A 113,100-nucleotide genomic window follows, 5' to 3' on the forward strand; every position below is an offset into this window, starting at 1 on the left:
ACATCAGCGGGTTGCCGGGCAGGGCCGACAGTGGACCCCAGCCGTCCTCCTGCCGCGCCGGGTGGCGGCCCGGGGTGCCCGGCTCTGGCATCTCTCAGCCTTCCGCTTCGACCGGGTTGGATTCGAACTCGGCGCGCACGGCGGGGCGGGTCAGCTTCCATGCCACCCAGGAAAACAGCGCTGTGAGCGCGGTGGCCGTGATGATCAGCGCCCCGAGCAGCCCCACCAGACCGGCCATCGGCTGATCGGGATCGACGGCTGCTGCCGCGGCCTCATCCGGGAGCAGGGCGAAGGCCAGGGGCGTCACCGCGGCGCCGCCCACGGTCGCCACGAAACCGAAGGCCATCAGGGCAAGAAAGGCCCGGCGGGCCCAGTGGCGGCGCCGCAGCAGCGCGACGGCCAGCCACAGGGTGAGCAGACCGCCGGCCATCAGGAGTCCCATGAGGGCATGCCCGCGCTCGAGTACCCAGGCGACGCCCGCGATCAATCCGCCTGCCCCCCGGTCGGCGACGGCCACCGAGGGCACTTCTCCGGACAGGAGCCGCGCGCCCACGAACACCAGGGTTGCCACGGAGGCCAGAATGAAAACCCAAGCCAGCCCGGTGACCGCCCCGGAGCGCCCCCGCGCGGGTTCAGAGGGCAGCGGGGCCGTGGGTCGATGCGCGTGCACGTCCATATCCGAGTCAATCATTCAGGGTGACCCGTGCCCCGCCGAACCACAGGCTGCGTGGTTCCTCGATGGGGCGGTTGTCCATCAGGCGGTGTATACCCACGCCGCAGCGGCCGATGGCCCAGACCACCCAGGCGGTGATAATCAGGTAGCCGGACAGGTTCCAGGCCAGCAGCAGCCCGACGGTCAGCGCCGGCAGCCCCAGCCAGAAGGTGCGGATCTGGAACAGCAGGTGGCTGTCCACCCATGCGCCGACCCGGCCGCGCTTCAGGTGTGCGATCAGCACCCCGATGAACGCGGTGAACACCATCATGATGCCGCCCAGAAAGAGGATGTAAACGGTCATGGCGACGCCCTTTCCCCGCAGGCGCTCTGCCATGCTGGTGTCGGGTGCTTCGCTGTCGGCTGTGCGTGCGGCTTGCATAGGGACTGACCTCGCTCGGACGACTGGGTGTGGGGCGTGAGGGCCGATCACGCTGAAAACATAGCCCATGAATACATCTTAAGTATGGCAGGGGCAAGCCCGTTGGGAATTGTCCGGGATCAAGGCCACGCCGGTTCCTCGCCACGCGCCTGCAGGGCCACCTGGTTTTCGTACTCACGCAGTTTTTGTGCCAGGTAGGTGTCCCGATCCATTTCCCGGAGCTGCTCCGGATGGCGTTCGGTGAGGTCGAACCAATGGGCCAGACGTATCTCCAGCCGGTCGTGGTCGGGCTCGCGCAGATAGGCCTTGAGGGCAAAATAGAAGCGCACGGTGTTGCGTTCGATCATGCCGCGTATCCCGTCCACGTGGACCGGTCTGCCCTCCGGATCCCGGTCCACTATGGTGAACCCGATGCGGTCCCGGCCGCCGAACGCAAAGTACAGGCCCATGGCCATCCGGGCCAGCGCCCCGTAGCCGACGGTGTAATGCAAGTGCAGAAGACTCCGGTTTTCATCCAGTGGGACCGCCTGCAGGTCCAGGCGGACATCCCGGATGCCCTGGGGTCCCCGGTCGGCCTGTAATCGAACCGCCACAAGGCCTTCGCCCGCCTGGTCCCGGTAAAAGTCGAGGCGCATCTGCTCCACCACTTCCGCGTCCTGATAGCTCTTGCGGCCCATGTAGAGGGTCAAGCCGGGGCCGTCAGGCTCGTCCCCGTACACGCAGGCCTTGACGTTGAGATGCAGAAACAGGATGCCGCACCAGTCCTCCACGTTTCCCAGAGTGTCGGCAAGGGTCGCCAGCGGGGCATCCAGGATGGCATGGATGTCACCTCGGACCTCGCGCTCCCCTTCCGCGGAGGTCAGATGGACCGGCTCGTGGAAGGGGCTTGCCGCGATGGCATCGAGGATCCCGGCCCGGTCGGCCCCCCCGGTGCCGGCCGATTGCCCTGCCCCTGCTGGCAGGAGCAGCAACAGGGTGATCAGGCCCGTGAGGTACGGGAGCAACGGATACCGATGTGTCACACTGTCGCTACCCTGCATTGCCTGTTCCACCTACAGCGCGTCCAGCACCTGGGCCAGGCGAGAGACCGCCACCACCTCGATACCCTTGATGGATTTGCGCGGGGCATTGCCGGCGGGGACGATGGCGCGGGTGTAGCCGTGCTTTGCGGCTTCGCGCAGGCGTTCCTCGCCGTTGGGCACCGGCCGGATCTCGCCGGCCAGGCCCACCTCGCCGAAGATCACCAGCTCCCGCGGGAGCGGGCGATCCCGGAAGCTCGAAAGGGCGGCGGCCAGCATGGGCAGATCGGCGGCGGTCTCGGTCACGCGCACGCCGCCCACCACATTGACGAACACGTCCTGGTCGAACAGCGCGATACCGCCATGGCGGTGCAGCACCGCCAGCAGCATGGTGAGCCGGTTCTGTTCCAGGCCCACGGTGATGCGCCGGGGCTGGGAGGCGTGGCTCTCCGACACCAGGGCCTGTACCTCCACCAGCAGTGGGCGGGTGCCTTCGCGGGTGACCATCACCACGCTGCCGGGAACCGGGTCCTCGTGGCGGGAGAGGAAAATGGCGGACGGGTTGCTGACGGGCTTGAGGCCGGTGTCCGCCATGGCGAACACGCCCAGCTCGTTCACCGCGCCGAAGCGGTTCTTCACTGCGCGCAGGACCCGGTAGCGCCCGCCGGGATCGCCCTCGAAATAGAGCACCGTGTCCACCATGTGTTCCAGCACCCGGGGTCCGGCCAGCTGGCCCTCCTTGGTCACGTGGCCGACGATGAACAGCGACGTGCCCGTCTGCTTGGCAAAGCGCACCAGTTGCGCGGCGGATTCGCGCACCTGGGCGACGGAGCCGGGGGCGGACTGCAGTTGCTCCGTGTACAGGGTCTGGATGGAATCCACCACCATGACGTCCGGGCGCGACTGCTGTGCATGCTGGAGGATGCGTTCGGCACAGGTTTCGGTGAGCAGCCGCAGGTCCTCGTAGGGCAGGCCCAGACGCCGGGCGCGCAGGCTCACCTGTTGAGGCGATTCCTCGCCGGTGACGTACAGTCCGGACAGCGCTGCGCTGTGTCCGCCCTTCGTACCTGTCAGGATGGCGAGAGACTGCAACAGCAGCGTGGACTTGCCGATGCCCGGGTCGCCGCCGATGAGCACCACGGAGCCGTGCACCAGTCCGCCGCCCAGCACCCGGTCCAGTTCCGAAAGCCCGGTAGCCGTGCGCGGCTCGGCCTCCACCACCACATCGCCCAGGCGGCGGATCTTCGCCGCTTCGCCCGCGTAGCCCGCAAAGCGTGCGCTCGTGGCGGCCTGTCCGTCCGACGCGACGGTTTCCTCGAGCGTATTCCAGGCGCCGCAGTCGGCGCACTGGCCGCCCCACTTGGGATGAACGGCGCCGCAGGCGGTGCAGTGAAACCGGGTCTTTGCTCGGGCCATGGGCAATCAGGGACCGCTCTGTCTGTCAATGGAGGCCACGGAGGTCAGGCGCCGGCCGATGCGCGCGGCCTTCACTGCGTTGTTTTTCACCTGCACGATCTCGATGGGGTAGCCGTCGATGAGTACGCTGGTGCTGGCCTCGGGGATGGTCTCCAGGTGCTCGATGATCAGTCCGTTCAGCGTGCGGGGGCCGTCGAGCCGGAAGTGGGCGCCGATCATGCGGTTGAGTTCCCGGAGATGCACACCGCCGTCCACCACCCAGCTGCCGTCCTCCTGGGGCATGACGTCCGGGGACAATGCCGCAGGGTCGGTGGTGAACTCGCCGACGATCTCTTCGAGCAGGTCCTCCAGGGTGACGAGCCCCTGGATGTCCCCGTACTCGTCCACCACCAGCCCGATGCGCCGGCGCTCGCGCTGAAAGTTCAGCAGCTGGCGGTTCAGCGCCGTGCCCTCGGGAATGAAGTAGGCGTCGCGCAGGTTCTCGCGCAGGGTCTCCCGATTGAGCTCGCCCTGGTAGATCAGGGGCAGCACGTTGCGCACATGGATAAAGCCCTGTATCTGATCGATGTTGCCGTGATAGACAGGCATGCGCGTGTAGCTGCCCATGAAGAGCTGCTGCTCGATGTCGTCCCAGTCGTCCTCCAGATCGAGACCCTGGATCTCGTGGCGCGGCACCATGATGTCCTCCACCGTGGCCTTTTCCAGGTCCAGGATGTTGATCAGCATCTTCTGGTGCTTGCCGGGGATCAGGCTGCCGGCCTCGTTGACCACGCTGCGCAGTTCATCGGAACTGAGGGCATGATGGTCGATATCCCGGGTGCGCACGCCCAGGGCCCTGAGCAGGCCGTTGGCGATCAGGTTGATGACCCAGACCAGCGGATACAGGAGACGCAGCAGGGGGGTGTAGATCCGGGCGGCCGGGTAGGCGAAGCGCTCCGAATGCAGGGCGCCCAGGGTCTTGGGCGTGACCTCGGCGAACAGCAGCAGCGTCAGGGTCAGCAGCCCGGTGGCGATGGCGATGCCCACGTCGCCGTAGATGCGGTAACCCAGATAGGTGGCCAGCTGTGTGGCGAGAATATTGACGAAATTGTTGCCCAGCAGGATCAGGCCGATGAGCCGGTCGGGCTTTTCCAGCAGCCGCTGGGCCCGGCGTGCGCCCGGGTGTCCTGACTCGGCCATGTGCCGCATCCGGTAGCGGTTGAGCGCCATGAGCGCCGTTTCGGAGCCCGAGAAGAACGCCGAGCACGCCAGCAACGCGACCAGGACGACGAACAATGCCGTGAGGGGGATGTCAGCCAAGAAGGGGCCGGGGGCAATGGGCTAGGCGGTTCATTAGAGCGATTCAAGGTTCAAAGTTCAAGGTTCAAAGTTCAATGGGAAAGACCGCCCGGACAACGCGCTGTGCCCGGCAGGATCACCCCTGTGAACCTTGAACCTTGAACTTTGAACTTTGAACCTTGAGTCGCCCCTATCGCCCCAGCATCAGTTCAAGCACAAGCTTGCTGCCGAAGTAGGCGAGTGCCAGTGCCAGGAATCCGCCCAGGGTCCAGCGAACGGCGATACGCCCGCGCCAGCCGAATCGCCAGCGGCCGAACAGTACGCCCGCAAATAGGCCCCAGGCGAAGATCGAGAGTACCGTCTTGTGGGCCACGTGCTGACCGAAGAGATCATCCAGGAAGATGAACCCGGTGATCAGGCTTGCGCTCAGGAACAGGAATCCCAACCCGATGATCTGGAACAGGAGGCCTTCCATGATGGCCAGCGGCGGCAGGGCGCGGATAAACCCGCCGGGGTGATGGTGATGCAGGTGATGATTCTGTACCGCCAGGAGGATGGCCTGAATGGCGCCGATGGCCAGCAGGCTGTAGGCCAGCAGGGACAACAGGATATGGATCTGCAGCCCCGGGGGCAGGGTGGTGGCCGTGCCGGGTCCGCTGAACACAATCTCCAGAGCCAGGGCAACCGCCGCGAAGGGAAGCAGGACGATGCCCAGCAGTTCGAGCGGGTGGCGCAGACTCGCGACCAGCAGCAACAGGGCGATGAGCCAGGCCGCCAGGGACAGGGCATTGAAGAATCCCATATCGATGCCTGCGGCGGTAAATGCGTCCCCGTAGATGGCCACCGCATGGAGAACCACGGCCAATGCCCACCCCGTGAGCAGCGGGGCGCGCCAGACGGGCGTAGCGGCGCTGTAGGTGTCACCGTGCCAGAGCCGCCTGGCCAGCAGGGCGCTGCCGCTCAGATAGAGCAGGATGGCGATCAGTGCGAAAATCGTGGGCATGGGTGCGAGCGTTCCGGGTCAGCTTGGGATGATTGCACAGCCGGGTCCGCGGTTGAAGCCCGGCCGGCATATTCGCAACCGCTGTGCGCGGCGCGGCCCGCGGTGTGATTCCGGATCCGTGCTTCCTTGTCATATAGTACCCCGGAGCATGGGCGACGCGCGTGCCGGTGCGGCGAGTGTCGAATCGCTCACAGTTGCCGGCGAGGATGGGGAAGGACGGGCGGTGCACGTGCTAGTGTACTCCATCAAAATCCCGGTGGCGGGATACAGGTGTCCTCTGCGCGAACGGGGAGTGGCTGATGCAGATCGAGATCCTGGGTTGCAGCGGCGGTATCGGCGGGGCGCACCGCACCACGGCTGTGCGCGTGGATGACGACATCCTGCTGGATTGCGGCACCGGTGTAGGCGATCTGGACGAGGCCGCCCTTGCCCGTATCCGGCATGTGTTCCTGAGTCATCCCCACATGGACCATGTGGCCTGCCTGCCTCTGCTGGTGGACACCCTGTTCAATCAGTTGAAGGACAGTCCGCTGATCGTCCACGCCGTGCCCGGCTGCCTGGACATCCTTCGCAGCGACATCTTCAACTGGCGCATCTGGCCGGACTTTCTGGCGTTGCCCGATCCCGACCGTCCGGTGATGCGTTTCGAACCCATGGAGCCGGGCATGCGTCTGGAGGTGGACGGGCGGCGGATCGAGATGCTCCCGGTGCGGCACACGGTCCCCGCCGCCGGCTTTCGTATCGAGCAGGGCGGCGCGGCGTTCGCCTACAGCGGAGATTGCACCACCAACGATGAGCTCTGGGCTGCCCTCAATGCCCACGACCGGCTGGATCTGCTGATGGTGGAATGCGCCTTCGGTGATGACGAGGAAGCCCTGGCCAGGCGTTCCGGGCACTATTGCCCGGGGCTTCTGGCGGCGGACCTGGAGAAGCTTGTCCACCGGCCGCGCATCGGCGTGACCCATTTCAAGCCCGGCGAGGAATCCCGGGTGCTGGAGGAACTCATGGCCCGGATGCCCGACCGGGAGCTGCATCGCCTCCGCAGCGGTGATGTTTTCCGGTTATAATCGGCCGCTGATCCGAATCCCGTCCATGGCGGCCGCGGCGCGGACCGCCGACCCGGTACGATCCCATGTTCGACAATCTCACCGAGCGCCTGCAAGGCACCGTCAAGCGTCTGCGTGGCCAGGCGCGCATCACCGAGGACAACGTCCAGGAGACCCTGCGCGAGGTGCGCATGGCTCTGCTGGAGGCCGATGTGGCCCTGCCGGTCGTGCGGGAGTTCATCGCCCGCGTGAAGGAACGGGCCCTGGGCCGGGAGGTGCTGGGCAGCCTTACGCCGGGGCAGGCCCTGGTCAAGATCGTCAGCGACGAGCTGATCGCCGTCATGGGACAGGCCAACGAGGCCCTGCAGCTCAACGTGCAGCCGCCGGCGGTTGTGCTCCTGGCCGGCCTGCAGGGCTCGGGCAAGACCACCACAACCGCCAAGCTGGCGCGCCTGCTCAAGGAGCGCCACAAGAAGAATGTGGCGGTGGTCAGCTGTGACGTCTATCGTCCGGCGGCCATCCGGCAGCTGGAGACCCTGGCCGGCGAGGTGGGCGTGGGGTTCATGCCCAGCGCGGCAGGCGAGGACCCGGTGAGCATAGCCAGGCGTGCCCTGGAACAGGCCCGCAAGCAGTTTCTGGATGTGCTGATCGTCGACACCGCCGGCCGTCTGCACGTGGATGCGGACATGATGGCGGAGATTCAGCGTCTGCACACCGCCGTCTCGCCGGTGGAAACCCTGTTCGTGGTGGACAGCATGACGGGCCAGGATGCGGCCAATACCGCCAAGGCCTTCAACGACGCCCTGCCGCTCACCGGCGTCGTGCTCACCAAGGCCGATGGCGACGCCCGGGGCGGCGCGGCGCTGTCCGTGCGCCATATCACCGGCAAGCCCATCAAGTTTCTGGGCATGGGTGAGAAGACCGGCGCGCTGGAGCCCTTTCACCCGGAACGCGTGGCATCCAGGATCCTGGGCATGGGGGACGTGCTCAGCCTGGTGGAAGAGACCACACGGCAGGTGGACCAGACCAAGGCGGCCAAGCTCGCCCGGAAGCTCAAGACCGGCAAGGGCTTTAATCTGGAGGACCTGCGCGAGCAGCTCTCCCAGATGCAGAAGATGGGCGGCATGGCCTCGCTGATGGACAAGCTGCCGGGCATGGGTCAGATCCCGGAGGCCGCCAAGGGGCAGGCCAGCGACAGGGAGGTGGGCCGCATGATCGCCATCATCAACTCCATGACCCCGGGCGAGCGGCGCCATCCGGACCTGATCAAGGGCTCGCGCAAGCGCCGAATCGCCGCCGGCTCCGGGACCCAGGTCCAGGACGTGAACCGCCTGCTCAAGCAGCACATGCAGATGAGCAAGGCCATGAAGCAGTTCTCCAAGGGGGGCATGGGCAAGATGATGCGCGCCATGAAGGGCCGCTTGCCCGGGGGTGGCGGACTGCCGTTCTAGACGGATTCGGAATTCAAGATTCAAGATTCAAGATTCAAGACATCAATAGATGAGAACCGGGGTACGGAGACCGGGTCTCCACGGTGGCCGGAGTTGTCCCCTCTTGTCGCGCGCATCTTGTATCTTGCCTCTCCAATCTGTATATTTGCGCGTTTCTCCGGGGGCCTGCGGCCCCGTGATTGTCAGACAATCCAAGGCAAAAACCGATGGTAACGATTCGACTCGCCCGTGGCGGTGCCAAGAAGGTGCCCTTCTACCACATCGTGGTCACCGATTCCCGCCGCCCGCGGGACAGCGGTTACATCGAGCGGCTGGGCTATTTCAACCCCGTGGCCCGGGGCCAGGAAGTGCGTCTGCACCTGGACAGCGAGCGCATGGAGCACTGGCTCTCCAAGGGCGCCAGGACCTCCGAGCGCGCCGCCAAGCTGCTGGCTGAATTCAAGAAGCAGCACCAGGCCTGAGGCCTGGTCGGCGCGGACGCCCGGCATGGAGCGCCGCCGCATCGTGCTGGGCCGGATCTCCGGCCTGTTTGGCGTCCAGGGCTGGGTCAAGGTGTTCTCCGATACCCGGCCCCGCGATGAGATTGCCCGCTACAGCTCCGTCCAGCTTGGCCAGAGCGGGCAGTGGCGGGAAGCCGGCGTCGAGGCCGGCAGGGCCCACGGAAAGGGTGTGATCATGAAGTTCCAGGGGTGTGATGACCGTGACGCGGCCGCCGCCCTGATCGGTCAGGAGATCGCCGTATGGCGTGACCAGTTGGCCGCGCTGCCGGACGGCGAGTACTACTGGGCCGATCTGCTGGGCCTGGAGGTAGTTACCGTGGACGGTGTGCACCTCGGCGTGGTGGGTGACATGCTGGAAACCGGCGCCAACGACGTGATCGTGGTGAACGGCGACCGGGAACGACTGATCCCCTATGTGCCCGGCGACGTGGTGCGCAATGTGGATCTCGAGACGCGGACCATCACGGTGGACTGGGATCCGGAGTTCCAGTAGCTCTCGCCAGGACACATGATGCGCATCGACGTGGTGACACTCTTCCCGGAACTGGTGAACTGCGTCGCCGGATGCGGGGTCACAGGACGGGCGGTGGAGCGGGGCCTGCTGGCGCTGCGCTGCTGGAACCCCCGGGATTACACCGAGGATCGGCACCGCACCGTGGACGACCGGCCCTATGGCGGCGGCCCCGGCATGGTCATGAAGGTGGAGCCGTTGCGGCGGGCGATTCACGAGGCCCGGGCGGCGGGCAGTGAACGGCCCCGGGTGGTCTACCTGAGCCCCCAGGGACGCAGGCTCGACCAGGATGCCATACGGCATCTGGCCTCGGTGCCCAGGCTGATGCTGATCGCCGGGCGCTACGAAGGCATCGACGAGCGCCTGGTGGAGCTGGAAGTGGATGAGGAGTGGTCCATCGGTGACTATGTCCTCTCCGGCGGCGAACTGGCCGCCATGGTGGTGATCGACGCCTGTACCCGCTTGTTGCCGGGTGTGCTGGGCGACGAGGATTCGGCACAGCAGGATTCGTTCATGACGGGCCTGCTTGACTGCCCGCACTACACGCGACCGGAGATCATCGACGGACGCGGCGTGCCGGAAGTGCTGCTCGGCGGGCACCATGCCGAGATCGAGCGCTGGCGGCGCAAGCAGGCCCTGGGGCGAACCTGGCAACGGCGCCCGGACCTGTTGAAGAAGATGCATTTGAGCGAGGCGGATGAACGCCTCTTGGATGAATACCGGCGCGAGCACGCGGACGACGCGGGTCGCGGCAAGCAGTGACTGACAGGGGTTCAAACCATGAGCAACATCATTGAGCAGCTGGAAGCGGAGCAGATGAACCGCGAGGTGCCTGATTTCACGCCCGGTGACACCGTGGTGGTGCAGGTGAAGGTGAAGGAAGGCAACCGCGAGCGCCTGCAGGCCTTCGAAGGCGTGGTGATCGCCAAGCGCAACCGGGGGCTCAACTCCGCGTTCACGGTGCGTAAGATCTCCCATGGCGAAGGTGTGGAGCGTGTGTTCCAGACCTATAGCCCGGCGGTGGCCGAGATCAAGGTCAAGCGCCGCGGCGCCGTGCGGCGCGCCAAGCTCTACTACCTGCGCGGCCTGACCGGAAAGGCGGCCCGCATCAAGGAAGACATCAAGCAATCCTGAGCCATTGTCCGGAATGCAAGAAGGGGCGCCGCGGATACACCGCGGCGCCCCTTCTTGCATTCCGGACAATGGATTCAAAGTTCAAGATTCAAGATTCAAAGTGGGGTACCCTCACGCCTTGAACTTTGAATCTTGAATTTTGAATCTTGAACCTCGAATTGCTCATGCCCCGCATCCTCCTGCTGATTCTCTGCCTGACCCTGGCGCCCCTGGCGGGTGCCGATCCCGTGGCGCAAGAGGCCATGTCTCTGGCCCGGCTGGGCGCGGCCGATCTTGCCCTCGCCACGCTGGATCGCCAGCCACCCGACCGCCTCGCCCATCCGGAGCGCTGGATGGCGCGGGAACGCGCGCGGCTGGAGATCCTCGGCATGGAGGCCCGTTGGGAGGCTGTGGCGGATCGTGCCGCCCGTCTGCCGGCGGGCCTGTCCCATGATTTTCTCATCTGGGCCCGCACCCGTCAGGCCCACGCCCTGCTTGCGCTGGAGCGCCCGGGGGAAGCGCGTGAACTGCTCAGGGATCTCATCTGGTTTTCCGGCGATGCCGTCTCTCCGGTGTGGCTCGACGCATGGCGGCGCATGCTGGCCGAGAGCTACCAGGCCGACGACATGCCGGCCGACGCCCTGTCCACCCTGCGCCGCCTGCGCCAGGACCGGGGTGACGAGGCGGACATCCCCCTGCCCCTGGAGGCGCGCATCCTGATGGATCAGGCACGTGATGCCGAGGCCGCCCGACTCCTCCGGGGGGCCGCGGCGCCGGAGGCCCGCGCCCTGCGCGCCTTGGCCATGTATCGGGCCGGACTGGAGTCACCCGATGCCCTGATCGCTGCCATGCAGACCGCGGCCGGCAGTGACGGGCTCGACGGCGAGGCGCGTGCCCGCTACCTGGCGGTGGCCGCCCTGGCATCGGAAAACGGCGAGGATCCGGCGGGTCGGGCGGCGGCGTTGGAGGCTGCCATGGCGCATCAGGGCCATTTGCCACCGGGTGACCGGTATTTCCGATTGCCGCCGGATGCCCTCTGGGAGGCTTACTTGGCCTTTGGCGAGGCGGCCGGCAATGAACGGCACCTGCTGATCGGGGATGACGAGGCCTGGTTCGCCGCCGTCGATGAACTGGCACCGCCCCATGCCGTCACGGCACGTGGCCTGCTGAGCGTGGTGGCACTGCGTGGACAGGATCCCGCAGCCCGGGAAACCGCCCATCGCCGACTGGGGGAGAGCCTCCTGGAGGAGACCGGAGGTGCGGACCTGGTGGATGCGCTTTATCTGGCCGGTCCGCGCTTCGATTCGCCGGAACGGGTTCCCGCGGCGGTGCGGCACCTGCTGGCGGAGCATGCCCTGGGGCGCGGTGACCTGGATACTGCGTCGGCCCTCATGGCGGATCTGGCCTCGCCGCCGGAGGGCGTCGATCCCTTCGAGTGGGGGCTGCGCCGGTCCCGGCTGCTGATCCTCGGCGGGCAGGAGGAGGCGGGTATCGACGGGCTGTACGACCTGCTTTCCGCCGTGCGCCGCCTGGAACCCGAGGCCGCCGACCGGTTCATGCAGGTGCTGTTCGACCTGCAGACCGTGCGGCGACACGATGCGGCGATTCATCTGTTCCGGGCAGTCGCGACCCGGCTCGAGGACCCGCGGCAGCTCCGGGAGGTGCTCTACTGGGAGGCCGATTCCCACAAGGCCCTCGGAGATCATGAAGAGGCCGCGCGCCTGTATCTCCGGTCGGCGTCCATGGGGCCGGGCGTCTCCGATCCCTGGGGCATGACCGCACGCTTCCAGGCGGCGGAGGCACTGGCCGGTGCCGGACTCGTCTCGGATGCCCGGGCGCTCTACGCCGGGCTCCTCCGGGTCACCCGCGAACAGGAGCGCCGCGTGGTGCTGCGTCAGCGCCTGCAGGAACTGGAACTCCGGTAGCTGCCATCGCCCGTAACGGTGATTGCGGTGCCCGCGCAGCGTTCCGGCGCGGTTGCGCCGGCGAGATCGTGGCTGGCGGCCCTGCCGGGCATGGACTACAGTGACCGGACATCCCCGTCAGTGTGTGCCGCCATGGACCATGATGCCGTGATCCCGAGTCCCGTGGGCCGTCTTGGCATTCGTTGCCGGGAGGGCCGTCTGCGGTCACTGGAATTCCTTCCCGAATCCGTCCCCCTGCGCCGGCCCGGCGGTCTGGCCGCCGAGGTGGCGCACCAGCTCGATCGTTATTTTGCGGACCCCGCCTTTCGCTTCGATCTTCCCCTGGATCCGGAAGGCACGCCCTTTCAGCGCAGGGTGTGGGCCGGCCTCACTGCCATCCCCAGCGGCGAACGGCGCAGCTACGGCGACCTGGCACGTGAACTCGGTTCCGGTGCGCGCGCGGTGGGGGGCGCCTGTGCACATAATCCGCTGGTCATCGTGGTCCCCTGCCATCGGGTAGTGCCGGCCTCGGGCGGTACCGGAGGATACGGCGGCAGAACACGCGGTGCGCCCGTGGCCGTCAAGGCGTGGCTGCTGGCCCACGAGCAACGGGGAGACCGCCTCTGACGCACACGACCCGGATCGCGGCGCTCACGCCCCCGGACGGCCCGGCGTGCCGCGACCCGTGTACCTGAATTGCGCCTGCGCCCGGGATGAGGGCACCGAATTGTGCTGAATTCCGGGTGGGCAAAGCCCCGTGGGGCCTGGGCTCCGGGGTTCAGTAATATTAGAAAATCCTGTTATTTTTCTGTTTCTTGACAATGCTAAGGCCCTTTATCAGGCTATACGACCAGTTTCGGGTGTGGGTTCAGGGAGCTTCGCGCACCCGAGGCTATTACAATAAAACCATCGCTTTGGGAGGTTGGTATGCAAGAAAGGGCTATGTCCGCGTGAGCGGTGACGCCACGCTGCGGTCCGGCCCGCCCGTTAGTAAAGTCACTTCCGTATTTGCCTTTACACAGTGGTCAATCTGACCCGAGTGCCCGTCCCGGGCTTGCCTGAAGGGGGTCCGGCCCGACCAGAGGGACGGCGCCTCGGGCGGTGCTCACCGCTACATAAAGTAGTCATTATCTATGATGGAGGTTTCAATGATTAGAAAAACCTTGCTGGCACTGCCAGTGGCCCTTGCCGTCGGGGTCACGGCCCACGCGGATCATATGGCCGAGAATCCGGCCGATATCCTCAGGTCGGTGATCAGTGAAGTCCCTGACTCACCCTATCTGACCCAGAGCCAACAGAACCTCATGATGATGGAGGACAACCCGAACCTGTGGACCGTGGAGGACGGCAAGGAGCTGTTCTATGCGGCACGCGGCCCGAACAACGTCTCCCTGGAGAGCTGCGACTTCGGCAAGGGTCCCGGCGTGCTGGAGGGTGCCTATGCCGAGATGCCCCGTTACTTTGAGGATACCGGCAGGGTCATGGACCTGGAGACCCGTCTGGTGCACTGCATGCAGACCATCCAGGGTTTCGCCTCCGACGATCCGGCGGTCAGCCGGCTTCACGGCTCCAACTCCGACCACATGAAGCTGCAGAGCTATATCGCCTCCCACTCCAACGGCATGGCGTGGAACCCGCCGCTGGATCATCCCGTGGAAAAGGCCATGCGTGATGCGGGCGAGGTCCTGTTCTATCGTCGCGCCGGTTCGCTGGACATGAGCTGCCAGACCTGCCACTCCCAGACCGGCAAGCGGATCCGTGCCTCGGTGCTACCCAACGCGAATGTCCCGCAGGAGTGGACCAAGGCGATCTCGTGGCCGGCCTTCCGGGTGGGTCACCAGAACTCGCGTTCCACCCAGCATCGCGTGCGCGGCTGCTACTGGCAGATGCGTCAGGGCCGGATCGAAGCGGGTGGTGACGCCTCGATCGCGCTGATCTCCTACTGGACCGACCTGGCACGTGGTCAGCCCGCCATCCTGCCCGACCTGAAGCGCTGATCCCGGACGCACAGCTTAGGAGACTCGATTATGATGTTGAAGAAAAAGACCCGTTTTGCGGCCGGGCTCGCCGCACTCGCATCCATCCTTCTGATCGCGGGCGGTTGTGCCGCCACCGATGCCGGGGACCCCGGGAAGGCGGACTATACGAAGATGAGCGCCGAGGAACTGGCCGAGCACCTGATCTTCGCGCAGGGTGGTTTCCGTCTCAATCAGGAGACACAGGAAGGCGGTACAGTCCGTGATCGCCAGACCCAGGACGCCATGCAGAAGGTGTGTTCCGAGACCCGGAACGAGCCCTCACCCGAGCAGGCCGGTCAGATCATCGCCGATGCCCGCGCCTCCATCCAGTACCCCGACGGCGGCATCCGCCTGGGTGACTGGCAAAAGGGCGGGGAGCTGTCCTGGTCCGGGTTCGGTTTCCGGGTGGGACACAACACCGACGACCACAGCCAGCGTGAGGTCGGCGGGAACTGCTACAACTGCCATACCATGGATCCGGCCCGTCCCGGCGGCAATCTGGGTCCGAGCCTGACCGGCTACGGCAAGCAGCGGGGCAACAACGAGGCCACCCGTCGCTTTGTCTACGAGATGATCTACAACGCCCACGCCTATTTCCCGTGTACCGAAATGCCGCGGATGGGCGCCAACGGTCTGCTGAGCCAGGAGGCGATCGCGGACATCATGGCTTATGTGCTTCACCCGGATTCGCCGGTGAACCAGTAAGCGCTCCGGTGCCTCCGGCACCGTAGTCAGCAGTACGTCATTGAAGGCCACCGGCGGCAACGCCGGTGGCCTTCATCGGTTCCTTCATGACGCCAGATCGTCGCATGCGCGCGGTACTCGGCCTGCTGCCCGACGCGATTCGGGGTGGGCGTCCCGGTGGTCATGGCATCGTGATCCAACGTAGACTTGATGTTGATGCCAAGCCCCCTGTTGCCGATCCTTGCCGTTTTGCTCCTGCTTGTTCCGCTGCCCGGCAGCGGACTTGCCCAGACTCCGGTGGTATCCGATGTGGCGGACAGCATTGCGGAGTACCGCCGCATGCTGCGCGAGGGTAATCCGGGCGAGCTGTGGGTGGCCCGCGGCAAGCATCTCTACCATACCCCCCGGGGGCCCAACGGCGTCTCCCTTGACGCGTGCGATCTGGGTCTCGGGCCCGGTGAACTGGAGGGCGCGTTTGCGGCGTTGCCCCGTTACTTCGAGGACGCCGGGCGGGTGCAGGATCTGGAATCCCGGCTCGTGTTCTGCATGACGCACCTGCAGGGATTCGATCGGGAGCCGTTGCTCCGGGAGGCGTTTTCCTCCGGTGAGCGCGAGTCGGACCTGGAGGCCCTGGCAGCGTATGTGGCCTCCCGGTCCAACGGCTATCCCCTGGCGGTGGAACTGTCCCATCCGCGTGAACTGGAGATGTATCGCATCGGAGAAGGCCTGTTCCATCGGCGCAGCGGTCCCCTGGACCTGTCCTGCGCCACCTGTCACAGCCGCGAGCAACGGCGCATCCGGATGCACGGTCTGATGAACATCCACAATCCCGCGCAGGTCAGGGACGTCATGGGCAGCTGGCCCACCTACCGTGTGTCCCAGGGCACGGTACGCACGCTCCAGCACCGCATGTGGGATTGCCACTGGCAGATGCGGTTGCCGGATGTGGGCTACGGGTCGGACGCCACGGTGGCGCTGATTCTGTTTCTCAAGGAACGGGCCCGGGGAGGGGAGGTGGATGTACCCGGTGTGCGTCGCTGAGCGTTACGTGGGTTCCCTGCCTCCGTTGCTCCTGGGCGTGCTGCTGCTTGTCCTGAGCGGCACCGGCGGGCCTGCCCGGGCGCAGGGTCTCAGCGCCCTGGAGCGGCAGATGGAGGCCGTGGTTCGCGACAGCTGGGGGGATGCCTCCGGGGCCGAGGCCCGTCGTCTGGTTCAGGATGACACGCAGCTGGAATGCAGCCGCGTGCGAAACGAGCCCGGTGATGCCCTGCGGGAGCGCATTCAGAAGCGCGAACTGGCGCGTATCAGTTATCCGGAAGGCGCACTTGTCCTCGGCGATCCGGTGGCGGGCGAGCGTTATGCCAAGGACGGCTACGGCGGGCGCGTGGGCCGCCTGCGGCCTGATGACCCGGCGCGCCCGCGGGGAGGCAACTGTCAGGCCTGCCATGTACTGGAGCCTCGGGATGGCATCGGCGGCACGCTGGGCCCTTCACTGGCCGGTTTCGGCATCGGACTGGGCACCCGGCCGGTGGCGGTTCGCTACGTCTATGATCGCATCTACAATTCGCATGCCGTGAACCCCTGTTCGGAGATGCCCCGTTTCGGATATCACGGCTTCCTCACCCGGCAGCAGATCCTGGATATCGCCGCCTACCTGCTGATGCCCGATTCGCCCGTCAATCGTATCGAGGCGCAGGGACCTGAGCCGGCCGGCACCGTGCGGCCCTTGCCTTGAGGCCGGGTCCGCCCGTGAACGATCGGCGCCCGGACGTGCCCGTCTACCGCCATCACCGGCACGCGGGCAACTTCGCCGACATCCACAAGCACGTGGTGCTGGCATGGCTGGTGCGGGCGCTGACCCGTGCGGACGGGGCCTTGTGCGTACTGGACACCCACGCGGGCGATGGCCTCTATCGGCTGGACGACGAGCGTCGGGCGAATCTCGCTTCCCTGCGGAGCGACGCGGGCCTGCCCGCCACGCTGGCGCCGTATCTGCATGTGCTGGATAGCCTGAACGGGCCGTCGTCGCTGGACGTGTACCCGGGTTCGCCGTGGCTCGTGCGGGCCCTCATGGGTCCGGACGACGCGCTGTTTCTGGCCGAGTCGCATCCCCGGGCCGCTGCGGCCCTGTCCGCACGGTTCCGGGACGAGCCGCGGGTCCGGGTGCTTGAGCGGGATGGCTGGGAGGTGTTGGGGCAATGGCAGCCCGCCGGATACTCCCGAGGGCTGGCGCTGCTGGATCCGCCCTATGCCGATGCCAGGGATTACGGTATTGCCCCGGACGCCCTGATCGACGCAGCCCGACGCCGGCCAGATGCCTGTTATTGCCTCTGGTATCCGCTGGTGGACGGATGCCACGAGCCGATGCTGAAGACCCTGAGCGCCGCGTTTGCCGGCAGCGCGTTGCGGGCGGAACTGTGGGTCGAACCCCTGGGACGTCCCGGGGTGATGGCCGGCTCCGGCCTGTTCGTGGTTCGCCCCCCTGCAGGCCTGCACGAGGTCCTGGAGCGTCTGCAGCCCTGGCTGCAGGCACAGCTCGCCCGCGCGCCCGGGGGCGGAGTGCGCCTGGTCCGGGCCGCGCACACTTGAAATCCCGGGCCTCGTCCCCATCACTAACAGCAACTTTTTCTGCAAGTTGCGCAATTTCACGATGCCGGCGTCCGGGAGGAGGTACCCATGTCCGTAGCGGGACACAAGGAGACCCTGAGTTTTCAGACAGAGGTGAGTCAGCTGTTGCACCTGATGGTCCACGCGCTGTACTCCAACAAGGAGATCTTCCTGCGCGAGTTGATCTCCAACGGCGCCGACGCCTGTGACAAGCTGCGGTTCGAATCGCTTGCCGATGACGCGCTCATGGAAGGAGATGGGGATCTGTCCATTGAAGTGGACTTCGACCCCGAGGCACGCACGGTGACCGTGCGCGACAACGGCATCGGCATGAGCCGCGAGGAGGTGATCGACAACATCGGCACCATTGCCAAGTCGGGCACCAAGGAGTTTCTCTCCCGCCTGACCGGGGACCAGGCCAGGGATGCCCGCCTGATCGGCCAGTTCGGTGTGGGCTTCTACTCCGCGTTCATCGTGGCCGAACGGGTGGAACTCACCACCCGGCGTGCCGGCATGGGGCCGGAGCACGGGGTGCGCTGGATCTCCGATGGTACCGGCGAGTACAGCATCGAGACCGTGGAGGCACCGCGCAGGGGCACCGAGATCGTGCTGCAACTCAAGGCGGACGAGGACGAGTTCCTGGACGGTCACCGCCTGCGCCACATCATCGCCCGCTACTCCGACCACGTCCCCTTGCCCATCCGGATGCGCGCCATGAACGAGAAGGGCGAGCCCGGGGAGGAACGGGAGACCGTCAACCGGGCCTCGGCCCTCTGGGCGCGGCCCCGTTCGGAGATCTCGGACGACGAGTACCGGGCCTTCTACAAGCATGTGGCCCATGACTTCGAGGACCCTCTGGCCTGGACCCACAACAGGGTGGAGGGCCGGCAGGAATACAACACGTTGCTCTACATCCCCAAGCGGGCGCCCTTCGACCTGTGGGACCGGGACCGCCGCCATGGCATCAAGCTCTATGTGCGCCGGGTGTTCATCATGGACGATGCCGAGCAGCTCATGCCCGGCTACCTGCGGTTCGTGCGCGGCGTGGTGGATTCCAATGACCTGCCGCTCAACATCTCCCGGGAGATCCTGCAGAACAACCGGCTGATCGACGGCATGCGCGCCGGCTCCGTGAAGAAGGTGCTGGGCCTGCTGGAGGAGATGGCGAAGGATCGGCCCGAGGACTACCAGGCCTTCTGGTCCGCGTTCGGGCAGGTGATGAAGGAGGGTCCCGCAGAAGACTACGCCAATCGGGAGCAGATCGCCGGTCTCCTGCGGTTCGCTTCCACCCACACGGGGGAGGCCGCGCAGCACGTGTCGTTTGCCGACTACGTTTCGCGCATGAAGGAGGGTCAGAAGGCCATCTACTACATCACCGCCGACAGCCACGCCGCCGCCGCCCACAGCCCGCACCTGGAGGTGTTCCGCAAGCACGGCGTGGAGGTGCTTCTGCTTTCCGACCGGGTGGACGAATGGCTGGTGACTCACCTGACCGAGTTCGACGGCAAGCCGCTCAAGTCCGTGGCCAAGGGGGCGCTGGATCTTGGCGATCTGGAGACCGAGGAGGAGAAGCAGGCCGCGAAGGCAGCCGAGGACGAATCGAACGATGTCATCGAACGCCTGAAGAGCGCGCTGGGTGAAAAGGTGGAGGACGTGCGCGTCTCCCATCGCCTGACGAACTCCCCTGCCTGCATCGTGCTGAGCGAGCATGACATGGCGCTCTACATGCAGCAGCTGCTTCGCCAGGCCGGGCAGAATCTGCCGGGCACCAGGCCGGTGCTGGAGATCAACCCGGGCCATGCGCTGATTCAGAAGCTGCGTGATGTGCCCGAGGAGCACGTGAGCGAATGGGCGGAGATCCTGTTCAACCAGGCCCTGCTGGCCGAAGGGGCGCAGCTGGAGGATCCGGCCGGATTCGTGCGCCGGCTGAACAGCCTGATCCTCTCGCGGCTGTAGCGTTGGCCTGGCCGCTGCGTTTTCCGGCCACGAAGCACAGGCAGGGCGCGGGCGTTCTCCGCTCAAGGGAACAGGCGCCGCGCACCGCCCAAGGCATGCCAAGCGCCCCGAATGATTTTCTGCAGGGCGGGCCATGCCCGCCGCTCCGACCGGGCGCCCACTCGATGGAGCTCAAGGGGTGCCCTATGTCCCGGACCTTCCCTAGAGGGGCTTCGTACCCTTCGTGTGCTTTGTGGTTGAAAAAGGGCCGGGCATCCGCTTGCGTGCAACCCCGGATCGTGCTTCGCCTGGTCCGCGCCGTGCCTGCCCGGGTGGCGGGGTTGTGACCCCGCGGCGGGTGCGGTCGACACCCCTCGGTTTTCTTCCCGCGAGATTCTCCCCCCTGACTGACTCGATCATGCCCGGACCGGCCCATGTTTGACAATGCGAATCATTATCAGTAACAATCGCGTTCGTGTTGGGGCGGAACAACAGGCCGATGGGGAAGCAGGGATCGGTTTACGGATGGCGGAGCGGCGTGACCTGGGCCATTGCCGCGAGCCTGGTGCTCCACGGGGTCGCCATGGCCTGGATGCTTCGGGAGCGCCCGGCGGAAATTCTTGAAGGCCGGCCCGTGGTGCAGGTGGCACTTGTGGAAGCTGCGGCGCCCGTCCGCCCGGAGCCCCGGATGCTGCAGGAGCCGACACCCCTGCGTCCGTCGCCGCCCGTGGAAACGCCCCTGGCGGTGCTGTCGCCGGAAGGTGATCGCGCCGTGGAACAGGAACCGGAGCCCGAGCCTGAGCCCGAGCCTGAGCCTGAGCCTGAGCCTGAGCCTGAACCTGAGCCTGAACCTGAGCCTGAACCTGAGCCTGAACCTGAGCCTGAACCTGAGCCCGAGCCCGAGCCCGAGCCTGAGCCTGAGCCCGAGCCTGAGCCTGAGCCTGATCCGGAGCCGGAAACCATTGCAGATGCGGTGCATGAAGATGACTCCGCCATGCTGCGGGAGCAGACCACGGCGACTTCCGGTTCGGTCGATCAGGCAACGGCGGAAGCGTCAGGCCAGGCCGAGAGCGCGGTGGTGCCCCCCGACTTCCAGGCGGATTACCTGGATAACCCGCCGCCTGCCTATCCGCGGGTGTCCCACCGTCTTCGCGAGGAGGGCGAGGTGACCCTCCGGGTCCGTGTCGGGACGGACGGGCGGGCCCTGGACGTGGCCATCGACGGTTCCAGCGGATCGGAGCGGCTGGACCGGGCGGCGAGGGCCGCCGTGGAGCGCTGGCGGTTCGTGCCGGCAAGGCAGGGTGCCCGCCCCGTGGAAGCCTGGGTGGTGGTGCCCATCGTTTTCAGACTGGAGGGTTGAGATGGATATTTCGCTGGTATTTCAGGAAGGGGACTGGGTCCTCATCGGGGTCTTTCTGACCCTGCTGGTCATGTCCGTGGCCACCTGGGCGCTGATCATCGCCAAGACCGCGGCCGCGTGGCGTATCCGGCGGGACAACGCCGCCTTCCAGCGCAGATTCTGGGATGCCCGGGGCGACGGGCAGGCCCTTGCCATGGCGGAAGAATCGGCTTCGCCTCTTGCGGGTATCGCCCGCGCAGGTATCCGCGGGCTGAATCACTATCGAAGCCGCGACCCCCGGCGCCTGGGTGACGCCTGCAGCATCGACGAGTTCCTGGTGCGTACCATCCGCAACGCGCTCTCCCGCGAGCAGGCGGCCCGCCAGTCGGGCCTGACGATCCTCGCCTCGGTGGGCAGCACGGCACCGTTCGTGGGCCTGTTCGGCACGGTCTGGGGGATCTATCACGCCCTGATGGATATCGCCGCCGCGGGCCATGCCTCCATGGAGGTGGTCGCCGGCCCCCTGGGTGAGGCACTGGTGGCCACGGCCGCGGGCCTGGCCGCTGCGATCCCGGCGGTCCTGGCGTACAACGCCGTCAACCGGTTCAATCGCAGCCTGGCCGAGGAGATGGACGGCTTTGCCCACGACGTTCACGCCTACCTGACCACCGGCGCGATCGTCACGCAACGGGTTGGGGGCACGGACATGCCGGTGCCCGGCCATGTGGCCGCGGAGCCTGCCTGATGGCATTCGGAGGCTTCAGCCGCGACAGCGGGGGCGACATGGCGGAGATCAACGTGATTCCGCTGGTGGACATCATGCTGGTGCTGCTGGTGATTTTCATCATCACCGCCCCGGTGATGACCCACGCGGTGAATGTGGATCTGCCCCGGGCGAGTCATGAGGTCAACCATGTCACGCTGGAGACGGTGACGCTGTCCATCGACGCGCAGGGTGGACTCTACTGGGACAATGACCCTGTTCCCGTGGATCGTCTGGAAGCGCGGTTGGCACGTGCCGTGGCCGGGAACCCGGATCTGGAGCTGCACCTGCGTGCCGACCAGGCCACGGCCTACGAACGGGTGGCCTGGGTCCTGACGCGGGCCCGGTCGGCCGGCGTGGTCCGCATCGGGTTCATCACGCAACCGGAAGGAGACTGAACATGAACAAGCCATCGTCCGTCGGCCCGGGGACGGCACGCGAAGCCCGCGAATCGGCAGCTTCGCCTCAGTCGCCGGAAGTGTTGCCGAGCCACGTCCTGCTGGGCCGGCGGCGCCAGGTTCAGATTGAGCATCTGGGAGAACGATACACCCTGCGCGTCACCCGCCATGGGAAACTGATTCTGACCAAGTAAGAAGCAGGCCGATATCGTTGTGGGTATCGGAAGCATATAACCAGCCAGCCAGCAGGTCCCACGTCTGTCCATCGGGCGGACACTCCGGGGTCTTCAGCCAGCCAGACCACGTTGAAGCAACCCAGGGAGAATGTCATGACCCGAACCCCCGTTTCTTCCTCGCGCGTCGCGCGAACCCCCTTTCGTCCCACCCTGCTGGCGCTCGCCGTCGGCCTGGCGGTATCCGGGATGGGCGGCACAGGCATTGCCATGGCGCAGGAGCGTGTCTTCAAGCTGCCGCGTATTGATGTGGTGGGCCAAACCGATACGGATGTTGCCCGGACTCCAGGCTCGGTGACGGTGGTCACCGAGGAGGAGATCAATGAGATTCAGCCGCGCTCCACCGAGGATGTGCTGCGCCGCGTACCCGGAATCTACATCAAGGGTGAAGAGGAAAGCGCGGTGGTGACCAACATCAGTGTGCGGGGCCTCACTGCCGGGGACTACAAGACACTGGTGCTGGAGGATGGCGTGCCCGTACAACCCGGAATCTTTGTCGGAAACGCGCGCTACTACAACCCGCGTGTCCAGCGTCTGGAGGGTGTCGAGGTTCTCAAGGGCGCGGCATCACTGCGCTATGGTCCGAATACCATCGGTGGCGTGATCAACTATCTGACCAGGACCCCGGAAGACGGCGTCTCGGTCATTGGTCGGGTCGGCTCATGGAATACCCGTGAGACCGCGGTCGAACTGGGCGGCAGTGCGCCCTCCGGTGATTCGCGCTTTGGCATCATCGCCACCCGTGCCGAGAGTGACGGATTCATGGGCAAGGGCTATGACATGACCGATGTGATGGTCAAGGCCGGAACCGCGATCGGGGATAATCAGTTTATTGGTGCGAAATTCTCGTACTACGAAAGCGAAGCCAATATCTCCTACCGTGGCCTCTTTCCAGACGCGTATGAGGCGGGCGCCAAGTTCAATCCCGCCCCTGATGACTGGTTCTTGAGCGGGCGCACGGCCTTCGACATCAACCACGAGTGGGAGATCAATCCGTCCATGCACTTGAAGACCCTGGTGTATTGGAGTGAGACGTATCGGGATTACTGGCGGTATCGACTTGCAAGCGATACTGGAACCGGCCCGGCCACTACCACCAATGCTGATGGTTATACGGTATGGAACTACGGTGACGAAGTACAAGGCAATAACCGATCCTTCGAGCGTATAGGTGTGGATTCACGCCTGACCATGAATCACTCTGCGTTCGGCATTGGCAACGAGGCGGAGTTCGGCATGCGTCTGATGCAGGAAGAGATGACAGACACCCGGCCTCGGGCAGATCGAGCGACGCCCCGGAACCCGAACGGGGCGCTGCATCGAAATAGACTCGATTCCGCCGACAGCCTGGCGGTCTTTGCCCAGAACCGTTTCGACATCAATGAGCGGTTGTCGGTCACTGCGGGCTTGCGCATGGAGACTTACGAGCAAAAGCGGGACAATCTGCAAAACACGAATCCCGCTGATACGTTCTCCAATACCGAGTATATGCCCGGTATCGGCGCAACCTACTGGCTCAATCCATCGGCGCAATTGTACGGCAGTGTCTACCGCGCATTTGCACCGCCACTGGTGGGCAGCGTGATCGGTTCGGGTGACACACCGACCGAATCCGAAAAATCGGTGAATATCGAGTTGGGCGTGCGTGGCAGTACCGGTCCGCTGAGGTACGAGGTCACCGCATTCCAGATGGACTTCTCCAACCAGGTGGACCCGGGTGTGTCAGGCATCAGGGATCCCAACGAGGGGAAAGCGTTACACCAGGGGCTTGAGGCCGCTCTGGGGTATGACTTCGGAAATGGCTTCAGAGTGGATGGCAATGTGACCTGGATACCGACAGCGGAATACCGTGAGGATCGTCCCGGTGAGGCGGTTAAAGGCAATCGTCTGGCTTATTCGCCCGAGTGGATGGCCAATCTCTCACTGGGGTATCAGTCCGGCCCCCTGCAAACGGCCTTGCTGCTGAACTATGTGGGTGAGCGTTATGGTGATGGGATGAATACCAAAGAACTGACCACTGAATCGACGGGCGTATGGGGTGGCTTGATGCCGAGCCACGCCACGGTTGATCTGACGGGGCGATATGCTGTCAGTCCTCAGTTGAACGTGTTCGGTGCAGTCAAGAACCTCACGGATGAGCGCTATATCGCGGGCTTGCGTCAGGGGATTTACGTAGGCCCTGAACGCAGCTTTGAGTTGGGCGTGAAGTATACGTTCTAGTCCCGCACGCATCGTGACAGGTCGCCAACCGGGGCCGGAACCATCTGTGGGTCTTGCCCGGGGTGCAGTGCCGCCCCGGGCTTTCTTGTGTCCTCTCGCACTGAAGCGGGTGACGCCGGGTGATGCGCCCGGCCTCGTAGGGCGGATAAGCGAAGCGCATCCGCCCCCCCGTTGGTGTGCCGGATGCGGCTGCGCCTTATCCCGCCTACGAGCCAGCGAGACAGGCCGAGGCGCCGCAAGCGTCGCGACAGGCCGCCAGGCGGGACCCCCATCCCTCGAAGCCCGGTGCGGTCGCGGGCGTCATCGGCTATCCTGAAGCAAATCCCCGCCTGTTCCTTTCCGCCAGGAGCGTGACATGACCGCGTCCCGATCTGCCCTCGGGCAGCCCAAGGATATCCTGCTGGCCACCGGGGCATCCCGCGACAGCCGTTCGGCGGAGGCCGCGGCGCGTGGCGCCGTGCGGGTGGCCGCCGCCGGCTGATGTCGCCGCCACCCACCATGGTCGATGGACCGGCCGGGCCGTGACTCCGGATCAATGGGCCCTGGCTGGCGTCCTGGCCGCCACGCTGGTGCTGTTTCTCTGGGGCCGCTGGCGCCATGATCTGGTCGCGGTGGCGGCGCTGCTCGCCTGCGTGGCCCTGGGGCTGGTGCCCTCCGCCGACGCCTTCGGGGGATTCGCCCATCCCGCGGTGATCACCGTGGCTTGCGTACTGGTGTTGAGTTACGGTCTGCAGACCTCCGGTGCGGTCGACGTCCTGGTGCGCACGGTCATGCCCACGGGGGCCGGGCCCTCCCTCACCATTGCCGCGCTCACCGGCACCGGCGCGCTGCTGTCCGGTTTCATGAACAATGTCGGCGCGCTCGCGCTGCTCATGCCCGTGGCGGTGCAGGTGGCCAGGCGCATGGGGCTTCCGCCCGGGCGGGTGCTCATGCCGCTGGCCTTCGGCACCATCCTGGGTGGCATGATCACCCTGGTGGGTACACCGCCCAACCTGATCGTCTCGGGCTTTCGGGCCGAGGCGGGTCCGGGTCCCTTCCTCATGTTCGATTTCACGCCCGTGGGTCTGGCGGTGGCGGTGGTTGGCGTGGGGTTCGTGGCGCTGGTGGGCTGGCATCTGGTGCCGGCGCGCAAGCCGGGAGTGGAGGGTTTCGAGACCGAGGCCTATCTCACCGAGGTGCGTGTGCACGAGGAGAGCAAGCTGGCGGGTCAGTGCCTGCGGGAGGTGGAGGACAGGCTCAAGGATCATGACGCCCAGGTGGTGGGCATGGTGCGCAACGAGATCCGCATGGTGGCGCCTCACCCGGGCCGGCGGGTGCGCGCCGGCGATATCCTGGTGATCCAGGCGGATGCCGAGGCGCTGGCCGGCGTGCTGGGGAGCCTGGGGCTGAAACTGGAGGAGGCCGTGGAGCCGGAGGAGGACGCGGAGGCCGCGCTGGAGGAAGACGAGGCCGCCGTGCCCGATGAACCGTCGCAGGCCGGGGATGAAGCCGAGGCGGAGGAGGCCCCGCCGCCCGAGGACGAGATCTCCCTGGTGGAACTGGTGGTCCTGCCCCAGTCGGGGCTGGTGGGGCGCAGTGCCAGCGACATCGAGCTGCGCACCCGCTACGGCATCAACCTGCTGGCCATCTCCCGCCGGGGGCAGCGTTCCATGCGCCGGCTGCGGGTCACCGCCCTGCAGGCCGGCGATGTGCTGCTCATGCAGGGGCAGCCCGACGCCATCGCCGAGTTTGCCGCGAACTCCGGCTGTGTGCCGCTGGCCGAGCGCGCACTCTCGATCCCGGACCGGCGCAATGCCCTGCTGGCCACGGGGATCATGGGTCTGGCGGTGGGCGCGGCCACCCTGGGTGTGCCGGCGGCCGTGGCCTTCATGGGCGGCGTGCTGGCGGCGCTGGTGTTGCGCACCGTCGCCGTGCGCCAGCTCTACCAGTCAGTGGACTGGCCGGTGGTGGTGCTGCTGGCGGCGCTCATCCCCGTGGCCGGCGCCATGGAGGCCACGGGGCTTGCCGGGCTGATTGCGGAGTTCCTGATCGACGGCGTGGCCCAGGGGCACGTGATTGCTGCACTGGTGGTGGTGCTGGTGGTCACCATGGTGCTCTCGGACCTGATGAACAACGCCGCCACGGCGGCGGTCATGTGCCCCGTCGCCATTGGCATCGCGGTGCAGTCGGGGGTGAGCGTGGACGCCTTTCTCATGGCGGTGGCAGTGGGGGCCTCCTGCGCCTTCCTGACGCCCATCGGCCATCAGAACAATACGCTTATCCTGGGCCCGGGCGGGTTCCGCTTCGGTGACTACTGGCGCCTGGGCCTGCCGCTGCAGGTGCTGGTGCTTCTGGCGGCGGTGCCCATGCTGCTGTGGGTATGGCCGTTGTAGCCGCAGCGGTACGGAGGGGCCTCTATGGTCGATACAGGGTTTCGTGAATTTCGGTGAATTTCGCAGCAGAATCGCGCATTTTATTTCGTGTTGCGCGACTTTCAGTGCTTCCTCCATTCGTCTTTCCCGGGTCGCCGATGTCCGCTCAGTCACCGCGCTCCGTCATGCGTCTGTATTGGTTGATCAGGCCGTTGGTGGATGCGTCGTGCGCCGTGGCCGGGGTATTGCCGTCCAGTTCCGGGAGGATCACGCCGGCCAGTTGCTTGCCCAGCTCCACGCCCCATTGATCGTAGGAATTCACGTTCCAGATGACCCCCTGCACGAAGATCCTGTGCTCGTAGAGTGCGATCAGGCTGCCCAGGGTGCGGGGGGTGAGCTTGCGGAAGAGGATGGAGTTGCTGGGCCGGTTGCCGGGAAACACCCGATGAGGTGCAACGCGCTCGATGTGCTCCGGGTCGAGCCCGGCCCGGTCCATCTCGGCGCGCACCTCGTCGAGGGTCCTGCCTCGCATCAGGGCCTCGCTCTGGGCGAAGAAGTTGGACAGCAGGATGCGGTGATGCGCGCCCAGGGGGTAGTGGCTTTCGCAGGGCGCCAGGAAGTCGCAGGGCACCAGCCGGGTACCCTGGTGAATCAACTGGTAGAAGGCGTGCTGGCCATTGGTACCGGGCTCGCCCCAGATGACGGGACCGGTCTGATAACCTACCCGGCGTCCCTGACGGTCCGCGGATTTGCCATTGCTTTCCATATCCGCCTGCTGGAGATAGGCCGGGAAGCGGTGCAGGGATTGATCGTAGGGCAGGATGGCATGGCTTTCCGCCTCGAAGAAGTTCACGTACCACACGCCCAGCAGGGCGAGAATCACCGGCATATTCTCAGCCAGGGGCGCCTCCCGGAAGTGGGTGTCCATGGCATGGGCGCCGTCCAGCAGTTCCTCGAAGCGGTCCATGCCCGCATACAGCGCGATGGGCAGGCCGATAGCGGACCACAGGGAATAGCGCCCGCCCACCCAGTCCCAGAAACCGAACATGTGTTCCGGGTCGATGCCGAAATTCACCACCCCTTCCCGATTGGTGGAGACCGCCACGAAGTGGCGTGCGATGGCGGCGTCATCGCCCGCGTGCTCCAGCAGCCAGGCACGGGCCGTGTAGGCGTTGGTCAGCGTCTCCTGGGTGGTGAAGGTCTTGGAGGCGATGATGAACAGGGTGGTCTCCGGATCGACGCGCCTGAGTGTCTCCGCCATGTGGGCGCCGTCCACGTTGGAGACGAAATGCATGGTGATCCGTTCATGGCCATAGGGCCGAAGGGCCTCGCAGACCATCACCGGGCCCAGGTCCGAGCCGCCGATGCCGATGTTGACCACGTGGCGGATGGGTTTGCCCGTATGGCCGGTCCACTCGCCGCTTCTGACCTTGTCGGTAAAGGCCGCCATGCGCTCCAGCACCGCGTTCACCGCGGGCATCACGTCCTTGCCGTCGAGTACGACCGGATCGCCGCCCCGATTGCGCAGCGCCACGTGCAGCACGGCCCGGTCTTCCGTGATATTGATCCGTTCCCCTGAGAACATGCGTTCCCGCCACCCTTCCACGTCGCAGCTGCGCGCAAGATCCAGCAGCAGGTCACGGGTTTCCCCGGTGATGCGGTTCTTGGAGTAGTCCAGCAGGATGTCCTCGAAGCGCAGCGTGAACCTGTCGAAGCGCTGCGGATCCTGTTCGAACAGGTCACGCATGTGCACGTCCTGGATCGCATCGAAATGGGACGCCAGCGCCTGCCATGCACGGGTCTTGTTCACCTGCATCGTCATGTTCCGTTTCCGCTCCCGTGAGAAAGTTGCAAGGGCAAGGACATGTAGGCACAAGGGCCGGTCAGTGGATCCGGCGCACAATTGCACCTCACCCGGACTGCTTTATCATGGCCCCAGTGTACTGCTTCGCACCGGGAGACACATCGAGTGGCTCCCGCTCCATTCATGCATGTTCATGAAACACCGGGAGCAAGGCCCCCAATGCGCATACTCTTTGCCAGCAGTGAGATTCACCCCCTGATGAAGACCGGGGGGCTGGCCGATGTCAGCGCAAGCCTGCCCGTGGCCCTGAAGCGCCTGCGTCACGACATTCGCCTGCTCATGCCGGCCTATCCTCAGGCGCTTGCCCGGGCGGGTAAGCTCGAGTCGATGGCCACGGTCACGCTGCCCGGTTTTCCCGATGATCCGGTCACCCTGCTCTCGGGCATGCTGCCGGGCACCAGGGTGCCTCTTCTCCTGGCCGATGCGCCGCGCTGTTTTCAGCGTGCCGGTGATCCGTACCGGGCCATGGACGGGCAGGACTGGCAGGACAACCACCTGCGTTTCGGGCTCTTCGCCCGGTTGATTGAACACCTGTCCCTGGAGCGCACGCCGCTGGGCTGGCGGCCGGAGGTGGTGCATTGCCATGACTGGCAGACGGGCCTCGCTCCGGTCATGCTGGGCATGCACGAGACGCGCCCGGTCACCGCATTCACCATTCATAACCTGGCCTACCAGGGCCTGTTTCCGCGACACGCGTTCGATGCGCTGAACCTGCCGCCGGAGCTGTGGCATTACCAGGGGCTGGAATTCCACGGCCAGATGTCGTTCATCAAGGGCGGCATCGCCTATGCCGATCACGTGACCACCGTGAGCCCCACCTATGCCCGGGAGATCCGCACCCAGCAGTTGGGCAATGGGCTGGACGGCCTGCTCAATCATCGGGCCGAGTCTCTCACGGGCATCCTCAACGGGGTGGATTACAAGGAGTGGGATCCGGGCCGTGACCGGCACATTGCGGCCAACTATGGCCCGGAAGACTTCTCGGGCAAGGCGCTCTGCAAGACCGACCTGCAGGATCACTTCAAGCTGCGGGGCACGAGCGGGGTGCCCCTGCTGGGGCACGTGGGCCGCATGGTGCCGCAGAAGGGGGTGGATCTGCTGCTCAGGGCCGCCGAGCCGCTGCTGGCTGCCGGGGAGGCGCAACTGGTGGTGGTGGGTACCGGATCGTCCGCGCTCGAACAGGCAGCGAGGCGCCTGGCGGAGCGCCACCCCGGCCGCGTGGGTGTGCATATCGGTTACGACGAGGGTCTGGCCCACCGGGTGGAGGCGGGTGCGGACATCTTCGTCATGCCCTCGCGCTTCGAACCCTGCGGGCTGAACCAGATGTACAGCCTGCGCTACGGTACCGTGCCGGTGGTGCGCCGTACCGGAGGGCTTGCGGACACGGTGGTGGATGCGGACCCCGCCGGTCTGAAGGCCGGTGACGCCACGGGTATCTGCTTTGATGCTGCTCTTCCCGAAGCCCTGACCGATGCACTTACCCGTGCCCTGGCCCTCTACCATCAGCCCGACTTGTGGCGGCGCCTGGTCCGGACGGCCATGGCGCAGGACTTCAGCTGGGCGCGCAGCGCCGAGGCATACGCGACACTCTACCGCGATCTGGTCGCCGCCCGGGTCCCGCCAGGCAAGCCCTGAACAGGTTCGGCAACCCGTCAGGCGTGTGCTTGTCAGTGGGCGCCCCATGGATGCGCCATGGCGGTGTGCCTCGGGGTGTTTGCGGCTGCGGGGACCTTTGCGGGTATAATGCGCGGCTGATTTACGCCAGGTGCCCATGCGGCGCCCCCATTCCGCCATGACGGTGGTGTCGGGTTTCATCCCCGGGAAGCCGTGCGACCCCCTATGAATGAAGACCAGTTGATCCCCACCAAGCTGCCTCCCCGGGACAAGGAACTGCGCGCCCGGGTGAAACTGTTCGGCAACCTGCTCGGCCAGGTGCTCAAGCGCCTGGAGGGCCGCCGCCTGCTGGCCGCGGTGGAGAAATTGCGCAAGGGTTATATCGCGCTGCGCAGGCAGGATGATCCGGCCAGGCGCGCCAGGCTCATGGCCTTCATCGACAAGCTGGATGCCGAAAGCCTCGAGCTGATCATCCGCGCCTTCAGCACCTACTTCAGCCTGGCCAATATCGCGGAGGAGGACTTTCTCTACCGGGAGCGCAGGCGCCAGGTGAGCGAGGGCGGGCCCCTGTGGGTGGGGTCCTTCGACCATACCCTGCGTGAGTTTCACGAGCAGGGCGTGCCCGCGGACAAGCTGCAGACCCTGCTGGACCAGTTGGCCTACATCCCCGTGTTCACGGCGCATCCCACCGAAGCCCGGCGGCGCACGGTCATGGAGGCCCAGCGGCGCGTCTTCCTGGCCGCCGACCGGCTCAACGACCGCCGTATCGGACGTGAGGAGCGCGAGGAACTGACCCGGGAACTGGAAACCCGTATCCAGGTGCTGTGGCGCACAAACGAGGTCCGGGTAAAGAAACCCCAGGTGCAGGATGAGATCAAGTACGGCCTGTTCTACTTCGAGGAAAGCCTGTTCCAGGCAGTGCCCATCACCTACCGTTTGCTGGAGAAGGCCCTGCGGCGCACCTACGGCAACGACGAGGAGGGCCGGCCCCGGGTGTGTGTGCCCAGTTTCCTGCGCTTTGGCTCCTGGATCGGCGGTGACCGTGACGGCAATCCGAACGTGACCCCGGCCGTCACCGAACTGGCCTGCCGACTGGCCATGGAGCAGGTACTGTCGGAATATCTTCGCCGGGTGAGTGCGCTGCGCCATGAGCTGACCCACTCTCTGTACATGTGTCAGCCGTCCGAGGCCTTCATGGAGAGCCTGGATCGGGACAAGAGCATTGCCTCGGCCGTGTTTCAGGGCAGTGCCGACCGGTTCGAGACCGAGCCCTACCGGCGCAAGCTGTACATCATGCGCTACCGCATCGCGGAGACGCTGAACACCGTGCGGCGCCGGCTCAACGGCGAGCATGCGGTGCTTCCCGGCAGCTCCGCCTATGCAACCGCCGATGAACTGCATGCGGATCTTTGCCTGATTCGAGACTCTCTGATCAGCCATGGCGACGCCAGCGTCGCCGCGGGCAACCTCACCGATCTCATCCGTCTCGTGGAGACCTTCGGCTTTCATCTGTTTCGCCTGGACGTGCGCCAGGAGTCCACCGTGCACAGCCAGGCGGTGGGCGAGATCCTCCGCATCACGGAGCTGCACGAGGACTACGAGGGATTGTCCGAGGCGGAGCGGCTGACCCTGCTCGCCGGCCTGACTGAAGCGGCGCAGCTGCCCGACATGGATATGGAGGCCCTGTCGGACGGCACCCGCGAGACCCTGCAGGTGTTTCAGGTGATGCGGCGCATGCGCACCGAGGTGGGCCCGGAAGGCGTCGGCACCTATGTCATCTCCATGACCCATGCCGCATCCCACGTGATGGAGGTCATGTTCCTGGCGCGGCTGGCCGGACTCACGGGCCATGACGAGAACGGCGAGGCCTTCTGCCAGATCCGTGTCTCGCCCCTGTTCGAGACCATCGAGGACCTGCGCCACATCGAGCAGGTGCTGGAACACCTGCTGAGCCAGCCCGTCTACGCGCACCTGCTCCAGGCCTCCGGAAACCTGCAGGAGGTGATGCTGGGTTATTCCGATTCGTGCAAGGACGGGGGCATCCTGGCTTCAAGCTGGAACCTCTACGAGGCGCAGCAGAAGGTGCTGCGCATCACCGGCGCCCATGACGTGGCGTGCCGCCTGTTCCATGGACGGGGCGGCACCATCGGCCGGGGCGGCGGCCCCACCCATGAATCCATCCTGGCACAACCGCCCGGCACGGTGCACGGGCAGATCAAGTTCACCGAGCAGGGCGAGGTGCTCTCGTACAAGTACTCCAACGCGGAAACCGCGGTCTACGAGCTCAGCATGGGCGCCACGGGGCTGATCAAGACCAGCCGCTGCCTGATCGACGAGCCGCCCCGGGACCGCAGGGATTATCTTGGCATCATGGACGAACTGGCCGCGCTCGGCGAGGACGCCTACCGGGATCTCACCGACCGCACGGAGGGGGTACTGGACTATTTCTACGAGATCACGCCGGTGCAGGAGATCGGCCAGCTCAACATCGGTTCGCGTCCGTCCCACCGGCGCAAGGCGGACCGCTCGAAGAGTTCCATTCGGGCCATCCCCTGGGTGTTCGGCTGGGCCCAGTCCCGCCACACGCTGCCGGCCTGGTACGGCATAGGCACTGCGCTGGAGCGCTGGCGTCAGAGCGATCCGAGCCGCCTCGCCAAGCTGCAGACCATGTACAACGAGTGGCCCTTCTTCCACTCGCTGCTGTCAAACTGTCAGATGGCGCTCACCAAGGCGGACATGCGCACGGCCGAGGAATACGCCCGGCTCTGCCACGATCCGGAGCTTGCCAGGCAGGTATTCGCGCGTATTCGCGAGGAGTACGAGCGTACGGTGCAGCAGGTGCTCAACGTGGCGGGTACGCAGACGCTGCTGGACGAGAACCCCACGCTGGCCCTGTCGCTCATGCGCCGCAACCCCTACCTGGATCCCCTGAATCACATCCAGATCACGCTGCTGCGCCGCCACCGGGAACTGCACGCCGGCGAGGCCGGTGTGGAGGACGATCCCTGGATCCGACCGCTGCTGCGCTCGATCAATGCCATTGCGGCAGGGATGAGGAACACGGGGTGAAGTAGGAAGGGTGAATTGGGAAGTGGGAAGGTAGGATCCTAATTCCCACTTCCCAATTCACCCTTCTCACTTTAGTCATGCTGCCTGTACAGGAATGTCGTCTCCCGTGCGAATGATGCGGTTGTCCCCGTCCAGGTACACGAGCCGGGGATGGAACTCCGCGGCGGCCTCCTCGGACATCTGGCCGTAGGCACAGATGATGACCCGGTCGCCGGGGCTCGCCTTGTGGGCGGCGGCGCCATTGATGGAGATCACGCGGCTGCCACTCTCGGCGCGAATGGCGTAGGTGGTGAAGCGCTCGCCGTTGTTGAGGTTGTAGATCTGGATCTGTTCGAAGGGCAGGATGCCCGCTGCCTGCATCAATTGCGCGTCAATGGCGCATGAACCCTCGTACTCCAGCTCGGAATGGGTCACGGTCGCCTGGTGAAGCTTGCATTTGAGTAGGGTGAGCTGCATGGCATTCCTCCCGGTCACCGGGATATCTGATAGGGGTTTCAAGGCCGGGACCTCGTTTCGGGCCCCACATTATGCGGAATCAGTCCCGGGGCGGCAAATCCGTCCGGATGTTGTCGATCAGGCGGGCCGGACCGCACCAGGCGGCTCCCAGGACCACCAGGGAACGCTCCCCGGCGTCAGGCGGCCCCAGGTCCTGCTGGCGGCGGATACTCACGTAGTCCGGCCGCAGGCCGGCGGCGGTCACCCGGGCCCGGGCGGCCTGTTCCAGCGCCGCATAGGCGGTATCACCCCATTGTAACGCGTCCACGCAGGCGGACAGGGCCCCGTGGAGTGCGGGTGCCCGCGCCCGGTCCGCCGCGTCCAGGTGGCTGTTGCGCGAACTCAGGGCCAGGCCGTCCGGTTCGCGTACCGTGGGTATGGCCATGATCTCCACGCCCAGGTCCAGGTCCTCGGTCATGCGCTGCACGATGAGCAGTTGCTGGTAGTCCTTCTCCCCGAATACCGCCACGTGGGGGCGGACCAGGGAGAAGAGCTTGCAGACCACCGTGGCGACGCCGACGAAATGCCCGGGCCGGTGTGCGCCCTCCAGGTCATCGCCTAGCACCGGAACCTCAACCCGGGTCACCCCGTCGCGCCCCCGTGGATAGACCTCGGCCTCCAGCGGGGCGAACAGCAGGTCCACGCCCGCCTCGCTCAGCGCACGGCTGTCGGTCTCCAGGCTCCGGGGGTAGGCGGCCAGATCCTCGGCCCGGTCAAACTGCAGCGGATTGACGAAGATGGTCGCCACCACCCTGTCCCCATGACGGCGGGCCCGTTCCACCAGGGCCAGGTGCCCCTGGTGCAGGTGCCCCATGGTGGGCACCAGGGCGACCGTATCCCCCTGACGGCGCCACGGGGAGAGCGCCGCGGCCAGGTCTCCGCGGGTGTGTACCGTGCGCATGGGGTTCAGTCCTGGAAGCTGTGTTCGGGGCCGGGGAAGCGCCGCTCGCGCACCGCCGATACATAGGCGGCCAGGGCCGCCCGGATGTCGCCGGTCTCCGCCAGAAAGTCCGTGGCAAAGCGTGGCGGCCGCCCGGTCATGCCCAGCACGTCGTGCAGCACCAGGATCTGCCCGTCACAGTCGGCGCCGGCGCCGATGCCGATGACCGGAATATCCACGATCCCCCTGACCTCCGCGGCCAGCACTGCGGGCACGCATTCCAGCAGCAGCATGTCGGCGCCTGCATCCTGGAGCGCTACCGCGTCGCGCATCATGCGTTCGCCCGCGTGGACCCCGCGCCCCTGGACCCGGTAGCCGCCCAGCTTGTGGATGGACTGGGGGCGAAGGCCCAGATGGGCGCACACGGGAATGCCGTGGCGGGCCAGCGCCGCGACCACTTCGACCTGGCCGCCGTCGCCCTCGAGCTTCACCATCTGCGCGCCGCCTTCCTGCATCAGGCGCGCGGCGTTGGCCAGTGCCTGTGCGGGGCCCGTGTAACTCATGAAGGGCATGTCCGCCATGAGCAGCGCGCGCTCGCAACCACGGGCCGCCATGGAGGTGTGGTAGATCATGTGGTCGAGGGTCACCGGCACCGTGGTGTCGTGGCCCTGCACCACCATTCCCAGTGAATCGCCCACCAGTATGACGTCCACGGCCGCTTCGTCCAGCAGGCGGGCGAAGCCGGCGTCGTAGGCGGTCAGGCAGACAATGGGTGAGCGCGCCTTGCGCATCTCCTGGAGGCGCCGGATGGTGGTGCGTGGCTGTTCGGTCTGTACACTCATGGGTAACACCCTCGCCGGCTCGTGGCGCCGACCTGACGATCACATGGCAAAAGGCAGCGGATTGAAATAATGGCGACCGGCGCCCATGCCGCGCATGAAATCCAGCAGTTGCTGATAGTCGGCCTCGCGATTGACCCAGTCGATGCCGCTGGCATTGACGATCAGCAGCGGCGCATTCTCGTAATGATAGAAGAAGCCGGCATAGGCCTCACTCAGGCGGTGGAGATAGGCGCTGTCCATGAGCCGCTCGTAACTGCGTCCGCGCCGCGCCACCCGCTCCAGCAGCACCTCCACCGGGGCCTGGAGATAGATGACCAGGTCCGGCGTGGGGGCATCCAGGGTCAGTTGTTCGTAGACCTGCTCGTAGAGGCTGTGTTCCGCGTCGTCCAGGGTCACCTGGGCAAACAGGCGATCCTTCTCCACCAGAAAATCCGCCACCCGCACCGGTTTGAAGATGTCCCCCTGGCGCAGGGCGGCCAGCTGACGTACCCGCTGCATGAGAAAAAACAGTTGGGTGGGCAGGGCGGCGCCCCTGGGGTCGTGGTAGAAACGCTCCAGGAACGGGTTGTCCTCCGGCGTCTCCAGGATCAGTTCGGCGTTGAAGGTGTCCGCCAGGCGCCGGGCAAGGCTCGTCTTGCCCACGCCGATGGGTCCCTCCACCGCGATATAGGACGGCGTCTCCCGGCTCATGCATCCCCCCCGAGTCGCTTCAGTTCCCCTCGCGGACAGCGGCGCAGCGAATCCGCCAGCAGTCCCAGACCCCGGATCTCCAGATCCGCCGGCGCAATCTCTGCCAGAGGGTACAGGACAAAGGCCCGCTCCGGGATGCCCGGATGCGGAATCCGGAGTTCCGGTGAGTCGATGCACGCGTCCCCGTAGGTCAGGATATCCAGATCCAGGGTGCGGGGGCCCCAGCGGGTGCCGTTACGCACCCGGCCATGGGTCTGTTCCACCGCCAGCAGGGCGTGCAGCAACTCCGGGGCGGCCAGTCCGGTGGCCAGGCAGGCCACCGCATTGACGTACTCGGGTTGGTCAGGCGGCCCCAGCGGGGGACTGGAATACAGGGATGAGCGGGCCGTGCAACGGGTGCGGGGCAGATGATCAAGGGCCTGAAGGGCCCGGGACACCTGACTCCGGGGGTCCTGCAGGTTGCTGCCCAGACCGATGTAGGCAATGACCTCAGTCACCGGCATCGGGCCGCCGGCGGCGGGGGCGTCGCCGGCGACGGCGGCCGCCGCCGGGACTGGCACCGGTTGCGTCGGGCGCGGAGATCATGCGCCGCTGCTCGTCGGCGCTGACCTCCTGGATCGTTGTCCACCACTGGCAGCCTTCTTCCAGGGCCTCACCGGAGGCGGCCCGCAGGCAGTAGAAATCATAGGCCGCACGGAAGCGCGGATGCCCCAGCAGGCGCAATGCGCGTCCGCCCCGGCGTTGCTCGAAACGCGGCTGCATCTCCCAGATCTCGCGCATGGGCAGACCGATGCGCTTGGGGATCGAGATATGCGCTGCCTGTTCCGCCAGCACGACGCCGCCCGCCTGCTGCAGGGCCTGAAGCCAGGGGGTATCCGATTCAATGAGTCGGTCCGCGATGCGGCGCACCGGCTCCCAGAGCATGACGGCGTACAGGAAGGCCGGGTTCACACCCTTGCCCTCGTGGATGCGCTCGTCCGTGTTCTTCAGGGCGTTGGCCACGAAGGTGATAGGGAATCCGTTCTCCTCGTGCGTCAGGGATTCCTCGGTGGCCGGGAACAGATAGCGGAACAGATCGTAGCGGCGCAGCATCTCGAAGGTCTGCAGGCCGTAGCCGCCGTGGAACAGCTTGATGGCTTCGTCGAACAGACGCGCCGGCGCCACCTCGGCCAGCAGCCCGGCCATGCGGGGAATGGCCGTCTCGCACGCCGGGTCCACGCGAAAGCCCAGTTTGCCGGCAAAGCGCACCGCCCGCAGCATGCGCACCGGGTCTTCCCGGAAGCGCACCTCCGGATCGCCGATCAGGCGCAGTACCCCCTCGCGCAGGTCTGCCATGCCGCCCGCGTAGTCCACCACGGAGAAGTCACTGATGTCGTAGAACAGGGCATTGATGGTGAAATCGCGCCGCCAGGCATCCTGTTCGATGGTGCCATAGACGTTGTCGCGGATGAGGCGGCCGTCCTCGATGAGCGCATCGCCGTTCCCGCCGTCGCCGGTGTCGTCGTCGCCGCTGGCGTGCGGCGCGCGGAAGGTGGCCACCTCGATGATCTCGCGACCGAAATGCACATGGGCCAGGCGGAAGCGCCGGCCGATGAGCCGGCAGTTGCGAAACAGCCGGTTGACCTCCTCCGGATGCGCATTGGTGGCGATGTCGAAGTCCTTGGGCTCGCGCCCCAGCAGCAGGTCACGCACGCCGCCGCCCACCAGGCAGGCCCGGAACCCGGACTCCTTCAGGCGGTAGAGGACCTTGAGGGCATTCCTGCTGATGTTGGCCCGGGAGACGCCGTGTTCGGCCCGGGGTATGACCACCGGCAAGGCGGACGAGGCATCGGATGACGGATGGCCGTGAGGGGTGACTGTGTTGTGCTGCTCCATTGGCCGGTTATAATACCAGCTTTGCCATTTCCGTAGTCACCTGCTCCCTTCGTCTAGTGGTCCAGGACGTCGCCCTCTCACGGCGAAAACAGGGGTTCGAGTCCCCTAGGGAGCGCCAATTTTCAAGGTTGAAGGCGGAAGGATGAAGGTTGAATGTACCTTCGTCCCCTTCATCTGTGGTCGTCCACCGGTTTCGTATTTCCCACTTCTCACTTCCCAAGGAATCTTCGTATATGGCGCCGCTGGCGCTTGTCCGGGCGATGTTCCGTGCGGGGCATGGCGGCGCGCAGCAGGCGGCGCTGTTCGGCGTCGGATTCCCGGCGTGCGCGGCTCTCGGGCGTTTCCTCATAGAGGCCCTGCGCCTCGGCGGCAGGGCGGCGCTGTTCATTGAAACCGCGGACGATCACCTCCCGGGTCTCGTGGCCCCGGGTAATGCGCAGCCGGTCGCCGGGTTGCAGGGTCCGGGCCGGTTTGACCCGCTCGCCGTCCACGTGCACCTTGCCGCCGTTCACGGCCTGTGCCGCCAGTGCGCGGGTCTTGAAGAACCGGGCGGCCCAGAGCCATTTGTCGATGCGTTGTGACATGAGGGCAGCTGCAAGTGGCAAGGATGGTATGGCGTGTCTCTGCTACCGTGGGAGCAATCGGTGTTGCGTCACCCTGCAAGGCACTCGGACAGGGCATGGCCGCTCAGGTAGGCAGCCTCGACTCGGGGTCCCAGACACCAGTCGCCGCACAGCGACAGCCCGAGGGTTTCGTCACGCAGGAACGGGTCGCCCAGGGTGTGAATGGGCGCCGCGTGGGGCCAGAAGCGCACTTCGGTGAACACCGGGTCCAACTCTTCGAGGTCCAGGGCCTTTTCCATGGCCCGCAGCAAGTGAACCAGGACCTCCGACTCCCCGAGGTCTGCGTGCACCGCCGACCATTCCGGGGTCGCGTGCAGCACCCAGGCCTCCCGGCTGGCGCGGCCGGGCTTGCTGTTGTTGCGTGCCACCCACCCCAGCGGTGACTGACTGACATAGGCCGCATCGAAGGGCACGGGCAGGGCCGTTTCGAATCCCAGCATGACGGCCCAGCAGGCGGTGGTCTCGAAGTGCCCGATACGCCCGGCGATCTCGGGTGCTTCCGCCAGGATCAGGGACCGGGCCTGCGGTGCCGGCATGGCCAGTACCAGCTCCCCGCAACGGGCCTGCTCCTCGCCGCGTTCGTCCAGGAGCCGCCACAGGCCGTCGCTGCGTGCCACGGTGGCGATACGGGTGCCTTCACGCACATCGCAATGAGTGGCCAGATGCCGCACCAGGGCGCCCATGCTGGGTTGGGCTACGAACAGCTCGGTGAGGTCGCGGTTGAAGAAATCGCCCCGTTCCACCTCGACCACCCAGCCATGCCACGGGGCGACACGCTGCTCCGCCAGCCAGGTCTCCACCTGGGCACGGAACAGGGGATCGCGCACGGTGAAGTACTGGGCCCCGGCGTCGAACTCATAGCCCTGGGTGCGCAGGCCGCTCATGCGCCCGCCCGCCTTGATGTCCTGTTCGACGACCACCGCCTGGCGGTCCGCCAGGATCATGCCCACGGCACAGGCCATGCCGGCCATGCCGCCCCCGATGATGACTGTATCCAGTTCCCCTTGGCCGGACATCTGCCCTCCCGCGTTTGTCCTCAAGCGGGAATTTACACGTCCCGCCCCGGCCAGACCACGATTCGTGTCTCAAGGGGATCCCCCTCGTCCTCGCTGACCACCCGTCCGCGCACGGAGGCGCCGGCCGCATGGACGCTGTCGGGGTCACCGGTGATCAGCGGGTGCCATGCCGGCAGTCCGCGCCCCTCGGACAGTCTGCGGTAGGAGCAGCTGGGCGGAAGCCATTGGAAATCGCCGACGTCCCCGGGCGTCAGCCGGATGCAGTCGGGTACCCGCTGCGCGCGTCCCGGGTAATCACTGCAGCGGCAGCTATGCAGGTCCAGCAGCCTGCAGGCCACGGAGGTGTGGTAGATCTCCCCGGTGTCCTCGTCCTCCAGCTTGTGCAGACAGCAGCGTCCGCAACCGTCGCACAGGGATTCCCACTGGGCCTTGCTCATCCGCGCCAGGGGCGTGCTTTCCCAGAAGGGCGGCGATCCGCGGCTCACTGAATCAATGCCTCCAGGGCCTCGCTGCGCAGGATGCGTGCCCGGACTTCGTCGAAATGCGGCGGGGGTGCGTAATGGAGCATGTCCCGGCCGTTTTCACTGAGCATCAGCACCATGCCCTTGTCCGGATAGAGCCAGTACTGATCGCCGTCCGGGGTGGGCAGTCGCTGGTCAGGCTCTCCGAATCGGCGCAGGGCGATCTCCTGATCGTAGCTCGCCCTGGGCACGTAGGTGATCTCGCGAATGGGCAGTGCCATGGCCGCCGCCGCATTTGACGCGGAGAGGTTGAGCCGGCGGGCGCCGCTGGGCATGGGCTTGTCGCTCATGCCGTCGGCGGTCATGCGTGCCAGCGCCCAGTCGTCGGCATCCAGTATGACGACCAGGTTGGCCTGGAAGGGCCCGAGCTTGACCGCACCGAAGTAGGCCTCCAGGGAGCGGGTGCCGTCCGGGTGCACGAACAGCCCGAGGCTCGGGATCAGATGCAGCTTGTCACGCAGAGCGCCGAGGTGCGTCTCGCCCAGGGTGACGCCGAACACCTCGCTGGTCCGGCCATCGGGGGACACCGCCACCTGCCAGGGCAGGTCGTCGAAGTGGGTCTCGCGGGGTGTACCCCCAAGCCACCACATGACGAGAGCCAGTACGGGCAGGGCCAGAAGCGTATAGAACAGGAACTTTTTCATGGAGATCGTGGCCGGGTTCCGGCATGCGGGCCTGCAGTGCGGGGTGGTGATGTTAGCACTCCGGTCACGGGTGTCTCCAGTTGCCGGGATTGCGGCCTCCGATCATGCAAGGCCAAAGGCGATTTCCGGCCGACCATGAGAACGACGGACTGATCCGGTTACCCCAACACCCACTCCACCAGCACCAGCACCGCCCCCGTCACCACCACCAGCGCCAGCAGGCTCAGGCGCCAGCCGGCATGCACCATGTCCGGCACACTGATGCGCCCGCTGCCGAACACGATGGCATTGGGCGGCGTGGCGACCGGCAGCATGAAGGCACAGGAGGCGGCCAGGGCCACGGGCACGGTCAGCAGCAGGGCATGTTCCCCGATCGTCACCGCCAGTGCCGCGGCCAGGGGCAGCAGGGTGGCGGCGGTTGCGGTATTGCTGGTGACATGGCTGAGAAGCATGGCCGTCAGCGCCACCATGGATACCACGATCCACACCGGCCACCCGGACAGCCCGCCCAGGGCGGTGGCCACCACCTCGGACAGGCCGCTCGAGCCGATGGCGGCCCCCAGGCTCAGGCCGCCGCCCACCAGTACCAGAACGCCCCAGGGAAGCTGGCGGGTGGCATCCCAGTCCAGGAGGCTCTCGCCGCGGCCGCCGCCCGCGGGAATCAGGAACAGGGCCAGGGCGCCCAGGATGGCGATGCCGGGATCGCTCAAAGACAGACCGGGGATGAATGCGTCCAGCAGGGGCCGGGTGAGCCAGGCAAGGGCCACCGCAGTGAACACCATGGCCACGCGCCGTTCCGGCCCCGATAGGGACCCCAGCGCCTCGTGCTGTTGCCGGATCAGGGCGTCAATGCCCGCGATATGCCGGTGTGACAGGGGAAACGCGAGGCGGCACAGGACCCACCAGCAGGCGACCAGCAGCATCAGCGCCACCGGCAGGCCGACTGCCATCCATTGCACGAACCCGATACTGACCCCGTGATGGTCCGACAGGTATCCGGCCAGCAGCGCGTTGGGCGGCGTGCCGATCAGCGTGGCCATGCCGCCGATGTTGGCGGCGAATGCGATGCCCAGCAGCAGTGCCAGCGAGAAGTTGCGCCCCTCGGCTTCGGTGACGCCCTGGTCTTCCAGCAACACAAGCACCGAGATGCCGATGGGCAGCATGAGCGCCGCCGTGGCGGTGTTGCTCACCCACATGCTCAGGCCCGCGGTGGCGGCCATGAAGCCGCCCACCAGCTGGTCGAGCCGCTGCCCGGCTGCCCCCAGGATCAGGAGCGCGATGCGCCGGTGCAGGTTCCAGCGCTGCAGCCCCAGGGCGATGATGAATCCGCCCAGGAACAGGAAGATCAGGGGATTGGCGTAGGGTGCGGCGGCCTCGTTGATGTCCACCACCCCCAGCAGGGGCAGCAGGGCCACCGGCAGCAGGGCGGTAACGGGAATGGGCACGGCTTCCGTGACCCACCAGACGGCCATGAGGAGCGTCAGTGCGGCCACCTGCCAGGCGGGCAGGGCCATCTCTCCGGGAGGGTCTGCCCAAAGCATGAGCAGGAACAGGGTCGGACCCAGCAACAACCCGAGCCGTTGTCGCCACGGGTGCGGGGGCGGGGTTGTGCCTTGGATGTCGTTCATGGCGGACATGGGGCAGCGGGCTTCATGGACCTGCATTCTGCCGCCTGCGGGGCCGTCAGGTCCAAATGCGTCCGTCCCGTGAGCCGGCGTCACACCCGATTCGCCGAATCCGCGGGCCGCGTCGCTGCCCGGATGCGGCGAAGGAGCGGACCCTGTCGGGATGTGGGTGCACGAAATGTTCCCGCCCCGGAGCGTGGTGCGGGCGTGATTTCACAACCGGCGGCTCATGACGGGTGGGGGTCGACAGGTGCCTGCGGATCGGTTCTGGAGTAAAACTGATACATGGAACGACCCTGTTCCTTGGCCTGATACATGGCCATGTCCGCGCGCGTGATCAGTGCGTCCGGGTTGTCGCCGTCATCCGGGTACAGGCTGATGCCGATACTGCCGCCCACGTGGACAGGATGGCCGTTGCTCAGCGTGAAGGGTTGGGTCAGTCGATCGAGGAGGTCCCGGGCCAGGGAGGCAATGTGGCCGGTATCGGTGACTTCCTCCACCAGCAGGATGAACTCGTCGCCGCCCCAGCGTGCCAGGGTGTCCTCCTCCCGCACCCGTTCGTGAAGCCGTTCGGCCACGGCGCGAAGCACCTCGTCCCCACAGGCATGGCCCAGCCTGTCGTTCACCTGCTTGAACTCGTTCAGGTCCAGGAACAGGATCGCCACGCGCCGGTCGCGTCTGCGGGCCAGTTCCAGGGCATGCTCCAGGCGAGCCTGCAGCAGGGTCCGATTGGGGAGGCCGGTGAGCGGATCGTAATGGGCGATGTGCTCGAGTTGTGCCTCGGCGCGGCGGCGCTCGGTGATATCCAGCCCCATGGCGAAGAAGAATTCCGGCCGACCCGAGGCTCCTTTCACCGAGTTTGCATGCCATTCCACCAGACGCTGCTCGCCATTGCGGGTCAGCACGTGGCTCTCGCGATGCACGGGCTTGCCGCTGACCCCCATGTGCCGGAGCAGGATGTGCAGGGATTCATGCTCCTCTGGAGACACACACAGCGATGCGAAGTCGCCCCCGATGACCTCCTCCGCCGAATAGCCGAGCGCCTCCAGCATGGCCGGGTTCATCATGCGGATGCGCCGGTGCTCGTCGAGGGCCACGAAAAAGGCGGGCGAGGCGTCCAGCACGGAACGGGAGAAGTCACGTTCGGCCCGCAGTGCATCATTGATTTCGAGCAGGCGGCGGGTGTGCTGGTTCACCTGGCGTTTGAGCAGGCGGCTGTAGAGGATCAGGCTGCCCAGCAGCAGGGTGAGGATGCCTGCCGGCAGACCGGCCCAAAACCAATCGGGGACCTTCCCTACCGACTCGCTGCGCATCCACTTCTGCGTGATCCGCGACAGCTCGTCGGCGTCCAGGCGGGTGATGGCGGCGTTGATCTGGGAGAGCAGGGCCGTCTCGCCCCTGGCCACCGCGATGCTTAGCTGGCGGGCATAGAGCACCTCCAGCACGCGAAACCTTTCCGGACTGGCGTGGCGGTCCAGCAGATACATGCCGACCGGATAGTCCGCCGCGAAGGCGGCGATCTCGCCGCCGGCGGCCGCGCGCACCAGGAGGTCGTTGTTCTCGTAGGTTTTCAGTTCGAGGCCGGGGTGATTTTCCCGAAGGAATTCCTCCTCGAACCCGCCCCGTGTCACCCCGACCACGGTACCGCTCAGATCCGCCGCCTCCAGTGCCGGCAGGTCGGCGGCGGCGAACAGGGCCGCGCGAAGCGGAAAGATCTCCACGCCGAAATCCAGAAAGGTTTCCCGTTCCGGGGAGCGGAAGAGGCCGCCGTGCACGTGGGCGTGGCCGTCACGTACCTGGACCAGGCTGTCGTCCCAGTCGGTCAGGGCGAAGGTCACCGGCCGCTCCATGGCCGCGCCGATGAGCTGCCAGAAATCGATCAGCAGGCCGCGCGGCTCGCCGTTGTCGTCCCGGTAGGCAAAGGGGGGCCATGCGTGATCCTGGGAGACGATGAGGGGTTCGACGTCGTTGACGACGACGGATGCCGTTGCGGCAGGTGCCAGCCCGACAAGGAGTGCCATCACCAGACCGGCCGCGCATCGGGCGCGGCGGTCTGTTCTTCGGAAACGGGCTGTTGGGGTCATCATGTCGGGGAGAAGGCGATCCGGGGCGGTCCAGGTCCCGGGTCAGGCGGACGTTCCATGGCTGTGAGCATACCGATAAATGTGATGGCCGTCACAAAAACAGGGACAGGAGGGTGGTTGAAGCGGACGGGTGGTGAGAAATGGGGCGAAGCGAATATCTTGGCCCTGGCCGGGACGATTCAAGACCGGTGACACGAGGCTCACGGCGCCAGGCAGGGCTGGCGGGGCCCGTCACCCGGCGCGTATGCCGAAGCCGGATTGTCGATGCAGGACACCGGTGCGGCTGCGGCGCATCCCGGGTGCCGTGGCGGATGCGTCCGGGTCAGCGGGCGCCGAGCCGGGCCAGAGCCCAGCCCGCATGTTCACGGACCAGGGCCGAAGGGTGATCCATTCGCGACTCCAGAACGGCGATGGCGTCACGGCCGGGCTCGCCGTTGCCCAGTGCCACGGCCAGATTGCGCAGCCAGCGTTCATGACCGATGCGCCGGATGGCGCTTCCCTCGGTCCGGGCAAGAAAGACGGACTTGTCCCAGGAGAACAGTGCCGCCAGGGAAGGCGCGTCCAGACCATGGCGCGCCCGGAAATCCGGTTCGGCGCTTATCCGCGCGAAGCGGTTCCAGGGGCACACCAGCTGGCAGTCGTCGCAGCCGTACACGCGGTTGCCGATCAGAGGGCGCAGGGGTTCCGGGATCGATCCCGGTAGTTCGATGGTGAGGTAGGAGATGCACAGCCGGGCATCCAGCTCGTAAGGCGCCACGATGGCCCTCGTGGGGCAGACGTCGATGCAGGCCGTGCAGGTGCCGCAACGGGCCTCGCCCGGCGGGTCCGCCGGCAGGGGCAGGTCGGTGTACAACTCGCCCAGAAAGAACCAGGAGCCCGCCTCCCGGGAGAGCAGGTTCGTGTGCTTGCCGATCCAGCCCAGCCCGGCCTTCTCCGCCAGGGCCTTCTCCAGCACGGGCGCGCTGTCCACGAACGCCCGGTAGCCGAACGGTCCGATCTCCGCCTCGATGCGCGAGGCCAGTTTCTGAAGCCGCTGGCGCATGAGCTTGTGATAGTCCCGCCCGAGGGCATAGCGGGAGATGAATCCCAGGGATGCGTCCGCCATGACCGACCAGGAGTCGCGGGCGCCGGGGGGTTGATAGTCCATGCGCACCGAGATCACCCGCAGCGTGCCGGGGCGTAACTCGCCCGGCCGCGAGCGCATTGTCCCGTGGCGCGCCATATATTCCATGTCCCCGTGACGCCCGGCCTCCAGCCAGGCCAGGAGACGGGCCTCGTGTTCATCCAGCGCCGTATCGCTGATCCCCACCTGCTGGAAGCCCAGTTCCCGGCCCCAGGTCCTGATCCGTTCCGCCAGGGCCCGGGCTTCGGCATTGGAGAGTGTCTGAGACATGGACCTAGCTTACGTGGATGAGCCGTCTGTACAAACGGGGTTCGCTTGGAAAGTGTCTGTTGACGTTCATTTGTCGACCTCTTGCGCGGATAATGCATTCATGTACCGCTCATTGCCCGCAGAACTCTACACCGCCGCGCAGGTGCGTGAACTGGACCGGCGTGCCGTTCACGATCACGGCGTCCCCGGTTATACGCTCATGGTGCGTGCCGGGCAGGCGGCCCTGGATGCCCTGCGCGCCCGGTGGCCGGATGCGCGGCGCCTGGGCGTGTTGTGCGGGCCGGGCAACAACGGCGGCGACGGCTACGTGATCGCCCGGCTTGCCCGTGCGGCGGGGCTGGACGCCTGGCTGCTGGAAGCCGCGGATCCGGCGCGGATCAAGGGAGACGCCGCACGGGCCAGGTCCGACTGGATGAAGGCCGGTGGCACCTGTCTCACCGGCGGGGATGCCTGGCCGGCGGCCGACGTGCTGGTGGACGCCCTGCTTGGCACGGGGCTGGACCGGGACGTGGAGGGACCCATGGCGGGGCTGATCGATGGCATCAACGCCGCCGGTCTGCCCGTGCTGGCCGTGGACATCCCCTCGGGGCTGCACGCCGATACCGGTGCCATCATGGGCCGCGCGGTGCATGCCGAACTGACCGTCAGTTTCATCGGCCTGAAGACCGGGTTGTTCACGGGCGAGGGCCCCGCCCGGTGCGGGCGGGTGTCCTTCGATGCACTGGCGGTTCCGCCGGAGGTCTGCGGTGGTCTGACGCCGGCTGCCAGGCGCCTGGATGCCGCCTGTATCGGCCGGCTGGGACGCCGGGGGCGGAGTGCCCACAAGGGGGATTTCGGTCATGTGCTGGTGGTGGGCGGTGACCGGGGCATGCCCGGGGCCGTGCGCATGGCCGGCGAGGCCGCCGCCCGCTCGGGGGCCGGGCTGGTATCCGTGGCCACCCGTCCGGATCATGCGGCCCTGCTGCCCATGTCCCGGCCGGAACTGATGGCCCACGGTGTGGCCGGTCCCGGTGACCTGTCCCCGTTGCTCGCCCGTGCCACGGTGCTGGCGGCCGGCCCCGGGCTCGGCCGGGGCGACTGGGGCCGGGATCTGCTCGGACGGCTGCTGGAAAGCGGGTTGCCCATGGTGGTGGATGCCGATGCCCTGAACCTGCTGGCGGCGGAACCGGTTCATCGGGAGAACTGGGTGCTCACGCCCCACCCCGGGGAGGCCGCGTGTCTGCTGGGCTGTGATGCGGCAGCCGTTCAGGCGGACCGCCCGGGCGCCGCCCTGCGCATTCGCCAGTCCTACGGCGGCGTATGCGTGCTCAAGGGGGCCGGCACCGTGATCTGCGACGGGCAGGGTGTGGCCATCTGCACCGGCGGCAATCCGGGCATGGCCAGCGGGGGCATGGGCGATGTGCTCACCGGCGTGATTGCCGGTCTGATCGCCCAGGGATTCCCGCCGTGGGAGGCGGCACGCCTGGGGGTGTGTATCCATGCGCAGGCGGCGGACCGGGCCGCCGGGCCCGGGGAACGGGGATTGCTGGCCCTGGATGTAATCGCCGAGCTGCGCGCCGTGGTGAACCCGTGACCGCGGAGGGCATCGACCTGCATCTGGCCGACGAGCCGGCCACCCTGGCCCTGGGGGCCGACCTCGCCCGCAGTTGCCCGGACGGGGCGAGGGTGGTGCATCTCACCGGCGATCTGGGCGCCGGCAAGACCACGCTGGTGCGCGGCTGGCTCCGTGCCCTGGGGCATTCAGGCGCGGTTAAGAGTCCCACCTATACCCTGGTGGAAAGCTACGAGCCCGCCGGGCGGACCGTGCACCATTTTGACCTGTACCGGCTCACCGACCCCGAGGAACTGGAGTACCTGGGACTGGACGGTTACTTCGACGGCCGTGCCCTGTGCCTCGTGGAGTGGCCCGAACGGGGTGCCGGCATGCTCGAGGCACCGGACCTGATCATCCGGCTGCGGGTGGATGGGCCGGGTCGGAGGGCCCACTTGCAGCCCCAGACGGAAACCGGGCGGACGTGGTTGCGGGCATTATCTGATAAATGGCAGTAGAAAATTCCCCTATCCACATGGATTTATTGAAAAACCAGGCTTGCAATTCCCGTCAATTTGGCCAAACTTATGAATCATCAGGCCAGAAGCCTTGGGGAGCCCGTCTTGAGCCAGTCGCCCGGTGATCGTCTGCGGCGCCATTTTCTGCGCAGCGCCATGCGCGCCTTCGGCGCCACGGCCGCCTCGCTGCTGCTGCCCGGTGCCTTGTGGGCAGCCGGTCGCCAGCAGGTGGAGCGGGTGCGCCTGTCCGCCCACGAGGGGCAGACCCGGCTCGTGTTCGATCTCTCCGGGCCGGTGGAGCACAGCCTGTTCACCCTGACCGACCCGCATCGGGTGGTCATCGATATCCAGGGGGCGGGGACGCGCGAGCTGTCCGTACCCTCCGTTGCGAATTCCCATGTCTCCCGTCTGCGCTATGCCACGCGCAACGAACGCGACCTGCGGGTGGTGCTGGACCTGCGGGAACAGGCGGTGCCCAGAAGTTTCGTGCTTCGTCCGGCCGACGGGGCGGGACACCGCCTGGTAGTGGATCTGCAGCGCCGGGGCGGCGGTCCCGGCCAGGCGCCCAGGACCGTGCGTTCCGCCGAACAGCCCGGTGAGCGTCTTCGGGAAGTGGTGGTGGCCATCGATGCGGGACACGGCGGACGGGATCCGGGCGCCGTGGGTCCGGGGGGGACTTACGAGAAGGACGTGGTGCTGGCCATCGCCCGGCGGCTTGAGCGGCTGGTGAGACAGGAGCCCGGCATGACGCCGGTGATGGTGCGTACCGGAGACTACTTCCTGCCCCTTCGCGAACGTATCCGCCGGGCCCGGGACCAGCGGGCCGACCTGTTCCTGTCCATCCATGCAGATGCGGCGCCGGATCGGCGCGTACAGGGCTCGTCCGTATATATCCTCTCCCAGGGCGGCGCGAGCAGCGAAGCCGCCCGGTGGCTGGCGGAGCGGGAGAATGCCGCCGACCTGGTGGGCGGCGTGAAGCTGGACGACAAGGACGACGTCCTGGCCTCGGTGCTGCTGGATCTCTCCCAGACCGGCACCATCGAGGCGAGCGCCACCCTGGCCGATGCCCTGATCGGCGATCTGCACCGCGTGGGCAAGGTGCGCAGCCGCCGTGTCGAGCGGGCCGGGTTTGCCGTTCTCACATCTCCGGACATCCCGTCCGTCCTGGTGGAGGCGGCCTACATCTCCAACCCGGACGAGGAGCGCAAGCTGCGCACGAGCGCCTTCCAGCAGTCCCTGGCCGAGGCCCTGATGACCGGCCTACGCTCCTATTTCGACGACCATGCGCCGCCCGGCACCCGTCTGGCCGAGGCGCGCCGTGGTCGCCACGTGATCCGCAGCGGCGAGACGCTCTCCGGCATCGCCAGCCGCTATCGGGTGTCCGTCAATGAACTGCGCCAGCGCAACAACCTCTCCAGCGACCGTATCCGCGTCGGCCAGGAACTGGTGATTCCGAGAAGAGACAGCTAGAAGTGCGAAGTGTGAATTGGGAAGTGGGAAACAGGCACCCTGTCATTTCACACTTCCCAATTCACACTTCTTACTTCATATTCCCACTTCCAAATTCTTACTTCTCACTTCCGTTCCGTGCCCATCTCCCCCCTCCCTCCGCAGCTCGTCAACCAGATCGCCGCCGGCGAGGTGGTGGAGCGGCCTGCCTCGGTGGTCAAGGAGTTGCTTGAGAACAGTCTGGACGCGGGGGCGCAAAGCATTCAGCTGGACGTGGAGCAGGGCGGTGTCCGGCGTATCCGTATCCGTGACGACGGTTCCGGGATTCCCAGGGATGAGCTGGCGCTTGCCCTGTCGCGTCACGCCACCAGCAAGATTGCCAGCCTGGAGGATCTGGAGCGGGTGGCGAGCCTGGGGTTTCGCGGCGAGGCGCTGCCGAGCATCGCCTCGGTCTCCCGTCTCACCCTGACCTCGTCCGCTGCGGCGTCGGGCAGCGGGTGGACCATCAGGGGAGACGGTGGTGACCGTTTCCAGGCGCCCGAGCCCGCGGCCCATCCCCCGGGCACCACGGTGGAGGTGCGCGACCTGTTCTTCAACGTGCCGGCGCGGCGCAAGTTTCTGCGTACCGAGCGTACCGAGTTCGGGCACCTGGAAGAAGTGGTGCGGCGTATCGCGTTGTCGCGCTTTGCGGTGGCATTCGAGCTCAGTCACAACCGCAAACCGGGCCTGCGCCTGCCGGCCGCCCGGGACGGGGATGCGCAGCTCGCGCGCGTGGCCGCCATCTGCGGGGAGGCCTTCGCCAGCCAGGTGGTGCACCTGGAGCACGAGGGCGCCGGGCTGAGGCTTCACGGCTGGCTGGGTCTGCCCACCTATTCCCGCAGCCAGGCGGATCTGCAGTATTTCTATGTGAACGGGCGCATGGTGCGCGACCGGCTCATCAGTCACGCGGTTCGCCAGGCCTACCAGGACGTCCTGTTTCACGGCCGCCACCCGGCCTTCGTACTCTACCTGGAGCTGGATCCGGCCCTGGTGGACGTGAACGCGCATCCGGCCAAGCACGAGGTCCGTTTCCGGGAGTCGCGCCTGGTTCATGACTTCCTGTTTCGCAGTCTGCACCGTGTGCTGGCGGAACTGCGCCCGGGGCAGGCAACGGCACCCGCCCGCCTGGAGACGCCGGATGGGCAGGTCCCGTCCGCCGGCAGCGGGGGCGCGTGGGGCGGCTACCGGGGCGGTGCCGGGGCCCAGTCCGGGCTTGGCCTTCGGGTGGCGGAGGTCATGGATGCCTACGGCGCCCTGCATCCTGCGCCGGCGGATGACGCACGGCCCGGGACCGAGGCCCCGGGCGAGGCGGCCGTGCCGCCGCTCGGCTATGCAGTCGCGCAGCTGCACGGCGTCTACATCCTCGCCCAGAACGCCGACGGCCTGGTACTGGTGGACATGCACGCCGCCCATGAACGCATCACCTATGAGCGCCTGAAGCTCGGTTACCGGGGTGAGGGTCTGAAATCCCAGCCCCTGCTGGTGCCGGCCCGGATGAACGTGAGCCGCAGGGAGGCGGACCTGGCGGAGACCCACGCCGAGGCCTTCACCCGCTTCGGGTTCGAACTGGACCGGTCCGGCCCCGAGCAATTGCAGGTGCGGGCCGTGCCCACCCTGCTGGCGCGCGCCGATACCGAGTCCCTGGTGCGCGACGTGCTCGCCGACCTCGTCGCACACGGGGAGTCCCGCCGTGTGGAAGACGCAGTCAATGCGCTGTTGGCGACCCTCGCCTGTCACGGTTCCGTGCGGGCGAACCGCCAGCTGACGATTCCGGAAATGAACGCCCTGCTGCGCGATATGGAAGCCACCGACCGCAGCGGCCAGTGCAACCATGGACGGCCCACCTGGGTGCAGCTGTCCATGGGGCAGCTGGATAAGCTCTTTTTAAGGGGGAAGTGAGAATTGGGAAGTGAGAAGTTGAACCCCAATTCCCAATTCCCAATTCCCACATGTCTTTCCCTGCCATCTTCCTCATGGGCCCCACCGCTTCCGGCAAGACGGATCTGGCGGTGGAACTGGTGCGGCGGCTGCCGCTGGAGATCATCAGCGTGGATTCGGCCATGGTCTACCGGGGCATGGACATCGGAACCGCAAAGCCCGGGCCGGAAGTCCTTGCCGAGGCGCCGCATCGGCTGATCGACATCCTGGATCCGGCCGAGCCCTACTCGGCGGCGCGGTTTCGAAAGGATGCCCTGGCCGCCATGCGGGAGATCACCGCCGCCGGGCGCGTGCCCCTGCTGGTGGGCGGGACCATGCTCTATTTCCGCGCGCTGGAATTCGGGTTGGACCGGCTCCCGGCAGCCGATCCGGAAGTGCGCCGCGAGATCGAGGCGCAGGCGGCGGAGACCGGCTGGAGCTCCATTCACGATCGTCTGCGCCGGGTGGATCCGGATGCCGCGGCGCGCATCCATCCCAATGACCCGCAACGCCTGCAGCGCGCGCTGGAGGTCTACCTGCTCACCGGGCGCCCCCTGTCTTCCTTCCACGGGGGCCGGACGGAGGGGGTGCTGCCCTACCGGCTGCTGCGCCTTGCGCTGGTGCCCGGGGACCGGGCGGCATTGCGGGCACGAATCGCCCGGCGTTTTGACGAAATGTTGGAACTGGGCTTGATTCCCGAGGTCGAGACCTTATATCAGAGAAAGGACCTGAATCCGGGGCTTCCGGCCATTCGGGCGGTGGGTTACCGTCAGGTGTGGGCTTACCTGTCCGGGGAGTCGGATTTCGACACCATGCGGCGCCAGGCGATCACGGCCACCTGCCAGCTGGCCAAGCGGCAGTTGACCTGGATCGGAAGCTACCCCGGTTTGGTGACTCTGGAGCCAGGCGCGATGGATGTCGACTCGGTGGTGGAGCGCGTATCCAGGCATGTGATGGAGTGAGCGGGTGGAGCGCCGGCCGGTGTGCTAGACTGCCAAAAGAGGTTGATTTGTCAACGTAAAATCTGACACGGCATCCATGCGGTGAGTTGGCGGCAGCGGGTTCGAAGGTGACATTGTCCCGGTTTGCGTCGGTTAAGCTCCAGGACAGGGCCGGTCAACGTGTCGCGCAGTCGCCGCATGACAGGCCACCCAACAACAGAATTTTCCTTTTAAGCGATCGATGCCAGGAGCAAGCTCATGTCAAAGGGGCAAACCTTACAAGAACCCTTCCTCAACACGTTGCGCAAGGAACGGATACCGGTGTCCATCTATCTGGTCAATGGCATCAAGCTTCAGGGCCAGATCGATTCCTTCGATCAGTTCGTGGTGCTGCTGAAGAACACCGTCAGCCAGATGGTGTATAAGCACGCCATTTCCACCATCGTCCCCTCGCGTCCGGTGAAGCTGGCCGTGTCCGAGGACATGCAGCCCGAGGACTGAGGGCCGCAAGGCGTGAAATTCCGGTCCGCGCGGTTCTGGCGATGAAACAGGCAGGTCAAGCGATTGTTTGAAAGACCCCAGCAGGGCGAACAGGCGGTGCTCGTGCACATGGCCCTGTCCGATGCATCCCGGGATGACGACTGCGTCGAGTTCACCGACCTGGCCCGGTCCGCCGGAGCACGGCCCGTTGCGCTGGTAACCGGCGCCCGCAAGTCGCCGGACCCGCGCCTTTTCGTGGGCAGCGGCAAGGCCGAGGAGATCCGCCGTCACGTGGTCGAGCAGTGCGCGGAACTGGTCATCTTCGATCACGAGCTTTCCCCCAGTCAGGAACGCAACCTGGAGCGCCTGTTCCAGTGCCGTGTGCTGGACCGCACCGGCCTGATCCTGGACATCTTCGCGCAGCGTGCCCGCTCCCATGAGGGCAAGCTTCAGGTCGAGCTGGCCCAGTTGCGCCACATGTCCACCCGCCTGGTCCGGGGATGGACTCACCTGGAACGCCAGAAGGGCGGTATCGGCCTGCGCGGGCCGGGCGAGACGCAGCTGGAGACCGACCGCCGGCTGCTGGCCGGGCGCATCAAACAGATCCTGCGCCGGCTCGAAAAGGTGGAAGGGCAGCGCGAGCAGGGCCGCCAGTCGCGCCGACGCGCCGAGATCCCGACCGTGTCCCTGGTGGGCTATACCAACGCTGGAAAGTCCACCCTGTTCAATCGGCTTACCGGCGCCGGTGTCTACGCCGCCGACCAGCTCTTTGCCACCTTGGATCCCACCCTCCGCCGTGTGGACCTGCCGGATCAGCAGTCCATGATCCTGGCCGACACGGTGGGCTTCGTGCGCCAGCTGCCCCACGATCTCGTCGCCGCATTCAAGGCGACGCTCACCGAGACGCGTGAGGCCAGCCTGTTGCTGCACGTGGTGGATGCCGCCGACCCGCGACGCGAGGCCAATATAGAGCATGTGAACCGGGTCCTGAATGAGATCGGCGCGAACGATGTGCCGCAGATTCTCGTTTTCAACAAGATTGACGCCGTGCCGGATTCCGGACCGCGTCTGGTGCCCGCGGCCCATGGGGAACCGGCCCGGGTGTATCTCTCCGCGCACACCGGCGAGGGTGTGGATCTCCTGATGGAGTGGCTGGCGGATCGTTTTGCCGACTCTCTGGTACAGGGCTGGATGACGCTGCCTCCCTCGGCCGGTCGGGAGCGGGCCGGGCTTTATGAGATGGGCGCGGTACTCGCCGAAGAGCTGCAGCCCAACGGCGATATGCGCCTGGAGGTTCGTCTGCCCCGCCGGCGGCTGGAGGAACTTTTCCGTGACACCGGGCTCACTCCTCTGGTGGAGTCCGATCGCCAGCACGTCGCCTGAGTCCGGACGTCGGCGCGGCAGGCCAGCACGCATTTCGGCTCATCTTCATGAATGATAGACGTTTTGGCGGCGTGTCCGGACGCTGCGGATGACCGGCACCGACACCGAAGGCGGCCCCGGCACACGGGCATCCGGACGAATCGCGCCCTCGTCGGGAGTCAGGGAATTCATCCCCGTTTTGCGCAACGGCAGGCCGCCCTCTAGAATGGCTGCCTTGTTCGGGCCGATGGACATACGCCCGCAATCGATTGTGAACGTTGGAGAACTGATACATGCCCTGGAATGAACCAGGAAAGAACAGCAACGACCCATGGGGCGGCGGTGGCCGCGGTGGGGGTGCGGGCGGCGGTCCGCCCGATCTGGACGAGCTGATCAAGAAGCTTACCAGCCGATTCGGCGGATTGTTCGGCGGCGGTGGCGACGGTGGCGGCGGTGGCGGCATGGGTCGTCATGCCTCTGCCGGCATCAGCCTGATTGTCATCCTCGCGATCGTGGTGTGGCTGGCCTCGGGCTTCTACATCGTCAGCGAGGGTGAACGCGGCGTGGTGCTGCGATTCGGCGCCTTCCAGACGGTGACCGACCCGGGCCCCAACTGGCATCTGCCCTATCCCATCGAACGGGTGGAGCGGGTCGACATCGGCAGTGTGCGAAGCCTGCAGCACCGGGCGCTGATGCTCACCGCGGACGAGAACATCATCGACGTGGATGTGGAAGTGCAGTTCCGGGTCAGTGACCCCGAGGCCTTCCTGTTCAACGTGCGTGATCCGGAACGTACCGTCCGCCAGGTGATGGAGTCCGCCATCCGTGAGCGGGTGGCCATGGAGCCTACGCTCGTGCGCGACCAGATGATGCGCGATCCTGCGGGCGCCATGGATGTGGATGCCGAGGTGGTGGAACCCCGCGAAACCGATGCCCTGCTGGCCAGCGACTTCGTGCCCATCGGCGCCGCCCGCCATGAGTGGAACGACCTGGAGTTCATTCTCGGTGAAGGGCGCGGCCAGATCGCCGATTCCTCCATGGAGGTGATTCAGCAGGCGATGGACGACTACGGTGCCGGGGTTGTGATCATCCGGGTCAACATGCCGCAGGCGCAGCCGCCCGAGGCAGTGCAGGAGGCGTTCGCCGACGCCATCCGTGCCCGCGAGGACCAGATCCGTTTCCGCAACGAGGCCCAGGCCTACGCCAACGGCATCGTGCCCCAGGCACGAGGCGAGGCAGCCCGTATCACGCAGGAGGCCGAGGCCTATCGCGAGCAGGTGCTCGCTCGGGCGGAAGGTGATGCCTCGCGCTTCAGCCAGCTCCTGGTGGAGTACCAGCGCGCGCCGGCCGTCACCCGCGAACGCCTCTATCTGGAGACCAGCGAGGCCGTGCTGAGCAACACCAACAAGGTGATCGTGGACATGAAGAGCGGCAACAACCTTATGTACCTGCCACTGGACAAGTTCATGCAGCAGCAGGCCACCGGCGCCGCCCCACGCCTGTCCACTGAACAGCGTGGTATCGACAGCACGCCGACCCCGCTGCCCAGCCTGGGCCAGCGGCCCGATCCCAGAACCCGGGAGGTGCGCTGATGATCCGCATTCTTGGAATCGTTGCGGTGGTGGCCGCAATCGTCATCGGCCTGGCCACCTATACCGTGGACGAACGCGAACGGGTGATCCTGTTCAGCCTGGGCGAGATCAAGGCCATGGACCTGGAGCCGGGCCTGCACTTCAAGTTCCCCCTGGTGAACAACGTGCGCAAGTTCGACGCACGGGTCCTCACCCTGGACATCCCGCCGGACCGTTTTCTGACCAGTGAGGCCAAGAACGTCATTGTCGACTTCTACGCCAAGTGGCGTATCGACGACGTGGGCCAGTTCTTCGTGTCCACACGGGGTGTCGAACGCAACGCGGAGGATCGCATTTCGCAGATCCTGCGCACCAACATGCGTAACGAGTTCGGCCGCTACACCCTGGAACAGGTGGTCTCCACCGAGCGTCTGGCCATCATGCGTGCCGTGCGTGAACAGGCGGCGGATACCGCAAGGGAACTCGGCGTGGTGCTGGTGGACGTGCGCGTCCGGCGCATGGACCTCCCCGACGAGGTGAGCGAATCGGTCTACGAGCGCATGCGCGCGGAGCGTGAGCGTATCGCCCAGGATTTCCGTGCCCGGGGCCGCGAGGAGGCCGAGCGCATCCGTGCCCGCGCCGACCGTGACCGCACAGTGATCCTGGCCGACGCTTACCGCGAGGCCGAACGGGTGCGAGGCGAGGGTGATGCGCGTGCCGCGGATACCTACGCGCGCGCCTTTGGCGAGGACGAGGAGTTCTTCTCCTTTTATCGAAGCCTGATCGCCTACCGCAATACCATGACGGGCGGCAACAGCATGTTCGTCATCGAGCCGGATTCGGAGTTCTTCCGTTATTTCGGAAACCCGGCCGGCACGACAGCCTCCCCGGAATGATCCGGCGCTGAAGGGCGGTACATCCGCCCTTCAGCGTCCGGGCTGTCCGTGCCCAGATGCTCTGGAACGATCTCCTTGCCGCCGTGGCCCTGCTGCTGGTACTGGAAGGCCTCATGCCCTTCCTCAACCCGGCGGGATTCAAGCGCGCGCTGACCCAGGTGGCCGCCTTGCCGGACCGGGTGTTGCGTGCCATGGGGCTGGCCGGCATGGTACTGGGCGCGCTGCTGCTCTGGTGGCTTCGGGGGTGACGGGTTCTTCGCCGTGAAGCGCACAAACGGGGGCAAGCCGGGCTGAATCATCCATCATCTTCTCTCACCCCTTTGCTTCCTGAGCATTTCGCGCCGGTCCGGGTTCCGTCGGGCGTGGCCTGCTGACGGGTGTTTTCCGCCGGGGCACGACCGATTTGCACCGAGTATGTATAATCACGGGCCTTGATCCGGGCACCCACCGGCCGGGTGCGTGGCCCGGTGTCCACGACGACGACGTACGGATTCATGACCGATTCGAAGCGCTGGCTGCTGCCCGAAGGCATCGAGGAAGCCCTGCCCCCCCTGGCGGAGCGTCTGGAGGCGTGCCGTCGGCAACTGCTCGATCTCTACCACGGCTGGGGCTACGAACTGGTCATGCCGCCGCTGATCGAATACCTGGAATCGCTGCTCACCGGTACCGGCCGTGACCTGGATCTACAGACCTTCAAACTCACCGACCAGTTGAACGGCCGCCTGATGGGTGTGCGCGCGGACATGACACCGCAGGTGGCGCGCATCGACGCCCACAGCCTCAACCGGGATGTGCCCACGCGCCTGTGCTACATGGGCACGGTCCTGCACACCCGGCCGGACGGTTTCGCCGGCTCGCGCAGCCCCCTGCAGGTGGGTGCGGAGCTCTATGGTCACGAGGGCGCCGACGGGGACGTGGAGATGATCCGGCTTATGCTGGAGACCTTCCGGGTCTGCGACGTCCGGGATGTATTTCTGGACCTTGGCCACGTGGGAGTCTATCGCTGTCTCGCCGATGCGGCGGGACTCTCCGCCGACGCTCAGGCGCAGCTCTTCGAGATGCTGCAGCGAAAGGCCCTGCCCGAGATCCGCGAGTTTCTGGGGGCCATGTCCATGGCCGATGATGCCCGCGCCCGGCTCATGGCCCTGGCCGATCTCAACGGCGGGCCGGAAGTGCTTGACCAGGCGCGGGAAGCGCTCCGGGGCGCCGGGGAGGCGGTGTCGCGGGCGTTGGACGTGCTCTCGGCGATCGCATCGGACGTGCAGCGCCGCTATCCGGACGTGGCCCTGCACGTGGATCTGGCGGAACTGCGTGGATTTCACTATCACACCGGTGCCGTATTCGCCGCGTATGTGGCAGGACACGGACAGGAACTGGCCCGGGGCGGGCGCTACGACGACATCGGCCGCGTGTTCGGCCGTGCCCGTCCGGCCACCGGTTTCAGCACCGATCTCAAGACCCTGGTGCGGCTCTCGAGCCAGCCCCTGGCCACAGTGTCCGGGGCGATCTTCGCGCCCCCCGGCGGGGACGGCGCGCTCGATGACACGGTCCGGGACCTGCGGGCGCGCGGCGAGCGGATCATCCAGGGGCTCGAAGGGCAGGACAACGACGCACGGCGCATGGGCTGTGACCGGATGCTCACGCGCGATTCCAACAATCAATGGATCGTAACGGAAGTCTGATAATGGCTAGATTTGTGGTGGTGCTCGGCAGTCAGTGGGGCGATGAAGGCAAGGGGAAGGTGGTGGACCTGCTCACGGAAAACGCAGCCGCGGTGGTGCGTTTTCAGGGCGGTCACAACGCTGGCCATACCCTGGTGATCGGCGGCAAGAAGACCGTGCTGCACCTGATCCCCTCAGGCATCCTGCGCGACGGTGTGGAATGCATGATCGGCAACGGTGTGGTCCTGGCCCCCGATGCGCTCCTGAAGGAGATGAACGAACTGGAGGCCGAGGGCGTACCAGTGCGCGAGCGTCTGCATCTGTCCGAATCATGCCAGTTGATCCTGCCCTATCACGTGAGCCTGGATCACGCCCGGGAAGTGGCCCGGGGCAAGGCAGCCATCGGCACCACCGGGCGCGGCATCGGGCCGGCCTACGAGGACAAGATATCCCGGCGGGGCCTGCGCCTGGGCGATCTCTTCTACCGCGAGCGTTTCGCCGCGAAGCTGGGCGAGGTGCTGGACTATCACAACTTCGTGCTCAAGAACTATTTCAAGGCCGACACCCTCGACTTCCAGCAGCTGCTGGATCAGGCCCTGTCCTACGCCGAGGTGCTGGAGCCGCTGGTCACCGACGTGCCCGAACGCCTGCGTCAGCTGCGACTTGCGGATGCCAACGTCATGTTCGAGGGCGCCCAGGGCACCCTGCTGGACATCGACCACGGCACCTATCCCTTCGTGACGTCGTCCAACACCACCGCCGGCGGCGCGTGCACCGGCAGCGGCGTGGGGCCCCTGGACCTTAACTACGTGCTGGGCATCACCAAGGCCTACACCACCCGGGTGGGGGCCGGCCCGTTCCCCACCGAGCTGTTCGATGCCATGGGCGAGCATCTGGCCCGGCGCGGCCATGAATTCGGCTCCACCACGGGGAGGCCGCGGCGTTGCGGCTGGTTCGACGCGGTGGCGCTCAACCGCGCGGTATCCATCAACAGCATCACCGGCCTGTGCATCACCAAGCTGGACGTGCTGGACGGACTCGAGACCCTGCGCCTGTGCGTGGGTTACCAGTGCGGCGATGACAAGTTCAGCGTGCCGCCCGCCGGTGCCGAGGCCTTCGCCACCTGCGAGCCTGTCTACGAGGAGATGCCCGGCTGGCAGGAATCCACCGTGGGCGTGACCCGTTACGAGGATCTCCCCGGCAACGCGCGCCGCTACCTGGAACGCATCCAGGAGATCACCGGTGTGCCCGTGGACATGATCTCCACGGGTCCGGACCGGGATCAGACCATCGTCCTGCGTCATCCCTTCGACTGACGGTTCCGGCGGACACGATTCCGCGCGGGGAGGCCGTCCCGCAATTCCTTTCTCCCGCGGCGATGGGGGCATGGTTCCGTGCCTCGCCCGCAGGGCCTGTATCACACCACGGTGCGCCTGAAGGACAGCAGGCGGGTGTGATCATGGGGGCGGCAAATCGGGACGAGACGGAGTTTCCGGATCCAGACCGGTTCGACATACGGCGCGCCCCAAACCGTCATCTGGCCTTCGGGTACGGCCGCCACAAATGTCCGGGCAAGACGCTGGCCCGGTTTGAGGCCCGTATCGCCCTTCAATGCATCATCGCGCGTTTCCCCGACATGGCGCTTCTCGACGAAGCACCCGGCTGGCATACGAACTCCTGCTTCTGCGGATTGACTGCCCTGAACGTCCGCCCGGCGGACACCACCTGACGGTATTTGCGCGAGGACGCGGAAATCCGGATCGATGTCATCATGCGGTCATCACCGGCATGGTACGGTCAGGGATCGAACCTCCGGCGGCAGGAGTGATCGAACCATCAAGGCACATTGAGCGGGGGATCCGGGAAATGACTGACCGATTCAGGGATCGCAGCGTGATCGTCACCGGCGCCGGCAAGGGCATCGGGCGGACCATTGCCCGGGTGTTTGCCAGGGAAGGCGCGCGGGTACTGGTGGTGGACGTGGACGCACAGGGGGCCGCGGACACCGCGGCGACAATCCGCAAGGACGGCGGGCGGGCGGAGACCTGCGCCGCGGATGTCGGTGTACGTGCCGACGTCGAGGTGATGGCCGGCGAGGCCCTCAAGCACTTCGGCGGGATCGACGTGCTGGTGGCCAACGCCGGGATCTTCCCGTCGGTGACCATCGAGGAAATGACCGAGGCCGACTGGGATCACGTGCACAATGTGAACCTGAAGGGGGCCTTCTTCTGCGTGAAGGCCTGCGCCGCGCAGATGCGCCGCCAGGGTGGCGGACGCGTTCTGCTGACCTCGTCGATCACCGGGCCCATTACCGGGTTCCCGGGCTGGGCGCACTACGGTGCCACCAAGGCCGGCATGCTGGGGTTCATGCGCACCGCTGCCATCGAGTTCGCCCGGGACCGCGTCACCATCAATGCCGTGTTGCCGGGAAACATACGCACGGAGGGACTCGCGGACGTGGGGCCCGAGTATCTGCGCAAGATGGAGGCCTCCATTCCCATGGGGCACCTGGGCGAGCCAGAGGACATCGCCTATGCGATGCTGTTCCTGGCATCCGACGAGGCGCGCTACATCACCGGGCAGACCCTGGTGGTGGATGGGGGGCAGACCCTGCCGGAATCGGCGCTGGCACTGGAATCGGAGTGAGCCGGTCACCGGCACTTGCCGCAGGCACCGTCTGCGTGGGGCGGTAGGAATCTTGCTGCAACCGGCGTAGACTTGCGCCTTCGCCGAAAGCGCGATCGGCGCTCACCGGAATTTGTTTCGGGAAAAGCCGGACAGGAAAGATGGTGCCGAGGAGAGGACTTGAACCTCCACGGGGTTTCCCCCACTAGCACCTGAAGCTAGCGCGTCTACCAATTTCGCCACCTCGGCATCGAGACAGGAATGTCCTGCGCTTCAGGAAGCGCGCAATGTAACGTCACCCACAAACGATGTCAATGTTCCCGTAACGGCATCGAAACCTTCCCTAGACAACCACGTGTCAAATGACAAGAAAACAGAAGAAGCCCTCCAGAGACCCACAGTTTGAACGCGAGGCCGCGCGGTACGAACGGCCCATCCCCAGCCGGGAAATGATTCTCGAGGTCATCCACGAAGCGGATGGCCCGGTCCCCTTTGACCCGCTCGCCGAGCGGCTCGGCCTGTCCGACCCCGTGGACATCGAGGCGCTCACACGGCGCCTGCGCGCCATGGAGCGCGACGGCCAGCTGGTGTGCAATCGCCGCGGTGCCTACGTGCCGGTCAACCAGGAGGACCTGGTGCGCGGGCGCGTCATCGGCCATCCGGACGGTTTCGGCTTCCTGGTGCCGGACGAGGGCGGGGACGACCTGTTCCTTTCGCCCCGGCAGATGAAGAGTCTGTTGCACGGCGACCGGGCGGTGGCGCGGGTGGTGGGCGTGGACCGCCGGGGCCGGCGCGAGGGCGCCGTGATCGAGGTGCTCGAGCACAACACCGAGCAAGTGGTGGGCCGGCTGTTCTCCGAGGGCGGCATCGGTTTCGTGACCCCGGACAACAAGCGCATCACCCAGGACATCCTCATCCCGCCGGAGTCCATGGGCGGGGCCCGCGAGGGCCAGATCGTCATCGCCGCCATCCGCGAGCAGCCCACCAAGCGCACCCGGCCCATCGGCGAGATCGTCGAGGTGCTGGGCGAGCACATGGCGCCCGGGCTGGAGATCGACGTGGCCATCCGCGCCCACGGCCTGCCCTTTGTCTGGCCTGATGAGGTCACCGAGGCGGCCGACAAGCTGGGCGCCCGGGTATCGTCGGCCGCCAAGCGCAATCGCCTCGACCTGCGCGACATGCCGCTGGTGACCATCGACGGCGAGGATTCCAGGGATTTCGACGACGCGGTGTACTGCGAACCCCTGGAGAGCGGCGGATGGCGTCTGTGGGTGGCCATTGCCGATGTGTCGCATTACGTGTCGCCCGGCGATGCCCTGGATCAGGAGGCGCGCCATCGCGCGACCTCCGTGTACTTCCCGGAGCGGGTGATCCCGATGCTCCCGGAGGTGCTCTCCAACGGTCTGTGCTCCCTCAACCCGAAGGTGGACCGCCTGTGCATGGCCTGCGAGATGCACATCACCAGCCGCGGTCGCATCAAGTCCTACCGGTTCCATGAGGCGCTGATGCGTTCCCATGCCCGGCTCACCTACACGCAGGTGGCCGGCATCGTGCTGGACCGGGACGCCCGGCTGCACGCCGGGCACGAGGCGCTGGTACCCCACCTGGAGGAGCTGCATGTCCTGTTCAAGGTGCTGCGCAAGGCCCGGGACAAGCGCGGCGCCATCGACTTCGACACCACCGAGACGAAGATCATCTTCGGCGAAGGCAAGAAGATCGAGCGCATCGTGCCCTACGAGCGTAATGACGCCCACAAGATCATCGAGGAATGCATGATCGCCGCCAATGTGGCGACGGCAAAATTCCTCAAGCAGCATAAGATCCCCACCTTGTACCGGGTGCATCCCGGCCCCAAGGCAGAGAAGGTCGAGGACCTGCGCCAGTTCCTGGGCGAACTGGGCCTGAGCCTGGGCGGCGGCGAGGAGCCCCAGCCCAAGGACTACACCCTGTTGCTGGATCAGGTGCGCGAGCGCCCGGACGCCCACCTGATCCAGACGGTGCTGCTGCGTTCGCTCAAGCAGGCGGTGTACAGTCCCGAGGACGTGGGTCACTTCGGGCTTGCCCATGATGACTACGCCCACTTCACCTCGCCCATCCGCCGGTACCCGGATCTGCTGGTGCACCGGGCCATCCGCCACCTGCTGCGCGGCGGCACGGGCCCGAACTTCGCCTACAGTCACGAGGACATGGTCGCCCTGGGCGAACACTGCTCGATGGCCGAGCGCCGCGCCGACGAGGCCGCCTGGGATGTGGAGGGGTGGCTGAAGTGCGAGTTCATGCAGGACAAGGTGGGCGAGATCTATGACGGTGTGATCACGTCGGTCACCTCCTTCGGCCTGTTCGTGGAACTGAAGGACATCTACGTGGAGGGTCTGGTGCACGTGACCAGCCTGTCCAACGACTTCTACCGGTTCGACCCCGTCGGGCACCGCATGACCGGCGAGCGCGCCGGGCGCGTCTACCGTATGGGCGACCCCCTGCGGGTGCGGGTGGTGCGGGTGAACCTGGACGAGCGCAAGATCGACTTCGTGCCCGTCGACGAGGAGCCGGATGCCGGGGATGCCGGTCCCGGCACGGCCCGGCGCGGGCGCGGCCGCAAGCGGCGCGAGGAGACACCGGCCCCCGGGGCAGAGCCGGCGACCGGCGACAGGAAGAAGCGCAGGCGCGGCAAGCGCAAGACCGGCGACAAGGCCCCGGCCGATGGCGCGGCCGCACAGGCGGCCGGCGGCAAGACCGCCGATCAGGACGCGGCCGCAGAACCGCCGGCGAAGCCGCCGCGCAAGCGACGTTCGCGCAAGAAGGCGGGCGGCGGCGAGAAGGACGCGCCTGCCGCCGAGGCCCCGACCAAGACCGGCGGCAGCGAGACGGACGAGGGAGCTGCCACCAGGAAGCGCCGCCGTCCTCGGCGCAGCGGCCGGCGCACAGGCCGTACCTAGCAGCGGGCCATGGCGGGTTCGCAACAGGTGTTCGGCCTGCACGCGGTGCTGGCAGCACTGCGCCGCCGGCCCGTGCCGGTTCAAACGCTGTGGGTCGATGCAGGCCGCAGGGACGCCCGCATCCGAGAGATCCTGGAGGCCGCCCGCAACGCCCGTGTGCCCGTGGAACGCGTGGACGGCGAAGCCCTCGACCGCCTCTGCCCCGGTGAGCGTCATCAGGGTGTGGTGGCCGTCTGCGAGGCGCCTGAGCCGGCCACCGAGGCCGACCTTCCGGACTTGGTGGCGCGCGCCGGCAGCCCGCTGCTGCTGGTGCTGGACGGCGTCACCGACCCCCACAATCTCGGTGCCTGCCTGCGCACCGCGGATGCCGCGGGTGTGACCGCCGTGATCGTGCCCCGGGACCGGGCGGCCGGCCTGACCCCCGTGGCCCGCAAGGTGGCCAGCGGCGCCGCCGAAAGCGTGCCCTTCGTTCAGGTCACCAATCTTGCCCGCACCCTGGACCAGCTCAAGGAAGCCGGCGTCTGGGTGGTGGGCACCAGCGACGATGCCCCGCAGGATCTCTACCAGGCCGATCTCAAGGGCCCCCTCGCGCTGGTGCTGGGCGCCGAAGGCCAGGGCATGCGCCGCCTCACCCGGGAGCGCTGCGACCTGCTCGTTCACATCCCCATGCAGGGGACGGTGGAAAGCCTCAACGTGTCGGTGGCCACGGGGGTGTGCCTGTTCGAGGCGATGCGGCAGCGGCGGGGATAAGTCGCATGCCAGACCTGGCATCCTTGCCACCGGGCGGCACTGTCATATTCTAGGCCCAAGAGTCATGTGCGCATGTTGACCGTGCCACAGGCGAGATCCTCGAGCATGTGTTGTCCGCGGGTTCCGTGCTGTTGAGAAACTGCAACCTTGGGTTGAATGGTTTCGAAGCGTTCACCCGACAGTTCTGCGATCAGTCCTAACCCGCTTCCAATCGCCATATCCGTAGCGCGCTTGAACCACATCCCCAGCGGTATCGCAGCAGTTTCCGTATCGGCGATTTCCGCCCGGGATGGACTATATTTTCCGAGAGGAGGTGCCGGGCTCAGGGACGCTCCGGGCACCCCGGGGTAGTGGCATACGGGTGAGGTGAATCGGTCACCTTCCGGGCGGCGATTCCGCACACCCTGGCCGACCGGTGACCATGTGGAGAGACACGCCATGTCAGAACGGCTTCGGAGAAAGACGTGGTCGCCGCGGTTTCTTTTCGTGGGCCTGCCACTTGCGTGCCTTGCCCCGGCGCTCGCGACCACCGTTGATCACAGCAAGCTCGAGGAACTGCAAGGGCCCTTCCAGACGGGCGAGGACGTCACCAGGGCCTGCCTGGGTTGCCACACCGAGGCCGCCAGACAGGTCATGGCCACGCCCCACTGGACCTGGGACTACGAGGACCCGCTCACCGGCCAGCGGCTGGGCAAGAAGACCATGATCAACGCATTCTGCATTGGCCTTCAGTCCAACGAGGCGTTCTGCACCTCATGCCATGCGGGCTTCGGGTGGGAGGACGAGACCTTCGACTTCAGCGACGAGAGCAGGGTCGACTGCCTGGCGTGTCACAACACCGGCGGTTACAGCAAGATATCGGGCCTGGCGGGGCACCCGCCCTACGAGCGCATGGAGTGGCCGGCGGGTTCGGGTCAGTACCTGGAGCCGGTCGACCTGGTGTCCGTCGCGCAAGGCGTGGATATCCCCTCACGCGCGACCTGCGGCAGCTGTCACTTCTACGGTGGCGGCGGTGACGGGGTGAAACACGGCGATCTGGACTCGTCGCTTGTGGATCCGCCGGAGTCACTGGATGTGCACATGGCCTCCGATGGCCTGAACTTCGCCTGTGTCGAATGCCACCTCACCGAGAACCATGTGGTGCCGGGCAGCCGCCTCGACATGACGGCGGCCGATCCGCGCGGGCCGATCATGCGCGGCCGGGACGAGGATCGAAACCCGGCGACCTGCCAGGCCTGTCACGGGGATCGCCCTCATGTGCAGGGGCCGATGCATGCCGGGCGCCTGAACGACCACGCCCGGACGCTGGCCTGTCAGAGTTGCCATATCCCCAGCTACGCCCGCGGCGGAGTTGCGACCAAGATGCGCTGGGACTGGTCCACCGCCGGCCGGCTCGACGAGGATGGCAAGCCATTCCTGATCCGTGATGAGCAGGGGAGGGTCATCTACGACAGCCGAAAGGGCGATTACACACTTGGCGAGGATGTCGTCCCGGCATACGTGTGGTTTGACGGGCGGGTGCACTATCTTCAGCCGGATGCGGTCATCGACCCCGACAAGCCCGTCAGGATCAACGAGTACCTGGGCCGGCCCGGAGCGGAGAACGCGCGGATCTGGCCGGTCAAGCCCTACCGGGGCAGGCAGCCCTACGACACCGTGTACAACACCCTGCTGGTACCCAACGTCGCGGTGCACGCGGAGACTGCCTTGTGGCTGAACTTCGACTGGCCCGTGGCCCTTCGGGCGGGCATGGAAGCGTCCGGGCGGCCATACAGTGGCGAGTTCGATTTCGTCGATACCCTGATGCTCTGGCCGATCACCCACATGGTGGCGCCGGCGGAACAGGCGCTGCAATGCGGCGATTGCCACACCGTCGGCGGACGGCTGGAGGACGTGCCCGGCATCTGGATGCCGGGCCGTGACCGCAATCGCTGGCTCGACTTTTTCGGTTTCGGCCTTGCGGGTTTGATGCTGCTGGGTGTCGTCGTGCACGGCAGCCTGCGGGTGCTGACGCGCGGCAGACGCAAGGGGTAGGCCATGAGCAGAGACATCTACCTGTTCACGCGTTTCGAACGATTCTGGCACTGGACGCAGGCTGCGCTGATCTTCGTGCTGCTGTTCTCCGGTTTTGCGATTCACGGCAGCCATGGGTTCATCGATTTCCGTACCGCGGTGGCGGTGCACGAGATCGCCGCCTACCTGCTGATCACCCTGTGGGTGTTTGCCATTTTCTGGCACTTCACCACCGGGGCATGGAGGCAGTACATCCCCACTGTGCGCAACATCGATCGCATGATCCGCTACTACGTGTACGGCATCTTCGTGGGCGAGGAGCACCCCTACCGCATCACGGTGGAGCGCAAGCACAATCCCCTCCAGCGGCTCGCGTACCTGGGTGTCAAGCTGCTGATCAACCCGCTCATCTGGATCTCCGGGCTGATCTACCTGTTCTGGGGTCGGTTGCAGGGGTACCTGCCGGAGGCCATCGGTCTGCAGCAGGTGTCCCTCGCACACACGCTTGGCGCCTTCCTGATGCTGGCTTTCGTGATCATCCACGTCTACCTCACCACTACCGGGCACACGCCGTTCGAGAAAATCCGCGTGATGATCACGGGCTGGGAGACCCATCACGATGATGACGTGAAGATCGACAGAAGGGGCTGAGGCCGGAAGGACGCAAATGGGCGTCCCTTTCTTCGTGGACATCGGATTGGTTCTCCCGGCCCCGATCGAGATCGCCCGGGACTGCACAGTGATGGTGAAACGGATTCAGGAATGACTGCGTAGCGTCTCAGTAGAATGCGGGTTAGACTTTTCATGCGCCTGCCTGAAATGCAGATTTCCTATTGCAGGTTCTGCTTTAACGGGCAGCTTGTTCACAGTTCGGGGGAGCACGCATGAGATCCACATCATTTAAAAGAAAGTACATAGCCATGGCGGCAGGGGTTCTGCTCGCATCCTCTGCTCCGATAGCGCTGGCTGCTATCCAGCAGCATACATTCTCCATCTCAGGTGACAACGGTGAGACGGGGACCGGGATGTTTACCTGGGATGATCAGGTCGTGGCAGATGGGCAGCCGCTATCGCAGGATACGCAGAGCACCGGGGACCTCCTCAGCGTTTCCATCACCATATCGGGGGGCAATGTCGTGGGCGGGAGTACAACCTTCTCACTGGCCGACTGCGGTGGTGCCTACCTTGAGTTTACGCCTGATTTCATGTCGGATATAAATTTCTGGTGTAACAACGGAACCAACTCTCTGTCTGGTATCGAGGTGTACACCAATATCCTCAACGATACCGTTGATCAGGGCGCGGGTGATCAGATGCCGCAGATTGGCGACAATAGCAGTACGTTGACATTCACGCCGGTCAGCACCAGTCAATTGATCCAGGACGCCCGGCCGATCCCGATCATGGGTTTGTACGGCTTGCTGGGCATGAGCGGCTTGCTTGGACTCCTCGGCGCCTGGCGGCTATATGGGCGCAAGCGGTAACAGTCAAGGATTCACGGGGCGTCTTTGCGGGAAGGGGAGGCTTGGCCGCGAACCATGGAGCGGGGATTTGTGCGCTGGACGGCACATTGGTAACGGTTGCGGAATTATGGGGGTGAGCGTGGCTCTGGGTTGAGCGTCGCGGGAGGTCTGTTCTCCGTCCGTGGCGGACTCGCCTGTCCGCCTGCCATCCTTCGCAGGAGAAAGCCCCCGACGTTTCGGGGCCCTTGAGTCATTGATCCCTGGAGCAATGACTGTCTTGCGCGCCTGGTGACATGCGCGTGCTACGCCATCCCGCCCATGCCCATGAGGCCTGCGCCGACGCCGAAGATCATGGCCGCCACCATGATGAGCAGATAGATCAGCAGGAACACGCCGAAGATGGTGAAGTAGATACGCAGGCGACCGAGGGCGCGACCGAGGTCCTGCGGATTCGCCGATTCGTGGGCCCGCTGGACTGCGCCGGCGGCCTGCATCAGCACGATACCCGCCCAGATGGGGATCCAGGCCACGATGATGCCGACGATGGACAGTGCCGTGAGCACCCCGGAGATGATGAGCATCACGCCGATCAACTGCATCCAGAACTTGGCGCGGTGCAGAGGCTCGATCAGTGCACGGATATCGCCGGAGGCGGTCTGATTTTCCATGTTGTTCCCTCCCAGGGAGTCTGCTTGTTGTTTTGCGGTGAGAACCGGCGGGGCCGGGTCTTCCATTCACGGACCTGCCACGGAATGCGCAATCCAGTCTGAATGCAAGACCTTACATCTGTACGTCTGTTGCTGCGTGAATGCCAGCCCGGACGCCGGACCGGGGAAGGGGACGGCCCTTTGCCTGCACGACGAGACCAGACCGGCACCGGCGTTCGGATTTCAGAACCACTTGAATACCCCATAGAGCGTCGTGAGCCCCAGGAGGGGCAGGACGGTGCCGGCGATGGCGGTGAACTGGCGCTGCTGGAACTGGTAAATGGAGAAACGGATCGGTCCGAGGGTCCGGGAGCGGTCGAGCAGCGGTTTGATCTTCATTTCAAGCGTTTGCGCGTCATACAGGGAACGACGGTGAATGTCGCCCAGCACAACGGTGATCGGGCCATGGGCAATGGCCCTGCGGCTGCTGACCGCCACCTCGGGCGGGATCTCGAGTGCATTGCCCCGGTGGTCGCGGAGGTACAGAAGGCCGCCGCGCACGCCGAGCCGGGTCCTGAGGCCTCGCACGACCAGCCAGAGCATGAGCAGGGTCACCATGACGAACACTGCGAGTACGGCCAGAAATGCGCGGGTTTCGTGAGTGGAGAACCAGTCGGGCGGGGTGTTCTGCCGCAACGCGGCCATGACCAGGAACGGCAGCAGGAGAGTGAATGCAGTCACCAGGCCCAATGCCAGTCGGACCAGGCCCATGGTCCTCGGATCGGGTTCGAGCCATTCCACGTTGGGGAACCGCTCTGCCGGGCGCAAGGAGGCTATCTTTCGGGACGTGACGGCCCGGCCTTCGGTACCCCGGGACAGTTGGGCGTGGTCATCCTGCCGCGACCGGGGGCGCTCCATCAGGCCGCCTCCGGCCAGCACGAGGCCGAGGGCCAGCGCCCCCAGGAGTGTCCAGAGTCCGGTGCTGCTCAATGCCGCGAAGCGCTGGCGCCCGGCGCGGAACTCGGCCATGCGTTCGGCGAAAGCACCCCCCAGTTCACTGACCTCCAGCGTGGTGAGATTCACGCGGTAGACAGTCATGCGCGAGCGGTCGGTGACGAACAGGCGGTCGTCCAGGCGCGTCAGAAAGACCGGGTCCGCATCGCCCGGCAGGGCGATGCGGGTCAGCGGTTGCCCGTCTGCGGAAAAGCCGAGCAGGTCGCCGTGGCCGAGGCTGTTGTCGCCGTTGATCACCCAGGCCCGGTCCCCGGTGTCGAAGGTGAAGGCGATGGGCCATACCCGCGTGCGGCGTGCGTCAGGGTGGGCGCCGGATTCAATGGAGCGGACCATCCGTCCCCCGGTGCCATCGATGCGGTACGCGGCGAGCCTGTGGTGGTTGGTGTCGGCCAGCCACAGGAGGCCGCCATGCATGGCAAGCTGATTGGGGAAACGCGGACGGGGGTCCAGCGCCAGTGACCGGGGTAGCGGGCCATCGAGGTTATCGGCTTTCAGCACCTGGTGCGCACCGCTGTCGGCGATGAACAGTCCTTCGCCGGCCGGGTCGGTCCACAGCTTGTACGCGCGGCCTTGCGGCAGCCGGTCACCATCGGCAAGCGAAGTGCACTCGGCGTACTCGAGCCGGCAGCGCAGAAGCTGCGGCGGGCGGCTGACGGCAATCAGCGTGGATCCGTCCGATAGCGCGTGCAGATCGGTGAGGTGGTCCGCCGCGCCGAGGGCGGCCAGCGGATACGTTCCGTGCAGAGCCCCCTCGGGGGATACCCGGAGCAGGGCATCACCCATGCTGATCAGCAGATCATGGCCCTGCGCCGTGATCTGCTGGGGGCCGGTGAGGTTCGCCATCTGCGTGCTGGCCCACAGGCGCAGGCCCAGTGCGGCAAACACGATCAGTATCAGGAACAGTGCGATCAGGTTGTTGCGCGAACTGTCGATACCGAATCCCAGTCTTTCCATGACTGCCATAAGTGCCTCCTGCAGATCTGTATCGCGTCGCTCACGCCCCGTTCAGGCGGTCGAGCCATCATTTTCCATGCATTACCATTGGTCTTGCAAGGCGGGCCAGCCATGGCTGGCCCGGGACGCGCCGGGTAACGTGAAGCGGAAGGCGGGTTTCTCCGAGCCCCGCGACCGGCGTCGATCCCGGGGCGGATTGCGCCACGGGCGGCCAGCGGCTATTATTGGCGGCTTTTCCGGGCCCGGCCCGGGAATTCTCCTTGCTTCACCGGATGGTCCGGGAGGCTTTAACCCGTAAGGAGCAGGTAAATGCGTCATTACGAAATCGTGTTCATGGTCCATCCGGACCAGAGCGAGCAGGTCTCGGCCATGATCGAGCGTTATCGCGGCCTCATCGAGGGCGACGGCGGCACGATCCACCGGCTGGAGGACTGGGGCCGCCGCCAGTTGGCTTATCCCATCAACAAGATCCACAAGGCCCATTACGTGCTCATGAATGTGGAGTGCGGCGACGGTGCGCTTGCGGAACTGGTCAGTGCCTTCCGCTTCAACGACGCGGTGATCCGTCATCTGGTCATGCGCATGGACCGGGCCTTCACCGAGACCTCGCTGCTGGCCAAGGGCCGTGACGAGGACGAGGGCAAGGGTGAGGACAAGGACGATGCGCCGCGCCGCGGACGCGGGGATGACAGCGACGACGCTGACGACAGCGACGACGGTCAGAACGAACGCCGCGCGTCCGCCGACTGACCCGCCCAGCCCCGATTACAGCCGAGGAATTGACCAATGAGCCGTTTCTTTCGCCGCCGCAAGTATTGCCGGTTTACCGCCGAGGGTGTCGAGTTCATCGACTACAAGGATCTCAACACCCTGAAGAATTACATCACCGAGACGGGCAAGATCGTGCCCAGCCGCATTACCGGCACGAGCGCCCGCTATCAGCGTCAGCTGGCCACCGCCGTGAAGCGCGCCCGTTACCTGGCCCTGCTGCCCTACACCGACAACCATTGATCGAGCGGATCCCGGCGGGCGGCTGACTCCCGCCGGCCCGTGAAATCATGAAAGCGCTGGCGTCGTTTATCATGCAGAGCCGCACGCGCGCCGTGACCGCGACCGTCGGTTTCGGAGTGGGCGGGCTGGTGTTGCCCCCGCTGGGGATTGTCAGCAGTGCGGCGATCGCCCTGGTGACCCTGCGTGCCGGACCTGGCCATGGCGCGGCGCTGGCCGCCATCGCCGTGGTGATGCTCGCCGCGCTGGCGTGGGCCGTGGGCGTGGAGCCCCTGGTGGGTCTGGCCACGGGCCTTGTGCAGTGGCTGCCGGCCCTGGTTCTGGCGGAGGTGCTCAGGCGCACGGTGTCGTGGCCGATGATGCTGCTCACCGCCACGGGTCTGGGTTGCGGGGGCATCCTGCTGGTGCATGCGGCGGTGCCGGATGTGGCGCAGATGTGGGTGACGGTGCTCCAGGGCACGCTGGGTCCGGTGTTTCAGCAGACCGGCATGAGTCCGGCGGAACTGGAGGAGACCTTCCGCCAGGTGGCACCGATGATGACCGGCATGCTGGCGGCGGCCATGATGCTGAGTCTCGTGCTGGCCATGATCATCGCCCGCTACTGGCAGGCGGCGTTGTACAATCCCGGCGGTTTTGCCGAGGAATTCCAGCAGTTGCGGTTGGGCAAGGTGCCGGCGCTGGTGCTGGTGGGCCTGCTGGCAGGGGCCTGGGTGGGACAGTCCAACCTGCTCACCGAGATGAGTCTGGTGTTCCTGGTGGCGTTCTTCATCCAGGGGGTCGCCCTGGTCCACGGCCTGACCCGGCAGCTGGGCATGAACAGGTTCTGGCTGGTGGGAATGTACGTACTGCTGGGGATTGCCATGCCGCACATGATGATCATGCTGGCGGCGTTCGGCGCCATGGACAGCATGCTGGATTTCAGAACTCGCCTGGGTAACCGCCCGGGTCCTGGTTGAGGAAGCGCCGAATCTGTACGGCGTGTTCCCGAAGCAACAATCGTCAACGACGAAGGTGAACGAAGATGGAAGTGATCCTGCTTGAGAAGGTGGATAACCTGGGCAACCTGGGCGACAAGGTGCGCGTGCGTTCCGGTTACGCGCGCAACTATCTGGTGCCCCAGGGCAAGGCCAGGTTTGCCACCGCTGAGAACATCGCCGAGTTCGAGGCCCGTCGCGCGGAGCTGGAGAAGGCCGCCGCCGAGGCGCTGGCTGCCGCCGAGGCGCGCCGGGAGAAGCTCGATGCCCTGGAACCCGTCACCATCGCCTCCAAGGCCGGGGGCGAGGGCAAGCTGTTCGGCTCCGTGGGGACCCACGATATCGCCGAGGCGGTCACCGCCGCCGGCGTCGAAGTGGAGAAGCGTGAAGTGCGCATGCCGCAGGGCCCCATCCGCCAGACCGGCGAGTTCGAGGTGGACGTGCACCTGCACACCGATGTGAACGCCACCGTGAAGGTGGTGGTGGTCGCCGAACAGTAGACAGGCGCGTACCCCGGGGCGCCGGGGGGCTGATCCACATCACCGCGGCAGCATCGGTCGGGTGCGCGCCCCCCCGGCGCCCCTGCCGCGTGCCGGACCCGGGTATCCGGCGCCGGAGCAGGGCACCCTGACCGCGACCCTTAGCGCCCGGGGGGGCCTCGTCCCCCGGGCGTTTTGCCTCCGGCTTTCGTCCGGACGGGTGCGGTACCGTGCCGCCTGATGCATACTGTTCCAACCGCACTCCAATGGCGGATCCCATGCCTGAACCGCAGCGCAATCCCGTATCCTCCGGCGGCACCGAGGCACTCAAGGTGCCCCCCCATTCCCAGGAGGCCGAGCAGGCCGTGCTGGGCGGTCTGCTACTGGACAACGATGCTTGGGATGCCGTGGCCGACCGCCTGTCCGAGGTGGACTTTTACCGCCACGATCACCGCCTGATCTTCCGCGCCATCGCCGAGCTCGCCGAGCGCAACACCCCCTTTGACGTGATCACCCTGTCGGAACGCCTGGAGGCCCGGGACGATCTGGAGGCCGCCGGCGGGCTCGCTTACCTGGGCATGCTGGCACGGGACACCCCGAGCGCGGCCAATATCCGCGCCTACGCGGACATCGTGCGCGAGCGCTCGGTACTGCGCCAGCTCATCAGCGTAGGCACCGAGATCGCCGATTCGGGCTTCAATGCCGAGGGCCGGGAAAGCCGCGAACTGCTGGATACCGCTGAGAAGAAGGTCTTCGAGATTGCCGAGCAGGGCACGCGCGCGCAACAGGGGTTTCGCGCCATGCGCGCGCTCATGCGCAGTACCGTGGAGCACATCGAGATGCTCTACGAGCGTGACGACCCGATCACCGGGTTGCCCACCGGTTACAGCGAATTCGACGAGATGACCTCCGGCCTGCAGGGCGGGGACCTGGTCATCATCGCCGGGCGCCCCTCCATGGGCAAGACGAGCTTCGCCATGAATATCGCCGAGTACGCGTCGCTCAAGCAGCAGTCACCGGTGGCCGTGTTCAGCATGGAGATGCCGGGCGAGCAACTGTCCCTGCGCCTGCTCTCCTCGCTGGGGCGCATCAACCAGCAGCGCCTGCGCACCGGCCGCCTTGAGGACGATGACTGGCCCCGCTTCACCAGCGCCGTGTCCATGCTCTCCGAGGCGCAGCTTTTTATCGACGACAGTCCGGCCCTCTCCCCCGGCGAGGTGCGCGCCCGGGCCCGCCGGCTGATGCGTGAGCACAAGCAGCTGGGGCTCATCGTGGTGGACTACCTGCAGCTCATGCAGGTGCCCGGCAGCAGCGAGAACCGCACCACCGAGATTTCCGAGATCTCCCGGTCGCTCAAGGCGCTCGCCAAGGAACTCAGCGTGCCGGTTATTGCGCTCTCGCAGCTCAATCGCAGCCTGGAGCAGCGCCCCAACAAGCGTCCCGTGATGTCGGACCTGCGCGAATCGGGGGCCATCGAGCAGGACGCGGATCTCATCTGCTTCATCTACCGCGACGAGGTCTACAACGAGGACAGCCCCGACAAGGGCACCGCCGAGATCATCATCGCCAAGCAGCGCAACGGCCCCATCGGCACGCTGCGCCTGACCTTCCTGGGCCAGTACACCCGCTTCGAGAACTATGTGCCCGAGGTCTATTCCAACGAGGCGTTTTCGTGAGAAGGGCCGCCCGCGCCCGCATCGACCTCAGCGCCCTGCGCCACAATCTTCGAGTCGCCCGTGACGCGGCATCCGGCAGCCGGATCATGGCCGTGATCAAGGCGCAGGCCTACGGCCACGGCATGCTGGAGGTGGCGCGGGCGATTGCCGGTGAATGCGACGGCCTGGCGGTTTCCTGCGTTCAGGAGGCCGCTGTGCTGCGCGATGCGGGCGTACAGAGCGGGATCATCCTTCTCCAGGGATTCAAGGACACCGAGGAGCTGGCGGCCGCGGCCCATCTGGGCGTTCGCTCGGTGGTGCACGAGCCGGGCCAGTTGGCCTGCCTGAAGGCGGCCCGGCTCAACTCGCCGGTTGCCGTGTGGCTCAAGCTCGATACCGGCATGTACCGGCTTGGCTTTGAGCCGGCACGGGTTCATGCCCTGCTGGAGCGGCTTGACGACACCGGCAAGGTGGCGGGTACCCCCGGACTCATGACCCATCTGGCATGCGCCGACGAGCCCGGGCGCGACGAGACCACCGACCAGATCCGGGTCTTCGATGAGGCCACCGTGGATCTGCCGGGTGAACGCAGCATGGCCAATTCGGCGGCCATCCTCACCGTGCCCGAGGCCCGCCGCGACTGGGTGCGCCCCGGCATCATGCTCTACGGGGCCTCGCCCATCGTGAGCGCCACGGCGGATGAGCTGGGGCTGCGGCCGGTGATGACCGTGACTGCGCCCGTGGTGGCGGTGAAATCCCTGAAACCCGGCGATGCGGTGGGCTATGGCGCCAGTTTCGTGTGCACCCGGCCAAGCCGCCTGGCGGTGGTGGCAATGGGCTACGGCGACGGTTATCCGCGTCACGCGCCCAGCGGTACGCCCGTGCTGTTGCATGGCAGGCGCTGCGGCCTGCTGGGCAGGGTATCCATGGACATGCTGGCGGTGGATGTGACGGACGTGCCGGATGTGCAGGTGGGCGACATGGCCACCCTCTGGGGCGAGGGACTCCCGGTGGACGAGATCGCTGTGGCGGCGGGCACCATCAGCTATGAGCTCCTGTGCAGCGTCGGGGGGCGGCTGCGGCTCGACTACGTTGAATGAGTTCAAAGTTCAAAGTTCAAAGTTCAAAGTTCAAAGTTCAAAGGGCCTGCGCGTGCCTTGTTCGCCGGGTAGCGAGCCGAAAGCGCCTCTCCCTTGAACTTTGAACCTTGAACTTTGAACCTCCGTTTACCCCTTCAGGTCCAGTTCCGGCTCCACGTCGGTTCTCGGATCCATCTCGGCGGCCATGGGCGAGGTGCGGGTGACGGGCACGAACTCGCCCTGCTCCTCGGCGGGCACCGGGCGGTCGACGCGGATGCGGTGCTGGATGAACAGGGCCAGTATCACCAGCAGGATGCCCATGACCAGGGGCAGGGTGCGGGTGTCCGTGTAGTGCATGGCAAGGCCCGTGAGAACGGGGCCGAGGGAGGCGCCGACGCCATTGAGCAGCAGCAGGCCCCGTGTGGCCTCCAGCACGTGGTGCACGTCCACCCGGTCATGGGTATGGGCCACGCTCAGGGCGTAGAGGGAGAAGGAAAACCCCCCGTAGAGCACGGCCGCCACCAGCAGGGCGATCAGCGAGGTCCCGGCCACGGCGAAGATGGCGGTGGCGGCAATGGCGCCCACCAGACAGACCATCACCAGCACCACGCGCCGGTCGCGGTTGTCGGACAGGTGCCCGATGGGCCACTGCAGCAGGGCGCCGCCGAAGATCACCGCGCTGATGAACAGCGCCACGCCCAGGTTGTCCAGTCCGATGGACAGCGCGAACACCGCCGACAGACCCCAGAACGTACCGGTGATCATGCCGGAGACCAGTGACCCCACGAAGCCCACCGGCGAATTCCGGTACAGGCCCTTGAGGGGAAAGCGCGGTGTCTCCACCGGGATCGGTTGGGAGACATGGGTGAGCGCCACCGGCAGCAGCCCCAGCGAGAACAGCATGCCCACCAGTACGAAGCTCGCCAGGTTGCCGGGACCGTAGGCGAGGATCAGGAACTGCCCCACTCCCAGGGCGATGAGGCTGACCATCATGTAGATGGCGAACACCTGGCCCCTTTTCTGCCGCACCTGTTCGTTGAGCCAGCTCTCGATGACCATGTAGAGGCCCAGCACCGCGAAGCCGGTGATGATCCGCAGTACCCACCAGACCACCGGGTCAATCAGCAGCCCGTGCAGGAGCGAGGCCGCCGAGGCCACCGCCGCCAGGGCTGCGAAGGTCCGGATGTGTCCCACACGGCGGATCAGGGCGGGCGACACGAAGGAGCCCACGATGTAACCCAGAAAGAAGGCCGACATGATCACGCCGATGATCAGTTCGGAGTAGCCCTCCATGGCGGCACGCAGCCCCAGAAGCGTGCCGAGCAGGCCGGAGCCCGCCAGCAGGATGCCCATGCCGAGCAGGAGCGAATAGATCGAGGCGACGGTGGCGAGCATGGCCAGGCGGGTCCCGGGTGTGAGGTGGTGGGGGGCGCAATATTAATATTCTGCGGCGCGGACTTCGACGGATTTCGTCCCGCCCATTGGACCAGCCGTCGGCCAGGAGTTCCACCGGTCGTGTATCATGGTGGCAGAGCCGATCCACGGCTTCCAGACACCATCGTATTGTGCGCTCCGAGGCCGTCTCAGCGTGGCCAGGGCACCAGGGCGGACCCGATCATGAAAGATCCCGAGAATTACGCATTCGAGACCCGTGCCGTACGCGCCGGGCAGCACCGGACCCATGAGGGCGAACACTCCGAGGCGATCTTCCCCACGTCCAGTTTCGTGTTCGAGAACGCGGCCCAGGCGGCGGCGCGGTTTGGCGGTACGGAACCCGGCAACATCTACTCCCGGTTCACCAACCCCACGGTGCGTACCTTCCAGGAACGCCTGGCGGCCATGGAGGGCGGGGAGGCCTGCATCGCCACTTCGTCAGGCATGTCGGCGATCCTGTCCACGTGCATGGCGCTGCTCAAGGCCGGTGACCACATTGTCTCGTCACGCTCGGTGTTCGGCACCACGACCTCGCTGTTCACCAATTACCTGACCCGTTTCGGCGTGCCGGTGGATTTCGTCCCCTTGCCCGATCTAGAAGCCTGGGAGGCGGCGATCCGTCCGGAGACGCGCATGCTCTACGTGGAGTCGCCGTCCAATCCGCTGACGGAACTGGTGGACATCCGCGCACTGGCGGATCTGGCCCGGTCCCGGGGCTGCCTGCTGGTGGTGGACAACTGTTTCTGTACTCCGGCGCTGCAGTTGCCGCTGGCGCTGGGGGCGGACATCGTCATCCATTCGGCCACCAAGTACCTGGACGGGCAGGGGCGCTGCGTGGGCGGCGCCGTGGTGGGCGATGCCGAACGGGTCGGCAAGGACGTGTTCGGTTTCCTGCGCACCGGCGGTCCCACCATGAGCCCATTCAATGCCTGGGTGTTCCTCAAGGGTCTGGAGACGTTGAGCCTGCGCATGCGTGCCCACAGCGAGAATGCGCTGCACCTGGCGCGCTGGCTCAAGGCCCATCCCCGGGTGGCACGGGTGCATTTTCCCGGGCTCGAGGATCATCCCCAGCACGAGCTGGCCAAGGCCCAGCAGTCGGGGTTCGGGGGCATCGTCTCCTTCGAGGTCACGGGAGGGCGCGAGTTGGCCTGGCGGGTGATCGATGCCACCAGGATGCTTTCCATCACGGCCAACCTGGGCGATACCAAGAGCACCATCACCCATCCGGCCACCACCACGCACGGGCGGCTCACCCCCGAGCAGCGCGAGGAACAGGGCGTGGGCGAGAGCCTGATCCGGGTGGCCGTGGGCCTGGAGGCCATAACCGATATCCAGGCGGACCTGGCCCGGGGCCTGGACGGCTGACGCCCGCGCAGCCCGCGTGACACGGCTCGCCTCCACGCTCGCCGATCCACAGCTGCCCCTAGCGTTGTTCCGGGCGGCCCTGGCGGCCGTGGACGGGGAAACCGTGGTGCGGGAGGCGCTGACGGATGCCCGGCGGGGATCACCGGTTCACGTGGTGGCCCTGGGCAAGGCGGCCGGTACCATGATCCGGGGTGCGCGATCGGCTCTCGGCGCGGATCTGAAACGCGCGCTGGCCGTCTCCCGGCCCGGTCATCTGGATGCGGATCTGTGTGCCGATTCACGCATCCGCTGCCTGGAATCGGATCATCCGCTGCCGGGCGCGCGCAGCCTGTCGGCGGGCCGGGCCCTGCTGGCGTTCATCGAGGACACACCCGGGGATGAGCCGATCCTGTTTCTGATCTCCGGCGGCACCTCGAGCCTGGTGGAGGTACCGGTTGACGGCGTCGATGCCGGCCGGCTGGCTGACCTGAACCGGTGGATGCTGGGCGCGGGTCTGGACATCGCCGCCATGAACCGCGCGCGCAGCGCGCTCTCCCGTATCAAGGGCGGACGCCTGGCGGAGCGGCTCGCGGGCCGCCCGGCGCGCGCCCTGCTGATCTCCGACGTGCCCGGCGACGATCCGGCCGTGATCGGCTCCGGTCTGCTGGTCGCCGGCGAGCCTCGGGGCGCCTGGCCCGAGTTTCCGGGCGAACTGGACTGGGTGGAGGAACTGGCCCGGGCGCCGCTGCGGCCCGGGGATATCCATGCCCCGCCACTGCGCATCGTGGCCAGCCTGGGGCGGGCCTGCGAGGCAGTGGTGGAGGCGGCGCGACGCCGGGGACTGCCCGTTTTCCGGCACTCGGAGTTTCTGGATGGCGAGGCGGCCGCCACCGGTGCGCGCCTGGCCCGGATGCTGCTCGATGCCGAACCCGGCGTGCACGTATGGGGCGGCGAGACCCACGTGCACCTCCCGGAGCACCCCGGGCGCGGCGGGCGCAACCAGCACCTGGCACTCGCGGCGGCGCGGGTGCTCGCGGGGCATGACGGGATGCGCCTTCTGGCGGCAGGGACCGACGGTTCCGACGGCAACAGCGACGATGCGGGCGCCCTGGTGGACGGCGGCACCGTGGCGCGCGGCGAGACGGCGGGACTGGATGCCGGGCAGGCCCTCGCGCGCGCGGATGCAGGCCGTTTTCTAGCGGCGTCCGGCGATCTCGTCCACACCGGCCCCACCGGCACCAATGTCATGGACCTGGTGATCGGCGTGGTGGCGGATGGTGACCCGCAATGACCGATGCCGCCGAACCCGTCACCTGCGTGCACGCCGAGGCCTTCGAGGCGCTTATGCAGGCCGATCCGTCCGCCAAATGCCGTATGACCGCGGCCCTGCGCGCCCGTTGGCGGGCGGGCAGGGTGAACACACGGCACGAAGCGGAGGCGCCGCGGGCCGTGCCGGTGCCCGGGCGTCCCGGACGGCCCCGGCTGGTGGACCCCATGCGGGTGCCCCGCCGGAAGCTCACCACGCCCCGGGGGCAGGCGGCGCTGGTTCACGCCATTGCGCACATCGAGTTCAATGCCATCAATCTGGCGCTGGATGCGGTCTACCGTTTTCGCGGCCTGCCCGGGGACTTCTGCGGCGACTGGTTGCAGGTGGCGGCGGAAGAGGCGCAGCACTTTCTCATGCTGCGCCGGCGCCTGTCGGAACTGGGTCACGCCTACGGTGATTTCGAGGCCCACGACGGCCTCTGGGACATGGCGGTGAAGACCGCCCATGATCCCCTGCTGCGCATGGCGCTGGTACCCCGGGTGCTGGAGGCCCGGGGGCTCGATGTCACGCCCGGGATGATGGAACGGCTCCGGGCAGCCGGCGATACGCGGACCCTGGAGATCCTCGGGGTCATCCTGCGTGAGGAAATCGGCCACGTGGCCATCGGTACCCGGTGGTTCAGGTACCTGTGCGATCAACGGGGACTCGATCCGGATGCCACCTTCGGTGAGCTCGTGGCCGAATACATGCCGGGGCGCATCAGGCCGCCGTTTCACGAAGCGGCTCGAAAGGCCGCGGGGTTCACGGAGGCGGAGATGGCGATTCTGAAGTCGGAAGTGTGAATTGGGAAGTGTGAAGTGGGGGTCAGGTTTTCCCTCCCACTTCCCGAATCACACTTCGCACTTCATTTCGTGCTTACCCGATTGTCTCCAGCCGCATCCCCTCGGGCGTCACCCGGAGCATCCCGCCCGTCTCATACCAGTCCGCCAGTACAACGCGCTGCGCCGGCTGTCCATCCATCGTGAATTCGTGAATCTTCGGGCGGTGGGTATGGCCGTGGATGAGCAGGGTCACGCCGTGACGGCGCATCGCGTCCTCTACGGCCGGAAGGGAAACGTCGGTGATCTCGGGCGCCTTGGTGCGCCCGTTTTCACGGCTGCGCTCGCGCGCGGCTTCGGCCTCGACTCGGCGCCTGTCCAGCGGCCGGGCCAGAAAATCGGACTGCCAGTCGGAATCGCGCACCATGTCCCGGAAGGCCATGTACTCGTGGTCGTCGGTGCACAGGCTGTCACCATGCATGAGCAAGGCGCGCCGACCGTACAGGTCCACGACGGTTTCCTCCGCGAGCAGGCGCATGCCGGTGCTCCGCGCGAAGGCCTCGCCCAGCAGGAAATCCCGGTTGCCGTGGGCAAAGTACAACGGAACACCCCGGCTGCTGAGGGCACGCAGGCCGGCGGCGATGCCTTCCAGATGGGGCGCATCGTCGTCGTCGCCGATCCAGTATTCGAACAGATCACCGAGGATATACAGGGCATCGGCACCCGCCGCGTCCTCGCGCAGGAAGCGCTCGAACAATGCGAGGATGTGCGGACGCTCCGGGTCCAGATGCAGGTCCGAAATGAACAGCGTTTGCTGCACGGGCCCGCCGGCTACCGGACGGGGGCGACCCTGGTCATGACCACCGGCTCGACGGGAACGTCCTGGTGCATGCCCTGGTTCCCGGTGGGCACGTTCTCGATGGCCGAGACCACGTCCATACCCTCCACCACCCTGCCGAATACCGCGTAGCCCCAGCCCTGCTGGGTTTCGGCCTGGAAGTCCAGGAACCGGTTGTGCTTCACGTTGATGAAGAACTGCGCGGTGGCGGAATGGGGGTTGGGGGTGCGAGCCATGGCCAGGGTGCCCACCTCGTTGCTCAGCCCGTTGTTGGCTTCATTGCGGATGGGGTCGCGGGTGGGCTTCTGGGACATGTCGGCCGTGAAGCCGCCGCCCTGAATCATGAAGCCGGGGATGACCCGGTGAAAGATGGTGCCGTCGAAGAAGCCGTCGTTCACGTACTCCATGAAGTTGGCCACCGTGTCCGGGGCCTTGTCGGCAAACAGTTCGACGACGATGGCGCCCTTGGAGGTTTCGATGGTCACTTTCGGATTCTCGTTCTCGGCCATTGCAAGGCTTCCCATGGTTGCGGACAGCAGGAGGCTCACTGTCAGGAGCTGTCGGATCAGGTGGGTCATGGATCTGGATTTCCGTTTCTGTGATCGGAAGACCCTGCATCATAGCGCCTCGGGGTGGACGGTGAAACCCGCCGCGAGCCCACGGGCTTTGTTGTGTGACACGGTTTTTCGCTACCATTCGCGCCATGTCGAACACCCCCGTCAAGACGCGCTTCGCGCCGAGTCCCACCGGTCACCTGCACCTGGGCAACCTGCGCACCGCGCTGTTCAGTGCCCTGCTGGCCCGCCGGGAGGGGGGCGTGTTCCTGTTGCGCATTGAGGACACGGACGCTGCCCGCAGCAGCGATGCACACGTCCACGCCCTGATGGAGGACCTGCGCTGGCTGGGGCTGGAGTGGCAGGAAGGCCCGGAGGTGGGCGGCCCGAACGGACCATATGCCCAGTCTCTGCGCGGGCATATCTACGCCGCTGATTACAGCCGGCTCGAATCGGCCGGGCTCGCCTATCCCTGCTTCTGCAGTGACGAGATCCTGCGCCTGTCCCGCAAGGCACAGCTTGCCGCCGGGCAGCCTCCACGCTACCCGGGCACCTGCGCACGCCTCTCCCCGCAGGACGTGCGCGCGCGCCTGGACAAGGGGCTCAAACCCACCTTGCGGTTCCGGGTGCCGCCGGGACGGCGCATCCGTTTCGATGATCTCGTGCGCGGATCCCAGGTCTTTGACACAGACACCATCGGTGATTTCGTCATCCGCCGTTCCGACGGCACCCCGTCGTTCTTTTTCAGCAACGCGGTGGACGACGCCATGATGGGCGTGACCCATGTGCTGCGCGGCGAGGACCACCTGGCCAACACGCCGCGCCAGATGATGGTCATGGAGGCCCTGGATCTGCCCGTGCCCGCCTATGGCCACATCTCGCTGATCCTGGGCGAAGACGGCGCGCCCCTCTCCAAGCGGCACGGAGCCCTGAGCCTTCGCGAGTTGCGCGACCGGGGCTACCTGCCGCAGGCCCTGCTCAATCACCTGGCGCGCCTGGGACACAGCTATGAAGCCGACGGTTTCATGGATCTGGATGCCCTGGCGCGAGGTTTCGACGCCGCGCGTCTCGGCCGGGCGCCGGCGCGTCATGATCCCGTGCAACTGGATCACTGGCAGCACCAGGCGGTGCTGGCCCTTGCCGATGACGGGCTGGCCCGGTGGTTGGGCCCGATGCTCGAAGACGAGGTGCCTGCCGGGGCCCGCGGGCCCTTCCTGCGCGTGGTGCGTGATAACATCAGCTTCCCCGGCGAGGCCCGGGACTGGGCGCGGCGCCTGTTCGGCGCGCCGCCCGTACCGGATGCCGAGGCCGGACAGGTCATGGCCCGTGCCGGCAGCGCGTTCTTTGACGCGGCGCTGGTCGCGCTGGCCGCATCGCCCGGGGATTTCCGGGTTCTGGCCGGGCAGGTGGGCACCGCCACCGGTCTCAAGGGGCGGCACCTGTTCATGCCCCTGCGCGCGGCCCTGACGGGCCGCACCCACGGCCCCGAGATGAAGGACCTGTGGCCGCTTCTGGGCCCGGAGCGGGTGGCCGAACGGCTTGCCCATGCCCGGGATTCGCTTTCCTCCTGAGACCGTTTCATGCTCCAGATCCACAACAGCCTTACCCGTCGCAAGGAACCCTTCGAGCCCATGGAGCCCGGCCGCGTGCGCATGTATGTGTGCGGGATGACCGTCTACGACTATTGCCACCTGGGTCATGCCCGGGTGCTGGTGGTGTTCGACGTGGTGTTTCGCTACCTGCGGGCGCTGGGCTTCGATGTCACCTATATCCGCAACATCACCGATGTGGATGACAAGATCATCCGGCGCGCCGCGGAGAACGGCGAGGACATCCGCGCACTCACCGACCGGTTCATCCGGGCCATGCACGAGGACGCCGCCGCCCTCGGTGTGCTGCCGCCCACCGTCGAGCCGCGGGCCACCGAGCACATCGGCGGCATGCTGGCCATGATCGGCACGCTCATCGAGCGCGGCTATGCCTATGCGGCGGACAACGGCGATGTCTATTACGCGGTGGCGAAGTTCGAGAACTACGGCCGTCTGTCCGGTAAGCGTATCGAGGATCTGCGCGCGGGCGAGCGGGTGGCGCCGGACGAGGCCAAGCACGATCCCCTGGACTTCGTGCTGTGGAAGGCGGCCAAACCCGGCGAGCCGGCCTGGGACTCTCCCTGGGGGCCGGGCCGGCCCGGCTGGCACATCGAGTGCTCGGCCATGTCCGTCCATTACCTCGGCAACCACTTCGATATCCACGGCGGCGGACAGGACCTGCAGTTCCCTCACCACGACAACGAGATCGCCCAGAGCGAGGCAGCCACCTGCGAGCACTTCGTCAACTACTGGATGCACAACGGCTTCGTGCGGGTGAACGAGGAGAAGATGTCCAAGTCGCTGGGCAACTTCTTCACCGTGCGCGAGGTGCTGACCCGTTACCCGGCGGAGGTGGTGCGCTGTTTCATCCTCTCCAGCCACTATCGCAGCCCGCTCAACTACTCCGACGAGCCCCTGGATGCCGCGCGGTCGGGACTGACGCGCCTGTATACCGCCCTGCGCGGCCTCGAGGCGGGCGAGGCGGGCGAGGCAGGCGAGGCGTATCGCCGCCGCTTCCGGGAGGCCATGGACGATGATTTCAACACCCCGGTGGCCATGGCCGTGCTGTTCGACATCGCCCGGGAGATCAACCGCGTTCGGGAGGCGGATCTCCCGGCGGCCAGGCGGCTCGCGGGCCTGCTGCGGGAATTGGGGGGGGCGCTCGGGCTGCTGGAGGACGACCCGGAGGCCTTCCTGAAAGGGGCCGGGGAGGGAGGCCCGGACGAGGCGGCCATCGAGGCCCTGATCCAGCAGCGCCTGGCGGCCAAAAAGGCCAGAAACTTCGCCGAGGCCGACCGCATCCGCGACGACCTCGCCGCCCGGGGCATCATTCTCGAAGACGGCCCGGGGGGTACCACCTGGCGGCGGGGGTGATTCGGGAAAGGCAAAGGCGACGCAAAGGCGCGAAGACGCAAAGGATCGCGAAAAGGCTTTCTTGAATTAATTCAAAATCATTTCTTCGCGCATCTTCGCGTCATTGCGTCATTGCGCCGCGGTTCCAGCCTTCAAATACGCGATTCGTAGGACTGCAGCGTGTTCTTCATGAGCATGGCGACGGTCATGGGCCCGACGCCACCGGGGACAGGGGTGATCCACGCGGCGCGTTCAGCGGCGGTGGCGAAGGTCACGTCCCCCACCAGGCGCCCGTCATCCAGGCGGTTCATGCCCACGTCGATCACCGTGGCACCGGGTTTGATCCATTCCCCGGGCACCAGGTCCGGGCGGCCCACGGCCACCACGACGATGTCGCAACGGGCCACGTGCTCTGCGGTGTCGCTGGTGAAGCGGTGGCACACGGTCACCGTGGCACCGGCGAGCATCAGTTCCAGGGCCATGGGCCGGCCCACGATATTGGATGCCCCCACCACCACCGCGTTGCGGCCCTTGTAGACCTCGCCCGTACTGTCCAGCAGGCGCATTACCCCGTAGGGTGTGCAGGGGCGCAGCGTGGGCAGGCGCACGGCGAGGCGGCCCAGGTTGTAGGGGTGAAATCCATCCACGTCCTTGGCCGGGTCGATGCGTTCGATCACGGTCTCGGTGTCGAAATGGGCCGGCAAGGGAAGCTGCACCAGAATGCCGTCCACGGCGAGGTCGGCATTGAGCTCGTCGATGAGCGCAAGGAGCGTCTCCTGGGAGATGTTCGCCGGCAGATCGTGGGAGCGCGAGTGGATGCCCAGTGCCTCGCAGGTGCGCCGCTTGTTGCGTACGTAGACCCGGGAGGCGGGATGCTCGCCCACCAGCACCACGGCAAGGCCGGGCGCGCGCCGGCCCCGGGCCCCATGGGCCTCGACCGCCCGCCGGACCTCCTCGTGCACCTGTTGGGCCACCTGGCGTCCGTCAATCAGGCGTGCGGGCATGTCGTGCGAGTCCTGGGGTCGTGTGTCGGGCCGCAAATTCTCTCATGCGGGCCCGGGAGGGACAAGGAAAGCGGGACCCGGGTGCGTTGACGCCGGGAGCGGGCGGCGGGTATGATTCGCAGCTTCTCCGCAACGCAGGGCCGTCAGCTCGTGTGCGGCCAGCACTCGGATTTCCGGGGTATAGCGCAGCCTGGTAGCGCGCCTGCTTTGGGAGCAGGATGTCGGGGGTTCAAATCCCTCTACCCCGACCAAACGTTCCCGGGCACTCGAGGCGGAAGCAATCTGCGCCCGTAGCTCAACCGGATAGAGCATCGGCCTTCTAAGCCGAGGGTTGCAGGTTCGAGTCCTGCCGGGCGCGCCATTCCATGCGGGTGGTCCGGCGGGGTCCGGTTTGTTGAGTTTATGGTGGCCGTAGCTCAGTTGGTAGAGCCCCGGATTGTGATTCCGGTTGTCGTGGGTTCGAGCCCCATCGGCCACCCCATATTCCAGGGCATGTCCTGCGCCGCGCGCGGAGATGCCTGATCCGATCAAGACGGTTTCGGGCCGTTAGCTCAATTGGTAGAGCAGTGGACTCTTAATCCATTGGTTGTAGGTTCGATTCCTACACGGCCCACCACCTCCCCAGGCCAGCCGGCGTGCTGGCCTTTTTCATGCCTGAACGAAACGCGTGCGAAGCGGCGGATGGCCGCGCGTGCCATGGGAATGGAGACCCCGCCAACGGACCGACCGCATGTGCCTCGGATCATGCTGAAACCAGCCACGGGCGAAGTGCTGCGCCGGAGACCATCACATGGAGGATTTCAGCACATTGATGCGAATGTGTTCGATGGCACGGGACGGGCTGAGCTGTTTCGGGCAGACCTCTGTACAGTTCATGATCGAACGGCAACGGTAAAGCCGGTACACGTCGTCAAGAAAGGCGAGTCGTTCCGCCGTGGTTGTGTCCCGGCTGTCCGCGATGAACCGGTAGCTGTGCAGGAGTGCGGCCGGGCCCAGGAATTTGTCCGGATTCCACCAGTACGATGGACAGAACCCGCTGCAGCAGCCGCAAAGAATACATTCCCACAGGCCGTCGAGCGCCGCGCGCTGTTCCGGTGTCTGCAGGCGCTCGCGCTCGGGAGGCGGATCATTGTTGACGAGATAGGGCCGGACTGACCGGAAATGGGCGAGAAACTGTTCCATGTCCACGATCAGGTCGCGAACGACCGGAAAACCCGGCATGGGACGCAGTTCAATCGGTTCGCGAAGCTCGTTGATGGGGGTGATGCATGCCAGGCCGTTTCGCCCGTTGATGTTCATGGCATCGGAACCGCAGATGCCCTCACGGCACGAACGGCGAAACGAGAGACTTTCATCCGTGGATTTGATGCGAAGCAGGAGGTCAAGCAGCATCTTGTCGGAGTCTTCGGGCTCGACGTCGTAGTCCTGCATGTACGGCGCGCAGTCCTGATCGGGGTCGTAGCGATAGATGGACAGGCGCATGCCGACTCCTAGATGGTGCTCGCTTGAAGGCTGAACAGGACGATGGCGACTCGAAGCGCCATTGCAAGTAGGGCGAACAGACCCAGGCCGAGCACCAGGGCGCGCAACGGCACCGAGTGGATGTAGTCGAGCACAATGTCACGCAGGCCGATCCAGGCGTGCAGGAAGACCGCTGAGAAGAACAGGGTGACGGCGATCGATACGGGCGGCGATGCGATCCAGTCGCGCCAGCGCGCGAAGTCCATGCCGTCGGCGCTTGCCAGGACAGTGGCGAATACGGCCAGGAAAAACAGCATGTAGATTGCCGAGAGGCGCTGCCAGACCCATGGGCGCAATCCGCCAAACAGCCTCATGGCCACAGGATCCAGAGCACAATGGCGGTGCCGAGTGCCCCGCCGATGAGCACCATCCGGGCGGAGCGCCGCCCGTCGCGCAGGGCCGACCCGATGCCCACGTCCATCAAGAGGTGACGGATCCCCGCCAGTACGTGCTGGACGACGGCCCACACCGGCACCAGCAGCACCATCAGGGTCAGCGGGTTGCGAACCAGGGACAGCAGTGCGTCGTAACCGGCTTCGGAACGCAGGCTGAGCGCGAAGGCCTCGACCAGAAAAGGCAGGCTCAGGACGAGAATCGTGCCGGAAATGCGATGGCTGATCGACGCGACGGCGCCGATGGGAAAACGGATCTTCAGGAGGTTCAGGCTCGATATGTGCCGTGATGTCGGCGATGACATGCATCCGGTCTCCGGTTTGCGGGACACGACACTAGCTGACCGGTGTGCATTCGCAGCCGACCTGTTCGGCGATGCGTTGTTGCAGCGCAACATAGCGCTGGTCCACGGAGCCCCCGAAGATCGGGTCGGCCGCGAGATCGATTCGGGCGTCCAGGGATGCCCAGTCGGCTCCCTCGAGTACCTGCTCAAGGGCGGGGAAGATCAGTTCGTGTTCCTGCTGCATGTGCTGTCGCAAGGTGTGCGTGTAGGCCGCCGAGTCGGTCTCCACGGCCGCCCGGGCAATGAGCGCCCCGTTCACGATGGCGTTCAGGTCCTGCACCAGTCTGGTGCCTGAGGCGGCAATGCGCGCGTGCTGACCGGCAAGGTCCTCGACCGCCTCGCGATAGGCGGGCTCGCGTTCCAGGAGCACCTGGCAGGCGAGATCCTCATGGGGATGGTGGTAGTGGTCGGGATAGTGGGTCATGTAGTGCATGACGTCGAGCATGAGTTCGTAGTCCGGCCGCTCCCCTTCGTGAAAGAGTGCAATCTGCGCATCCATCAGATCCAGCAGGCGGCTGAAGTTGGCGTGTTCAGCCTTCCATCGGGCGATAGGGTCTGTCATCGGACACCTCCTGGTGGGACCGTATTGGCCGAGGGTTAATAATGTATTATAAATACATTTTAAGAGTGCCCGAGTGCCTGCTTCAACCCTGAAGAAAGTGCTGTGACTCCCCCTTGTGCCCCCGCCGGCGGCCGGCCGCCGGCATTTCGGTGTGCCCGATCGGACGCGGTGTTTACGCGGGAGGCGCCGAACGGGCTATAATTCCCCGTTTTACGCCGCAAGCCGCGGCGACGGCGAAAGTGGCGGAACTGGTAGACGCGCTGGATTTAGGATCCAGTGGGGAAACCCGTGAGAGTTCGAGTCTCTCCTTTCGCACCACACTCGCGAGTCGGGCGTGCGTCACAACCGGCCCGGAATCGATTCCCGGGGCTGCCGATGTACGGAAGATCGGCCTGCCGGGCCGACGGCGGCCGAACCGACCGGAATCTTTACTTCATCAGATTGAACCCCTAGAGGACCCGTCAACATGCAAGTTTCAGTGGAAACCGTCAGTAACCTGCAACGCCGGATGACCGTGCAGGTCCCTGCCGAGCGCATCGAGCAGGAGGTGGACCGTCGCCTGAAGTCCCTGATGAAGCGCGTGCGCATCGACGGCTTCCGTCCGGGGAAGGTCCCCCTGAAGGTGGTGCGGCAGCGCTACGGAGCGGGTGTCTATCAGGAAGTGGTGGGCGAGGTGGTGCAGAGCACTTATCAGGAGGCCATCGCCCAGGAAGAGCTGCAGCCGGCGGGCGGGCCGAGCATCGAGCCCAAGGTCATGGAGCAGGGGAAGGGCCTGGAATACATTGCCACCTTTGAGGTCTTCCCGGCGGTGGAGGTGGCCGATCTGAGCCAGGTGGCCGTGGAGCGGCCCAAGGTGGTGATTACCGACGAGGATGTGGACAAGGTCATCGAGACCCTGCGCCGTCAGCACAAGACCTTTGTGGCAGTGGATCGTCCGGCCCGGGAGGGCGACCAGGTGGTCGTGGATTTCGAGGGCAGCCTGGACGGTGAGGCCTTTGAGGGCGGCAAGGCCGAGGCCGCGCCGGTGGAACTGGGCGCGGGTCAGATGCTGGCGGCCTTCGAAGAGCAGCTGACGGGCCTTCGCCCCGGCGAGGAAAAGACCCTGGATGTGCCTTTCCCGGAGGATTATCCCACCGAGCATCTGGCTGGCAAGACTGCCCAGTTTGCCATCAGGGTGCACGAGGTCAAGGAACCCTCGCTGCCGGCGGTGGATGAAGACTTCGCCAAGGCCTTCGGGATCGAGGAAGGCGGCGTGGAAAAGCTTCGCGAGGAAGTCCGCGCAAACATGGAGCGGGAGGTGGAACAATCCGTGAAGAACCGCGTCAAGGGTCAGGTCATGGACGCCATCTACAAGGCCCATGATCTGGAATTGCCCGAGGCCCTGATCAAGGACGAGATCGGGCGCTTGCGCGAGCAGGCTGCGGCCAGGTTCGGCGGACAGGTCCAGGGGCAGAATTTACCCGACGAACTGTTCAGCGAGGAAGCCCGGCGCCGGGTGGCCCTGGGGCTGATCATTCGGGAACTGGTACGCGCCAATGACCTGAGCGTGGACCCCGACAAGGTACAGGCCGCTCTGGAGACGATGGCCGCCGGATACGAGGACCCGAAGCAGGTGGTAGACTATTATCGCACCAACTCGCAGGCCATGAGCGGACTGGAGGCCATGGTGCTTGAGGAACAGGTGGTGGACTGGGTTGTGGCCCAGGGATCGGTCACCGAAAAACCCATGAGTTTTGACGAATTGATGAACCCCCAGAAGGAGGGTCAGTCTGAATGAGTATGCAAGGTACCGACAGCCGCGGCGCACTGGACACCCGGGCGCTCAATCTGGTGCCCATGGTGGTCGAGCAGACCGCCCGTGGCGAGCGTGCCTACGACATCTATTCCCGCCTGCTCAAGGAGCGCGTGGTGTTTGCCGTGGGGCCCGTGGAGGATTACATGGCCAACGTCATCGTGGCCCAGCTTTTGTTCCTGGAGTCCGAGAATCCGGACAAGGACATCAGCCTCTACATCAACTCCCCCGGCGGCGCGGTGACCGCGGGCATGGCCATCTATGACACCATGCAGTTCGTCAAGCCGGATGTCTCGACCCTGTGCATCGGCCAGGCGGCCAGCATGGGCGCGGTGCTGCTGGCCGGTGGTGCACACGGCAAGCGATTCTGTCTGCCCCATTCCCGGGTCATGATCCACCAGCCCCTGGGCGGCTTCCAGGGGCAGGCCACCGACATCGACATCCATGCGCGGGAGATCCTCAAGATCCGCGAGGAGCTCAACCGCATCCTGGCGCATCACACAGGCCAGACGGTGGAGCGCATCGAGCAGGATACGGACCGCGATCGTTTCCTTAATCCCGCCGAGGCGGTGGAGTACGGGCTGATCGATCAGATGCTCTCCAGCAGGGACGTGGCGCAGCCGCCGCAATCCTAGTGCGGAGCGGGTGCCACACGGCTGCACACGGCTCCGCTGATATGGATCACGGAATCAGGAAAACCCTGTCTTTTCACGGCTTGCATCCCGGCTGGAAAAGTAGCAAGGTGAAATCGGAGAAAAGAGAGGCCCGCCGATGAGTGACAACAAGTCCAAAGATACCGACAGCGGCAAGCTGCTGTACTGTTCTTTCTGCGGCAAGAGTCAGCACGAGGTCCGCAAGCTCATCGCCGGACCGTCCGTGTTTATCTGCGACGAGTGTGTCGAACTGTGCAATGACATCATCCGCGAGGAGATGCAGGAGCAGGGCGCGTCCGTCGGCGAGAAGCTCCCCAAACCCCACGAGATCAAGCAGATCCTGGACGAGTATGTGATCGGCCAGGAACGCGCCAAGAAGATCCTGGCGGTGGCGGTGTACAACCACTACAAGCGCCTGGAGGCCCGCGGGTCCAAGGACGACGTGGAACTGGCCAAGAGCAATATCCTGCTCATCGGCCCCACCGGCTCCGGCAAGACCCTGCTGGCGGAGACCCTTGCACGCCTGCTCAACGTGCCGTTCACCATCGCCGATGCCACCACGCTGACCGAGGCGGGCTACGTGGGCGAGGATGTGGAGAACATCATCCAGAAGCTGCTCCAGAAGTGCGACTATGACGTGGAGAAGGCGCAGACCGGCATCGTCTATATCGACGAGATCGACAAGATCTCCCGCAAGGCCGACAACCCCTCCATCACCCGGGACGTCTCCGGCGAGGGAGTGCAGCAGGCCCTGCTCAAGCTGATCGAAGGCACGGTGGCCTCGGTGCCGCCCCAGGGCGGCCGCAAGCATCCCCAGCAGGAGTTCCTGCAGGTGGACACGCACAACATCCTGTTCATCGTAGGGGGCGCCTTTGCCGGCCTGGACAAGGTCATCCTCGATCGCACCGAGAAGGGCGGGATCGGATTTGCCGCCAAGGTCAAGAGCAAGCAGGAAAGCCTGCCGGCGTCCCGGATCCTGTTCGGCGTGGAACCCGAGGATCTGATCAAGTACGGGTTGATTCCCGAGTTCGTGGGGCGCCTGCCCGTGGTGGCCACCCTGGAGGAACTGGACGAGGATGCGCTCATCCAGATCCTCACCGAGCCCAAGAACGCGCTCACCAAGCAGTACGGCAAGCTGTTCGACATGGAAGGGGTGGAGATCGAGTTCCGGGAGGATGCCCTGCGCGCCGTGGCCACCAAGGCCATGGAGCGCAAGACCGGGGCCCGTGGTCTTCGCACCATCCTGGAGCAGGTGCTGCTGGATACCATGTATGATCTGCCCTCCGTGGAGAACGTCTCCAAGGTGGTGATCGACGACGCGGTCATTCGCGGCGAGGCGAAACCCTATCTCATCTACGAGAACACGGACTATCAGAAGGCGGCGGCGTCCGATTGACACCTCGCCGGCCGACGCCGGTGGGCGGGCCGTTGAAAGCGGTTGCCCCCGGGCGGAGCTCCTGAATCCGGCCATTGGGCGGCGGCACCCGCGCATTCCACATCCCGCCTCCGGTTATGCCCCGCAAGTCGCTGTCGGACCCGGATTTTTCGTCCGGGCACCGTGCGCCCCTTGATTTATGCACCGTTCTCCCCCATCAATAGGATTGACGTAATCGTGGCGGCGCCGTGGATGCCCCGCGATCCGGCAATTGCCACCCGACCTATCAGAGAGCCCAAATGACGGATTCCGACGACAAGACTCAGGCCGCCACCCAGGACCCCTTGCAGGCCGTCCCCGTGCTGCCGCTCAGGGATGTGGTGGTCTACCCGCACATGGTCATTCCCCTGTTCGTGGGTCGGGAGAAATCCATCCGCGCGCTGGACGCGGCCATGGCCAACAACAAGCAGATCCTGCTGGTCGCCCAGCAGAGCGCCGAGGTGGACGAACCCGGTGCCGACGAGATCCACCGTATCGGTACCCTGTCCACCATTCTCCAGTTGCTCAAGCTGCCGGACGGCACCATCAAGGTGCTCGTGGAGGGCTCGGAGCGCGCCCGGATTGTCGACATGGTCGACAACGAGGAGCACTTTGCGGCGCAGATCGCGCTGATCGGCCCCGACAGCGCGCTGGACGAGCGTGAGGTGGAGGTGCTGACCCGTTCGGTGCTCAATCTCTTCGATCAGTACGTGAAGCTCAACAAGAAGATCCCGCCCGAGATTCTCACCTCCCTGGCAGGCATCGACGACCCGGCGCGCCTTGCCGATACCATCGCCGCGCATATGTCGTTGAAACTCGATGAGAAACAGAAGATCCTGGAGATCCAGGATGTGCGCGCGCGCCTGGAACATCTCATGTCCCTCATCGAAGGCGAGATCGATATTCTGCAGATCGAGAAGCGGATCCGCGGCCGCGTAAAGCAGCAGATGGAGAAGAGCCAGCGGGAGTACTACCTCAATGAGCAGATGAAGGCCATCCAGAAAGAACTGGGTGATCTCGAGGATGCCCCCAACGAGGTGGAGGATCTGGCTCGCAAGATCGAGAAGGCCGGCATGTCCAAGGAGGCCAAGCAGAAGGCCACCGCGGAACTCAACAAGCTCAAGATGATGTCACCCATGTCGGCGGAAGCCACCGTGGTGCGCAATTACATCGACTGGTTGGTGAGCGTGCCCTGGAAGAAGAAGTCCAAGGTGCGCAACGATCTTGCCGAGGCCGAGCGCGTGCTCGACGAGGACCACTATGGCCTGGAGAAGGTCAAGGAGCGCATCCTCGAGTACCTGGCCGTGCAGCAGCGGGTGAGAAAGCTCAAGGGCCCGATCCTGTGTCTGGTGGGTCCGCCGGGCGTGGGCAAGACCTCCCTCGGCCGTTCCATCGCCAGGGCCACCAACCGCAAGTTCACCCGCATGTCGCTGGGCGGCGTGCGCGACGAGGCCGAGATCCGCGGCCACCGCCGTACCTATATCGGTTCCCTGCCCGGTAAGATCGTGCAGAACATGGCCAAGGTGGGTACGCGCAATCCGCTGTTCCTGCTGGACGAGATCGACAAGATGGCCATGGATTTCCGCGGCGATCCGGCCTCGGCCCTGCTGGAGGTGCTGGATCCGGAGCAGAACATCAACTTCAATGACCACTATCTTGAAGTGGATTTCGATCTCTCGGACACCATGTTTGTGGCCACCGCCAACAACATGAACATCCCCGGGGCATTGCTGGACCGCATGGAGGTCATCCGTCTGCCCGGATATACCGAGGACGAGAAGACCAGCATCGCCCAGAACTATCTGGTGCCGAAGCAGATGAAGAACAACGGCCTCAAGGAGGACGAGCTCTCCATCAGCGAGGCGGCCATTCGGGATATCGTGCGCTATTACACCCGTGAGGCCGGTGTCCGGAACCTGGAGCGCGAGATCTCCAAGATCTGCCGCAAGGTGGTGAAGAATCTCCTGCTCAAGGATACCGACCGCAAGACCCAGGTCACGCCCAAGACTTTGGACAAGTATCTGGGCGTGCGCCGCTTCCGCTACGGCATCGCGGAAGAGCGCGACCAGGTGGGTCAGGTGACGGGCCTTGCCTGGACGGAGGTGGGCGGCGAACTGCTTACCATCGAATCCGCCGTGGTACCCGGCAAGGGCAAGATCCAGCACACCGGCAAACTCGGTGATGTCATGCAGGAATCCATCCAGGCGGCGCTTACCGTGGTGCGCAGCCGGGCCGACGTGCTGGGCATTGCCGAGGATTTCCACGAGAAGAAGGATATCCATATCCACGTCCCCGAGGGCGCGACGCCCAAGGACGGCCCCAGCGCGGGTATCGGCATGTGCACCGCCCTGGTTTCGGCGCTCACGGGGATCCCGGTCCGGTCCAACGTGGCCATGACCGGCGAGATCACGCTGCGCGGCGAGGTGTTGCCCATCGGCGGCCTCAAGGAAAAGCTGCTGGCGGCCCACCGGGGAGGCATCACCACCGTGGTCATTCCGCAGGAGAACGAGAAGGACCTGGTCGAGATCCCCAAGAATATCAAGAGCCGCCTGGATATCCGGCCGGTGCGCTGGATCGACGAAGTGCTGGAGATCGCTCTAGCCGAGATGCCGGAGTCGGCGCATACGGGTACGGAACCCGGGGCGGCCGACAAGGCGAAGGGCAAGGGCGCCTCCCGCCGCCGCGAGGTCCATCACCACTGATCGGGCCGGTTTTCCGGCCATGGTGGAAGAGCGGGTCCTGACGGGCCCGCTTTTTTGCGGGCGATCTCATGGTGTAAAGCGTCGTGCCGAGTGTAGCCCGTCACAGATTTCCGCTCGTATCCGGATGGTCCGGCAGCGGCGCTTGGCGCTTGTTGACAGCTTTCTGAAGCGCTTGGTATAAAGTTCTGGGCACCATTGAGCCATTCATAACAACGCCACCCATTGGGGAAATCGCCAGTATTCTCACCAACGCCGGCCTCGTGACAGTGGTCAGCGGGTTCTGTCATCATCCTGCGCCAGCAGCCCGGCTGGCGGGTTATCCATTCCGCTTAACTGAAGGAACACATGAATGAACAAATCCGAACTCATCGACGCCGTTGCCAACTCCTCCGATTTGCCGAAGGCCCAAGCCGCCCGTGCGGTGGATGCCATGATCGATGTGATCTCCAGCGCCCTGAAGGGCGGTGACCAGGTGACCATCGTCGGCTTCGGGACCTTCCTGGTTCGTGAGCGAGATGCCCGTACCGGTCGCAATCCCCGCACCGGTGAATCCATCCAGATTCCCGCCTCCAAGATGCCCAGCTTCAAGGCTGGCAAAGGCCTGAAGGATGCAGTAAACTAGCGCGCCTTTAACGGGTGCTTAGCTCAGCTGGTAGAGCGTCGCCCTTACAAGGCGAATGTCGGGGGTTCGATCCCCTCAGCACCCACCAAGGTGTAGAATTAACGAACAAGGAGTGGTAGTTCAGCTGGTTAGAATACCGGCCTGTCACGCCGGGGGTCGCGGGTTCGAGTCCCGTCCACTCCGCCAGTACATGGAAAGGGTGCCTCGTGCACCCTTTTTTTTGGCCGGTCCGCCGAGGCAGTGCATGCGGATACCCCGATGGTCCGCCAGAGGGAATAAGGCCTTGGCTGCCCTGCATGACGTCCGGCAGTTGCGGTCTCCGGGCTCGTCGGGTTTGGGGCCGGTCGCGACGCCGCCAGGATCTGCCGGAACCGCCGCATGGAACTCAGGGCCTCGCGTGTCGTCTATCCGGCATACGATGTCCCCGCGCGGGTACCGGTGACGCACCCGGCCGTGCTGCAATACCCCCGCCAGCCGCAAATTCGTTATCATGGGCCGGCTTGCCTGATTCATCCGACAAAGTGACCTCCTGACCATGCTGCAGAAGATCCGAGACAAGGCCACGGGCTGGATTGCCTACGCCGTTATTATTCTCATCAGTATTCCGTTCGCCCTCTGGGGCCTGAACGAGTACCTTGGCGGGGCACCCGACCGCGTGGTGGCCGAGGTCAATGGCGTGGAGATCTCACAGCGCGCCTTTCAGCAGGAATACCAGAGCCAGCGCCAGCAGCTTGCCAGCATGTTCGGGGGCCGCATTCCATCTGGTGCCGTGGATGATCAGGTGTTGCGGGACAATACGCTGCAGCAGCTGATTCGCCGTGAACTGGTCAGCCAGGTGGCCGAAAAGAAGGGTTTTCGCGTGAGTGCCGAGGCGGTGGCTGCCGAAATCCGGCGGATCCCCGGATTCCAGCGCGACGGTGCGTTCGATCCGCAGCGTTATCGTCAGGTTCTGGATGCCCAGCGCCGTTCGCCCGCCGAGTTCGAGTCACTGATGAGAAACGCCATGCTCCTGGAGCAGTTCGAGAGCGGCTACCGGCAGGGGACCTTCCTGCCCGGACCCATGCTGGATGACTACCTGAAGCTGCGCAATGAGCGCCGTCAGGTCAGTGTGCACACCGTGCCCGCCGAGGCCTTTGTGGACGATATCCAGGTGGATGACACGCGGGTGGCGCAGTACTACGAGGCGAACTCCGACGAGTTCCGCACCCCGGAACGGATCCGGCTCGCCTACCTGATGCTCGATGATTCGACCCTGCGTGACGAGGTCAGTGTCACGGAATCCGACCTTCGCCGCGAGTACGAGCAGCGCATGGATCAGTTCACCCGGCCCGAGGAGCGGCGGGCCCGGCATATCCTCGTGAGCGTGCCGGACGATGCCGGTCCGGATGCCGTGGCCGTGGCTGAGGAACGCGCGCGGGAACTGTACCGGCGCATCGACGAAGGTGGGGATTTCGCGGCACTGGCCGCCGAAGCCTCCGACGACCCGCTGGCGGCCACCGGGGGTGGTGACCTGGGTTTCATTGCCCGGGGGGATATGGACCCCGACATGGAGGCGGTGCTGTTTACACTTCGGGAAGGGGACGTGAGTCAGCCGATCCGGACGCGCCTGGGTTTCCAGGTGATCGAGCTCACCGAGATCCGCCCGGCGGAGCGTACGCCCTTTGCGGAGGTGCGCGAGGAGGTCGAGGCCGAGTATCGCAGCCGCCGTATCGAGCGTCTGCAGATCGAGCTGACGGAACGGCTGCTGACGGAAAGCTATGAGCAGCCCGGCAGCCTGGAACCGGCCGCGGAAGCCACGGGCCTGGAGATTCGTCACACGGACTGGTTTACCCGCGAGGGTGCTTCCGAGGGGCTGGCGGCCGAGCCCGAGGTATTGCAGGTGGCCTTCAGCGACGATGTGCGTGATGGCAGGAACAGTGATCTGATCGACCTGCCCGACGGGCGCGTGGCGGTGATCCGGATTGAGGATCGTCAACCCGCGGCACCGCGGCCGTTGGAAGAGGTGGCCGACGAGATCCGCCTGAGGCTCGTGTGGGAGGAGGCCCGTGCCCGGGCCGAGACCGCCGGTGAACAGGCTCTGGAGCGCCTGCGCGAAGGCGTATCATTTGACGAGGCCGTGGCGGACCTGCCCGGTGTCGGCAGCGACGGCCTGTGGATCACCCGCGAGTCCGGTGATATCTCCTCCCGGCTCCTGCATCGGATCTTCACCATGCCCCGTCCGTCCGCGGATGCCCCCTTGTACGGCGGCGTGGCCGTGGACGGCGGTGATTATGCGATCTTCGTGCAGCATGACTGGGAAGCCGGCGAAGTGGATCCGTCGCTTCGCAGCGATGCCGCGGCGCAACTGGCCGGGCTCTATGGCGGCCTCGAGTTCGAGGCGCTGTATCGGGCCCTGGAGGCGGAAGCCAGGATTGAGATCTTCCGCGACAACCTGTGACAAAGTCGGAAGTGTGAATTGAGAAGCACGAATAAACGCAAATAACGCAAGAGGCGAGCCAGTGGCTCGCCTCTTGCGTTTAGTCCCACTTCTCAATTCACACTTCAGCGGGCCCCAGTCCGAGGATGTTGTATCCGGAATCAACGTACAGGATCTCTCCGGTGATCCCGGAGGCCAGATCCGAGGCCAGGAAGGCACCTGCATTGCCCACGTCGTCGATGGTTACGTTCCGGCGCAACGGGGCGTTCTTCTCGACGTGGTCGAGGATCTTGCGAAAGTCGCCGATGCCGGCGGCCGCCAACGTGCGGATGGGACCTGCGGAAATGGCGTTGACGCGGATGGCCTCGGGGCCCAGGGTGTAGGCCAGGTAGCGGACATTGGCCTCCAGGCTCGCCTTGGCCAGACCCATGACGTTGTAGCTCGGCATGGCACGTACCGCCCCCAGGTAGCTCAGGGTCAGGATGGCGGCATTGCGGTCCTTCATCATGTGCCGGCCGGCCTTGGCCAGCGCAGCCAGGCTGTATGAACTGATGTCATGGGCGGTACGGAAACCTTCCCGGGTGACGTTGTCCAGGAAATCACCCTCCAGTTCTTCCTTGGGGGCGAAGGCCACCGAGTGCACCAGCACGTCGAGGCTCTCCCAGTAGTTGTCCAGGTGCTCGAAGACGGCATCCACCTCCTGGTCGCTCTCCACGTTGCATGGCACCAGGATGTCGGAGTCGAACTCCGCGGCGAGTTTCTCCACACGTTCCTTGAGGCGTTCGTTCTGGTAGGTAAAGGCCAGCTCCGCCCCTTCGCGCCGCATGGCCCTGGCGATGCCGTAGGCGATGGACCGATTGCTGGCGACGCCGACGATCAGCGCGCGCTTGCCGGTGAGTAAACCCATTTGCGTCTCCTGTACGATGATGTGCCTGCGCGTCCCTGGGGACTCGCACACCCGGATGAACCTGGGCGGCGATCACGGGTCTGACATCGCGACGGATGATGGCCGGATGGCCGCTCCAGTCGTCTGCCGGAAGTGATGATCGCATCATACTATCCGACCCGGGTGCGATCCACTACGGGGTCGGATGAAACGATCGGGGAATACATCTATAGTGCGGATGCATTCTGAACAGCCCGACCCATACGTTCTACGGATTCCTGCCGATGGAAAAACGCTTCTCCGCCAGAGATCTTCCGCTCATCATCGGGCTGTCGCTCATAGTCATTCTGATGGTCCTTCTCATGTATCAGGTGGACCGGCAGTGGTCGCGCATGGCGGAGATGCATCGGGCCATGCAGGAGCAGAGTGACGATCTGCGCAGGTTACGTGTGGCCCTCCAATCCCTGGAGGGGCTTGCGCGCACCGGTGCGTTGGCGCCATCTGATGCACCGGGAGCCGCGGACGATGTGGCCGGGGCATTCCAGCGCGCCCTGCGCGCAAGCCGGGACCCGGAGTTCGCGCCGGGTGACTGGCTGGTGCGGGCGTTTCCCACCGGGCTGAGTACCGTCACGCCGCTGGTATCCAGTGACGCCTACGCGAGCGAGGTGCAGGGCTACGTACTGGAATCTCTGCTGACACGTGACCCGGATACCCTGGAGTGGCAGGGTCTGATTGCCCGGGATTGGGACATCAGTGAGGACGGACTGATCATCACCTTCCGCATGCGTCCCGATGTCACCTTCTCCGACGGCACACCGCTGACGGCGGATGACGTGATGTTCACCTTTGATTTCATCATGACCGAGGCCATTGCCGCGCCGCGTTCCAGGGCATTCATGGAGAAGCTGGAGAGGGTCGAGGCGCTGGACGAGCACGAAGTCGCCTTCACCTTCGCCGAGCCCTACTTCAACAGCCTGCAACTGGCGGGCGGCATGGCGATCCTGCCGCGCCATTTCTACGAGTCCTATCTGGACGAACCCGAGACCTTCAATCAGTCCCGGGGTCTGCTCATGGGGTCCGGGCCCTATCGCCTGTCCGACCCGAAGGGCTGGACGCCGGACCAGGGGCTGGTGGAGCTGGAGCGCAATCCCCGCTACTGGGGACCGGTGGAGCCGCCGTTCGACCGCGTGGTCTGGCGTGTGATCGAGAACGACAGCGCGCGGCTCACCACGTTCCGCAATGGTGACATCGATGCCTACGGGGCCCGGCCGAGGGAGTATCAGCGTCTGCTGGATGACGAGCAGCTGCGGGAACGTACCCGGCACTACGAGTACATGAGCCCCACGGCCGGTTATGTTTACATCGGCTGGAATCAGGAGCGCGACGGCAAGGCCACCCGGTTTGCGGACCGCCGGGTTCGCCAGGCCATGAGCCATCTCACCCATATCGACCGCATCATCGACGAGATCATGCTGGGCTATGCGGAACCGGCGGTGAGCCCGTTCAATCCGCGCAGCCCCCAGCACGACACGTCGCTCGAACCCTATCCCTTCGATCTGGCGCGTGCCGGCGAGTTGCTGCATGAGGCGGGCTACCGTACGCGCAACCGGGACGGCATTCTGCAGGACGGGGACGGGAGGCCGTTCGAGTTCGACCTGGTGTTCTTCCAGGACAACGAGGATACGCGCCGTATCGTGCTGTTCCTGCGCGATCTCTATGCGCGCGCGGGTATTCTCATGCGCCCGCGCCCCACGGAGTGGTCGGTGATGCTGGATCTGCTCAACCGCAAGGACTTCGATGCCATCACGCTGGGCTGGACCAGCGGCGTCGAGACCGACATCTACCAGATGTTTCATTCAAGCCAGACTGTGGGCGGCGGTGACAACTTCATCAATTACCGAAACCCGGCACTGGATGAACTCATCGACCGGGCCCGCAGCGAGGTGAACGAGGATGCGCGCATGCCGCTGTGGCAGGAGGCGGAGCGCATCCTTCACGAGGACCAGCCCTACACCTTCCTGATGCGCCGCCAGACGCTCGCCTTCATAGACCGGCGCGTGAAGAATCTGGGCATCACGCGGCTCGGTCTCAACATGGGTATCGTGCCGGTGGAGATCTATGTGCCGGTGGAGCAGCAGAGATATGCGAGATGATTCACGGGTTAAAGTTCAAGGTTCAAAGTTCAAGGTTCAAAGGGATGGCTCTACGGCACCCAATGCCATGCAACCGCCCTCCCTTGAACTTTGAACCTTGAACTTTGAATAGGCCTTTCCCGTGACCACGTATCTCCTTCGCCGTCTGCTGCTCATGTTCCCCACCTTGCTGGGGATCACGCTGGTGGTGTTCGTGGTGATGGCGGCGGCGCCCGGGGGCATCAGCGCGCAGGCGCTGGTGGACGGGCTCAATCTGGAGCCGCAGGCCAAGCAGGCGCTGGAGGACTATTACAACCGCCGTTACGGGCTGGATCAGCCGGCACCGGTTCAGTACCTGCGCTGGCTCAACAATGTGTCACCGGTGGGGTTTCGCATCGACGAGACCACCGGCGATCTGGGTCGTTTCTCCCTGATCAAGGGGTCGGATCTGGGTACCAGCTTTCGTTACGGGCGTCCGGTCATGGATCTGATCGCCGAGCGCCTGCCCATCACCCTGCTGCTCAATGTGATCTCCATTCCGCTGATCTATGTGATCGCCATCGCCATCGGCGTGCACGCGGCCACACGCCGCGGCAGCAGCTTCGACGTGAGTTCCAGCGTGGTGATGCTGGGACTGTGGTCGGTGCCTACCATGCTGGCAGGCGTGCTGATGATCGGCTTCTTTGCCTCGGATCAGTTCTGGCGGTGGTTTCCGACGGGCGGGCTGAGCCGGCGGGAGGCGCTGGACATGCCCTTTCTTCCCCACTGGGGGAGTCTTGGCGACGTACTGATGGTCTTTCTGCTGGCGGGTATCGGTGCTGTCCTGCTGGTGTGGCTGAGTATCAGGGGGGCGGTTCGCCTGCGCATGGCGGTACTCGGTGTGCTCGGTGCGGTGGCCGGTGCCCTTGTGGCATCGCAGCCGGCGGGCATGGCCGGTTTCGGCGTATTCAACGTGGTGATGGCAGTGCTGGTCGGGGGTATGCTTGCCGCCATCGGGTGGAGCGGATTTGATGCCCTGCGTACGGCCACTCTGGGGCTTCTGGGCGCCATCCTGGGTGTGGTGGTCGCCGCCCAGCTCGGGCAGGAGGGTTTCGTGCGCGGCTTCCTGCTGGATCGCAGCTGGCATCTCGTGCTGCCGGTCATCTGTCTTTCCTACGGCGGCTTCGCCTTTCTTGCCAAACTTACGCGCTCCTCCCTGCTTGAGAACCTGATGGCAGACTACGCGCGCACGGCGCGTGCCAAGGGCGTCTCCGAGCGGGACGTGCTCTGGAAGCACGTGTTCCGCAATTCCCTGTTGCCGCTGATCACCGTCTCCGCCACATTGCTGCCGAGCCTACTGGCCGGGTCGGTGATCGTGGAGACCATCTTCAGCATCGACGGCATGGGCAAGCTTGCCGTGGATGCGGTCCGCGGGCGCGATCGGGAACTGGTGCTGTCGGTGACGCTGATCAGCGGCCTGCTGACCCTGGCCGGTTACCTGCTGGCGGACCTGTGCTACGCCATCGTCGATCCGCGGGTGAGTTATGACTGAGGCCGCCGCCGTGACAGGCCAGCCGCCGCGCCGGCGCAGCTACAGCGCCGAGGTGCTCAGGGAAGTGTTCACGCGCTGGGGTGCCCGCATCGGCATGGCGTGGATACTGCTCCTGGCGGGCGTGGCCGTGTTCTCGCCGTTCCTGGCCACCAGCCATCCCCTGCTGCTGTCGGAGGGTGGGCGCATCTCCAGCCCTGTGCTGGGTCATCTGACGCCGGCGGACTTGACCATACTCACGGCGTTTCTTGCCGCGGTGTCCGTGCTCTTCTTACGCAGGCCGTTCCGCCAGCGCCTGCTGGTGGTGCTGATCGCGCTGTCCGTGGGGGCGGGCCTTAGTTACAGTCTTGTCTCACCGCCGTCGCTGGTCATCTACGAGCAGTACCGGGAAGCCCAGGCCGAAGGCCGTTATGACTGGGTCGTGCGCGCACCGATCCCCTATTCACCCAAGGATTACCTGCGCGACCACGGCGACACCGGCCTTCAGGCCCCGCTCGGCATCCAGGAACGGCGCCATTGGCTGGGCACGGAGGAGAACGGCGCCGATGTGCTTTCGCGGATGATCCATGCATCGCGCATCGCCCTTGCGATCGGTTTCATTGCCACGGGAATCGCGCTTTTCATCGGTGTGATTATCGGCGGGCTTATGGGCTATTTCTCCGGCATCGTGGATATCATCGGCATGAGGCTTGTGGAGATCTTCGAGGCCATTCCGACGCTCTTCCTGCTACTCACCTTCGTCGCCTTCTTCGGACGAAGTCTGTACATGATGATGATCATCATCGGCATCACGTCCTGGTCCGGTTACGCGCGCTACGTGCGTGCCGAGTTCCTGAAGCTGCGCCAGCAGGAATATGTGCAGGCGGCGGTGGCCTGCGGACTGCCGCTGCGCTCGATCCTTTTTCGTCACATGCTGCCCAACGGCGCGGCCCCCATCCTGGTGGCGGCCAGTTTTGGTGTCGCCTCTGCCATTCTCGCCGAGGCGACCCTGAGTTTCCTGGGCCTGGGTCTGGTGGACGATCCGTCCTGGGGCCAGATGCTCAACCAGGCCGTGCAGTCCTCCACCTTCAACTGGTGGATGGCGGCCTTCCCGGGCGGCGCGATCTTTCTCACGGTGTTTGCCTACAACCTGGTGGGCGAATCCCTGCGCGACGCGCTGGATCCGCATTTGAAGAAAAACGCCTGAACGGCATGACCGCGACGCAAAGACGCAAAGACGCTAAGGGACGCAAAGAATTTGCTTGAACAATCCTTACAACGCCGTTTTGCGAAGCTTTGCGCCTTCGCGCCTTTGCGTCGCATTTAAGTCCGCCTTGGAATGTCGCCATGCTGCTTGAAGTGAAGAACCTCCAGACCCATCTGCGTGCCGGCGGGGAGACCGTCAAGGCGGTGGATGACGTGAGCTTCCACATCGAGCGCGGGGAGACGTTCTGCGTGGTGGGGGAGTCGGGCAGCGGGAAGTCGGTCACGGCCCTGTCGGTGATCCAGTTGCTGCCCGGGGCCATCTCCAGCCATCCGTCGGGTGAGATCCTGTTCGATTACCGGCATCCGGACGGGCGGACGGAGCGGGTGGACATGCTGGCGCTTTCGGATGCACGCCGGCGCGAGATTCGCGGCAGCCGTATCAGCATGATCTTTCAGGAGCCCATGACCTCGCTCAACCCGGTGTTCACGGTGGGCGACCAGATCGTTGAAACCCTCAGGTTGCATCGACCCGCCATGAGCGAAGCCGAAGCCCGGGAGCGGGCGGTGGATGCCCTGGCTCAGGTGCGGATCCCCAACCCCGCGGAGCGATTTCACGAGTTCCCCCATCGCCTTTCGGGAGGGCAGCGTCAGCGCGTGATGATCGCCATGGCCATGGCCTGCGAGCCCGATCTGCTGATCGCCGACGAACCTACCACCGCGTTGGACGTGACCGTGCAGGCCGAGATTCTGAAGCTGATGCGCGCGCTTCAGGAGAAGAACGGCATGGGCATCCTGTTCATCACCCACGACTTCGGCGTGGTGGCCCAGATGGCGAAACGACTCGCGGTGATGCGTCTGGGGCGGATCGTGGAGACGGGCGATGTACGGCAGGTGCTCAACGATCCCGGGCATGCGTACACCCGGCAGCTGATCGACGCCCTCCCTGAGAATCTCAATGCCCGCCGGATTGCCCGCGTGGAAGGCGGGGAGGCGGCGCCCGCACCCTCTGCCGGCCCGGGCGGCGGGCAACCGCTGGTGAGCCTCGAGGGGGTGAAGATCCATTTCCCCGTGCGCAAGGGCCTGCTGCGCCGCGTGGTGGATCAGGTGCGTGCCGTGGACGGGGTGTCGCTGGAGATTCCGCGGGGCAGTGTGCTTGCCCTGGTGGGCGAATCCGGCTGCGGCAAGACCACCCTGGGGCGCGGCATCCTTCGGCTGGTCGACGCCACCGCCGGGCGCATCCGGTTCGGGAATGACGATATCACGGCGCTTTCCCCGAAAGAGATGCGGCCCTACCGGCGCCGCATGCAGATCATCTTTCAGGATCCGGCCTCATCCCTGAACCCGCGTCTGACCGTGGCAGCGGCCCTGACGGAGCCCATGGCCGTGCACGGTATCGGCGAATCACCCGAGGACCGTCTGGAACGGGCGGCGGGGGTGCTGGAGCAGGTGCAACTCTCCCGCGACAGCCTGTGGCGCTACCCCCACGAGTTCTCCGGCGGCCAGCGCCAGCGCATCGGCATCGCCCGGGCCCTGGTGCTGGATCCCGGCTTCATTGTCTGTGACGAGGTGACCAGTGCGCTGGACGTGTCTGTCCAGGCGGAGATCCTGCAGATCCTTCAGAATCTCAAGGAGGAGCGCTCTCTGACGCTGTTGTTCATCACCCATAACATGGGGGTGGTCGAGTACCTTTCCGACACCATGGCGGTGATGTATCAGGGAAGGGTCGTGGAATACGGGCCGACAGACCGGGTCTGCAACCGCCCCGAGAACGACTACACGCGCAAGCTGCTCGCCGCCGTGCCTCGCCTGGATCTGGTCAGGGCCGCCTGACCCGGGTGAACGGCGTCCGGTGTGCAAGGCGTGGCACTCGATCGGTGGGGCGTCAAGGTGTCCCGCTACAATCTTGGACGCCTCACGCCTCACGCCTCACGCCTCACGCCTCACGCCTCACGCCTCACGCCTCACGCCTCACGCCTCACGCCTCACGCCTCACGCCTCACGCCTCACGCCTCACGCCTCACGCCTTCCGCTTCCCGCCTCCTCGAACTCCATGCGAATCCCGGCGATGTCGATGGTGTCCCCGTCTTGCAGAAGCCGGGCCCGACTGCCGATGTGTTCATTGTTGACCCTGGGCGATGCACCGCTGGCGCCACCGTCCACATGGATGAGCATATAGCCCTGTCCACGTCGCTGGATGGCGGCCACCTGGATGCCCGGACGGCCGAGGGTGGTGAGCGCCTTGACCAGGTCCAGGGCGCGACCCTTGTTGGGGCCGGTGAGTATGTGCAGTCTCGCGGGTGAGGGTGAGCCGCCACTGCCGGTTCCCACGGGCGCTGGTGCATGGTCGACGCTCCGGGTTGCAGGCCGTACGCGGCCGTCCTTGTGCGTATAGACGAGACGGAAATGATGGATGCCGATCTCGTCACCCTCCCTGAGGGCGCGTTTCCGGATGGGCCGGTCATTTACCAACGTGCCATTGGTACTGCCCAGATCTTCCACGAGGCTGTCGTTGAGCAGCGTGATGATACGGGCGTGATGGCCGCTGACGGCGTGGTCGTTCAGGTATACATCGTTGTCCGGGTTGCGGCCGATGGTAATCGCCTCGCGCGTCAGTGGGATGTCGTACAGGAACTGGCCGTTGAGGTAGACAATGATATGGGCCATCAGTGGGTTCCGTTCGCCTGCCGCGCAACGATCTTCAGGATCCGGTCATACCACGGAGCATCCTGGGTCTGGGGATCCATCACCCGTACCACGATGACCGAGACATTGTCCTTGCCGCCGGCGTTCAGGGCCGCGCCAATGAGTGACGTGGCGGTCAACTCCAGATCATGTCCGTGTTCACAGAGGGCAAGACGAATGGCTTCGTCATCGATCATGTCGTTGAGGCCGTCTGAACACAGCAGGTAGAGATCGCCGGGCAGGGCAAGGCCTTCGCGCACGTCCACGGCCACGCTGGGCTCGATGCCCAGCGCGCGGGTGACCAGGTTCTTGTTGAGCGCGCCGCGAGCCTCTTCCCGATTGTAAAAGCCGTGGTCCACCAGGTCCTGAATCAGGGTGTGATCCACGGTGAGCTGTTCCAGCCGTGCTTCCCGGAGGCGATACATGCGCGAGTCGCCCACGTTGGCGATGGTGAGCTGGCTGTCGCGAAAGGCGGCCATGACCAGGGTGGTTCCCATGCCCCGGTGACGAGGGTCCTTCCGGGCCGCTTCGTAGATGGCGGTGTTGGCGTGCACGATGGCATTGCGCACCGCGCGTGTCTGTGCCGAGTAGCCCAGGCGCTGGTCCAGTTCCCCGGGCTTGATGTCCGGCAGGGTCTGGCGCAACTCATTCAGCACGCTGTCCACGGCGATCTGGCTGGCGATCTCGCCGCTGCTGTAGCCGCCCATGCCGTCGGCCACGATCACCACGCCCAGATCGGGGTCGTCACCGATGGTGTCCTCGTTATGGGTTCGCACCCGTCCCGGGTTCGTGAGCCCTGAAACCTGGATCGATGCGTGCAGGCCCATCAGTCCCGCGTCCACAGCGGCGCGGTGCCGCGTGAACGCCTGCCGAGGCCGGCCTCCCGTCGCGTCCCGGTCATGTTTCGCCCCCCTGGTTGGTCACGTCCACGTGCAGGGTCAGGGTCTGCCCCGGGCGGATGAGGTTGCCGTTGCCCAGGTTGTTCCAGCGCCGGATATCTGCCACGGAGACGCTGAAGCGCCGGCCGATACTGGACAGGGAATCCCCCCGGCGAACCGAGTAGTTCACCCGCTGGCGGCGGGCGGATACGTGCTGCAGGCCACGCGGCGCCTGCCCCGCGGCGGCCATGTGCATGCCCTGGCCCTGGGGCAGCCAGACGGTGAGCCGCTGACCCGGGCGGATCGGGTCCCCGGGCGCCATACCGTTCCAGCGCGCCAGTTCCGGCACCCCGACACCGTAGCGGCGTGACAGGGCCCAGAACGTGTCGCCCCGGTTGACGACGTGTGCGTGGCGCTCGCGGCCGGCGGGCCCGCTGGCCTGGGTGCTGCTGCGGCGCTGTTCGGCGCTCAGGCTGTAGCCGGAGGCGGGACGCGTGGCACTCGGCACCAGCAGGTGCTGGCCCGCACGGATGCGGGTGCCGCGGATATTGTTGGTCTGCTGCAGCATCGCGACGGTGGTGCGGTACCGGGTGGCGATGTGGCTCAGGGTCTCGCCGGACTGAATCCTGTGACGGTGCCAGGCCACCCGGTCCTCCGGATCCAGGCCCGCAAGGCCTGCCACGAAGGCGTCGGCCCGGTCTGCGGGGAGCAGCAGATGATGGGGGCCTTCCGGATCCGTGGCCCAGCGGTTGAAGCCCGGGTTCAGCTGGTAGATGTCCTCGATGTCCAGTTCCGCCAGGCGGGCCGCCACGGCCAGATCCAGCTGCCCGTCCAGTTCAACCCGCTGCAACCAGGGTTCGTCGGGCACCGGCCAGAGCTCCACGTGATAGGCCCAGGGGTTCTCCACCAGCGCCTGGAGGGCCAGCAGCTTGGGCACGTAGTGGCGGGTTTCCCTGGGCAGGTCCAGGTTCCAGAAGTCCGTGGGGCGCCCCAGGCGCTCGTTTCGCTGGATGGCCCGTGCCACGGTGCCCTGGCCGGCATTGTAGGCCGCCAGTGCCAGCAGCCAGTCGCCGTCGAAGCGTTCGTTGAGTTGTTGCAGGTAGTCCAGGGCGGCCTGGGTAGACGCGTGGATGTCGCGACGCCCGTCATACCACCAGTTCTGCTTGAGACCGAAGTGACGCCCCGTCGAGGGGATGAACTGCCAGATGCCTGCGGCCCGGCCGGGAGAGTAGGCGAACGGCAGGTAGGCGCTCTCCACGATGGGCAGCAGCAACAGCTCCGTGGGCAGTTCCCGGGCCTCGATCTCCTCGAGGATGTAGTACAGCAGCGGTTCCGCCCGAGCCGTCACCCGATGCAGGAAGTCTTCCCGGCAGAGGTGCCACTGGATATGGGGCTGGATCCGGGGATCATGCCGGTAGTCCGGCATGGCGAATCCACTGCGCACCCGTGCCCAGATATCGTTGTTTGCCGGGTTTTCACCCACGGGGATGTGGCGGTCGACCCCGGGATCCGGGAAGGGCGCGGTCTCCTCCATGTCCAGCAGCCGCTTCGCGACCGGCCCACCATCCGGGGCTGTCGGCGCGTCCGCCGCCCGGGCGGGTTCCTGGGGGACGATGCCTGATTGTGCATCGTCTTTCTGGGGGAGGCTGCCGCAACCGCCCGCCAGGAAAGCGGTTGCGAGCAGCAAGACGGGCCAGGCCATGACAGCGGAGGGTTTCATGGGCGTAAAGCATAGCCACCGCACTGTATTGTTAACAAGCCCGAATCCGTTGGCTGGTGCCGGGATTCAGACAGTTGGCCGATTGCTGCGTCCATCCGATATGCTGTGCCCCCATGGACCCCGCATTTGCCCCACAGGATCGCCTGGCACTCCGAGACTGGTACGCCTCGCCTCCGGGCGAGGCCCTGGCCGATGACCTGTGCGGCTATCTCGGGTCGGTGGTGCCCCAGTTGTTCGGTTACCACGCCCTGCGTATCGGGGATCTGGGGCCCTGCCGGGACCCCCTGGCGGGCAGCCGGATCATCCACCGGGTGCAGCTGGATCTGGTGCCCCCGGCGCAACTGCTGGCCCAGCCGCGCGCGCTGCCCATCCAGGCGGATACGCTGGACCTGGTGGTGCTCACCCATGTGCTCGAGTTCTGTTCCGATCCCCACGGCGTGTTGCGGGAGGTGGATCGCACCCTGGTACCGGAAGGACATGTCATCATCATCGGTTTCAACCCGATCAGTTTCATGGGCCTGCGCCGCCTGGCGGCCTGGAAGCGCGGTTCGGCGCCCTGGCGCGGGCGTTACTACACGGCCCGGCGCGTCAGGGACTGGCTGCAGTTGCTGGGCTACGAGGTGCTGGATACCGTATCGGCGGGTTTTCGGCCCCCCCTGCGCCGGGCCGGCATGTTGCGCCGGTTGCGACCCATGGAGACATTGGGCGCCCGTTTCTGGCCAATCCTGGGAGGCGCCTTCGTGATCCTCGCCCGCAAGCGTGTCGCCACACTGACGCCCATGCGACCGCGCTGGTCGCCCCGGCGCCGTATCGCAGCGGGCCTTGCCGGCTCAGGCTTTCGGAGGCAGGGTCGTGGCTGATGCAAGCCGTGTGGAGATCTTCACCGACGGTGCCTGCCGGGGAAACCCCGGTCCCGGGGGCTGGGGGGCGGTGCTGCGCTACAGGGGTAAGGAACGTACCCTCAAGGGCGCGGAGCCCGAGACCACCAATAACCGCATGGAACTCACCGCCGCCATCGTGGCCCTGGAAACGCTGTCGCGTCCCTGCGCGGTGGCGCTCACCACCGACTCCCAGTACGTCAAGCAGGGTGTCACCCAGTGGATCCACCAGTGGAAGCTCCGGGGCTGGCGCACCGCCGATCGCAAGCCCGTGAAGAACCAGGATCTCTGGCAGCGCCTGGATGCCGCCGCCGCACGTCACGACGTGCAATGGTTCTGGGTGCGCGGCCACACCGGCCATCCGGAAAACGAACGGGCCGACCAGCTCGCCAACGAGGCCATCGACGAGATGCTGGCCGGGGCGCGAGACGACGGGCAGGCGCCCTGAGCGCAGAGGACACGAAGTGGAATCCCGGCCATCACCTGTGCGTCCCTCGGGTATACCCATGCGCCCCATGCGGTTGGCTTCCCATGACCCCCCGCCCCGTCTACGCTTGCCACTGACAACTGACAACTGACAACTGACAACTGACAACTGACCAGTATTCCATGAACAATCCGAACGACATGCCAGAGACCGCCCGCCGCCAAGTGGTGCTCGATACGGAAACCACCGGGCTCGAGCCGTCCCAGGGGCATCGCATCATCGAGATCGGCTGCGTGGAGATGGTGGGCCGTCGACTCACGCGCAGGCATTTCCACCAGTACCTTCAGCCCGACCGGGAGATCGACGAGGGTGCCCTGGCGGTGCATGGCATCAGCAATGAATTCCTGGCGGACAAGCCACGGTTCGGCGACGTGGTGGATCAGTTCCTGGACTTCATCCGTGGCGCCGAGCTCATCATTCACAACGCCCCCTTCGATGTGGGCTTCCTGGACCATGAGCTTGCGCTGCTCGGTGACGGCCGGGGGCAGACCACCGATTACGCCGGCGTGCTGGATTCCCTGGAACTGGCCAGGCGCATGCATCCGGGCCAGCGCAACAGTCTGGACGCATTGTGCAAGCGCTACCAGGTCGATAATTCCGGACGCGAGCTCCATGGGGCGCTGCTCGATGCGCGCATCCTGGCGGACGTCTATCTCGCCATGACCGGCGGTCAGGAGAGCCTCTCGCTGGGCAGCGACGCCGCAGGCGCCAATGGCGAGCCCGCTGCCGAGTCCCTGCGCCGCCTTCCCGAGGGCCGCCCCAGGCTGCGCGTGATCCGCCCGTCGGAGGCCGAGATGCAGGCCCACGAGGCCCTGCTGGAGAAACTGAACCCGCCATCCCCCTGGTAATCGCTTCAGGGTCCATCCCCACTGACCACTTGCAAAGGAGCCGTGAATGTCTGATTGCGATCCGATCATCGCCGAAAAACAACCCATCGCCGTCAACCTGGAGGCCGGCAAGAAGTATTTCTGGTGTGCCTGCGGGCGGTCCGGCAAACAGCCCTTCTGTGACGGTTCCCACCAGGGCACCGGCTGCGAGCCGGTGCCTTTCGTGGCCGAGAAGTCCGGCGAGGTCTGGTTGTGCCGCTGCAAGCAGACAGGCAATGCCCCATTCTGCGACGGGACGCATAACCGGCTGGCGGATTGAGAGGCGCCGTCGCGTGCGGGCCCCCGGTGGCCGGGTGAACCTCCGGCCGGGGACGCCCGCCATGCGGGAGGCCGCCCGCCGCCGGGTGCATCCATGTCCATGACTGAACCGGCCCGGGAACTCGGGAAACATGAAAGAGCAGATCTACATCGTCGATGTCTTCGCGGAGACGCCCTATGCCGGTAACCCGTTGGCCGTGGTGCTGGGGGCCGATGACCTGTCCGCGGAGATCATGCAGAAGCTGGCCGCAGAGACGAACTATTCCGAATCCACCTTCGTGATGTCGGCGCCGGAGGACGACGGCGGATACCGGGTGCGGGTGTTCACCCCGTCCCGGGAGATTGAATTTACCGGGCATCCGATTCTCGGAACGGCCTGGGTCATTCGCCGGGTCATGGACAAGGGCCTGGATACCGTGCGGCTCAACCTCGCCGTGGGGCAGGTGCCGGTGACCTTCGAGACCGGGCCCGACGGCAGCGAGGCGGCCTGGTTCCGGGCGCCCCAGGTGTCCCTGGGACCTGTATGTTCAGCGGAGCCGATGGCCGCGGCCCTCGGCATCTCGCCGGGCGACATCGACCACCGGTCACCGATCCGGCGGTGTGCCGCCGGCACATCGGCCGTGATCGTGCCGGTGCGCAGTCTCGATGTGCTGCGGCGATGCCGGCTCGACCTGGAGGCCTATGCCCCGCTGGCGGAGCAGGGGTTCCCGCCGCTTGTCTATCTCTTCTGTAATGAAACCCATCACGCGGTGAACGACCTGTGCGCACGGTTCTTCTTCGATGCCCATGGTGTGCGGGAAGATCCCGCCACGGGCAATGGTGCGGCATTTCTGGGCGCCTACCTGTGGGCGCACCGGATCTTTTCGGAAACTGATCTTTC

General features: G+C 65.8%; 104 protein-coding genes and 9 tRNA genes (2 of these 113 cut by a window edge). 76 read left to right on the forward strand and 37 right to left on the reverse strand.

All coding sequences use genetic code 11. The features are described from left to right. From THITHI_RS0115120 to THITHI_RS0115150, 7 genes are all read right to left on the reverse strand, one after another. Positions 1-91: the beginning of a cytochrome c oxidase subunit 3 family protein gene (locus THITHI_RS0115120; protein WP_018233949.1), read on the reverse strand. Its footprint begins 500 nt before the window's first position; the window shows 91 of its 591 coding nt (coding positions 1-91); it begins with the start codon at positions 89-91; the stop codon falls past the left edge of the window. A 3-nt stretch (positions 92-94) separates the two neighbouring features. Beyond that, positions 95-691, reverse strand: a complete 597-nt coding sequence (locus tag THITHI_RS0115125) for a hypothetical protein (RefSeq protein WP_198005620.1) — start codon at positions 689-691, stop codon at positions 95-97. Then, on the reverse strand, positions 684-1,094 hold the full coding sequence (locus tag THITHI_RS19260; protein WP_018233951.1) for a DUF4870 family protein: 411 nt from the start codon (positions 1,092-1,094) through the stop codon (positions 684-686). The genes THITHI_RS0115125 and THITHI_RS19260 overlap by 8 nt, the downstream gene beginning before the upstream one ends. A gap of 119 nt (positions 1,095-1,213) precedes the next feature. Then, positions 1,214-2,116, reverse strand: a complete 903-nt coding sequence (locus THITHI_RS0115135) for an SRPBCC family protein (protein WP_232199436.1) — start codon at positions 2,114-2,116, stop codon at positions 1,214-1,216. A 30-nt stretch (positions 2,117-2,146) separates the two neighbouring features. Beyond that, positions 2,147-3,529, reverse strand: coding sequence for a DNA repair protein RadA (radA, locus tag THITHI_RS0115140; protein ID WP_018233953.1), 1,383 nt, complete (start codon positions 3,527-3,529; stop codon positions 2,147-2,149). Positions 3,530-3,535: 6 nt separating this feature from the next. Beyond that, positions 3,536-4,828 carry an HlyC/CorC family transporter gene (locus THITHI_RS0115145; protein ID WP_018233954.1) on the reverse strand — a complete coding sequence of 431 codons (1,293 nt, stop codon included), beginning with the start codon at positions 4,826-4,828 and terminating at the stop codon, positions 3,536-3,538. Positions 4,829-4,997: 169 nt separating this feature from the next. Continuing rightward, the gene (locus tag THITHI_RS0115150) at positions 4,998-5,810 is read right to left on the reverse strand and encodes a cytochrome C assembly family protein (protein ID WP_018233955.1); all 813 of its coding nucleotides are present in this window, start codon (positions 5,808-5,810) and stop codon (positions 4,998-5,000) included. Positions 5,811-6,109: 299 nt separating this feature from the next. Here THITHI_RS0115150 and THITHI_RS0115155 point away from each other — a divergent pair, with 299 nt between their 5' ends. From THITHI_RS0115155 to THITHI_RS0115255, 21 genes are all read left to right on the forward strand, one after another. Further along, positions 6,110-6,877: an MBL fold metallo-hydrolase gene (locus tag THITHI_RS0115155; protein ID WP_018233956.1), complete on the forward strand. Its 768-nt coding sequence runs from the start codon at positions 6,110-6,112 to the stop codon at positions 6,875-6,877. Between the two features lie 65 nt (positions 6,878-6,942). Then, positions 6,943-8,307 (forward strand): signal recognition particle protein, encoded by a 1,365-nt coding sequence (gene ffh, locus THITHI_RS0115160; protein ID WP_018233957.1) that lies wholly within the window; start codon positions 6,943-6,945, stop codon positions 8,305-8,307. A 206-nt stretch (positions 8,308-8,513) separates the two neighbouring features. Next, positions 8,514-8,768: a 30S ribosomal protein S16 gene (gene rpsP, locus THITHI_RS0115165; RefSeq protein ID WP_018233958.1), complete on the forward strand. Its 255-nt coding sequence runs from the start codon at positions 8,514-8,516 to the stop codon at positions 8,766-8,768. Between the two features lie 25 nt (positions 8,769-8,793). Beyond that, a complete protein-coding gene (gene rimM, locus THITHI_RS0115170; RefSeq protein ID WP_018233959.1) occupies positions 8,794-9,300 on the forward strand; it encodes a ribosome maturation factor RimM in 507 nt (168 codons plus the stop codon). Between the two features lie 18 nt (positions 9,301-9,318). Beyond that, positions 9,319-10,080, forward strand: coding sequence for a tRNA (guanosine(37)-N1)-methyltransferase TrmD (gene trmD / locus THITHI_RS0115175; protein WP_026186400.1), 762 nt, complete (start codon positions 9,319-9,321; stop codon positions 10,078-10,080). 18 nt (positions 10,081-10,098) lie between these two features. Further along, the gene (gene rplS / locus THITHI_RS0115180; RefSeq protein ID WP_018233961.1) at positions 10,099-10,452 is read left to right on the forward strand and encodes a 50S ribosomal protein L19; all 354 of its coding nucleotides are present in this window, start codon (positions 10,099-10,101) and stop codon (positions 10,450-10,452) included. Positions 10,453-10,616: 164 nt separating this feature from the next. Continuing rightward, positions 10,617-12,356 carry a hypothetical protein gene (locus THITHI_RS0115185; protein ID WP_026186401.1) on the forward strand — a complete coding sequence of 580 codons (1,740 nt, stop codon included), beginning with the start codon at positions 10,617-10,619 and terminating at the stop codon, positions 12,354-12,356. Between the two features lie 27 nt (positions 12,357-12,383). Further along, the gene (locus tag THITHI_RS0115190) at positions 12,384-12,962 is read left to right on the forward strand and encodes a methylated-DNA--[protein]-cysteine S-methyltransferase (protein ID WP_332252167.1); all 579 of its coding nucleotides are present in this window, start codon (positions 12,384-12,386) and stop codon (positions 12,960-12,962) included. 521 nt (positions 12,963-13,483) lie between these two features. Beyond that, positions 13,484-14,332 carry a sulfur oxidation c-type cytochrome SoxA gene (gene soxA, locus THITHI_RS0115195; RefSeq protein WP_033336965.1) on the forward strand — a complete coding sequence of 283 codons (849 nt, stop codon included), beginning with the start codon at positions 13,484-13,486 and terminating at the stop codon, positions 14,330-14,332. Between the two features lie 30 nt (positions 14,333-14,362). Beyond that, positions 14,363-15,058 carry a sulfur oxidation c-type cytochrome SoxX gene (soxX, locus tag THITHI_RS0115200; RefSeq protein WP_018233965.1) on the forward strand — a complete coding sequence of 232 codons (696 nt, stop codon included), beginning with the start codon at positions 14,363-14,365 and terminating at the stop codon, positions 15,056-15,058. A 189-nt stretch (positions 15,059-15,247) separates the two neighbouring features. Further along, complete coding sequence (gene soxA, locus THITHI_RS0115205; protein WP_232199437.1) at positions 15,248-16,078, forward strand: sulfur oxidation c-type cytochrome SoxA; 831 nt, start codon at positions 15,248-15,250, stop codon at positions 16,076-16,078. Then, complete coding sequence (soxX, locus tag THITHI_RS0115210) at positions 16,056-16,772, forward strand: sulfur oxidation c-type cytochrome SoxX (protein ID WP_018233967.1); 717 nt, start codon at positions 16,056-16,058, stop codon at positions 16,770-16,772. The genes soxA (THITHI_RS0115205) and soxX (THITHI_RS0115210) overlap by 23 nt, the downstream gene beginning before the upstream one ends. Positions 16,773-16,786: 14 nt before the next feature. After that, a complete protein-coding gene (rlmJ, locus tag THITHI_RS0115215) occupies positions 16,787-17,626 on the forward strand; it encodes a 23S rRNA (adenine(2030)-N(6))-methyltransferase RlmJ (RefSeq protein WP_018233968.1) in 840 nt (279 codons plus the stop codon). Between the two features lie 87 nt (positions 17,627-17,713). Continuing rightward, the gene (gene htpG / locus THITHI_RS0115220) at positions 17,714-19,600 is read left to right on the forward strand and encodes a molecular chaperone HtpG (RefSeq protein ID WP_018233969.1); all 1,887 of its coding nucleotides are present in this window, start codon (positions 17,714-17,716) and stop codon (positions 19,598-19,600) included. A gap of 517 nt (positions 19,601-20,117) precedes the next feature. Continuing rightward, entirely contained in the window at positions 20,118-20,939 is an 822-nt protein-coding gene (locus THITHI_RS0115225) for an energy transducer TonB (protein ID WP_232199438.1), read from the forward strand. Position 20,940: 1 nt separating this feature from the next. Further along, positions 20,941-21,663: a MotA/TolQ/ExbB proton channel family protein gene (locus tag THITHI_RS0115230; protein WP_018233971.1), complete on the forward strand. Its 723-nt coding sequence runs from the start codon at positions 20,941-20,943 to the stop codon at positions 21,661-21,663. Beyond that, on the forward strand, positions 21,663-22,079 hold the full coding sequence (locus tag THITHI_RS0115235) for an ExbD/TolR family protein (protein WP_018233972.1): 417 nt from the start codon (positions 21,663-21,665) through the stop codon (positions 22,077-22,079). The genes THITHI_RS0115230 and THITHI_RS0115235 overlap by 1 nt, the downstream gene beginning before the upstream one ends. A 2-nt stretch (positions 22,080-22,081) precedes the next feature. After that, on the forward strand, positions 22,082-22,273 hold the full coding sequence (gene hemP / locus THITHI_RS0115240; RefSeq protein WP_018233973.1) for a hemin uptake protein HemP: 192 nt from the start codon (positions 22,082-22,084) through the stop codon (positions 22,271-22,273). A 135-nt stretch (positions 22,274-22,408) separates the two neighbouring features. Next, entirely contained in the window at positions 22,409-24,532 is a 2,124-nt protein-coding gene (locus THITHI_RS0115245) for a TonB-dependent receptor family protein (protein WP_018233974.1), read from the forward strand. A gap of 355 nt (positions 24,533-24,887) precedes the next feature. Continuing rightward, positions 24,888-25,013, forward strand: a complete 126-nt coding sequence (locus THITHI_RS21130; RefSeq protein ID WP_018233975.1) for a hypothetical protein — start codon at positions 24,888-24,890, stop codon at positions 25,011-25,013. A gap of 40 nt (positions 25,014-25,053) precedes the next feature. Beyond that, positions 25,054-26,904 carry an SLC13 family permease gene (locus tag THITHI_RS0115255; RefSeq protein WP_018233976.1) on the forward strand — a complete coding sequence of 617 codons (1,851 nt, stop codon included), beginning with the start codon at positions 25,054-25,056 and terminating at the stop codon, positions 26,902-26,904. Between the two features lie 145 nt (positions 26,905-27,049). On the opposite strand, the gene pgi is transcribed toward THITHI_RS0115255, so the two are convergent. Continuing rightward, positions 27,050-28,699, reverse strand: coding sequence for a glucose-6-phosphate isomerase (gene pgi, locus THITHI_RS0115260; protein WP_018233977.1), 1,650 nt, complete (start codon positions 28,697-28,699; stop codon positions 27,050-27,052). 207 nt (positions 28,700-28,906) lie between these two features. Between pgi and glgA the strand changes: the two genes are divergently transcribed. After that, complete coding sequence (glgA, locus tag THITHI_RS0115265) at positions 28,907-30,382, forward strand: glycogen synthase GlgA (protein ID WP_018233978.1); 1,476 nt, start codon at positions 28,907-28,909, stop codon at positions 30,380-30,382. Positions 30,383-30,586: 204 nt separating this feature from the next. Beyond that, positions 30,587-33,430 carry a phosphoenolpyruvate carboxylase gene (gene ppc / locus THITHI_RS0115270; RefSeq protein ID WP_018233979.1) on the forward strand — a complete coding sequence of 948 codons (2,844 nt, stop codon included), beginning with the start codon at positions 30,587-30,589 and terminating at the stop codon, positions 33,428-33,430. 75 nt (positions 33,431-33,505) lie between these two features. Here ppc and panD read toward each other — a convergent pair whose 3' ends face one another. The 6 genes from panD to pcnB all read right to left on the reverse strand — a co-directional run bounded on the left by panD (position 33,506) and on the right by pcnB (position 38,212). Beyond that, positions 33,506-33,886: an aspartate 1-decarboxylase gene (gene panD / locus THITHI_RS0115275; protein ID WP_018233980.1), complete on the reverse strand. Its 381-nt coding sequence runs from the start codon at positions 33,884-33,886 to the stop codon at positions 33,506-33,508. 79 nt (positions 33,887-33,965) lie between these two features. Next, positions 33,966-34,826, reverse strand: coding sequence for a pantoate--beta-alanine ligase (gene panC / locus THITHI_RS0115280; RefSeq protein WP_018233981.1), 861 nt, complete (start codon positions 34,824-34,826; stop codon positions 33,966-33,968). Between the two features lie 5 nt (positions 34,827-34,831). Then, positions 34,832-35,647 (reverse strand): 3-methyl-2-oxobutanoate hydroxymethyltransferase, encoded by an 816-nt coding sequence (panB, locus tag THITHI_RS0115285; protein ID WP_018233982.1) that lies wholly within the window; start codon positions 35,645-35,647, stop codon positions 34,832-34,834. 39 nt (positions 35,648-35,686) lie between these two features. Further along, entirely contained in the window at positions 35,687-36,337 is a 651-nt protein-coding gene (locus tag THITHI_RS0115290) for a deoxynucleoside kinase (RefSeq protein WP_018233983.1), read from the reverse strand. After that, the gene (gene folK / locus THITHI_RS0115295; RefSeq protein WP_033337294.1) at positions 36,334-36,840 is read right to left on the reverse strand and encodes a 2-amino-4-hydroxy-6-hydroxymethyldihydropteridine diphosphokinase; all 507 of its coding nucleotides are present in this window, start codon (positions 36,838-36,840) and stop codon (positions 36,334-36,336) included. The genes THITHI_RS0115290 and folK overlap by 4 nt, the downstream gene beginning before the upstream one ends. Further along, positions 36,827-38,212 (reverse strand): polynucleotide adenylyltransferase PcnB, encoded by a 1,386-nt coding sequence (pcnB, locus tag THITHI_RS0115300; protein ID WP_018233985.1) that lies wholly within the window; start codon positions 38,210-38,212, stop codon positions 36,827-36,829. The genes folK and pcnB overlap by 14 nt, the downstream gene beginning before the upstream one ends. A gap of 42 nt (positions 38,213-38,254) precedes the next feature. On the opposite strand from pcnB, the gene THITHI_RS0115305 reads away from it, so the two are divergent. Beyond that, positions 38,255-38,330: transfer RNA gene (locus THITHI_RS0115305), tRNA-Glu, on the forward strand. A 91-nt stretch (positions 38,331-38,421) separates the two neighbouring features. Here the strand turns inward: THITHI_RS0115305 and THITHI_RS0115310 are convergent. The 7 genes from THITHI_RS0115310 to queG form a co-directional block, all read right to left on the reverse strand. Continuing rightward, positions 38,422-38,796 carry an RNA-binding S4 domain-containing protein gene (locus THITHI_RS0115310; RefSeq protein WP_018233986.1) on the reverse strand — a complete coding sequence of 125 codons (375 nt, stop codon included), beginning with the start codon at positions 38,794-38,796 and terminating at the stop codon, positions 38,422-38,424. 68 nt (positions 38,797-38,864) lie between these two features. Then, the gene (locus THITHI_RS0115315; RefSeq protein WP_018233987.1) at positions 38,865-39,851 is read right to left on the reverse strand and encodes an NAD(P)/FAD-dependent oxidoreductase; all 987 of its coding nucleotides are present in this window, start codon (positions 39,849-39,851) and stop codon (positions 38,865-38,867) included. A gap of 32 nt (positions 39,852-39,883) precedes the next feature. After that, positions 39,884-40,336: a YcgN family cysteine cluster protein gene (locus THITHI_RS0115320; RefSeq protein ID WP_018233988.1), complete on the reverse strand. Its 453-nt coding sequence runs from the start codon at positions 40,334-40,336 to the stop codon at positions 39,884-39,886. Next, on the reverse strand, positions 40,333-41,016 hold the full coding sequence (locus THITHI_RS0115325) for a hypothetical protein (protein WP_018233989.1): 684 nt from the start codon (positions 41,014-41,016) through the stop codon (positions 40,333-40,335). The genes THITHI_RS0115320 and THITHI_RS0115325 overlap by 4 nt, the downstream gene beginning before the upstream one ends. A 158-nt stretch (positions 41,017-41,174) precedes the next feature. Continuing rightward, entirely contained in the window at positions 41,175-42,680 is a 1,506-nt protein-coding gene (locus THITHI_RS0115330) for an SLC13 family permease (protein ID WP_408643354.1), read from the reverse strand. A 188-nt stretch (positions 42,681-42,868) separates the two neighbouring features. Beyond that, complete coding sequence (locus THITHI_RS21065) at positions 42,869-44,662, reverse strand: diguanylate cyclase domain-containing protein (protein WP_018233991.1); 1,794 nt, start codon at positions 44,660-44,662, stop codon at positions 42,869-42,871. A gap of 385 nt (positions 44,663-45,047) precedes the next feature. After that, the gene (queG, locus tag THITHI_RS0115340) at positions 45,048-46,118 is read right to left on the reverse strand and encodes a tRNA epoxyqueuosine(34) reductase QueG (protein WP_018233992.1); all 1,071 of its coding nucleotides are present in this window, start codon (positions 46,116-46,118) and stop codon (positions 45,048-45,050) included. 100 nt (positions 46,119-46,218) lie between these two features. Between queG and THITHI_RS0115345 the strand changes: the two genes are divergently transcribed. From THITHI_RS0115345 to fabG, 14 genes are all read left to right on the forward strand, one after another. Further along, a complete protein-coding gene (locus THITHI_RS0115345) occupies positions 46,219-47,691 on the forward strand; it encodes a bifunctional ADP-dependent NAD(P)H-hydrate dehydratase/NAD(P)H-hydrate epimerase (protein WP_018233993.1) in 1,473 nt (490 codons plus the stop codon). Next, complete coding sequence (gene tsaE / locus THITHI_RS20670; RefSeq protein ID WP_018233994.1) at positions 47,688-48,167, forward strand: tRNA (adenosine(37)-N6)-threonylcarbamoyltransferase complex ATPase subunit type 1 TsaE; 480 nt, start codon at positions 47,688-47,690, stop codon at positions 48,165-48,167. Before THITHI_RS0115345 ends, tsaE begins: the two co-directional genes overlap by 4 nt. A 105-nt stretch (positions 48,168-48,272) precedes the next feature. After that, positions 48,273-49,637 carry an N-acetylmuramoyl-L-alanine amidase gene (locus THITHI_RS0115355; RefSeq protein ID WP_408643356.1) on the forward strand — a complete coding sequence of 455 codons (1,365 nt, stop codon included), beginning with the start codon at positions 48,273-48,275 and terminating at the stop codon, positions 49,635-49,637. Between the two features lie 117 nt (positions 49,638-49,754). Then, positions 49,755-51,554 carry a DNA mismatch repair endonuclease MutL gene (gene mutL, locus THITHI_RS0115360; RefSeq protein WP_018233996.1) on the forward strand — a complete coding sequence of 600 codons (1,800 nt, stop codon included), beginning with the start codon at positions 49,755-49,757 and terminating at the stop codon, positions 51,552-51,554. Positions 51,555-51,604: 50 nt separating this feature from the next. Continuing rightward, positions 51,605-52,534, forward strand: coding sequence for a tRNA (adenosine(37)-N6)-dimethylallyltransferase MiaA (gene miaA / locus THITHI_RS0115365; RefSeq protein ID WP_018233997.1), 930 nt, complete (start codon positions 51,605-51,607; stop codon positions 52,532-52,534). Between the two features lie 237 nt (positions 52,535-52,771). Further along, positions 52,772-53,014 carry an RNA chaperone Hfq gene (gene hfq / locus THITHI_RS0115370; RefSeq protein ID WP_018233998.1) on the forward strand — a complete coding sequence of 81 codons (243 nt, stop codon included), beginning with the start codon at positions 52,772-52,774 and terminating at the stop codon, positions 53,012-53,014. Between the two features lie 63 nt (positions 53,015-53,077). After that, the gene (gene hflX / locus THITHI_RS0115375; RefSeq protein ID WP_018233999.1) at positions 53,078-54,376 is read left to right on the forward strand and encodes a ribosome rescue GTPase HflX; all 1,299 of its coding nucleotides are present in this window, start codon (positions 53,078-53,080) and stop codon (positions 54,374-54,376) included. Positions 54,377-54,648: 272 nt separating this feature from the next. Beyond that, on the forward strand, positions 54,649-55,947 hold the full coding sequence (hflK, locus tag THITHI_RS0115380; RefSeq protein ID WP_018234000.1) for an FtsH protease activity modulator HflK: 1,299 nt from the start codon (positions 54,649-54,651) through the stop codon (positions 55,945-55,947). After that, positions 55,947-56,822, forward strand: a complete 876-nt coding sequence (gene hflC, locus THITHI_RS0115385) for a protease modulator HflC (RefSeq protein WP_018234001.1) — start codon at positions 55,947-55,949, stop codon at positions 56,820-56,822. The genes hflK and hflC overlap by 1 nt, the downstream gene beginning before the upstream one ends. Before the next feature lie 56 nt (positions 56,823-56,878). Further along, positions 56,879-57,070, forward strand: a complete 192-nt coding sequence (locus tag THITHI_RS0115390; protein WP_018234002.1) for a DUF2065 domain-containing protein — start codon at positions 56,879-56,881, stop codon at positions 57,068-57,070. A gap of 246 nt (positions 57,071-57,316) precedes the next feature. Continuing rightward, positions 57,317-58,504, forward strand: coding sequence for an ATP phosphoribosyltransferase regulatory subunit (locus THITHI_RS0115395; protein ID WP_018234003.1), 1,188 nt, complete (start codon positions 57,317-57,319; stop codon positions 58,502-58,504). Positions 58,505-58,506: 2 nt separating this feature from the next. After that, positions 58,507-59,799 (forward strand): adenylosuccinate synthase, encoded by a 1,293-nt coding sequence (locus THITHI_RS0115400; RefSeq protein ID WP_026186408.1) that lies wholly within the window; start codon positions 58,507-58,509, stop codon positions 59,797-59,799. Positions 59,800-59,861: 62 nt separating this feature from the next. Continuing rightward, positions 59,862-60,212, forward strand: coding sequence for a cytochrome P450 (locus THITHI_RS0115405; RefSeq protein ID WP_083908758.1), 351 nt, complete (start codon positions 59,862-59,864; stop codon positions 60,210-60,212). Positions 60,213-60,349: 137 nt separating this feature from the next. Continuing rightward, positions 60,350-61,129, forward strand: a complete 780-nt coding sequence (gene fabG / locus THITHI_RS0115410) for a 3-oxoacyl-ACP reductase FabG (RefSeq protein WP_018234006.1) — start codon at positions 60,350-60,352, stop codon at positions 61,127-61,129. A 141-nt stretch (positions 61,130-61,270) separates the two neighbouring features. On the opposite strand, the gene THITHI_RS0115415 is transcribed toward fabG, so the two are convergent. Next, positions 61,271-61,357 (reverse strand) — tRNA-Leu (locus tag THITHI_RS0115415). 113 nt (positions 61,358-61,470) lie between these two features. Here THITHI_RS0115415 and rnr point away from each other — a divergent pair. Then, a complete protein-coding gene (gene rnr / locus THITHI_RS0115420) occupies positions 61,471-64,044 on the forward strand; it encodes a ribonuclease R (RefSeq protein ID WP_026186409.1) in 2,574 nt (857 codons plus the stop codon). Between the two features lie 9 nt (positions 64,045-64,053). Next, complete coding sequence (gene rlmB / locus THITHI_RS0115425) at positions 64,054-64,794, forward strand: 23S rRNA (guanosine(2251)-2'-O)-methyltransferase RlmB (RefSeq protein ID WP_018234008.1); 741 nt, start codon at positions 64,054-64,056, stop codon at positions 64,792-64,794. A gap of 62 nt (positions 64,795-64,856) precedes the next feature. On the opposite strand, the gene THITHI_RS0115430 is transcribed toward rlmB, so the two are convergent. Further along, positions 64,857-65,036, reverse strand: coding sequence for a hypothetical protein (locus THITHI_RS0115430; RefSeq protein ID WP_026186410.1), 180 nt, complete (start codon positions 65,034-65,036; stop codon positions 64,857-64,859). Between the two features lie 196 nt (positions 65,037-65,232). Here THITHI_RS0115430 and THITHI_RS0115435 point away from each other — a divergent pair, with 196 nt between their 5' ends. The 3 genes from THITHI_RS0115435 (at position 65,233) to THITHI_RS0115450 (ending at position 68,291) form a co-directional block, all read left to right on the forward strand. Further along, positions 65,233-66,828 (forward strand): tetrathionate reductase family octaheme c-type cytochrome, encoded by a 1,596-nt coding sequence (locus THITHI_RS0115435; protein ID WP_018234009.1) that lies wholly within the window; start codon positions 65,233-65,235, stop codon positions 66,826-66,828. Between the two features lie 3 nt (positions 66,829-66,831). Then, positions 66,832-67,458: a cytochrome b/b6 domain-containing protein gene (locus THITHI_RS0115440; RefSeq protein WP_018234010.1), complete on the forward strand. Its 627-nt coding sequence runs from the start codon at positions 66,832-66,834 to the stop codon at positions 67,456-67,458. A gap of 233 nt (positions 67,459-67,691) precedes the next feature. Further along, positions 67,692-68,291 carry a hypothetical protein gene (locus tag THITHI_RS0115450; RefSeq protein WP_156820571.1) on the forward strand — a complete coding sequence of 200 codons (600 nt, stop codon included), beginning with the start codon at positions 67,692-67,694 and terminating at the stop codon, positions 68,289-68,291. Positions 68,292-68,572: 281 nt separating this feature from the next. On the opposite strand, the gene THITHI_RS0115455 is transcribed toward THITHI_RS0115450, so the two are convergent. Beyond that, a complete protein-coding gene (locus THITHI_RS0115455) occupies positions 68,573-68,938 on the reverse strand; it encodes a DUF5362 family protein (protein WP_018234013.1) in 366 nt (121 codons plus the stop codon). Positions 68,939-69,160: 222 nt separating this feature from the next. After that, positions 69,161-70,894 (reverse strand): YncE family protein, encoded by a 1,734-nt coding sequence (locus THITHI_RS0115460; RefSeq protein WP_018234014.1) that lies wholly within the window; start codon positions 70,892-70,894, stop codon positions 69,161-69,163. A gap of 300 nt (positions 70,895-71,194) precedes the next feature. On the opposite strand from THITHI_RS0115460, the gene rpsF reads away from it, so the two are divergent. The 6 genes from rpsF to alr all read left to right on the forward strand — a co-directional run bounded on the left by rpsF (position 71,195) and on the right by alr (position 76,101). Beyond that, positions 71,195-71,635 (forward strand): 30S ribosomal protein S6, encoded by a 441-nt coding sequence (rpsF, locus tag THITHI_RS0115465; RefSeq protein ID WP_018234015.1) that lies wholly within the window; start codon positions 71,195-71,197, stop codon positions 71,633-71,635. Positions 71,636-71,671: 36 nt separating this feature from the next. Beyond that, positions 71,672-71,896 carry a 30S ribosomal protein S18 gene (gene rpsR, locus THITHI_RS0115470; RefSeq protein ID WP_018234016.1) on the forward strand — a complete coding sequence of 75 codons (225 nt, stop codon included), beginning with the start codon at positions 71,672-71,674 and terminating at the stop codon, positions 71,894-71,896. A 47-nt stretch (positions 71,897-71,943) separates the two neighbouring features. Continuing rightward, positions 71,944-72,849, forward strand: coding sequence for a DUF2232 domain-containing protein (locus THITHI_RS0115475; RefSeq protein ID WP_026186411.1), 906 nt, complete (start codon positions 71,944-71,946; stop codon positions 72,847-72,849). Positions 72,850-72,914: 65 nt separating this feature from the next. After that, positions 72,915-73,367, forward strand: coding sequence for a 50S ribosomal protein L9 (gene rplI, locus THITHI_RS0115480; RefSeq protein WP_018234018.1), 453 nt, complete (start codon positions 72,915-72,917; stop codon positions 73,365-73,367). 257 nt (positions 73,368-73,624) lie between these two features. Further along, complete coding sequence (dnaB, locus tag THITHI_RS0115485; protein ID WP_051080008.1) at positions 73,625-75,022, forward strand: replicative DNA helicase; 1,398 nt, start codon at positions 73,625-73,627, stop codon at positions 75,020-75,022. Continuing rightward, on the forward strand, positions 75,019-76,101 hold the full coding sequence (alr, locus tag THITHI_RS0115490; protein ID WP_018234020.1) for an alanine racemase: 1,083 nt from the start codon (positions 75,019-75,021) through the stop codon (positions 76,099-76,101). Before dnaB ends, alr begins: the two co-directional genes overlap by 4 nt. A 126-nt stretch (positions 76,102-76,227) precedes the next feature. Here the strand turns inward: alr and THITHI_RS0115495 are convergent, their stop codons facing one another. Further along, entirely contained in the window at positions 76,228-77,475 is a 1,248-nt protein-coding gene (locus THITHI_RS0115495; protein ID WP_018234021.1) for an MFS transporter, read from the reverse strand. A 222-nt stretch (positions 77,476-77,697) separates the two neighbouring features. On the opposite strand from THITHI_RS0115495, the gene THITHI_RS0115500 reads away from it, so the two are divergent. From THITHI_RS0115500 to THITHI_RS0115510, 3 genes are read left to right on the forward strand one after another with little or no spacing between them, the layout of a single operon-like run. After that, positions 77,698-78,879, forward strand: coding sequence for an O-succinylhomoserine sulfhydrylase (locus THITHI_RS0115500; protein ID WP_018234022.1), 1,182 nt, complete (start codon positions 77,698-77,700; stop codon positions 78,877-78,879). Between the two features lie 16 nt (positions 78,880-78,895). Further along, positions 78,896-80,149 (forward strand): glycerate kinase type-2 family protein, encoded by a 1,254-nt coding sequence (locus tag THITHI_RS0115505; protein WP_026186413.1) that lies wholly within the window; start codon positions 78,896-78,898, stop codon positions 80,147-80,149. Next, a complete protein-coding gene (locus THITHI_RS0115510) occupies positions 80,146-80,967 on the forward strand; it encodes a ferritin-like domain-containing protein (RefSeq protein ID WP_018234024.1) in 822 nt (273 codons plus the stop codon). Before THITHI_RS0115505 ends, THITHI_RS0115510 begins: the two co-directional genes overlap by 4 nt. A gap of 73 nt (positions 80,968-81,040) precedes the next feature. On the opposite strand, the gene THITHI_RS0115515 is transcribed toward THITHI_RS0115510, so the two are convergent. After that, complete coding sequence (locus THITHI_RS0115515; RefSeq protein WP_018234025.1) at positions 81,041-81,763, reverse strand: UDP-2,3-diacylglucosamine diphosphatase; 723 nt, start codon at positions 81,761-81,763, stop codon at positions 81,041-81,043. Positions 81,764-81,774: 11 nt separating this feature from the next. After that, entirely contained in the window at positions 81,775-82,305 is a 531-nt protein-coding gene (locus THITHI_RS0115520; protein WP_408643406.1) for a peptidylprolyl isomerase, read from the reverse strand. 179 nt (positions 82,306-82,484) lie between these two features. Between THITHI_RS0115520 and gltX the strand changes: the two genes are divergently transcribed. Beyond that, positions 82,485-83,906 carry a glutamate--tRNA ligase gene (gene gltX / locus THITHI_RS0115525; protein ID WP_018234027.1) on the forward strand — a complete coding sequence of 474 codons (1,422 nt, stop codon included), beginning with the start codon at positions 82,485-82,487 and terminating at the stop codon, positions 83,904-83,906. A 9-nt stretch (positions 83,907-83,915) separates the two neighbouring features. Continuing rightward, complete coding sequence (cysS, locus tag THITHI_RS0115530; RefSeq protein ID WP_018234028.1) at positions 83,916-85,298, forward strand: cysteine--tRNA ligase; 1,383 nt, start codon at positions 83,916-83,918, stop codon at positions 85,296-85,298. Positions 85,299-85,429: 131 nt separating this feature from the next. Here cysS and folD read toward each other — a convergent pair whose 3' ends face one another. Next, positions 85,430-86,281, reverse strand: coding sequence for a bifunctional methylenetetrahydrofolate dehydrogenase/methenyltetrahydrofolate cyclohydrolase FolD (folD, locus tag THITHI_RS0115535; RefSeq protein ID WP_018234029.1), 852 nt, complete (start codon positions 86,279-86,281; stop codon positions 85,430-85,432). A gap of 174 nt (positions 86,282-86,455) precedes the next feature. Here folD and THITHI_RS0115540 point away from each other — a divergent pair. The 4 genes from THITHI_RS0115540 to THITHI_RS0115555 all read left to right on the forward strand — a co-directional run bounded on the left by THITHI_RS0115540 (position 86,456) and on the right by THITHI_RS0115555 (position 86,897). Next, positions 86,456-86,532 (forward strand) — tRNA-Pro (locus THITHI_RS0115540). A gap of 33 nt (positions 86,533-86,565) precedes the next feature. Beyond that, positions 86,566-86,642 (forward strand) — tRNA-Arg (locus tag THITHI_RS0115545). 44 nt (positions 86,643-86,686) lie between these two features. Next, a tRNA-His gene (locus THITHI_RS0115550) sits at positions 86,687-86,762 on the forward strand. Between the two features lie 59 nt (positions 86,763-86,821). Beyond that, positions 86,822-86,897 (forward strand) — tRNA-Lys (locus THITHI_RS0115555). A gap of 170 nt (positions 86,898-87,067) precedes the next feature. Here the strand turns inward: THITHI_RS0115555 and THITHI_RS0115560 are convergent. The 4 genes from THITHI_RS0115560 to THITHI_RS0115575 are packed head-to-tail and all read right to left on the reverse strand — an operon-like array spanning position 87,068 to position 89,100. Further along, positions 87,068-87,763, reverse strand: coding sequence for a succinate dehydrogenase iron-sulfur subunit (locus THITHI_RS0115560; protein ID WP_018234030.1), 696 nt, complete (start codon positions 87,761-87,763; stop codon positions 87,068-87,070). Positions 87,764-87,771: 8 nt separating this feature from the next. Further along, positions 87,772-88,116, reverse strand: coding sequence for a succinate dehydrogenase, hydrophobic membrane anchor protein (sdhD, locus tag THITHI_RS0115565; RefSeq protein ID WP_018234031.1), 345 nt, complete (start codon positions 88,114-88,116; stop codon positions 87,772-87,774). Continuing rightward, on the reverse strand, positions 88,113-88,499 hold the full coding sequence (gene sdhC, locus THITHI_RS0115570) for a succinate dehydrogenase, cytochrome b556 subunit (RefSeq protein ID WP_018234032.1): 387 nt from the start codon (positions 88,497-88,499) through the stop codon (positions 88,113-88,115). The genes sdhD and sdhC overlap by 4 nt, the downstream gene beginning before the upstream one ends. A gap of 31 nt (positions 88,500-88,530) precedes the next feature. After that, positions 88,531-89,100, reverse strand: a complete 570-nt coding sequence (locus THITHI_RS0115575; RefSeq protein WP_018234033.1) for a hemerythrin domain-containing protein — start codon at positions 89,098-89,100, stop codon at positions 88,531-88,533. Between the two features lie 233 nt (positions 89,101-89,333). Here THITHI_RS0115575 and THITHI_RS0115580 point away from each other — a divergent pair. The 9 genes from THITHI_RS0115580 to THITHI_RS0115620 all read left to right on the forward strand — a co-directional run bounded on the left by THITHI_RS0115580 (position 89,334) and on the right by THITHI_RS0115620 (position 98,720). Then, positions 89,334-89,418, forward strand: a tRNA-Leu gene (locus THITHI_RS0115580). A gap of 148 nt (positions 89,419-89,566) precedes the next feature. Then, positions 89,567-90,877: a trigger factor gene (gene tig / locus THITHI_RS0115585; protein WP_026186414.1), complete on the forward strand. Its 1,311-nt coding sequence runs from the start codon at positions 89,567-89,569 to the stop codon at positions 90,875-90,877. Next, positions 90,874-91,527 carry an ATP-dependent Clp endopeptidase proteolytic subunit ClpP gene (clpP, locus tag THITHI_RS0115590; RefSeq protein WP_018234035.1) on the forward strand — a complete coding sequence of 218 codons (654 nt, stop codon included), beginning with the start codon at positions 90,874-90,876 and terminating at the stop codon, positions 91,525-91,527. The genes tig and clpP overlap by 4 nt, the downstream gene beginning before the upstream one ends. Positions 91,528-91,663: 136 nt before the next feature. Next, entirely contained in the window at positions 91,664-92,941 is a 1,278-nt protein-coding gene (gene clpX / locus THITHI_RS0115595) for an ATP-dependent Clp protease ATP-binding subunit ClpX (RefSeq protein ID WP_018234036.1), read from the forward strand. Positions 92,942-93,219: 278 nt separating this feature from the next. Then, entirely contained in the window at positions 93,220-95,661 is a 2,442-nt protein-coding gene (lon, locus tag THITHI_RS0115600; RefSeq protein ID WP_018234037.1) for an endopeptidase La, read from the forward strand. A gap of 349 nt (positions 95,662-96,010) precedes the next feature. Continuing rightward, positions 96,011-96,283, forward strand: a complete 273-nt coding sequence (locus tag THITHI_RS0115605) for an HU family DNA-binding protein (protein ID WP_018234038.1) — start codon at positions 96,011-96,013, stop codon at positions 96,281-96,283. Positions 96,284-96,295: 12 nt separating this feature from the next. Next, positions 96,296-96,371, forward strand: a tRNA-Val gene (locus THITHI_RS0115610). A 21-nt stretch (positions 96,372-96,392) separates the two neighbouring features. Further along, positions 96,393-96,469, forward strand: a tRNA-Asp gene (locus THITHI_RS0115615). A gap of 349 nt (positions 96,470-96,818) precedes the next feature. Then, positions 96,819-98,720 carry a SurA N-terminal domain-containing protein gene (locus THITHI_RS0115620; RefSeq protein WP_018234039.1) on the forward strand — a complete coding sequence of 634 codons (1,902 nt, stop codon included), beginning with the start codon at positions 96,819-96,821 and terminating at the stop codon, positions 98,718-98,720. Between the two features lie 97 nt (positions 98,721-98,817). Here the strand turns inward: THITHI_RS0115620 and THITHI_RS0115625 are convergent, their stop codons facing one another. Next, entirely contained in the window at positions 98,818-99,606 is a 789-nt protein-coding gene (locus tag THITHI_RS0115625) for an enoyl-ACP reductase FabI (protein WP_018234040.1), read from the reverse strand. Positions 99,607-99,869: 263 nt separating this feature from the next. Here THITHI_RS0115625 and THITHI_RS0115630 point away from each other — a divergent pair, with 263 nt between their 5' ends. The 4 genes from THITHI_RS0115630 (at position 99,870) to THITHI_RS0115645 (ending at position 106,260) form a co-directional block, all read left to right on the forward strand. Next, the gene (locus THITHI_RS0115630) at positions 99,870-101,738 is read left to right on the forward strand and encodes a peptide-binding protein (RefSeq protein WP_018234041.1); all 1,869 of its coding nucleotides are present in this window, start codon (positions 99,870-99,872) and stop codon (positions 101,736-101,738) included. Between the two features lie 121 nt (positions 101,739-101,859). Then, the gene (locus THITHI_RS0115635; RefSeq protein ID WP_018234042.1) at positions 101,860-103,248 is read left to right on the forward strand and encodes an ABC transporter permease; all 1,389 of its coding nucleotides are present in this window, start codon (positions 101,860-101,862) and stop codon (positions 103,246-103,248) included. After that, on the forward strand, positions 103,241-104,431 hold the full coding sequence (locus THITHI_RS0115640) for an ABC transporter permease (protein ID WP_018234043.1): 1,191 nt from the start codon (positions 103,241-103,243) through the stop codon (positions 104,429-104,431). Before THITHI_RS0115635 ends, THITHI_RS0115640 begins: the two co-directional genes overlap by 8 nt. 140 nt (positions 104,432-104,571) lie before the next feature. Beyond that, positions 104,572-106,260 carry an ABC transporter ATP-binding protein gene (locus THITHI_RS0115645; RefSeq protein ID WP_018234044.1) on the forward strand — a complete coding sequence of 563 codons (1,689 nt, stop codon included), beginning with the start codon at positions 104,572-104,574 and terminating at the stop codon, positions 106,258-106,260. A gap of 180 nt (positions 106,261-106,440) precedes the next feature. Here THITHI_RS0115645 and THITHI_RS0115650 read toward each other — a convergent pair whose 3' ends face one another. From THITHI_RS0115650 to THITHI_RS0115660, 3 genes are all read right to left on the reverse strand, one after another. Next, positions 106,441-107,094 (reverse strand): FHA domain-containing protein, encoded by a 654-nt coding sequence (locus THITHI_RS0115650; RefSeq protein ID WP_018234045.1) that lies wholly within the window; start codon positions 107,092-107,094, stop codon positions 106,441-106,443. Beyond that, positions 107,094-107,939: a Stp1/IreP family PP2C-type Ser/Thr phosphatase gene (locus tag THITHI_RS0115655; RefSeq protein WP_018234046.1), complete on the reverse strand. Its 846-nt coding sequence runs from the start codon at positions 107,937-107,939 to the stop codon at positions 107,094-107,096. Before THITHI_RS0115655 ends, THITHI_RS0115650 begins: the two co-directional genes overlap by 1 nt. Positions 107,940-108,009: 70 nt before the next feature. Continuing rightward, positions 108,010-109,710, reverse strand: a complete 1,701-nt coding sequence (locus THITHI_RS0115660; protein ID WP_026186416.1) for a LysM peptidoglycan-binding domain-containing protein — start codon at positions 109,708-109,710, stop codon at positions 108,010-108,012. 113 nt (positions 109,711-109,823) lie between these two features. Here THITHI_RS0115660 and THITHI_RS0115665 point away from each other — a divergent pair, with 113 nt between their 5' ends. The 5 genes from THITHI_RS0115665 to THITHI_RS0115685 form a co-directional block, all read left to right on the forward strand. Beyond that, the gene (locus tag THITHI_RS0115665; protein ID WP_018234048.1) at positions 109,824-110,570 is read left to right on the forward strand and encodes a class I SAM-dependent methyltransferase; all 747 of its coding nucleotides are present in this window, start codon (positions 109,824-109,826) and stop codon (positions 110,568-110,570) included. Next, positions 110,563-111,036: a ribonuclease HI gene (rnhA, locus tag THITHI_RS0115670; protein WP_018234049.1), complete on the forward strand. Its 474-nt coding sequence runs from the start codon at positions 110,563-110,565 to the stop codon at positions 111,034-111,036. Before THITHI_RS0115665 ends, rnhA begins: the two co-directional genes overlap by 8 nt. A gap of 161 nt (positions 111,037-111,197) precedes the next feature. Then, the gene (dnaQ, locus tag THITHI_RS0115675; RefSeq protein ID WP_018234050.1) at positions 111,198-111,923 is read left to right on the forward strand and encodes a DNA polymerase III subunit epsilon; all 726 of its coding nucleotides are present in this window, start codon (positions 111,198-111,200) and stop codon (positions 111,921-111,923) included. A 46-nt stretch (positions 111,924-111,969) separates the two neighbouring features. Continuing rightward, positions 111,970-112,221, forward strand: coding sequence for a CDGSH iron-sulfur domain-containing protein (locus tag THITHI_RS0115680; RefSeq protein ID WP_018234051.1), 252 nt, complete (start codon positions 111,970-111,972; stop codon positions 112,219-112,221). 130 nt (positions 112,222-112,351) lie between these two features. Further along, positions 112,352-113,100: the 5' portion of a PhzF family phenazine biosynthesis protein gene (locus THITHI_RS0115685; RefSeq protein WP_018234052.1), read on the forward strand. Its footprint extends 133 nt past the window's final position; only the first 749 of its 882 coding nucleotides appear in the window; the start codon lies at positions 112,352-112,354; the stop codon falls past the right edge of the window.

Source organism: Thioalkalivibrio thiocyanodenitrificans ARhD 1 (assembly GCF_000378965.1).
Classification (GTDB): Bacteria; Pseudomonadota; Gammaproteobacteria; order Ectothiorhodospirales; family Ectothiorhodospiraceae; genus Thioalkalivibrio_A; species Thioalkalivibrio_A thiocyanodenitrificans.

What these genes read in the sequence shown, in the direction of transcription:
- THITHI_RS0115125 (WP_198005620.1), bottom strand. Translation starts at nt 691, where the DNA reads ATGATTGACTCGGATATGGACGTGCACGCGCATCGACCCACGGCCCCG.
- THITHI_RS19260 (WP_018233951.1), bottom strand. Translation starts at nt 1,094, where the DNA reads ATGCAAGCCGCACGCACAGCCGACAGCGAAGCACCCGACACCAGCATG.
- radA (WP_018233953.1), bottom strand. Translation starts at nt 3,529, where the DNA reads ATGGCCCGAGCAAAGACCCGGTTTCACTGCACCGCCTGCGGCGCCGTT.
- THITHI_RS0115150 (WP_018233955.1), bottom strand. Translation starts at nt 5,810, where the DNA reads ATGCCCACGATTTTCGCACTGATCGCCATCCTGCTCTATCTGAGCGGC.
- THITHI_RS0115155 (WP_018233956.1), top strand. Translation starts at nt 6,110, where the DNA reads ATGCAGATCGAGATCCTGGGTTGCAGCGGCGGTATCGGCGGGGCGCAC.
- ffh (WP_018233957.1), top strand. Translation starts at nt 6,943, where the DNA reads ATGTTCGACAATCTCACCGAGCGCCTGCAAGGCACCGTCAAGCGTCTG.
- rpsP (WP_018233958.1), top strand. Translation starts at nt 8,514, where the DNA reads ATGGTAACGATTCGACTCGCCCGTGGCGGTGCCAAGAAGGTGCCCTTC.
- rimM (WP_018233959.1), top strand. Translation starts at nt 8,794, where the DNA reads ATGGAGCGCCGCCGCATCGTGCTGGGCCGGATCTCCGGCCTGTTTGGC.
- trmD (WP_026186400.1), top strand. Translation starts at nt 9,319, where the DNA reads ATGCGCATCGACGTGGTGACACTCTTCCCGGAACTGGTGAACTGCGTC.
- rplS (WP_018233961.1), top strand. Translation starts at nt 10,099, where the DNA reads ATGAGCAACATCATTGAGCAGCTGGAAGCGGAGCAGATGAACCGCGAG.
- THITHI_RS0115185 (WP_026186401.1), top strand. Translation starts at nt 10,617, where the DNA reads ATGCCCCGCATCCTCCTGCTGATTCTCTGCCTGACCCTGGCGCCCCTG.
- soxA (WP_033336965.1), top strand. Translation starts at nt 13,484, where the DNA reads ATGATTAGAAAAACCTTGCTGGCACTGCCAGTGGCCCTTGCCGTCGGG.
- soxX (WP_018233965.1), top strand. Translation starts at nt 14,363, where the DNA reads ATGATGTTGAAGAAAAAGACCCGTTTTGCGGCCGGGCTCGCCGCACTC.
- soxA (WP_232199437.1), top strand. Translation starts at nt 15,248, where the DNA reads ATGTTGATGCCAAGCCCCCTGTTGCCGATCCTTGCCGTTTTGCTCCTG.
- soxX (WP_018233967.1), top strand. Translation starts at nt 16,056, where the DNA reads ATGTACCCGGTGTGCGTCGCTGAGCGTTACGTGGGTTCCCTGCCTCCG.
- htpG (WP_018233969.1), top strand. Translation starts at nt 17,714, where the DNA reads ATGTCCGTAGCGGGACACAAGGAGACCCTGAGTTTTCAGACAGAGGTG.
- THITHI_RS0115230 (WP_018233971.1), top strand. Translation starts at nt 20,941, where the DNA reads ATGGATATTTCGCTGGTATTTCAGGAAGGGGACTGGGTCCTCATCGGG.
- THITHI_RS0115235 (WP_018233972.1), top strand. Translation starts at nt 21,663, where the DNA reads ATGGCATTCGGAGGCTTCAGCCGCGACAGCGGGGGCGACATGGCGGAG.
- hemP (WP_018233973.1), top strand. Translation starts at nt 22,082, where the DNA reads ATGAACAAGCCATCGTCCGTCGGCCCGGGGACGGCACGCGAAGCCCGC.
- THITHI_RS0115245 (WP_018233974.1), top strand. Translation starts at nt 22,409, where the DNA reads ATGACCCGAACCCCCGTTTCTTCCTCGCGCGTCGCGCGAACCCCCTTT.
- THITHI_RS21130 (WP_018233975.1), top strand. Translation starts at nt 24,888, where the DNA reads ATGACCGCGTCCCGATCTGCCCTCGGGCAGCCCAAGGATATCCTGCTG.
- pgi (WP_018233977.1), bottom strand. Translation starts at nt 28,699, where the DNA reads ATGCAGGTGAACAAGACCCGTGCATGGCAGGCGCTGGCGTCCCATTTC.
- glgA (WP_018233978.1), top strand. Translation starts at nt 28,907, where the DNA reads ATGCGCATACTCTTTGCCAGCAGTGAGATTCACCCCCTGATGAAGACC.
- ppc (WP_018233979.1), top strand. Translation starts at nt 30,587, where the DNA reads ATGAATGAAGACCAGTTGATCCCCACCAAGCTGCCTCCCCGGGACAAG.
- panD (WP_018233980.1), bottom strand. Translation starts at nt 33,886, where the DNA reads ATGCAGCTCACCCTACTCAAATGCAAGCTTCACCAGGCGACCGTGACC.
- panC (WP_018233981.1), bottom strand. Translation starts at nt 34,826, where the DNA reads ATGCGCACGGTACACACCCGCGGAGACCTGGCCGCGGCGCTCTCCCCG.
- panB (WP_018233982.1), bottom strand. Translation starts at nt 35,647, where the DNA reads ATGAGTGTACAGACCGAACAGCCACGCACCACCATCCGGCGCCTCCAG.
- THITHI_RS0115290 (WP_018233983.1), bottom strand. Translation starts at nt 36,337, where the DNA reads ATGAGCCGGGAGACGCCGTCCTATATCGCGGTGGAGGGACCCATCGGC.
- folK (WP_033337294.1), bottom strand. Translation starts at nt 36,840, where the DNA reads ATGCCGGTGACTGAGGTCATTGCCTACATCGGTCTGGGCAGCAACCTG.
- pcnB (WP_018233985.1), bottom strand. Translation starts at nt 38,212, where the DNA reads ATGGAGCAGCACAACACAGTCACCCCTCACGGCCATCCGTCATCCGAT.
- THITHI_RS0115310 (WP_018233986.1), bottom strand. Translation starts at nt 38,796, where the DNA reads ATGTCACAACGCATCGACAAATGGCTCTGGGCCGCCCGGTTCTTCAAG.
- THITHI_RS0115315 (WP_018233987.1), bottom strand. Translation starts at nt 39,851, where the DNA reads ATGTCCGGCCAAGGGGAACTGGATACAGTCATCATCGGGGGCGGCATG.
- THITHI_RS0115325 (WP_018233989.1), bottom strand. Translation starts at nt 41,016, where the DNA reads ATGAAAAAGTTCCTGTTCTATACGCTTCTGGCCCTGCCCGTACTGGCT.
- THITHI_RS0115330 (WP_408643354.1), bottom strand. Translation starts at nt 42,680, where the DNA reads ATGCAGGTCCATGAAGCCCGCTGCCCCATGTCCGCCATGAACGACATC.
- THITHI_RS21065 (WP_018233991.1), bottom strand. Translation starts at nt 44,662, where the DNA reads ATGGCACTCCTTGTCGGGCTGGCACCTGCCGCAACGGCATCCGTCGTC.
- queG (WP_018233992.1), bottom strand. Translation starts at nt 46,118, where the DNA reads ATGTCTCAGACACTCTCCAATGCCGAAGCCCGGGCCCTGGCGGAACGG.
- THITHI_RS0115345 (WP_018233993.1), top strand. Translation starts at nt 46,219, where the DNA reads ATGTACCGCTCATTGCCCGCAGAACTCTACACCGCCGCGCAGGTGCGT.
- miaA (WP_018233997.1), top strand. Translation starts at nt 51,605, where the DNA reads ATGTCTTTCCCTGCCATCTTCCTCATGGGCCCCACCGCTTCCGGCAAG.
- hfq (WP_018233998.1), top strand. Translation starts at nt 52,772, where the DNA reads ATGTCAAAGGGGCAAACCTTACAAGAACCCTTCCTCAACACGTTGCGC.
- hflK (WP_018234000.1), top strand. Translation starts at nt 54,649, where the DNA reads ATGCCCTGGAATGAACCAGGAAAGAACAGCAACGACCCATGGGGCGGC.
- hflC (WP_018234001.1), top strand. Translation starts at nt 55,947, where the DNA reads ATGATCCGCATTCTTGGAATCGTTGCGGTGGTGGCCGCAATCGTCATC.
- THITHI_RS0115390 (WP_018234002.1), top strand. Translation starts at nt 56,879, where the DNA reads ATGCTCTGGAACGATCTCCTTGCCGCCGTGGCCCTGCTGCTGGTACTG.
- THITHI_RS0115395 (WP_018234003.1), top strand. Translation starts at nt 57,317, where the DNA reads ATGACCGATTCGAAGCGCTGGCTGCTGCCCGAAGGCATCGAGGAAGCC.
- THITHI_RS0115400 (WP_026186408.1), top strand. Translation starts at nt 58,507, where the DNA reads ATGGCTAGATTTGTGGTGGTGCTCGGCAGTCAGTGGGGCGATGAAGGC.
- THITHI_RS0115405 (WP_083908758.1), top strand. Translation starts at nt 59,862, where the DNA reads ATGGGGGCATGGTTCCGTGCCTCGCCCGCAGGGCCTGTATCACACCAC.
- fabG (WP_018234006.1), top strand. Translation starts at nt 60,350, where the DNA reads ATGACTGACCGATTCAGGGATCGCAGCGTGATCGTCACCGGCGCCGGC.
- rnr (WP_026186409.1), top strand. Translation starts at nt 61,471, where the DNA reads ATGACAAGAAAACAGAAGAAGCCCTCCAGAGACCCACAGTTTGAACGC.
- rlmB (WP_018234008.1), top strand. Translation starts at nt 64,054, where the DNA reads ATGGCGGGTTCGCAACAGGTGTTCGGCCTGCACGCGGTGCTGGCAGCA.
- THITHI_RS0115430 (WP_026186410.1), bottom strand. Translation starts at nt 65,036, where the DNA reads ATGTGGTTCAAGCGCGCTACGGATATGGCGATTGGAAGCGGGTTAGGA.
- THITHI_RS0115435 (WP_018234009.1), top strand. Translation starts at nt 65,233, where the DNA reads ATGTCAGAACGGCTTCGGAGAAAGACGTGGTCGCCGCGGTTTCTTTTC.
- THITHI_RS0115440 (WP_018234010.1), top strand. Translation starts at nt 66,832, where the DNA reads ATGAGCAGAGACATCTACCTGTTCACGCGTTTCGAACGATTCTGGCAC.
- THITHI_RS0115450 (WP_156820571.1), top strand. Translation starts at nt 67,692, where the DNA reads ATGAGATCCACATCATTTAAAAGAAAGTACATAGCCATGGCGGCAGGG.
- THITHI_RS0115455 (WP_018234013.1), bottom strand. Translation starts at nt 68,938, where the DNA reads ATGGAAAATCAGACCGCCTCCGGCGATATCCGTGCACTGATCGAGCCT.
- THITHI_RS0115460 (WP_018234014.1), bottom strand. Translation starts at nt 70,894, where the DNA reads ATGGCAGTCATGGAAAGACTGGGATTCGGTATCGACAGTTCGCGCAAC.
- rpsF (WP_018234015.1), top strand. Translation starts at nt 71,195, where the DNA reads ATGCGTCATTACGAAATCGTGTTCATGGTCCATCCGGACCAGAGCGAG.
- rpsR (WP_018234016.1), top strand. Translation starts at nt 71,672, where the DNA reads ATGAGCCGTTTCTTTCGCCGCCGCAAGTATTGCCGGTTTACCGCCGAG.
- THITHI_RS0115475 (WP_026186411.1), top strand. Translation starts at nt 71,944, where the DNA reads ATGAAAGCGCTGGCGTCGTTTATCATGCAGAGCCGCACGCGCGCCGTG.
- rplI (WP_018234018.1), top strand. Translation starts at nt 72,915, where the DNA reads ATGGAAGTGATCCTGCTTGAGAAGGTGGATAACCTGGGCAACCTGGGC.
- dnaB (WP_051080008.1), top strand. Translation starts at nt 73,625, where the DNA reads ATGCCTGAACCGCAGCGCAATCCCGTATCCTCCGGCGGCACCGAGGCA.
- THITHI_RS0115495 (WP_018234021.1), bottom strand. Translation starts at nt 77,475, where the DNA reads ATGCTCGCCACCGTCGCCTCGATCTATTCGCTCCTGCTCGGCATGGGC.
- THITHI_RS0115500 (WP_018234022.1), top strand. Translation starts at nt 77,698, where the DNA reads ATGAAAGATCCCGAGAATTACGCATTCGAGACCCGTGCCGTACGCGCC.
- THITHI_RS0115510 (WP_018234024.1), top strand. Translation starts at nt 80,146, where the DNA reads ATGACCGATGCCGCCGAACCCGTCACCTGCGTGCACGCCGAGGCCTTC.
- THITHI_RS0115520 (WP_408643406.1), bottom strand. Translation starts at nt 82,305, where the DNA reads ATGGGAAGCCTTGCAATGGCCGAGAACGAGAATCCGAAAGTGACCATC.
- gltX (WP_018234027.1), top strand. Translation starts at nt 82,485, where the DNA reads ATGTCGAACACCCCCGTCAAGACGCGCTTCGCGCCGAGTCCCACCGGT.
- cysS (WP_018234028.1), top strand. Translation starts at nt 83,916, where the DNA reads ATGCTCCAGATCCACAACAGCCTTACCCGTCGCAAGGAACCCTTCGAG.
- folD (WP_018234029.1), bottom strand. Translation starts at nt 86,281, where the DNA reads ATGCCCGCACGCCTGATTGACGGACGCCAGGTGGCCCAACAGGTGCAC.
- THITHI_RS0115560 (WP_018234030.1), bottom strand. Translation starts at nt 87,763, where the DNA reads ATGCGCCTGTCCATCTATCGCTACGACCCCGATCAGGACTGCGCGCCG.
- sdhD (WP_018234031.1), bottom strand. Translation starts at nt 88,116, where the DNA reads ATGAGGCTGTTTGGCGGATTGCGCCCATGGGTCTGGCAGCGCCTCTCG.
- sdhC (WP_018234032.1), bottom strand. Translation starts at nt 88,499, where the DNA reads ATGTCATCGCCGACATCACGGCACATATCGAGCCTGAACCTCCTGAAG.
- THITHI_RS0115575 (WP_018234033.1), bottom strand. Translation starts at nt 89,100, where the DNA reads ATGACAGACCCTATCGCCCGATGGAAGGCTGAACACGCCAACTTCAGC.
- tig (WP_026186414.1), top strand. Translation starts at nt 89,567, where the DNA reads ATGCAAGTTTCAGTGGAAACCGTCAGTAACCTGCAACGCCGGATGACC.
- clpP (WP_018234035.1), top strand. Translation starts at nt 90,874, where the DNA reads ATGAGTATGCAAGGTACCGACAGCCGCGGCGCACTGGACACCCGGGCG.
- clpX (WP_018234036.1), top strand. Translation starts at nt 91,664, where the DNA reads ATGAGTGACAACAAGTCCAAAGATACCGACAGCGGCAAGCTGCTGTAC.
- lon (WP_018234037.1), top strand. Translation starts at nt 93,220, where the DNA reads ATGACGGATTCCGACGACAAGACTCAGGCCGCCACCCAGGACCCCTTG.
- THITHI_RS0115605 (WP_018234038.1), top strand. Translation starts at nt 96,011, where the DNA reads ATGAACAAATCCGAACTCATCGACGCCGTTGCCAACTCCTCCGATTTG.
- THITHI_RS0115620 (WP_018234039.1), top strand. Translation starts at nt 96,819, where the DNA reads ATGCTGCAGAAGATCCGAGACAAGGCCACGGGCTGGATTGCCTACGCC.
- THITHI_RS0115625 (WP_018234040.1), bottom strand. Translation starts at nt 99,606, where the DNA reads ATGGGTTTACTCACCGGCAAGCGCGCGCTGATCGTCGGCGTCGCCAGC.
- THITHI_RS0115630 (WP_018234041.1), top strand. Translation starts at nt 99,870, where the DNA reads ATGGAAAAACGCTTCTCCGCCAGAGATCTTCCGCTCATCATCGGGCTG.
- THITHI_RS0115640 (WP_018234043.1), top strand. Translation starts at nt 103,241, where the DNA reads ATGACTGAGGCCGCCGCCGTGACAGGCCAGCCGCCGCGCCGGCGCAGC.
- THITHI_RS0115645 (WP_018234044.1), top strand. Translation starts at nt 104,572, where the DNA reads ATGCTGCTTGAAGTGAAGAACCTCCAGACCCATCTGCGTGCCGGCGGG.
- THITHI_RS0115650 (WP_018234045.1), bottom strand. Translation starts at nt 107,094, where the DNA reads ATGGCCCATATCATTGTCTACCTCAACGGCCAGTTCCTGTACGACATC.
- THITHI_RS0115655 (WP_018234046.1), bottom strand. Translation starts at nt 107,939, where the DNA reads ATGGGCCTGCACGCATCGATCCAGGTTTCAGGGCTCACGAACCCGGGA.
- THITHI_RS0115660 (WP_026186416.1), bottom strand. Translation starts at nt 109,710, where the DNA reads ATGAAACCCTCCGCTGTCATGGCCTGGCCCGTCTTGCTGCTCGCAACC.
- THITHI_RS0115665 (WP_018234048.1), top strand. Translation starts at nt 109,824, where the DNA reads ATGGACCCCGCATTTGCCCCACAGGATCGCCTGGCACTCCGAGACTGG.
- dnaQ (WP_018234050.1), top strand. Translation starts at nt 111,198, where the DNA reads ATGAACAATCCGAACGACATGCCAGAGACCGCCCGCCGCCAAGTGGTG.
- THITHI_RS0115680 (WP_018234051.1), top strand. Translation starts at nt 111,970, where the DNA reads ATGTCTGATTGCGATCCGATCATCGCCGAAAAACAACCCATCGCCGTC.